Source organism: Pseudonocardia kunmingensis (assembly GCF_006716445.1).
In the GTDB taxonomy this organism is placed as follows: domain Bacteria; phylum Actinomycetota; class Actinomycetes; order Mycobacteriales; family Pseudonocardiaceae; genus Pseudonocardia; species Pseudonocardia kunmingensis.
In genome coordinates this window covers 344207-457038 of record NZ_VFPA01000001.1, presented here as the reverse complement: position 1 = coordinate 457038, position 112832 = coordinate 344207, and the positions used below count along the sequence as shown (strand labels likewise).

Here is a 112832-nt window from a genome sequence, read left to right as displayed (position 1 = left end):
GCGGGTCTGGATGAACCGGGGCCGGTCCCCGGCCTTCCCGAACGACGCGATGATGCCGTTGATGCCGTCGCCCGGGTAGCCGAACACCTGCTCGACGCCCCACTCCCGCAGCCTGCCCAGGAGGTGGTCGCCCACCGTCTGCGCCATCACGCACCCTCTCCTCGTGGATCGTCTCCGGGTCGGGCTACCCGGCATCGCGGCGATCACACGGTGGGAGGGGGCTAGGGCTTGCGCGCGACGCCGCCGAAGTGGTCGAGGGGCGTGGGCGCGACGCCGTTGCGGGACCTGAGGTCGTCGGGCCGCCAGAGCGGGACCGAGACGAAGCCGGGCTCCACCCACTCGAGCCCGTCGAAGAAGCTCGCGATCTCCTCGGGGTGGCGGTTCCAGTAGGGGATGGCGCCGGTGTCGGCGTAGTCCTCCTGGGCCTTCTGGAAGGCCGGGTCCTCTGCGGGGTGGGTGCTGTCGCAGATCGTGAGGTAGCTGCCCGGGGGCACCCGGTCCATGAGGCCCTTGACGAGCGTCCTGGCCTCCTCGAGGTCACCGATGTGTCCGAGGACGCCCATGAAGTAGACCGCCACCGGCTGGGTGAGGTCGAGGATCTCGGCGGCCCCGTCGATCAGCGCCTGCGAGTCGTGCATGTCGGCGTGCAGGTAGCGGGTGCTGCCCTGCGGGGTGCTGGTGAGCAGTGCGCGCGCGTGCGCCAGCACCAGCGGGTCGTTGTCGACGTAGACGACCCGCGACTCCGGGGCGATGCGCTGGGCGACCTGGTGGGTGTTCTCGGCCGTGGGCAGGCCGGTGCCGACGTCCAGGAACTGCCGGATCCCCACCTCACCGGCCAGGTGCTCCAGCGAGCGGCGCAGGAACGCCCTGGTCTCGCGCGCGATGACGGTGATCTCGGGGTGGATGGCCGTCCAGGCGTCACCGGCCTCCCGGTCGACGGCGTAGTTGTCCTTGCCGCCGAGCCAGTAGTTCCAGATCCGCGCCGAGTGCGGCACGGTGGTGTCGATTCCCGTCCCGGCGATCGGGTCGGCGGGCTCGTCGGTCACGTCGGGTGCTCGCTTCCTGCATCGGTGCGGCGATGATCGGATCTGCGCTCACTCTTCCGTGTTCTGCCCGTTCCCCCAAGCCCGGGCCGCGGCGAGTCGGCCGCTCGGCGCACCCCGAACGGCTGACCGGGGCAACCGGATCGGCGTGCGCCACGTCCTACTGGTGCGGGACGAGGATCGGGGGATCCGATGAACAGGACGTGCACGCCCCGGGCGGCGGTCGCCGCGCTGGCCGTGGTCGCGGTGCTGTCGGCCGGCTGCGGCGCCGGGACCGGGGGAGGGCCTGCGGTGGAGGCCGCGGCCCCCGTCCCGTCGGCCCCCGCGCCGGCCACCCCGTCTGCCACGTCCACGGCCACGGCAGCGCCGGACGTCGACGGCGCGAGCGTGCCCGAGTCGCTGCTCCTGCCCGACGAGGGCGGCCGCAGCGACACCGCCGAGTTCACCGACTGGATCACCGACGAGAACCCGGACCGGGCGTGGCTGCTCGACCCGTGCCGGCCGACGGCCTACCCGACGGACGCCCAGCGTGCGCGGTTCCGGACCGTCTTCCGGGAGGGCCCGGAGGCCTACGACGCGCGCCAGCTCGGCGTGTACCCGTCCGCCGAGGCCGCGACCGAGGTGGTGGCGGGGTTCCGCCGGGCGCTCGAGGCGTGCCGCACCGGGACGACGCCGGGTGGCAGCGACTGGACGTGGGCCACCCGCGACGAGCCCGACCTGGGCGAGGACGGGTTCCTCGCCGCCGTGTGGTTCGGCGGGCAGCAGTTCGCCCCCTACGGCCACCGGATCGCGGTGACCCGGGTCGGCGACGCGGTCTTCCTCGCCTACACCTACGGCGAGTACTCCTCGGCCGAGTTCGACGGCGGCGCGGAGATGGTGCAGCAGGTGGCGCAGCGGTTCCTCGACTCGCTCTGATCGGCGTTCACGCCGCCGCTCTCACGGTGCCGCCGCCCCGGTGGACTCCCGCACGACGAGCCGGCACGGCAGCTTCCGGACGCCGGGTTCGGCGCGGCCCTCCATCGCGGCGAGCAACAGCTCCGCCGCACGCCGGCCGATCGCGGGCAGGCCCAGGTCCACCGAGGTCAGGGGCACGCGGCTGCCCGTGACGAGCGGCTCCCAGTTGTCGAAGCCCGCGACGGCGACGTCGTCGGGCACGCGCCGGCCGTGGTCGCGCAGGGTGTCCATGACGCCGCGGGCGATCTCGTCGGTGCCGCACACGATCGCGTCGACGTGCGGGTCGCGGCGCAGCAGGATCTCGGTGGCCTGCCGGCCCCACGCCTCGCTCCAGTCGCCGCCGACGGGCTCGCCGCCCGCGAGCTCCAGCCCCGCCTCGGCCAGCACCGCGCGGACGCCCGCGGCCCGCTCGTGGATCGCGTGCCACCAGTCCCCGGTGACGTGGCCGATCCGGCGCCGGCCCGACTCGACGAGGTGCCGGGTGAGCAGCGTGGCCCCCTGGCGGTCGTCGGGGACCACCGAGACGTCCTGCGCACGCTCGGACTGCGCGTAGGCGTAGACGACCGGCACCGGCCGCTGCACCGCGATCGGCGGGCGGGGGTCGGTGCGCTCGGCGGTGACGATGATGCCGTCGGTGCGGCGGGTGAGCAGGGTGCGCACGTAGTGCTGCTCGCGCAGCGGGTCGCCGCGGGCGTCGCAGAGGTGGACGAGGATCGTGCCGACCCCGAGCGCGTCCTCGACGCCGGCGAGCACGGGCACGCTGAACCGGCCGACGCGGTCGCTGGTGAGCAGGCCGACCGAGTAGCTGCGGTCCGACAGCAGGCTGCGCGCGAAGGTGTTGGCCTGGAAGCCGAGCTCGTCGGCGGCGGTGAGCACGCGGTGGCGGGTCTCGGCGCGCAGCTGCCCCCGGCCGTTGAGCGCCTTGGACGCGGTGCTCACGGCGACACCGGCGCGCGCGGCCACGTCGACGATCGTGGCCCGCTCGGAGCGCGGGATGCCCACGGCCCACCTCCTCGAGGACGCCTTGACACCGGTGTGACGCACGTCCTAGCGTCGCGCCACTGAAGTAAAAGGGTTTCCGCAAGTTTCCGCCATCCCCCGGTTCACCGCATCAGCGCCCCCAACGACGAGAGGCCAGCATGTCCGCGGAGAAGTCACGGCTGCCGCACGTCCCGGCACACACCCGCCGCACGTTCCTGTCCCTCGCCGGTGCGCTCGGTCTCGGCGGCGCGCTCGCGGCCTGCGGGGGAGACAGCGGCGGCCTCGACACCGGCGGCGGCGGTTCCGCGGGCGGCACCCCGACGATCCGGCAGTGGTACCACCTCTACGGCGAGGAGGGCACCGAGCAGGCGGTCAAGCGCTACGCCGCGGCCTACGAACGCGCCACCGTCGACGTGCAGTGGACGCCCGGTGACTACGACTCCAAGCTGTCCTCGGGCCTGCTCTCGGGCAACGGGCCGGACGTGTTCGAGGCCCAGCCGAAGGTGGACATGATCCGCAGCGGCCAGGTCGTCCCCCTCGACGACATCGTCGGCCCGGTCCGCGACGACTACACCGAGACCGACATCGCGTCCTCGTCGCTGGACGGTCAGATCTGGGGCGTGAAGATCGTCGACGACTGCGGCTTCCTCTACTACCGCAAGAGCCTCCTCGCCGCGGCGGGCGTGCAGCCGCCCACCACCATGGACGCGCTCATCGACGCCTCCCGCGCCCTGGACCGCGACGGGGTCAAGGGCCTGTTCATCGGCAACGACGCCGGCGTCACCCCGGCGTTCGGCGGCGGCGCACTGCTCAACCCCGTGCTCTGGATGGCCGGTACCGCGAACCTCACCGCGGAGAACACCGTCGGGTTCACCACGCCGGAGGCGAAGGACGCGTTCGCGAAGCTGCGCGCGCTCGCCGAGAGCGGATCGCTGCTGCTCGGTGCGCCGACCGACTGGTGGGACCCGTCGGCCTTCACCCAGGGCCTCGCCGCCATGCAGTGGTGCGGCCTGTGGGCGATGCCCAAGATCCAGGAGACCCTCGGCGACGACTTCGGCATCGTGCCGTGGCCCGCGCTGAGCGACACCGTCGGCGCGCCGTCCACGTTCCTCGGCGGCTGGACGTCCATGGTCAGCGCGAAGGCGCAGGACGTGGAGCTGGCCACGGACTACACGAAGTGGCTGTGGATCGACAACACCGAGGCGCAGGAGGACTTCAACCTCTCCTACGGCTTCCACATCCCGCCCCGCAAGAGCCTCGCGGCCCGTGCGCAGAAGCTGCAGGAAGGTGTCGCGGCCGAGGCGCTGCGAATCTTCAACGAGTCGGCCGTGGCCGAGAGCCCGATGTGGACCCCGAAGATGAAGTCGGCCTTCGCGGACGCGGCCACCGCGATCGTGCGCGAGGGCGGTGACATCGACGCCGAGCTCGCCACCGCGCAGCAGGCGGTCGAGGCCGAGCTGGCGCGCCTCTCGGCGTGAGCGCGGTACAGGAGCGGCCGCCCGCTGTCCGGCGCGGGGCCGGCACCCGGCGGGTGCCGCGGCGCCGCACGACCCCGGGCGCCACCGCGGCGTTCTGGCTCTTCATGGGGCCCTTCCTCGCCGGCCTGGTGGTGTTCGTCTACCTGCCGATCGCGTGGAGCTTCGTCCTGAGCTTCAACCGCGCCCAGAACACCGTGCAGCCCGGCGACTTCGTCGGCATCCAGAACTACGTCGACCTGCTCACCCCCGGGCCGTTCCTCGAGAGCCTGTGGACCTTCACGATCTTCGCGGCGATCATCGTGCCGCTGACGTTCGTGCTGGCGCTGGCGCTGGCGGTGCTGCTCAACCAGGTCCGGGTGGCGCGGGCGTTCTTCCGGTCGGCGTTCTTCCTGCCCACGGCGTGCTCCTACGTGGTCGCCTCGCTCGTGTGGAAGCTCTCGATCTTCAACGGGGTGCGGTTCGGCCTGGCCAACCAGGTGCTGTCGCTGTTCGGCGTCGAGAACGTCGCATGGCTGTCGTCGGTGAGCCCGCCCTGGTACTGGCTGGTGATCGCGACCGTGCGGCTGTGGCTGCAGCTGGGCTTCTACATGATCCTCTTCCTCGCGGGGCTGCAGCGCATCTCCCCGGAGCTCTACGAGGCGGCCTACGTCGACGGGGCGAAGGCCGGCTGGCAGACGTTCCGCCACATCACGCTGCCGCAGCTGCGCACCACGTCGGTGGCGGTGCTGCTGCTCAACCTGATCGCCGCCTACCAGGCGTTCGACGAGTTCTACAACCTGCTGGGCAACAGCTCGCTGGCCCGGCCGCCGCTGGTCTACCTCTACTACACCGCGCAGGGCAACCAGGACTACGGCCACGGCAGCGCGGGCGCCATGATCCTCGCCGCCCTGATCGTCATCGTGACGCTGGTGCAGGGGCGCATCTACGGATTCGGGCGGCCCGAGAAATGAGGTCCCGCAGATGATGACACCGGCGAGGACGCCCGCCTCCGTGGCCGCGGCGGTGGCCCGCTACGCCGCACTGGTCGTGGCGACCCTGCTGTTCCTGCTGCCCTTCTACCTGATGCTGCGCAACGCGTTCGCGACCGACGCGGAGATCACGGGCGTCGACTGGACGCTCTTCCCGAGCTCGCTGCAGTGGGGCAACGTCGCGGAGGCCTTCTCCGACTCCACCGCGAACCTCGGGCGGTCACTGGCCAACTCGGCGTTCATCGCGCTCGCGCAGACGGCCGGAACCGTGGTGCTGTCGTCGATGGCGGGCTACGCGCTGGCCCGCATCCCGTTCCGGTTCGCCACGCCGATCTTCTACGCGGTGCTGATGACCCTGATGGTGCCGCCCGCCGTGACGTTCGTGCCGAGCTTCATCATCGTCGCGCGCCTGGGCTGGGTGAACTCCTACCAGGGCATCATCGTCCCGGTGCTGTTCAGCGGGTTCACCGCGTTCCTGTTCCGGCAGTACTTCCTGAACTTCCCGCGCGAGCTGGAAGAGGCGGGGCGCATCGACGGCCTCGGCTACGTCGGCGTCTTCTGCCGGATCGTGGTGCCGAACTCGCTGGCCTTCTTCGCGGCCATCTCCGTGATCACCGTGATCAACGCGTGGAACCAGTTCCTGTGGCCGCTCGTCGTCGGGCAGGACCAGTCGATGTGGACGGTGCAGGTGTCGCTGTCGACGCTGATGACGGCCCAGACGATCAACCTGCACCAGGTGTTCATGGCCGCGCTGATCTCGATCGTGCCGCTGGTGCTGGTCTTCGTGTTCCTGCAGCGCTACCTGGTGCAGGGCGTGGCGGAGACGGGGATCAAGGGGTAGTCGCGGCGGCGTGCGTGGCGGCGAGTGCCACGTAGGACTCCGCGTTGCGCAGGATGTTCGCCCGCTCCTGCTCGCCCAGCTCGCGGCGGACCTTGCCCGGCACGCCCGCGACCAGCGAGCCGGGCGGGACCTCGGTGCCCTCCAGGACCACGGCGCCCGCGGCGATGAGGGACCCGGCGCCGATGCGCGCGCCGTTCAGCACGACGGCGCCCATCCCGACCAGCACGTCGTCCTCGATCGTGCAGCCGTGCAGCACGGCGCGGTGTCCCACGCTGACGCCCGCGCCGACCGTGACCGGGAAGCCGGGGTCGGCGTGCACCACGCAGCCGTCCTGGATGTTGCTGCGCGCGCCCACCGTGACGGTGTCCAGGTCGGCCCGCAGCACGGAGGCGTACCAGACGCCGGCCTGCGCGGCGATGCTCACCCGGCCGGCGAGGACGACCGTCGGGGCCACCCAGGCGTCGGCGTGGACCTGGGGGCGGGCGTCGGCGATCTCCACGGCGGTGTAGGGCATCGGGCGGCTCCTCCTCGGGCGGCAGTGGGTCGGAGCCATCCTCTCCTGTGCGACGGGCGGACGCGTGAGTAGCCCGGGGGCCGCGCTCGGCCACCGTCGGGGTGCGCGCCCCCATTGGGATGACATCGTGCCCACGGAACGCGATCACCTCGCGGGCTGCACCCGGCGGAGCAGCGGGAACGCGCGCGTGGTCCGTGCAGGGGATCCGGGCCGTCCGGTCGGGGCAGTCGACAAGCTCGCCCGACTCTGCTTGCATAGCCCGCGATCCCGGCAGAGTGAGTGATTCGGAACTGACCGTCACCGAACGTCAGAGGGGACCGCATGGCGACGCGGGCGCGCGCTCGTGAGATCTTCGATCGGTCACGTGTACTGCTCGACCGCTCGCGCGTGGTGGCGGCGCACCTGCTGGACCCGCCACGGCATCCCGCGCCGAAGGTGCTCGAGGCCGCCCCGAGCGGGTGGGGTGCGGCCGCGCGGAACGAGTCGCTCGGCGAGGTCTGCGCGAGCATCGCGCTGCGCGACCTCAACCTGATCGACACGCTGCTGGCCGAGCTCGAGGAGCTGGAGCGCAAGGAGGACGACAGCACCCGGCTGGGCCAGCTGTACCGACTCGACCACCTCGCCGCGCGGCTGCGCCGCAACGCCGAGAACCTGCGCGTGCTCGCCGGCCGCGATGCCGGGGAGAGCGGGGGTGACACCACCTCGATCCTCGACACCGTCCGCGGGGCGATGTCCTCGATCGACCAGTACGCCCGCATCGGCATCGGCCGGATGGTGCCGCTGGGCGTGGTCGGCTTCGCCGCCGACGACCTCTCCCGGGTGCTCGCGGAGCTGCTCGACAACGCCGCCAACCACTCGCCGCCGAACGAGCAGGTGCGGGTCAGCGCCCACCTCACCGAGCAGGGGAGCGTGCTGATCCGGATCGAGGACGGCGGCATCGGGCTCCCACCGGACCGCCTCGCCGACCTCAACCGCCGGCTCGCCCATGCGTTCCGGCTCGACGACGACGCCGTACGGCACATGGGCCTCGCGGTGGTCGGGCGGCTCGCCGAGCGGCACGACCTGCAGGTGTCGCTGCACCGCAAGGTCCCGAACGGCACCACCGCCACCGTGCTCGTCCCGCCGTCGCTGGTCACGGAGCTGCCGGAGGAGCGGTGGACGGGTGCCCAGACCGTCCCGATCAACGGCAGGCACCAGCCGCGCCCGGAGCCGGCATCCCGCGAGGCCGTCCCCGTGCCGGCGAGCGACGGGCCTCCCGGTGCCTCCGCGGCGCCGGCGGCCGAGCCGAGCGTCACGGCGTCCGGCCTGCCACGCCGTGGTGCGCCGCCGCCGTCCCCGCTCCCACCGGCCCCGCCTTCCCCGCCCTCACCCACTCCCCGCCCGGCGGCGCCGACGGTCAGCGGCACCACGGCGAGCGGGCTGCCGCGCCGCGTGTCCCGCAGCACCAAGGACACCGCCGTCGAGGTCGACGACCCGGGGGGCACCGGCGAGCCGCAGGCCGACGACGGCCACGACAGGTTCCTCGCCGACCTCGGCGACTTCGCCGACGGGGAGCAGGCCGCGCGCGCCGAGGACACCGCGACCCGACCGGACGCCGACGATCGCGGCAGCGCCCACGGGGAGCCGAAGTGACCGCCGAGGGCGGCGGACCGCCCCAGGACTTCGGCTGGCTGGTGAACGACTTCGTCGGCCGCGTGCACGGAGTCACGCACGCGCTGATCATGTCGTCGGACGGGTTCCCGCTGACCGCGTCGCACACCGTGGAGAGGGACGACGCCGAGCAGCTCGCCGCGATCGCGAGCGGGCTGCTGAGCCTGGCCCGCAGCGGCGCCACGCTGTTCGACAAGGGCACGTGCGAGCAGCTCATGATCCGCATGACGCGGGGCTGGTTCCTGTTCATGGGCATCGGTTCCGGCGCCGGCCTCGCCGTGCTGACCGGACCGGACTGCGACATGAAGGTCGTCGCCTACGAGATGACCCAGTTCGTGCGCAACACGGGCCACGCGCTGACCCCCGAGGTCCGCGCCGACCTGCGGCGGGTGCTGTCCGCGCGGCGGGCACCCGCTTGAGGAGCCCTCGGGAGGTGACCACCATGTCCGCCGGCACCGCCACACCGGGGGAGACGTCGGGAGATCCCGGGGGGAACCGGAAGATGCGCAGCAAGAGGATCCGGCCCTACGCCCTCACCGGGGGCCGGACGCGGCCCCGCCACGAGCTGCTGGTCGAGGCACTGGTCTCGGTGCCGCGGTACGACCCGAGCCTGCCCGACTCGCTGATGCCCGAGTCGCGCGCGCTCTACGAGCGGGCCCGCACCCGCGTGTCGATCGCCGAGCTCTCGGCTGCGCTCTCGGTGCCGCTCGGCGTGGTGCGCGTCCTGCTCAGCGACCTCGCGGCCCAGGGGGCGATCTACATCCACCCCACCGCGCACGCCTACCACCACGACCGCGAGATGCTCGGGAGGATCCTCGATGGACTCGAGCGGCTACGGACCTGAGCCGCAGGCCGTGACGTCCAGAGCCGGTGCGGACGAGGAGGGGAGCGATCCCGACGGGCTGCTCACCGTCTCGGCGAAGATCGTCGTCGCCGGCGGCTTCGGCGTCGGCAAGACGACGTTCGTCGGCTCGGTGTCGGAGGTCCCGCCGCTGAACACCGAGGCGTGGATGACCGAGGCGGGCACCGGTGTCGACGAACCGGTGGAGGCCGGCAAGTCGACCACCACGGTGGCGATGGACTTCGGCCGCATCACGCTGCAACCCGACCTGCTGCTCTACCTGTTCGGCACGCCGGGGCAGCCGCGGTTCTGGTTCCTCTGGGACGACCTGACGCGGGGTGCGCTCGGGGCCGTCGTGCTCGTCGACACCCGCAGGCTGGACCAGTCGTTCGCCGCGATCAACTACTTCGAGAACGACTCGGACCTGCCCTTCGTCGTGGCGGTGAACAGGTTCCACGGGGACCTGCACCACGACCTCGACGACGTCCGGGACGCCCTGGCCCTGCCCGCCGACGTCCCGTTGATCACCTGCGACGCCCGGGAGCGCGGATCGACGGTCGAGGCGCTGCGGCGGGTCGTCACGCACGTGATGTCCCTCGGCGAGATCACCCCGCCGGGGCGGGTGCGCGCACATGCCTGAGGTCGTCGTCGTCACGGGGGGAAGATGCGCAAGATCCTGATCGTCGGCTCCGGTCAGTCGGGGCTGCAGCTCGCGCTGACGCTGCAGCAGCACGGCTACGACGTCACGATGATGTCGGCGCGCACCGCGGAGGAGATCCGCGGCGGCCGGGTGATGTCGACGCAGTGCATGTTCGACAAGGCCTTGGCGATCGAGCGATCGCACGGCCTGAACCTGTGGGACGACGTCGCGCCTGCGCCCACGCACCAGGGGCTCTCCCTCAGCGTCGAGCGGGGGGAGCGGGCGCTGAACTGGGCGGGCGAGTGGCCCGGTCCCGCCCAGTCGATCGACCAGCGGGTCAAGATGGCCACGTGGCTCGAGCTGTTCGAGCAGCGCGGCGGCAAGGTGGTCATCCACGGCGTCACGACGGCCGACCTGAACGCGCTGGCGGGGATGTACGACCTGACGGTGGTCGCCGCGGGCAAGGGCGAGCTGGTGCAGCTGTTCGACCGCGACGACGAACGGTCCGTGCACGTCCGACCGGCACGCGCGCTCTCGGTGTCCTACGTGGACCGGGTCCCGAAGCGGCCGGAGCGGCCCGAGGGGTCGGTCGACGTGTGGGTCAACATCGTCCCGGGGATCGGGGAGAACATCAACATCCCCGGCTACACGGTGAGCGGCCCGTGCGAGATCCTCTACCTCTCCGGCATGCCCGGCGGGCCGTTCGACGCGTTCGCCGACCGCCCGGGCCCCGAGGAGCAGTGGCGGCGGCACCTGAGCCTGCTCGAGACGTACCTCCCGTGGGAGTACGAGCGGTACCGCGACGCGCAGCTGACCGACGCGCGCGGCACGCTCGTCGGCGGCTACACGCCGATGGTGCGCAAGCCGGTCGGCGAGCTGCCGTCGGGGAACATCGTCCTGGGCATGGCCGACGTGGTGGTGGCCAATGACCCGGTCACCGGGCAGGGCGCCAACAACGCGTGCCGGTGCGCGCAGTACTACCTCGAGGGCATCCTGGCGCGCGGGGACGCCCCGTTCGACCGGGAGTGGATGCAGCAGACGTTCGAGGCGTACTGGACGCACGCCCAGTGGGTCACGAAGTTCACCAACACCATGCTCGCCCCGCCCGAACACGTGCAGGCGGTGCTCGGTGTGGCGCAGACGAACCAGGCGGTCGCCGACCGGTTCGCGAACGGCTTCAACGACCCCTCCGACCTCGCGGACTGGTTCTTCGAGCCGGAGAAGTGCCAGGAGTACCTGACCAGCGTGTCGTGACGCTCCGCAGACCGGAAGGAGAGCGCAGTGACCACCCGGGAACCCGTGCCGGCGTGACGGTCACCGCTGCCGTTCCACCGGGGCCTGGCCGTTGCGGCCTCGCCACCGGGGCCGAGGAGGACCGATGACGGCCGTGCGGGTGCTGGGCGTGGTGGCGGGACCGGAACCGGGCGGGCGCACCGCCACGGCGGTGGCCGGCGTGCTGGCCGGCGCGCAGGAGGTGGGCGCCACGACCTCGCTGCGGGAGCTGTCGCAGTTCGGCGCCGAGGCCGTGATCGTCGCGTTCGGCGAGGCCGACGCCGTGGTCTTCGGCAGCCCGGTCTACCGGGCCACCTACAGCGCCCTGCTCAAGGACCTGCTGGAACGCACCGAGCGCGGGAAGTGGGGCGAGGCCACGGCGCCACTGCAGGGCCGGGTCGCGGCCACGGTCCTCACCGGCGCGAGCGGGCACCACTACCTCGCGCTGGGTCACCTGCGCGACGTGCTCGCGGGCTTCTTCGCCGTGCAGGTGCTCTCGCCCGGCCTCTACCTCGACCACGGCGGCTACGCCGACCGCACCACCCTCACCGACCAGAGCGCCGAGCTCGCGGCGGCGCACGGGGCAGCCCTGACGGACCTGGCGGCGGCCGTCCGGTCCTCCGCTGCGCTGCAGGCGATCACACCGCAGATCTGAAGAACTGCGCACGAGCGAGACGTCAGAGGGTTCGAGGCCGCTCGAAACCCCGCTCACGTCTCGCTCGTGCGGATTCTTCGAAACGGCCCCGGCCCGGACGTCGGTGCGCGATGCTCCACGGGTGGGGGTTGCGGGCTGGCCGGTCGCGTTCCGGGGGTCCGCGGCCGTCGCCGCCGGCATGGTCACACCGGACAGGCTCCGGGGCCCGCGGTTCCTGCGCCTGTACCCGGACACCTACGTCCGGACGCCGGAGGACGGGCCGCCCGACCTGCTGCTGCGATCCCTCGCCGCATACCGGTACCTCGACGGCCGCGGTGTCCTCTCCGGCTACTCGGCCGCCGAGGTCCTCGGTGCCTCGTGTGGTCGGCGCGACGCCCCGGCCGAGGTCACAGTTCCCGATCTCGGGCAGCGCGCGCTCCCTGGCCTGGTCGTGCACCGCAGCAGGCTCTTCCCCGGCGAGATCAAGGAGGTGAGGGGCATGCGCGTGACCAGTCCGGTGCGCACCGCCTACGACCTGGCCCGCCGCGGCGACCTGGTCGAACGCGTGGTCGCGGTCGACCGCCTGGCCAACGTGCACCGGTTCTCACCGGACCTGCTGCTGCACTTCGCCGCCCGCAATCGCCGGTTCCGCGGAAACGACCAAGTCCCCGAGGTGCTCGCGCACACCGACCGCCGTGCCTGTTCGCCGATGGAGACCCGGCTCCGCATGCTGATCGTGCAGGCCGGGCTCCCGAGACCCGAGGCCCAGTGGGTGGTGCAGGACGCGTACACCCGCACCGCGGTCTGGCTCGACCTCGCCTGGCCGGACCGGATGATCGGCATCGAGTACGAAGGAGAAGGCCACACCGAGCCGGGCCAAGTGCTGCGCGACATCGGCCGCTACACCGGGCTGGTCGACAAGGGCTGGCGCATCTACCGCTACACCAAGCTCGAGATCCTGCGGAAACCCGGCTTGATCATCGATCAGCTCACCCGCGCCCGGCAACGCACGAGCGAGACGTGAGCGGGGTTTCGACGCACCCGAACCCCGCTGACGTCGCGCTCGTGCGGCGCGGATCAGGCGAGGTCGTAGCGGTCCAGGTTCATGACCTTGTCCCAGGCCGCCACGAAGTCGTGCACGAACTTCTCCCGCGCGTCGTCGCACGCGTACACCTCGGCGACGGCACGGAGCTCGGAGTGCGAGCCGAAGACGAGGTCGACGCGGCCCGCGGTCCACCGGAGCTCACCCGTGGCGCGGTCGCGGCCCTCGAACGTCTCCGCGTCCTTCGAGGTCGGCGCCCACCGGACCCCCATGTCGAGCAGGTTCACGAAGAAGTCGGTGGTCAGGGTCCCGGGCGCTGAGGTGAGGACGCCCAGCGGGGACCCCTGGTGGTTCGCGCCCAGCACGCGCAGGCCGCCCACGAGGACGGTCATCTCGGGCGCGGTGAGGTCGAGCAGGTTCGCCCGGTCGACCAGCAGGTGCTCGGACGGCAGCCGGGCGCGCTTGCCGCGGTAGTTGCGGAAGCCGTCCGCCGCGGGCTCGAGCGCGGAGAAGGACTCGACGTCGGTCTGTTCCTGCGAGGCGTCCGTGCGTCCCGGGGTGAAGGGGACCTCGACGGGGCACCCGGCGTCCCTCGCCGCCTGCTCGACCGCGGCGCAGCCGCCCAGCACGATCAGGTCGGCGAGCGAGACCTCCGTGCCGGCGGTCGCGGCGGACTCCCGGATCTCCTGCAGGGTGTCCAGCACCGGTGCCAGCGTGTCGGGGTCGTTGACCTCCCACCCCCGCTGCGGTTCGAGGCGGATCCGGGCCCCGTTCGCACCGCCGCGCCGGTCGCTGATGCGGAAGGTGGAGGCCGAGGCCCACGCGGTGGAGACGAGCTGGGGGACCGAGAGCCCGGAGGCGAGGATGCGGCGCTTCAGCGCGGCGACCTGCTCGGCGTCGACGAGGGGGTGGTCGACCGGCGGGACCGGGTCCTGCCAGATCAGCGTCTCCTCGGGCACCAGCGGCCCGAGGTAGCGCTGCTTCGGGCCCATGTCGATGTGCGTGAGCTTGAACCAGGCGCGGGCGAACGCGTCCGCGAGCTGGTCCGGGTGCTCCAGGAACCGCCGCGCGATCGGCTCGTAGCGGGGGTCGAACCGCAGCGCGAGGTCCGTGGTCAGGATCGTCGGGACGTGCGTCCGCGCCGGGTCGTGGGCGTCGGGCACCGTGCCGGCCCCGCCGCCGTCGCGCGGGACCCACTGCCACAGACCGGCGGGGCTGAGCACCACGTCCCACTCGTAGCCGAACAGGTTCGAAAGGAAGCTCGAGTCCCATCGGGTGGGCGTGGGCGTCCACGTGCCCTCGAGCCCGCTGGTGATGGTGTCCGGGCCCGCCCCGGCGCCGTGGCTGCTGGTCCAGCCCAGGCCCTGCTCCTCGAGGGCAGCACCCTCGGGCTCCGGGCCGAGGTGCTGGTCGGGGTCCGCCGCGCCGTGGGTCTTGCCGAAGGTGTGGCCGCCGGTGATCAGCGCGACGGTCTCCTCGTCGTCGAACCCCATCCGGCGGAACGTGTCGCGGATGTCGCGGGCGGACATGTGCGGGTCCGGGACCGTGTTCGGGCCCTCGGGGTTGACGTAGATGAGGCCCATCTGGTCGGCGGCCAGCGGGCCCTCGAGGTCGCGGACACCGGTGTGCCGCTCGTCGCCGAGCCAGCTGCGCTCGGGACCCCAGTAGACGTCCTCGTCGGCCTGCCAGACGTCCGCCCGGCCGCCGGCGAACCCGAAGGTCGTGAAGCCCATCGTCTCCAGGGCGCGGTTGCCCGCGAAGACCATCAGGTCCGCCCAGGAGATCTTGCGGCCGTACTTCTGCTTCACCGGCCACAGCAGCCGCCGCGCCTTGTCGAGGTTGCGGTTGTCGGGCCAGCTGTTCAGCGGGGCGAACCGCTGCATGCCGGTGGCCGGGCCGCCCCGGCCGTCGCGGATGCGGTAGGTGCCCGCGCAGTGCCAGGTCATGCGCACCATGAGCGGTCCGTAGTGGCCGAAGTCGGCGGGCCACCACTGCTGCGAGGTGGTCAGCACCTCGTCGACGTCGTGCGCCAGGGCGTCGAGGTCGAGGGTGGCGAACTCCGCGGCGTAGTCGAAGTCCGGCCCCATGGGATCGGCCGCGGCGTCGTGCCTCCGCAGGACCCCCAGGTCGAGCCGGTCCGGCCACCAGTCGCGGTTGCCGGCGGGCCGGGACTGCGGGGTGCGGGGCGCGGCCGGGGCGGGGAGCCCGAGGCCACCGCCGCTCTCCTCGGTCCGTGCGGAGCTGTCAGGCACGGGAATCCCTCCCGGTAACGACGTTCTCACCCTGGGTACCCGAACGGCGCGCTGTGCGCTAGTCCATCTCGATGGGTGGGCCGCCGAAGACGCCGAAGCTGACTGCCCAGTAGGCGAGGTAGAGGGCGAGCAGTGCGACCCCGTGCCAGCGCCGCAACCGGCCCGTGAAGACGAAGTAGGCGCCGAGGCCGGTCATGATGATCAAGGCGGGTAGGTGCCAGGTGAGCACCTCCGGTTCGATCACGATCCCGCCGGCGAGCAGGATGACGCCCAGCTTGCCGGTGACGGAGAAGACGACGCTGCCGATGACGTTGCCCACGCCGATCTCCGGGACGCCGCGGCGGATCGGCTCCACGGTGAGGAAGATGTCCTCGATCGTGAGGACCGCGGTCGCGATCGTCGCTCCGAAGAGCGTGCCCTCGAGCCCGTAGGTCTCCAGGATTCCCTCGGTGCCCATGCCCGTGGCCGTCGCGCCGATGATGAGGCCGGCGAGGGCGAGGACCGCCAGGCCGAGCCGGGTCCACCCCGACCGGCTGTCGGTGGTGACGAAGGGCATCGCGTCGGAGAAGGTGCGCTCGACGAACCCGCCCCGGGGCTTCCGGTCCGGCGGGTCCGCGACGGCCGTGCCACCGCCCCCGGACGCGCGCGCGGCGGCGTACGCCTCGTACACCTCCGCGTCGCGGAAGACCGGGGTGTCGCCGCGCGACTCCCGGGCGGCGACCCAGGCGATGAACACGACGAAGAGCGCGAGCAGGAACACGCCGTGCACCGCGGTGAGCGGCGCCATCACCGTGAACGCGACCATCACCAGCGGCGCGGCGGCGAGGACGACGATGTACGGGCGCGGGATGTTCACCCGGGTCGGGGTCAGGAGCGCGGCGAGCGCCAGCACGACGCCGGTCATCGAGAGCGCGGTGCCGAACACGACGCCGAGCGCGACGCCCTCGAGGTCCTCCAGGTTCAGCGCGACACCGAGGAAGATGTCGTCGAACTCGATCCCGGTGAAGATGATCGCCAGCAGGAACACCGACACCCGCAGCCCGCTGGCGATGCCGACGAGGTGACCGATGAGCTTCTCGGCGCTGTAGACCAGGAGCACCGCTCCCGCGAGGAAGATGAGGATCGACGTCACTGTCTGACCTCCTTGAGGGGAACCGACCTGGGAGCCGTCGAACGGGGGTGCGGGCGGGGGAGGAGCGTGGGCTCGCCGCGGGGCGCCGGGTCGTTCGCCCGATCGCCTGCGTTGCGCACGGCCTCGGCGACGAGTCCGTGGTCCGGCGACAGGTGGCACACCGGATCGGTCCGGGCGGGGTCGCCGGTGAGCTGGAACGCCTGGCAGCGGCACCCCCCGAAGTCGAGCTCGCGGCGTTCGCAGCTGCGGCACGGGTCCGCCATCCAGTCCGTACCCCGGAACTGCTGGAACAGCGGCGACTCGGCCCAGATCCAGGCGAGGGAGTGCTCGCGCACGCTCGCGCGGGGGAGCGGGAGGTCGTGCGCGGCCAGGCACGGCAGGGCGGCGCCGTCGGGTGCGAGGACGATCTGGCGGGCGGCCCACCCACCCATGCACGGCTTGGGGTAGCGCTCGTAGTAGTCGGGCAGGATGTAGAGGATCTGCATCCGGTCCTGCAGGCGTTCGCGTGCCGCCCGCACCGACTGCTCGGCCCGTTCGAGCTGCGCCCGGCTCGGCAGCAGGCCGTCGCGGTTGCGCCACGCCCAGCCGTAGTACTGGGTGTTGGCCAGCTCCACGCGGTCGGCGCCCATCTCCTCGACCAGCTCGAGGATGCCGTCGATCCGGTCGAGGTTCTGCCGGTGCAGGACCACGTTCACGGTCAGCGGCCAGCCCAGCTGCCGGACCAGGCGCGCCGCGTCGAGCTTGCGGGCGTACGAGGGTGTGCCGGCCAGCCGGTCGGACAGGCTGGGCTCGTCGGCCTGCACGCTGATCTGCACGTGGTCGAGCCCGGCGGCACGCAGCTGCTCGGCGCGGGCGGGGGAGAATCCGAGCCCGCTCGTCACGAGGTTCGAGTACATCCCCAGCTCGCGCCCGGTCCGCACGAGCTCGACGAGGTCCCGGCGCCGCAGCGGCTCGCCGCCGGACAGGTGCAGCTGCAGCGCACCGAGCTCCCGGGCCTCGGCGATCACCCGCTGCCACTCCGCCGTGGTCAGCTCGTCGGTGTAGGACGCGAGGTCGAGCGGGTTCGAGCAGTACGCGCAGTGCAGCGGGCAGTCGTAGGTGAGCTCGGCCAGCAGCGCGAACGGCCTATCCATCCGCGACCTCCAGCATGCGACGGGCGGCCAGCCGGACGAGGAAGCTCCGCACCTCCTCGTCGACCACCCGCTGGTACCGCGCGCTCAGCTCGGCCGCGAGCTCGGCCACCGTGCGCTCCCCGTCGCACAGTTCGAGGATCGCCGCGCCCGTCGCGTTCAGGACGACGACGGTCTCGGGCGAGAGCAGGACGTGCCGCTCCCGCGCCTGGTCGAACGTCAGCCGGACGTGCCGGGAGATGCGGGGGCGGGTCCCGCTACCGATCCGGGTAGGCGACATCGATGGCATCCAGCATGCTCCAGAGGACGTCGTTCTTGAACGACAGGGCCGCCACGGCGCCTGCCTGCTCATCGGGTGTGCGGCAGTACCGCGTCACGACCTCCAGCGCGTGCTCGGAGTCGCGCGGGGCCTGGGTGAGCCGGGCCCGGAAGTAGGCGAGCCCGGCGGGGTCGATCCAGGTGTAGTGGCGTTCGAACGCGGCGAGCCGCTGCGCCATCAGGTCCGGCGCGAACAGCTCGGTCAGCGACGAGGCCACCGCCTCGAGCCACGGGCGGGTGCGGGCGAAGGTCACGTAGGCGTCGACGGCGAACCGCACGCCCGGGACGACGTGGCGCTCGTCCTCCATCTCGTCCCGGGTCAGCCCCACCGCCTCGCCCAGGCGCAGCCAGGCCTCGATGCCGCCCTCCCCCTCGGCCGTGCCGTCGTGGTCGGTGATGCGGCGGATCCAGCGCCTGCGGATGTCGCGGTGCGGGCAGTGCGACAGGATCGCGGCGTCCTTGCGCGGGATGGCGGTCTGGTAGTAGAAGCGGTTGGCCGCCCAGCCCTGGATCTGGCGCCGGTCGAGGCTCCCCTCGTTCATCCTCCGGTGGAACGGGTGCAGCGAGTGGTAGCGCCGGGACTGCGCCCGCAACGCGGCCACGAACGAGTCGGTGTCCTGATCGGGGTCGGCCACGATCGCGGTCATACCTGCACCTCCAGGCCGTCCATGGCCACCTCCATGCCGTGCTCCTCGACGACGCGTCGCTGCGGCGAGTCCTCGAGCAGGATCGGGTTCGTGTTGTTGACGTGGACGTAGATCTTGCGTTCGACCGGCAGCGGTGCCAGCTGCGCGAGGCTCCCGCCGTCGCCCGCGATGGGCACGTGCCCCATCTCGCGCGCCGTCCTCCCGGCCAGGCCGAGCCGGACCAGCTCGTCGTCGTCGAGGCAGGTGCCGTCGACGAGCAGGCACGCGCAGCCCTCCAGCTGGTCCCGCACCGGGGTGAGGTCCTGGACACCCGGCAGGTAGACCGCGGAGCGGCCGGTCCGCTCGTCGGTCAGCCGGTAGCCGACCACCCGCCCCTTCTCGGTGGTGGGGCCGAAGCGGGCCCGTTTCGTCGTCGGCACGTCGAAGGCCCGGTAGCTCAGACCGTCGCCGAGCGGCGTGTCGGCGTCCGGGACGACCGGGTGCCAGCGCACCGGGCAGTAGGCCTCGAGCGTGCGCAGCAACGGGTTGCCGTCGGTGAGTGTGGCCCGCACCGACTCGGTCGCGTGCAGGTCGATCCCGCGTCCCTCGCGCAGGAGGAGCAGGCCGAGGGTGTGGTCGAGCTCGGCGTCGGTGAGCAGCACCGCGGCCACCGGCGTCGCCCGGCCCGCGCGCGGGTGCAGGGCGGGGGAGGACTCGATCTGGGTCAGGACGTCCGGTGAGGCGTTGAGCAGGAACCACCGGTCCCGGTCGGCGCTCACCGCGAGCGAGGACTGCGTGCGCGGCCGGCAGGGCCGCGATCCCTCCCGGACGGCCCGGCAGCCCGGGCAGTCGCAGTTCCACTGCGGGAACCCGCCTCCCGCCGCCGAGCCCAGCACGCGGATCCACACGTCGGCGTCCCCCTTCCCGGGGGACGCCGATCAGGCGTCCCCCGGATGAGTTCCTCACGGGTTCGGGTCAGTCCTCGGTCCGGGCGACGTACATCGTCACCTCGGGCGCGCACGCGACTTCCTCGAAATCGGGGGTCTCCCATTCAGCGAGCTCCACTCCGGTGTCACCTCCTCTCCCTCCCTCGATCACCATTCACCGGGCCACGATCCGGATTACGACTCGGGAAGGGCGAAGGCCATCAGCGCGCTCCCATGACCGGCACCGAGCATCCCGGGCAGGAACCCCTCGGCCCACCCGCCCCAGCCGACCGGCACGGCGATGAACTGTCGTCCGTCCACGCTGTAGGTGGTCGGGCTGCTGTGGTGGCCGCTACCGCACTGGAACTGCCACAGCTGCTCCCCGGTGCGGGCGTCGAGCGCGACGAACTCCCCGGACGGCTTGCCTGCGAACACCAGATCGCCGCCCGTGGCGAGCACGGAGGCGCACATCGGCAGGTCGTTGCGGTAGCGCCACTTCTCCTCACCGGCGGCGTCGAACGCGCTGATGGACCCCGCCATGTCGTCGATGTCCACCTGAACGCCCGCGCCCCAGTAGGGGATGCTCTCCTTGAACTCCCGGCGGCGCCGGGTGGCCGTTGCCCCGGTGTCCTGCACCGGGACGTAGAACAGCTCGGTCTTCGGGCTGTAGGCCGCGTGCGTCCATTCCTTGGCGCCGGCCGGGCCGGGGTAGAAGTGGACCGGGTCCCCTTCCTTGTCGGGGTACACCTTGGCCGTCACCTGGCCGTCCCTCGTGATCGCTCCCCAGGTGATCCGGTCGACGAACGGGGTGATGCTGATGCGTTCGCCGTTCGTGCGGTCGAGGACGAAGAAGTAACCGTTCTTGTCGAAGTGCCCGAGCAGTTTGCGCCCGTCGGACTCGAACAGGATGCACTCGCTGATGCTGTCGTAGTCCCACACGTCGTGCGGCGTGCACTGGTAGTGCCACTGGATCCGGCCGCTGTCGGCGTCGACGGCGATGATGCTGTCGGTGTAGAGGTTGTCACCGGGCCGCACGTCGCCGTCGAAGTCGGGTGCCGGGTTGCCGGTGCCCACGTACAGCAGGTTCGTCTCCGCGTCGAAGGTGCCGGTGAGCCAGCAGTTCGCGCCGCCGCGCGCCCACGCCTCGCCGTCCTCCGGCCAGGTCTCGGAGCCCGGCTCGCCCGGCTTCGGGACCGTGTAGCAGCGCCACACGTGCTCGCCGCTGTCGACGTCGAACGCGTCGAGGTGGCCGCGCACCCCGAACTCACCGCCCGAGCTCCCCACGATGACCATGTTCTTCACGACGAGCGGTGCGACGGTGGCGCTCTCACCGGCCCGCACGTCCCCGTAGGTCTTGTCCCAGACGCGCTTGCCGTTGGTGGCGTCGAGCGCCAGTACGTGGGCGTTCGCGGTGACGAAGAAGACCTTCCCCTTGGCCACGGCGACGCCGCGGTTGACGTTCCCGCAGCACAGCGACACGTCGAAGGGGACGGCGTGCTTGTACCGCCAGATCTCCACACCCGTCCTGGCGTCGAGCGCCCAGCACCAGCCGTCCCAGCCGGCGACGAACATGACCCCGTCGACGACGACCGGGGCGGCCTCGAACGAGTAGGTCGACGCGCCCGCGATCAGGCCGGTCGTCCCGGCCTGGAAGACCCATGCCGGGAGGAGGCGCTTGACGTTCTCGGTGTTGATCTGGTCCAGCGGGCTGTACCGCTGACCGTCGTAGGCCCCGTAGTAGGTGAGCCAGTTGTGCGGCTCCTCCTCGCGGGCCTTGAGGATTCGTTCGTAGGTGACGCCCTGCACCACCGGCGGTGCGACGTCCGCCCCCGGGGTCTTGTAGTTCAGAGTTCCCTGGTCGACGGCCTCGCCCGCGTCGACGTAATCAGCAGTCGTCATTACCCCTCCTCCTTCCTATGGCCGCGGCTGTTCGGGTCGGTCGAGTCGAGCCTCCGGCGGAACCTCGCCCAGGACGACGATCGCGCCGGTGAGTCCCCGGCCTTCGTCGTTCCCGGTGGGCGAGCTGAACCAGTAGTAGCCCGGCCCGTCGAGGTTGAGCGTCGCCCGCCCCTTCGAGTGGTTGACCAGCCAGATGAACTTCCGGTCACCATTGCTCGGCAGGAGCGCGCAATGCGTGTTCAGGTCGTCGTTGATGAGCGTGAGCTCGACGTCGCCCCCGTGCGGCAGGACCAGGACCGAGGGGTCCCAGCAGAGCTCGTCGGGGTTGATGCGGATCGTGGCCTCCATGCGGCCGTCGTCGCGTTCGGTGGCCTGCCCGATGTTCCCGGTCGCCAGCAGGCGACCTATCGTCGCTCGGTTCTGGCCCTTCAAGCCGATCTCGTCCAGCAGTTCCGATCGATCCTGCGCGGTGCTCGTCACCGGCTCCACCTCCTTGTGGGGTTCTCCTTCTCGACGCCTTCGCCCGGCGATCACGTGGGCCTGAGGATCACCTTCGTGTAGCCGTCGATGCGTTGGTCGAACTTCTGGTACGCGGTGGGGGCCTCCTCCAGTGGGAGCTCGTGGGACACGACGAAGCCGGGCCGCGCCCGGCCGGCGGTGATGAGGTCGCGCAGCTGGCGGTTGTAGCGCTTGACGTTCGCCTGCCCGGTGCTCACGCGCAGGCCCTTCTCGCACAGCGCGCCGAGGGCGACCCGCAGCACGCCCCGCTTGGCGTGCTCGTCGATCCCGCCCGGATCCGAGGGGACGTACCGGCCGGGCACGCCGATCGCCCCGGTGGGCCGCACGGTCCGCACGAGCTGGTTCAGCACCGCCGCCGGGTCCTCGCGGTCCCCCGATGCGTTGACGGCCTGGTAACCGACTGCGTCGATGCCCGCGTCGGTGCCCTCGCCGCGGGTCTGGTCCATGATCTGCTGGACCGGGTCGTCCCGGGAGAAGTCGATCGGCACCGCGCCGATCTCGGCGGCCTTGGCGAGCCGCTCGGCGACGCGGTCGACCACGAAGACCTGGGAGGCGCCGCGGAGCAGGGCGGAGTAGGCCGCCATCAGCCCGACCGGCCCGGCGCCGAACACGGCAACGGTGTTCCCCGGTGCGACGCCGGCGAGCTCGCAGCCGTGGTACCCGGCGGGGAAGATCCCGGCGAGCAGCGCGTAGTCGGACTCGTGATCGGTTCCTGCGGGCAGCGGCATGCAGTTGAAGTCCGCATAGGGCACGCGCAGGTACTCGGCCTGCCCTCCCGGATAGGGTCCCATCGCGGCATATCCGTACGCGCCGCCCGCGAAGCCCGACGGGTTCACGGTGAGGCAGAAGCCGGTGAGCCCGGCGAGGCAGTTCTTGCAGAAGCCGCAGGCCACGTTGAACGGCATCACCACGCGGTCGCCCTGCTCCAACGCGGTGACGCCACTCCCGACGTCCTCGACGATGCCCAGGTTCTCGTGGCCGAACACGATGCCGGGCTCCGCCGTCGTCCGGCCCTCGTACATGTGCAGGTCGGAACCGCAGATGCAGCTCGAGGTGATGCGCACGATCACGTCGTTCGGGTGCTCGATGTGCGGATCGGGGACCTCCTCCACGGCGACGTCGAAGGGCTTCCGGTAGACCACCGCCCGCATCGGTGCATCACCCCCAGTCGTGACTGCCGTGTCCCGCGTTCAGCCCTTGGAGCGCCGTCACCGGAGTGGTTAGCCTGGTGGCAGCTCGGTCCTGGCGGCACAGCGTCGTGTTCGTCCGATGCGCGCCCGGTGATCGTTGATCCTGATCGCTCATTGCCGTCGTCCAAAGGGGGATGGGATGAACGGAGCGCAAGCGGGAACGAACGGGGCCTGCACCGCAACGAGCGGTGTGGCGCTCGGGGGCGAGGGGCTCCGGACGATCACCGACGCGTGGGAGCGGTTCTCGGCGGGCACCGAGTCGGTCGAGGGGGTGCGGCCGGAGATCCTGATGTCCTGGTACCGGTGCCGGGAGGAGTACGAGGTCGACCCGCACCTGGACCGGGCACCGGCCGCGGCGGAGGTCGGAGCCCACTCGATCGACCACGACGTGGTGTACGCCGAGCTGGGGGGCATGGCCAGCACGGCGGCCCGGGAGGTCGACGGCCTCGACGGCCTCGTCACCGTCGCCGACCCCGCGGGCCGGGTGCTCGGCACCTGGGGGAGCCGCCGGATCGTGCACCTGGCCGCGGACAGCAACCTGGCGCCCTGGTCCACCTGGTCGGAGTGGGCGAGCGGCACCAACGGCATGGGCACCGCGCTGGAGAGCCACCGCCCCGTCATGGTCCGGGGTCCCGAGCACTGGTGCCGCGGCTTCCAGGGCTGGTCGTGCGCCGGTGTCGCGGTGCGCGACGTCGTCACCCACGACCCGCTCGCCGTCCTCAACATCTCGTGCTGGCAGAACCCGCTGTCCGACGCGGTGCTGCCGTGGCTGGCCAAGGTCGCCGCGGCCACCGAGGCGAAGCTGCGGCAGCGTGCGCACCACAGCGGCACCCTGCTGGCCGCCGCGTTCGCGGACGCGCGGGTGCCGCCCGCCACGCCGTTGGCCGCCGTGGACCTCGTCGGCAACGTCGTGCTGGCCAACAACGAGGCGGCGGTGCTGATGGGCACGCCCGCCGACACCCCCGCCTACGCGCCGGCCCACCGGTGGACACCCCAGTTCGCCACGTTGCCGCGCCTGGCCCGGCACGCGGTCGAGCGCGCCCGCAAGGACCCCGACTGGAAGGGCGCCACGCAGGTCTTCGTGCCGTTCCTCGGGGCCTCGGTGTCGGTCGCGGTCCACCCGGTCTTCACCGGGCCCCAGGTGATCGGCGTGCTGCTCGCCTTCGGGGCCGCCGACGGGTCCGCCCCGCCCGAGGCGCCGCCCGAGCCCGCACCCGGCCCGGGGCACGGGCGCCCGCTGCCCCGGGTCGTCGCGCTCCGCGAGGACCGCTGGGTCCTGCTCGACCCCCGCGAGATCCGCTTCGCCGAGTCCGACCACAACTCCGTCTGGCTCACCACCGACCACGGTCGTCTCGTGTCCGCCACCCGCGGCCTCGACCGGCTGGAGCAGCAGCTCGGGGACAAGGGCTTCCTGCGCGTCCACCGCCGCTTCCTGGTCAACCTCGGCCGGGTGCGGGAGGTCGAGCAGGGCTTCAAGGGCGCGCTGTTCCTCGCCACCGACGCGCGCACCCGCGAGACCGTGCCGGTCTCCCGCCGGCACGCGCCGCAGCTGCGTCAGGCGCTGGGGCTCTGACGGCCGCCGGTGTCGGCGAGGACGGTGGTCACGATCCTGCGGACCGCGTCGGCATCCGGTGCGGGCGCCGTCCGGTCGGCGAACAGCAGGTGGCCGGCCCCGATCAGGGTGGGGGCGAGCGTGGTCACGTCCGCGTCCCCGGGGATCCGGCCGAGGTCCCGCTCGGCGGCCAGGTAGCCGGCGATCATCGCCGTGGCCTCCGCGAGGAGCGGCACGCCCCCGGCGGGCCGGCCGTCGCGCAGGCGGGCGCGCAGCTCGTCCCGGGAGGTGATGAGGGCGACGATCGCCACGGCGACCGACCCGAAGAGCGTCGTCAGCGCCTCGGCGAGGGTGTCGGCCACCGTCCCGGTGCCCGCGGACGCGCGCAGCGCCGCGGCCTGGTCGTCGAGGCGGCCGATGCGGTCGCGCACGAGCTCGGCGAGGAAGCCGTCGAAGTCGGGGAAGTGCCGGTGCAGGACGCCCTTGGCGCACCCGGCCTCGGTGGTGACGGCACGGCTGGTGAGCCCGTGCGGCCCGGCCCGCAGCAGGACGCGCTCGGCGGCGTCGAACAGCTGCGTGCGGACGTCGCGGATGTGCACGCCGGTCGGCACCGGGTCCCCGTCCTCTGCTAGTGGGCGAACGCCCACTAGAGTGGGCGCATGCCCACCCTACCTCCGGAGCAGCACCGGGACATGGCGGAGTCGTTCGGCACGGACCCCGAGCGCTACGACCGGGCCCGGCCCCGCTACCCGGACGCACTGGTCGAGGCGGTGGTCGCCGCCGCCCCCGGACCGGACGTCCTCGACGTCGGCTGCGGCACCGGTATCGCGTCCCGGCAGTTCCGGGCGGCCGGGTGCCGCGTGCTCGGGGTGGACGTCGACGCCCGGATGGCCGCGTTCGCGCGCCGCAGCGACCTCGAGGTCGAGGTGGCGGCGTTCGAGCGCTGGGACCCGGCGGGCCGGGCGTTCGACGCGGTGGTGGCCGGGCAGACGTGGCACTGGGTGGATCCGGTGGCCGGCGCGGCCGCCGCGGCACGGGTGCTGCGGCCGCACGGGCTGCTGGCCGTGTTCTGGAACGAACCGCGCCCCGCGCCCGAGGTGGCCGACGCCTTCGCGGCCGTCTACCGCCGGGTCGTGCCCGACTCCCTCACCGCCCAGGGGCTCGGAGCCGGCTCCCACGGGCACAGCCCGCTGGTCAGCAGGGCGCTCGAGGGCATCCGGGAGGCCGGCGGGTTCGGCGAGCCGGAGCAGTGGCGGTTCGACTGGCAGCGTTCCTACAGCCGTGACGAATGGCTCGACCAGCTCGTGACCGGCGGCGAGGCCGCCCGGTTCGCACCGGCCACCCTGGACGAGCTGGTGGCCGGAATCGGCGCGGCCGTCGACGCACTGGGCGGCAGCGTCGCGATGCCCTACGCGACCGTGGCCGTGGTGGCTCGCACCCGGACGAACGGCACTTTCGTCGGTCCCTAGCCGACGAACGTGCCGTTCGTCATGCAAATCCCGTTCCGGATCGCGCTACGCGGCCGGGCGGGAGACCGCGCCGCGGCGCCGCAGGCTCCGGCGCTCGGCCTCGGTGGTCCCGCCGAAGATGCCGTGGTCCAGGCCGTTGTCGAGCGCGTGGTCCAGGCAGCGGGCGCGTACGGGGCAGATCGCGCAGACGGCCTTCGCGTGGTCGGCCTGACGGGCGCCCGGGCCGATCTCGGACACGGGGAAGAACAGCTCGGGGTCCTCGTCCCGGCATGCGGCCAGCTGCCGCCAGTCGTCGTGGATGAGCATGTGGTGCCGCCTCCAGCACGGCGCGCCGGCCCGCGCGCAGGTGAGCGCGGCGGGCGCTGTGGTTCGTGGGTGGGCGCCGCCTGCCGGCGGCGCGGGAAGTCCCGCGGAAACGCGAGGACCACGTCTACAACGCGCGGCGCCCACCTGGTGTTCCGGGCGGACACGGCGAGGCCCGCCCGGCGACGGTCATCAGTCGCGGGGCGGGCCCCGGGTCGTCGTCGGCGCCGGGTCAGCCCCGGGCGGACCCGACCTGACGGTGCGGCAGCACCCAACCCGGGCGCACGAAGTGGCAGGTGTAGCCGTAGGGGATCTTCTGCAGGTAGTCCTGGTGCTCCTCCTCGGCCTCCCAGAACGCGCCCGCCGCCGCGACCTCGGTGACCACCGGGCCCGGCCACAGGCCGGACGCGTCGACGTCGGCGATCGTGTCGAGCGCGACCTGCCGCTGCTCCTCGGAGGTGTAGAAGATCGCCGACCGGTAGCTGCGGCCGACGTCGTTGCCCTGGCGGTCCACGGTCGTCGGGTCGTGGATCTGGAAGAAGAACTCCAGCAGCTCGCGGTAGGTGATGACCTCGGGGTCGAAGACGATCTCCACCGCCTCGGCGTGGTCACCGTGGTTGCGGTACGTGGCGTCGGGCGTGTCCCCGCCCGAGTAGCCGACGCGGGTGGAGTGCACCCCGGGGCGCTTGCGCAGCAGTTCCTGCGCCCCCCAGAAGCAGCCACCCGCAAGGATCGCGCGATCGGTCGCCATCTGCTCGCCTCCGGTGTGCTCTCACGGCCGTCGACCGGTGTCGTCGTGCCTCCGCGGTCAACCGTCGCAGACCGCGGGATGTTCCGCGAACCCGGGAGCCGTCAGCGTCGCAGCGCCACCAGCTCGCCCTTGCCGACCGCGATGGTGGTGACGAGCAGGGAGGGGTCCTGGAGGAGGAGGTCGTGGAAGGGGGCGATCTCGTCGGGGTGGGAGAGCGCGTTGTCCGCGACGAGGACCCCACCGGGGCGCAGGACCCGCACGGGGTGCGGCCACCACGCGGTGTACTCGGTGCGTTCGGCGTCGAGGAAGAGGAGGTCGACCTCGCCGTCGGCCAGGGCGGCCAGCGCCTCGCCGCCGTCCTGGACCCGGAACTCCACGCGGTCGTCCAGGCCTGCTTCCGCGGCGCTGCGGCGGGCGTCGTCCTGGGCGGCGGGGTCGGTGTCGAGGCTGAGGACCGTCCCGCCGAGCGTGCGCGCGGCCTCCGCCAGCCACAGCGTCGACACGCCCCGCGAGGTGCCGATCTCGACGATGCGGCGGGCGCCCGTCGTGTGGGCCAGCAGCCGGACGAAGCGCCCTGCGTCGGGTTCGAGCACCCGCCAGCGGCGCAGCCGGTCGGGCTGGTCGGCGTCGTGGCGTTCCCCGGCGCGGGTCAGCTCGTCGATGATCTTCTGCACGGTGGGGTCCACCGAGTGATCGTCCTGCGGCTCGTGCGCCGGGGCAAGGGCGGACGGTCGCGGTTGACCGGCCCGGAAAGCGGTCATCCCGCGAGGAGGACGGTCGGCAGACGGGAGCAGCACGATGAGCAGGGGCGCGACATCGGAGGGCACCGGGGACACGGGCGGCAGCGCGCGCCCGGACAGTACGAGATCGGGTGACGGTCCGGCGGGTGCCTCTGCACCGGTCGCGGCCGACCGCCCGGCCGTGGACGGCGCGGCGATGTCCGTCCCGGAGATCGAGGCGGAGATCGAGGCCGAGATCGAGGAGCTGGGCGACGAGCGCCGCCAGGAGGCGGACCAGCTGCGCGAGGAGGTCGGCGCCACGGCCGCGGAGCTCACCGCCCGGTTCGACGTGAGGGCCAGGGCGCGGGCCGTGAAGGAGGAGACCGTCGCCCGGGTGGGGTGGCGTGGCCCCGCCGTCGTGGCCGCCGTCGCGGTGGTCGCCGTGCTGCTCGCGCGCCGGCGGCGCAGGGCGCGCTGACCTGCGGCGCCGACTGCGAGCTGTTACGTTCCGCCGACAGGGTCCCCTGCCTGGGAGCTGCCATGGCACCCGTCCGTGTCGGCGCGGCCACCGCGCCCGTGTCCACCTACGCCAACCTGCCCGTGTTGTGGATCTGCGCGCTCGCGGTCTTCGGCGTGATCATCCTGCAGACGCTCGTCTACCTCAGGGCGGCCCGGACCGACGGCCCCGACATCGGGTTCAGCCGGCAGGACCTGCGGACGTCCTTCCGGTCCGGCGCGGTGGCGGCCGTCGGGCCATCGCTCGCCATCGCGATCGTGGCGGTGGCCCTGCTGGCGCTCTTCGGCACTCCCGCCGTGCTCATCCGGATCGGGCTGGTCGGCTCCGCGGCCACGGAGGTGTCGTCGGCGAGCCTGGCGTCGGCGACGATGGGCGCCGACCTCGGTGGCGCCGACTACACCGCGGACGTGTTCGCGGTGGCGTTCTTCGCGATGGCGTTGTCCGGGGGCATGTGGATGGTCGCCACCCTCGTGCTCACCCCGCTGCTCAAGCGGGGGGACGTGCGGCTGCGGTCGATGAACCCCGCGCTGATGGCCATCGTCCCCTCGGCCGCCCTGCTGGGTGCGTTCGCCTCACTGGGCATCGCCGAGCTGGGCAAGACGGCCGTGCACATCATCACGGTCATCGTGTCCGCCCTGACCATGATGGCGTGCCTGGCGCTGGCGAGGACGCTGCGCCAGGCCTGGCTCCGGGAGTGGGGGCTGGGCATCTCCATCATCGTCGGGCTCGTCGTGGCGTACTTCGCCCACGGGGCCGGTCTCGCACCCCCGTCCTGACACCCGCCCGGACCTCGCGGAGGACATGCCGTGTCGACCTCGACCGACAGCCAGCAGGTGGCCTACGAGCGCTACGACCGGACCACCTCGCGGTGGGGCCGGATCACCATGCTGCTCGGCCTGCTCCTGTCCTGGGCCGCGCCCGCCTACCTCGTGTTCTTCACCGACCTGCAGCCCTCGCAGGCCGAGCTGTGGACCGGTTTCCTCGCGGTGGCGGCCGTGTTCGCCGCGGTCTGGGTCATCGAGCCGATCACCTACTTCCCGGTGCTCGGGCCGGCCGCGATGTACCAGGCCTTCATGATCGGGAACATCGCCAACAAGCTGCTGCCCTCGGCGATCGTCGCCCAGGTCGCGATCGACGCCAAGCCGGGCACCAGGCGCGCCGAGCTCGCCGCCGTGACGGCGATCTGCGGCGCCGTGGTCGTGCACGTCGTCTCGCTGCTGGTGCTGGTCGGGGCGCTGGGGACCTGGCTGGTCGGCGTGCTGCCGGAGAGCGTCGTCGAGGTGGCGCGGCTCTACATCTTCCCGGCGATCATCGGCGCGGTCGTCGTGCAGCTGGCGGCCTTCGTCCAGCAGCCCCGCGTCACCGTCATCGCCGTCGTGGTCGCCGCCCTGACCCAGCTGGTGCTCGTGCCCACCGTGCCCGCGGTGGCCAACTTCGCGACGGCGCTGGTGGTGCTGGTGACCATGGTCCTGGCCTGGTTCCTCCGCAACCGATCGACGCAGCACCCGGCGCCCGGCCGCCCCGAGACGAAGGACAGCCCATGACCGTGCTCCCCGCGCCCCCGCAGATCCCCACGGCCCTGCAGGACGACCTGCACGCGCTGTACCGGGGGCTGCACGCCGCTCCCGAGCTGTCGATGCAGGAGCACCGCACCGCGGCCCTGATCCGCCAGCGCATGGACGACCTGGGATGGGAGACCCACGCCGTCGGGGGCACCGGGGTGGCCGCCGTCCTGCGCAACGGTGACGGGCCGGTGGTCGCCTTCCGAGCGGACACCGACGCGCTGCCGGTGCAGGAGCGGACGGGCCTGGAGTACGCCAGCACCGCACGGGGCAGGCTCACCGACGGCACCGACGTGCCGGTGATGCACGCCTGCGGGCACGACGTCCACGTCACGTGCGCGATCGGTGCCGCCACGCTGCTGACCAGCAGCCGCGGGTCCTGGTCCGGGACGGTCGTCCTGCTCTTCCAGCCGGGCGAGGAGACCAGCGAGGGCGCCGAGGCGATGGTCGCCGACGGCTTGTGGGACCGGGTGCCGCGGCCGGAGGTCGTGTTCGGCCAGCACGTGTGGCCGGGCCGGGCGGGCACCGTCGAGGTCACCAGCGGTGCCGCGATGGCCATGGCGGACAGCTGGCGGGTCACGGTGCACGGGCGCGGCGGGCACGGCTCGCAGCCGGAGGCGACGATCGACCCCGTGGTGCTGGCGGCGCACATGGTGGTGCGGATCCAGAGCATCGTCTCGCGGGAGGTGCACCCGCAGCGCGCGGCCGTGGTGACGATCGCGAGCTTCCACGCGGGGCTGAAGGAGAACATCATCCCCTCCGTCGCCGAGTTCACGGTCAACGTGCGCAACCTGGACCTGCAGGTGCGGGACCGGGTGCTGGCGGCGTTGCGCCGGGTGATCGACGCGGAGGCGCAGGCCTCCGGGGCGCCGCAGCCCGACGTCGAGGAGCTCTACACCTTCCCGCTGCTGTACAACGACCCGGCCGCAACCGAGCAGCTCGCCGACGTCCTCGCCGGCGTGCTGGGGGCGGGCGCCGTCACCCGCACCGATCCCCGCATGGGGAGCGAGGACTTCGGCCACCTGCCGGACGCGATCGGCGTGCCCGGCGTCTACTGGTTCTTCGGGGGCATGCCGGACGAGGTCGTCGACGGCGGCGACCCGGTGCCCTCGAACCACTCGCCGCACTTCGCGCCGGTGCTGGAACCGACGCTCACCACCGGGGTGACGGCGGCGTACACGGCGATCCGGTCGCGCCTGCGGTGAGCGGGGGTGCGCTCGGCGGCCCCGGACGAGCGCAACGCCTGTTGGCATATCGTGGCGCGATGGCGTTCACCGACCGTTCGCTACCGGCGCGCGAGGCGATACTCCGCGCCGCCCGCAGCCGCTTCGCCGCCGACGGCTACGACCGCGCGACGATCCGGGCGATCGCCTCCGACGCCGGCATCGACCCGTCCATGGTGATGCGCTACTTCGGCAGCAAGCGGGAGCTGTTCGCCGTCGCCGCGGATTTCGACCTGCAGCTGCCCGACCTGTCCGGTGTCCCGCGCGACCGCGTCGGTCGCGTGCTGGGCGAGCACCTGCTGGCGCGGTGGGAGCACGACGACGGGCTCCAGATCCTCCTGCGCACGGCCGTGACCGACGACGACGCGGCGGATCTGATGCGCGGCATCTTCGCCGCGCAGCTGGCGCCGATGATCGCCGGCATCGCCGACGAGGGGGACGTGCCCACCCGTGCGGGGCTCGTCGCCACCCAGGCCCTCGGCGTGGCCCTGTGCCGCTACGTCCTGCGCCTCCCGCCGGTCGTGGCGATGACGCCGGCGGAGCTCGTCGAGTGGATCGCCCCGAACCTGCAGCGCTACCTCGTCGGATCGCCCTGAGGGACGGTGATCCGTAGGACCGGGAGCCACCGGCCGGGGGCGACCTCCCGCTCGCCGACCAGCTCGGCTCCCATGCGGAGGTAGAAGCCTTCGGCGTGGGGGTCGGACTCCAGGGTCACGGTGTCGAACCCGGCGCGGCGGGCCGCGTCGAGGGCGTGTTCCCAGAGCGTCCTGCCCAGGCCGGTGCCGATCGCCTCGGGTTCGAGGAACAGGTCCGCCAGGTCGCCGTGCGGGGGCCGGCCGGTGAGCTGGTAGTAGCCCAGCAGCGCACCGTCGCGTTCCGCGACGACGACCCGCCCGTCGCGGATGGCGGCCGGGCTGATCGACAGCACGTCGGCCCACCGGTCCAGCATCTCCCGCGGGTAGCCCCAGTGCGCCTTCGACCGTCGCGTCAGCCCCGTGAGCGCCTCCGCCTCGTCGGGTTCCGCGTGCCGCACGAGGATCTCGGCCATCGGCGCAGCATCACCCTTCGACGTGGTCGGTGGGCGCCGACAGCGCCTCGGTCAGCAACGCGACGAGCGCCTCGTGCTGCACGTCGGCCGACGACCCGACCTCCTCGTCCGACCCGTCGAGCGCCTGGGCGGCGAGGCCGGCCTTGCTGTCGATCAGCTCGGCGATCCGGGCGTCGATCGTCTGCGCGGCGATGATGCGCCACGCGGTGACCGGCTGGGACTGGCCGATGCGGTGGCTGCGGTCGATGGCCTGGGTCTGCTCCGCGGCGGTCCAGGAGAGCTCGGCGAGCACGAGGTCGGAGGCGACCTGGAGGTTGATGCCCACGCCTGCCGCGGTCAGCGAGCAGACCGCGACGGCCACTCCCGCGTCGTTCACGAACGCGTCGATGTTCCGCTGCCGCACCGCCGACGTCTGGTCGCCCCGGATCGAGGAGAAGCGGATCCCCTGCTGGGCGAACATCTCCTCGGCGGCGTCCATCACGTCGATGTGCTTGGCGAAGAAGACCACCTTGCCCGCGCTGCGCGCGAGCTGCGCCGCGTAGTCGGCGGCGAGGCCCGCCTTGGCCCGGCCGATGCGCCGCATCATGGTGAACACGTTGTCGCCGGCCTTCGCCTCGGCCGCGTCCTTCTGCTCCCACCGCACCACCTGGCGCACGAGGTCGTGGTCGATGCCGTCGGCGGTGGAGCCGGACGCGCGGCTCGCCAGTGCCTGCTCGTACCGCGCCACCATGCGGCGCGCCAGCTCGCGCTCGGCCGCCCGGATCGACCGGCCGACCGGCCCGTCCAGCTCGACGGGGAGGTCGGCGATGCGGCGCGCGGGGATGTCGGCGGCCACGTCGACCTTGCGCCTGCGGACGATGCCGAGGTCCACGACCGACTGGCGGGCTGTGGCGTAGAAGCCGGGGTCGGCGGGGGTCAGGCCGGTCTCGTCGAGCGCGTTCATCAGCTCGGCGCGCGGCTTCTTCTCGTCGATCCACCCGAGGAACTGCCAGATCGCCCGGAAGTCCTCGATGTCGTTGATCAGCGGGGTGCCGGTGAGGGCCATCAGCAGCGGGCGCGCGGTGAAGGACCGGACGCGCTCGGAGAGCGACAGGACGTGCCGCGAACGCTGCGAGGTCTTGTTCTTGATGAAGTGCGCCTCGTCGACGACCATGCCGCGCAGACCGATGTCGCCGAGCCATCCCACGTGGCGATCGAGCACCTCGTAGTTGACCACGATGATGTCGGCGAACCCGTCGATCGAGTCGCCGTCGCCGTGGATCACGGTCGCCGTGCGGTGGGGTGCCCACATCTCGGCCTCGCGCGCCCAGTTCGTCTTGACGACGTTCGGCACGACGACGAGCAGCGGGTAGGCGTTCGCGGCCTCCGCGGCGAGCAGCGCCTGGGCCGTCTTGCCCAGCCCCGGTTCGTCGGCGAGCAGGAAGGTCCGGTGGCCGGCCGCGGCCGCGGCGACCAGCCGGGCCTGGTGCGGCATCAGCTCCATGCCGGGTGGCGCGTACCGCGAGGTCGGGTCGGGGAGCGGCATGCACGTCGAGGCACCGCTCCCGGCACGCTCGAACGAGCTGAGCAGCGGGCCGATCAGCTCCCACGTGGCCAGCCGCGTCGGACGGGGTGCGCTGGGCCGGGCGGCGGAGGCGTCGGGGGCGAGGAAGGGGTTGGCCAGCTGCCGCGAGACGACCGACCGCGGCACCACCCGGTGCTCGGTGGCGGCGGGCGGGGGCTGCTCCGGCGGGCGCTCGTCGGCCGCCGGCTCGATGCCCGCGGTCCTCTGCATCTCGCGCTTGAGCGACCGGGCCTCGTCGGCGACGACGGCGTCCTCGGCGAGGAGCGCCATGAGCCCGGCATCCCGGACGGCGGTCTTCGCGAGGATCGTCGCGACGCCGTCGAGGCGCTTGAGCTGCTCGGCCCGGTGCGCGTCGCTGCCGGCCCCGTCCGCGCGGACCCGGGCGCGCTCCTCGCGCAGCAGGAGCGCGACCGCCTGGAACCTCGTGCGCGTCGCGGGCGTCACCCGGCCGCTGCGCAGGGCGGCCTCGACCTCCCGGACGGCGCGGGCGAGCACCGACATGACGTCCTCGCCGGCGTTGCCGCCGCGTCGACGGTCCCGCGGGGCGCCACGGCGAGCCCTGGTCTGGGGCTGGCCTCGTCGAGCCACGAACTCCTCCTCCGGGGTGCCCGGGACGGCCGCCGGGGCGGCCGTCCCGCGCACGGTGCTGCGGTCGGGCGGTGGGCGTCGCGGCGGAGGTCCGAGTGGACTCCTCGTCCGACGCGATGCGGACCCGCGCCTCATGTGGGAGACCGACGCCGTGGGGCGGAACGGGCCGCACACTGCGACGGCATGGCCCCGATCGATCGACCACCGGTCGCGGCGGCGGTATCGGCGCACCGGCCGGCCGTCGCCAGGTTTCCCGGTGATCGTACCGCCTCGCACGCCGTGCGGGGGGCTGCGCGGGCCACAGCCGTGCCGCGTGTCCCGAGCGGGGGCGTGCAGGCGTTCGACGGGCCGGTCCTGCGCGACCGGCGAGGGCGGTCGTCGCGCCGAACGGCGTCTGCCCAGCTCACGGGGCCTCCTCCGGGATCCGCGCGCGGCGCGCTCCCGGTGCGCGGGCGTCGTGCCGGTCGGTGTGCGGCGTCGCGGGCGACCGCGGCGGGCGGATCAGGCCTCGAGTGACTTTGGCCATGTTCCCCGCACCGCAGCCCTGCTCCGAGCCCTGGATGATCTTTCCCTCACCGGAACCACAGGAAGTGATCGCGACACTCGTCGGTGTGAGCGCGCTCCCCGAGACCGGTCTCCGCCACCCGGCGGCTCCACCGCGGCCCCGACCCCCGCTGCGGCATCGGACCCGCTTCCGGCTGGTGGCGTCCGGGGGCGTCGTCGGGGTCGCCCTGCTGACGCTGCCGGATCTCCTCCGCATCGACCGGATCACCCCGTTCGCGCAGGCGGTGTCGTTCCGGCCGTACGCGCTCGTGGGGGTGGCGGCGCTGGTGCTGGTCCTGGCCGGGCTCTCGTGGCGCTTCCGGCAGCTGATCCTGCCCGCCGCCGCGCTGTTGGTCGTGCTGGCGGTCGGGGCGGCCATGACCTTCCCCCGCACCCAGGCCGAGCCCGTGCCCTCGGGTGGGCGGCCCCTCACCGTGCTGGCGTTCAACGTGCTGGACGGCGCGGCGGACGTCACCGCGCTCGCGGAGCTCATCCGGGTCGAGCGGCCCGACCTGGCCGCGCTCATCGAGGTCGGCCCCTGGTACCGGGACCGGCTCGCCCCGCTGGTCGAGCCGCTGGGCTACCGCATGGTCACCGCGACCGGGACGGACTCCGACGGCGTCACCGACGTCTTCGGGGTCACGGCACTCGTCGCCGAGCACCTCGGCGAGGTGACGAGCCACGTCGACGCCTCGACCCCCTTCCCGATCGTGGAGATCGAGGCCGCCGGGCTCGCGGCGACGCGGTTCGTCGCGTTCCACGCGGTCGCGCCGCGACGCGGGGACGTCCGGCAGTGGAGCGCTGACCTGCGCACGCTGGAGCGGTACTGCGCGGGCGGTGCCCCGGCGATCGTCGCCGGCGACTTCAACGCGACGTTGGACCACTCGGTGCTGCGCGATGCCACCAGCGGGTGTTCCGATGCCGCGGCGCAGCGCGGACGGGCGCTGTGGCCCACCTGGCCGGCCTGGATGCCGGGCTGGTTCGGTCCGCAGATCGACCACGTGTTCGCCACCACGCCGATCGCGGCCGAGGACTTCACCGTCCACGAGATCGCCGGGAGCGACCACCGCGCCGTGCTGACCCGGCTCCGCCTCCCGGAGCAGTAGGCCCTGAGCAGGCCCGGAGCGGCGGACGAGCGTGCCTCTAGAATAGAGGCATGACGGCCCCTTCGGTGCTCGACGTCTGGCGATCGGGGAGGACGGATCGACTCGCCGGCCTCGTGGCCGACGACGTCGTCTTCTCCAGTCCCGCCGCCGACTACCGCGGCCGCGACGCCGCGTGCCACGTCCTCGGCCTCGTCGCGCGCGTGCTCGAGCAGGTCGAGAGGACCGCCGAGTGGGGGAGCGGGGACGAAACGGTCGCCGCGTTCACCGCGCGGGTCGCGGACGGGCAGCTGCACGGCATGCTGCGCGAGCGGCGCGACCACGCGGGCGCGTTGCTCCACGTCACCCTGTTCCTGCGGCCCTACCGGACGTTGCGCGTCGCGATCGGGCGCATGCGTGAGCTGCTCGAGGACGAGCCGCTCCCGACGGGGCGGTCGTGACGGCGCGCCGCTCGCAACCCGCGCGTTCCGCACCCCGCCCCGGGCGGCCCGTCCGCGGCTCGGCCACGGGCCGTCCGGTCATGGCGGTGTTCGACCTGCTCGGCCGCCGCTGGGTACTGCGGATCGTCTGGGAGCTCCACGTCGCCGCGACGCCGCTGACCTTCCGCGAGCTGCGCAGCGCCTGTGATGGGATCTCCTCCAGCGTCCTCACCCGTCGGCTCCACGAGCTGGCGGACGCCTGCCTCCTCACCCATGTCGGTGACGGGTACGCGCTCACGGCGACCGGCGAGGGGCTGGTGGTCGGTATGCAGCCCATCCTCGAATGGTCACGGGCCTGGAGCCGGGAGCTCGCCGGGAGGGGGCGGTCGTCCATCACGGGTGATGTCACCGCCGTCCGTCCCCCGCGACGCTGAGGGCGGCCGAGGGCGTGCCAACCCGCGGAGAGGACTCGGTACCCGGCAGCGATGGCGACCACGTCGACGTGCGGGGCGACCGCCGATCCGCTCGAGGCCGACACGGGATGAGGCCTGACGACGATGACGCACTACGAGTTCCGGGTACAGGGTCGGCTCACGGAGGAGGCCAGGAGCGCCATCGGCGACCTGCGCATCACCGAGGTCCCGCCCGAGACCGTGATCGACGGTGAGGTGCTCGACGAGTCGCACCTGCACGGCATCATCGTCCAGCTCCAGGCGCTCGGTATCACCGTGGTGTCGGCGCACCCGATCCCGGAGTAGCGGGGCCGGGTGCCGACGAACGGTCGGGACGCCGGTGTCCTCGCGCGGGTGTCCGCTCATCCGTGCGGGGCGATGCCGGGCGGGGTCGGGTGGGCGACGCTGGCGCCCCTGCCCGTCCGGTCAGGGTGGGAGGAGGCGAGGTCGACGATGGATCCTGCGAGGTACGAGGTCCGGCTGAACGGTCGTCTCTCCGAGCGCGCCCGCAGCGCGTTCTGCAGGATGGACGTCCGTTCGGTCCCGGCACAGACGATCATGTTCGGGGAGCTGTCCGAGCCGGCCGAGCTGCACGACCTGCTCGCGCTGTGCAACGCCATGGGACTGCAGGTCGTCTCCCTGCAACGGCTGCCCGACTGCTGAACCGACCGGGCCGGTCCGCGGTCACTCCGCGAACCAGACCTCCGCGAGGTCTGTGGCCCCGAGGCCCTGGTGGTGGGCGATCCGCTCGAGCGCCTCCGCGAGGCCGAGCGAGAGCGCTGCGGTGAAGTCGCGGAGCGCGGCGTCGCCCTCGTCCCGTGCGATCCGGTCGACGAGGGACTGCAGGGAGGCGAGCCCCCGTTCGTAGTTGTGGTCGTCGGACAGCACCGCGCGCATGGCCTCGAGGAGGTTGCGCGCCGATCCTGCCTCGGCGGATGGGTGACTCACGCTGGTACTCCTCGAGCCGATGGCGAGCGGCGTTGCTCCTCGACCGGGTGGAGTTGACGACTGTAACCCGCATGGACGCGTTGCGCTCCGTCCCCCGCGCGGGTGGAGGGCTCCGTTCGCCGGTACTCTCCGTCACGGCGCCGGAGCCGGGCCCCCCGCTCGGAGCTGTACCTACGGTCAGGTCCGAAGGAGCATCGCGTGGGCGAGGACAGGACGGGTCGCGACGATTCCCTCGACCTCTCCGCACGTGCCCGGGCCTACGAGCTGGTACGGGCCGCGCTGTCCGACCGCGACCAGGGCCGGGAAGGGGCGGCCGCGCGGAGCGCCGCTGGTGACGTGCTCGCCGAGGACGGGGTCGAGGGCCTGGCCGACGTCGCCGTCGACCTGGCGTTGCGGCTCGCGTCCGCCCTCGAACGGATCGCCGCCGACCAGGGCCTCGCCGCGGTCGACCTCGCCGAGGTGTGGTTCGCCGACTGAGCCGCCCGGCCGCTCCTCCGCGGCGGGTGGTGTGCGGGTCGACCGGCCGGTGGAGCGTCGTTCTGGTGGTGGTCCTGCTCGTGCTCCTGGTCCCGATCGGGATCCTCGTGTTCCTGCCGGCGATGGAGTGGCTCGAGGCCACGCTGCTCGGCCCCGCCCGTGCGGGAGGGGGAGACCCGGACGGCCCCGGCTACCCGCGGGCGCCGGGCGTTCGCCGGTTGACGCGCAGCTCGGCCAGGCGCCGGCCCGCGTACCGGTCGCCCGCACCGGCGAGCGTCCGCAGCTCGGCGACGGCCCGGTGATCGCCTCGTGCCGCGAGCAGGCGCACCAGCAGGATCGCGGCGTGGCCGTTGCCGGCCGCTGCGCGAGTGCGCAGCTCGCCGGCCGCCTCCTCGTCACCCCGGTCGACGAGCAGCCGGAGCAGCGCCTCCTCCGCGTAGCCGTTGCCCGCCTCGGCGTACGCCCGCAGCTCGGACACCGCCTCCGGGTCGCCGGGCTCCACCAGCCACTCGACCGCCAGGTCCGCCGCGTACCGCTCACCCGCACGAGCGCGTGACCGCACGGCCTCGGCGGTCTCCGGATCACCCATCGCGACCAGCAGCTCGGTGGCGTACCCGTCGCCACGGCCTGCGCGCGCCCGCAGCTCCGCGACGGCCGCATCGTCTCCCCGGTCGACCAGCAGCTCGACCAGCCGCTCCGATGCCGACCACACGCCGCGGTCCGCGAGCGCCCGCAGCTCGACCAGTGCCGCCTCGTCGTCGCGCATGCCGGCCTCCTCGCGCTCCTCGGGACGAGCGCCCGCCGCGACCACGCCCGTGAGGCCGCCTGCCCCTCAGCATTCGCCGGTGCGGGACGTCGCCCGTCACCCGCTCGAGGTGGCTCCACCGCTCGCCCGGTCGGGTCGGCGGCGCTGGTGCGGTGCCGCGGCCGGACGCCGGGACCGGGGGTGCGGTACCGGCTCACCCGTACCAGGTGACGAAACCGCCGCGGCTCCTCGCGACCATCGGAAGGCTGGATCTTCGGAGGGACTCCGACGTCACCGAAGACATCGCTTTCGATCCACGAGAGACGAGAAGGCCCATGTCCACATCGCACGAGACCGCCTCCGGCGGCAGCGCCGGCTACCACGAGCCGGTCGGGCGCGGCGAGACCTCGCCCTGGGTGACGGGGCTCGCGGTGTTCGCGGGTTCCCTCATGATCGTCATAGGGATCTTCCACGCCACCGTGGGGCTGGTCGCGCTCTTCCGGAACGAGGTCTACGTCGTCGGCGTGGAGTACATGTTCGCCTTCGACGTGACGACGTGGGGGTGGATCCACCTGGTCGCAGGCGTCCTGGTCCTCGCCGCCGGGTGCGCGGTGCTGGCCGGGCAGCTGTGGGGACGCATCGTCGGCATCGCCCTCGCCGTGCTGAGCATGGTCGCGAACTTCCTGTTCGTGCCCTACTACCCGGTCTGGGCCCTGTTGATCATCGCGCTCGACGTCTTCGTGATCTGGGCGTTGTGCTCGTTCGACCGTGACGCGGCCGCGCGCTGATTCGCGAGTGGGCACGAGGCGACTCGACCGTCCGGTAATTGTGCATGCACGTTTACCCGCGGCGGTCACGCTGCGCGATAATCGGCGTCCCTCTTTCGGGCGGGATCGTTCCGGTGGACACCCATCACCAGCGCCGATATCGTGACCAACCCGTGACGGCCCGAGGATCGGGCGCGCGGTTCGACACCAGCGGAAAAGATCCAGTCGCACGGGGGACGAGGTGCCGCGCGGCGCGGGGGCGCCTACCGGGAGGTGATCGTCGTGACGTTCGTTCCGGACGTCAAGATCGCAATTCCGTCGATTCCGCCCGAATTCGTCGTGCGGTCCGAACTGCGCGCGAGCCTCGAGGCGGCCCGCGCCGCCGAGGTCGTCCTCGTCTGCGCCCCTGCCGGGCACGGCAAGACCCTGCTGCTGGCGGACTGGGCGCGGACGAGCACGTCGGCGGACACCGCGTGGGTCGCCCTCGACCGCGACGACAACGACCCGAGAAGGCTCTGGGCGTCGGTCGTCGCCTCGGTCCTGGCGTGTGCCCCCGTTCCCAGCACCAGCCGGCTGCACCAGCCCCCGGTCTGGCGGGCCGACGCCCAGCCGGAGTTCCTCGCGGAGCTCGTCGACGCCCTCGGCGCACTGCCCCGACCGATCCGGCTCGTGCTCGACGACGTCCACGAGCTGGTCGACGCCGACGCGCTGCACGGCCTGCAGATCCTCAGCCGCAACCGCTGTCCCGGCGTCCAGCTCGTCCTCTCCAGCCGCTTCGACCCCCCGCTGTCGCTTCCCCGGCTGCGCCTCGCCGGTCGGCTCCACGAGGTGCGGGCGGCGCAGCTGCGGTTCTCGCGGTCGGAGGCGGAGGCGCTGCTGGAAGGGGCGGGACTGCACCTCGAACCTGCCGAGGTCGACCTCCTGCACCGCCGGACCGGGGGATGGGCGGCCGGTCTGCGACTGGCCGCGTCCGGCGCGGCGGCGGCCAGCGATCCCGACGCCTTCCTCGACCGCTTCTCCGGCGACGAACGCAGCGTCGCCGACTACCTCGTGGGAGAGGTCCTCTCCGGCTTCCCCGACGACGTGCAGGAGTTCCTGCGGCTGATCAGCATCAGCGAGCCGGTCCCGACCGGGCTGGCCGCCGAGCTGTCGGGCCGCCAGGACGCCGGCTGCCTGCTCGACCGGCTCGAGCACGACACCGCCCTGGTGTCGTCCGGCGGGCGGCACCGCGACTCCTACCGCATCCAACAGCTCCTGCGGGCCTACCTGCGTGCCGACCTCAACAGGCACGGCGTGGAACGGGCGGCCGAGCTGCACCGCGTCGCCGCCAGGTGGTGGGCCGACAGGCTCGAACCGGTCCCGGCTCTCGAGCACGCGGCGCAGGGACAGGACCTCGACCTGTTGACCGACCTGTTGCACCGGTTCGCCGTGCCGCTGATCGCCGCCGGGAACCACGGGCCGCTGCGGCGCGCCCTCGCCACCGCGGGCGCACAGGCCGTCGGCTCCGATCCCTGGCTGGCGCTGACCTCGGCGCTGGCCCACCTCGAGGCAGGCGAGCTCATCACGGCTCGCGGCGACCTGGCCCGCGCGCGACGGTCCTGGCCCGCCCACGACCCGGCGGGCCTCGCGGTGCTGCGCGCCGTGGCCGAGCAGTTCAGCGCGGCCGTGGACACCCCCATCGCGTCGGTTCCGGTCGACCCGGTGGTCGCTGCGGTCGTCACCGAGAACCGCGAGCTGCCCGTCGAGCCCGAGCTGGAGGCCCTCGCGCACCTGAGCCGCGGCACGGCGGGCCTCGGCCGCGAGGACCTCGCCACCGCGCGCGCGGAGTTCGAAGCCGCGCTGCACCTGAGCCGCGATGAGGGCTTCGACTACCTGATGATGCAGAGCCTCGTCCTCCTGGCGGTCGTCGCCGGCAGCGCGGGGGACGTGCGGACGATGCGGACGATGAGCGGCGAGGCCCGGGCCGCGGCGGCCGAGCACGGGTGGACCGACTCCTCCTGGTCCAGCGCGGCCACGGCGATGCTGGCCTACGCCGCGCTCATGCGCACGGAGACCTCCGCCGCCGAGCGCCTCGCCGTCGAGGCCCTGGGGCTCAGCAGCACGGCGTCGTCGCCGCAACTGTGGAGCGTGCTGCGCGGGGTCCACGGCGCCGCCGTCTTCGACGCCGGGGGGCGGGCGGCCGGTCTGGCCGAGCTGCAGCAGACGCGCGCGGAGTTCGGCGACCGCCCGGCCGACGCGCAGCCGGTTGCCGCGCTCGCGATGCTGGAGTTCCGGGCAGCGCTGCTGCTCGGCCATTCGACGGCGGCGCGGACCGTGCGGGGGTGGCTCGCCGACCGCAGCGGCGAGACCGCGGAGCTCATGGTGATGCAGGCGTGGACCGACGCGGCAGGCGGTCGCCCCGAGCACGCGCGGTCTGTCCTCCGACCGGTTCTGCACGACGGGGTCGGGGCCGTTCTCGCGCACACCCTCGTCGACGCGTGGTTGCTGGAGGCCTCGCTCGCCGTCGCCCACGGGGACCGGCCCGCCGCGCGCAGCGCCCTGCAGGGCGCGCTGGGCGTCGCCGAGCCGCTCGACGCGCTCCGGCCGTTCCTGCACGCCGGGTCGGGCGTCCGCGAGCTGCTCGTCCACCAGCTCGGCACCTTCGGAGCCTTCGACGGCTTCGCCGAGCACGCGCTCACCGCGGGTCGTCGGGGCGCCCAGCAGCGGCACGCGATGCTCAGCGAACGGGAGCTCACCGTGCTCGGGCTGCTCCCGTCGATGCTGTCGCTGGACGAGATCGCCGACGACCTGACGGTCTCGGTGAACACCGTGAAGAGCCACGTGAGGTCGATCTACACCAAGCTCGGCGTCAGCAGCAGGCGGCTGGCGGTGCTGACCGCCCACGAGCACGGCCTGCTCACGACCAGCCTGCGGCAGGTCTGAGGCGCTCATCGCCCCGGGCGCTCACCTCACCCTCGCCGGGCGAGGTGCTCGGGAGTGCCGCCTCCTAGCGTCGGCCAGCGTGCACGCATCGACATCAGGGCCGTCGCGATGAGCCCGTCGCAGAGGTGGACCGAGCCGCGGCTCGTCGTCGACGCCGCCCGACTCTGGTCCGGCGGGGCGGCGACCGCGGTCGTGGCCGCGCTCGTCGCGGTCGTCGGCGTCCTGATCGGCGAGGGCGCACTGGGCCTGGACATGGCCGTGCCACCGCTGCTGCCGGTGGGCGGGTCGTTCGCGGTGAGCTACGCGATCACCGCGGCCGTACTGGCGCTGGCGGCGACCGGGCTCGCACACCTGCTCGTGCTGACGGCGCCGCGCCCGAGCTCGTTCTTCGCCTGGATCGTCGGGCTCGCGACCGTGGTGGGAGTCGTCCTGCCGTTGACGATCGGCGATTCGATCGGCGGCAGCGTGGCGACGGCCGTCGTCGACCTCGTCATCGGGCTGTGCATCCTCAGCCTCGTCTCGTCCGTCCTGTCGAGGACCACCCGGGTCGCGATGCCCTGACCGTCGTACTGCCCTAACCCGGACGCTCCTCGTCGCGGTAGGCCTGGATCGCCTCCTCGACGCGGTCGAAGACGCGCCCGTCGTCGAACCGCCCCAGTACCTCGGCCTGGCGCAGCGCCTGCCGCAGCGCCGTGGTGACCCGCGCCAGCGCGAGGGTGACGCCGCGGTCGTCGGCGACGTCGGCGAGCCGGGTCACCGCGAGCGCGCCGTTGCTGTCGATGAGGGTGACCGCCTCGCAGTCCAGCACCACCCAGCGCAGGACCTCGCCGCGGCGGTCGGCCTCGGCCTCGATGCGGGTGGCGACGAACTCGGCGTTCGTGAACAGCAGTGGCCCGCCGACGCGGACCACCAGCAAGCCGGGGTCCGGCGCCGCCTCGTCGCCCGGGTCGACCGCGCGCCAGCGGCCGGAGTCCCCGCGAGGCCCGAGCACGTCGACGGCCGGCCGGGACAGCCGGTAGACGATCTCCACGAGGTTCACGCCGACGGCGAGCAGGATCCCCGGCAGGATGCCCAGCACCGTGACGCCGACCAACGTCACGAGCGCGAGCAGGAGCTCGACGCGCCGGACCCGCCAGAGGGCCGCGAAGTCGCCCGGACGCAACAGGCTCGCCGCCGCGACGATCACGACACCGGCCAGCGCGGGCGAGGGCAGGTCGCGCACCAGCGGGGTCAGTGCGATGAGGAAGAGGGCCGTCATGACGGCGGCGGCGAGGCCGACGACCTGCGTGCGGCCGCCGGTGTCGGCGTTGACCGCGGTCCGGGAGTCGGAGGCGCCCACCGGGAAGCCGCTGCACAGCCCGGCCCCGGCGTTCGCGGCGGCGAGGGCGCGCAGCTCGGCGTTCGCGTCGATGCGCTCGCCGCCGCCGCGGAGCGCGTAGGCGCGGGCGGTGAGGACGGTGTCGGCGAAGACCACCAGCGTCAACCCGAGGGCGCCCGGGAGCAGCGCCATGACGTCGCCGAGCCCGACGTCCGGGATGCTCGGGAGGGGGATGCCGGAGGGGACCTCGCCGACGACCGCCACACCCGCCTCGCTCAGGTCCAGCAGCGCGGAGACGACCGTCAGCGCCACCACCGCCAGCAGCGAGGCGGGGAGCTTCGGTGAGACCCACCTGGCGGCGAGGATGACGGCGAGCGCCGCGAGGCCGACCAGCGTGCTCGGCCAGTCGCTCTCGGCCCGGTGCTGCCAGAAGCTCGCGATCATGTCGACGAGCGTCTCGCCCTCGGTGCTCGCCCCGACCAGCTTGCCGGCCTGGCTCACGATGATGATCAGAGCGACCCCGGCCAGGTATCCGACGAGAACGGGCTGCGAGAGGTAGTCGGCGAGGAAGCCGAGCCGGAACACCGCGGCGAGCACGCAGATGACCGCGCACAGCAGGGCCAACGCGGCCGCCAGCGTGACGTACTCGGCCGAACCCGACGTCGCGAGCGGGGCCAGCGCCGCCGCCACCAGGATCGCCATCTGCGACTCCGGCCCGACGACCACGGTCCGGGACGTGGTGAACAGCGCGAACCCGATCATCCCCAGCACGCCCGTGTAGAGGCCTGCCACCGGGGACAGCCCGGCCAGCGCGCCGTAGGCCAGCCCGGACGGGATGAGCAGCGCGGTGATCGTGGCGGCGGAGAGGAGATCCGGACCGAGGTCGCTGCGCCGGTAGCGACTCACCATGGCGATCCCCGGGACGAGCCGCATGCCCCGAGGCTAGGTACGCCGAACGTGCGACCGCGTCACCCGGCGTGGGGGAGGCGGGCCGGGTCGCGGGTGCGGATGCTCGGTGCCAGGACGGCCGCTGTCGACGGCCGACGACGGCGAGGAGGGGCGATGAACCGACACGAGCAGGGCGGGGCGTCGGCGACGGGCCTCACGCGGATCGCGGACTCCCCGGGGCTGGTGGTCGGCGCCGGCGTGCTGAGCATCCTCATCGGGGTGCTCGTCCTCGCGTGGCCGGGCGCCACGATCGTGGTCATCGCGTGGCTGTTCGCGGTGCAGCTGATCGTTGCGGGTGTGCTGCAGCTGGTGTCGGCGTTCGGGGCCGGCCGGGAGACCGGTGGGCGCGTGCTGTCCGTGATCCTCGGGGCGTTGTCGATCCTGGTCGGGTTGCTGTGCCTGCGGGCGACGGTGCAGACCGCGCTGATCCTCGGGCTCGTGATCGGTGCGTTGTGGGTGGTGCAGGGCATCACCGGTGTCGTGGACGCGGTGAGCTCGGAACAGGGGGCGGCGCGCGGCTGGGCGATCGCCGCAGGCGTCCTGTCGGTGATCGGCGGCGCCGTCGTGCTGATCTACCCGGGTACGAGCCTCGTCGCCCTGACGTGGTTGTTCGGGATCGTGCTCGTGGTCGTCGGCGTCGTGCTCGTCATCCAGGGCATCGCGGCTCGACGCGCCCACGCCACTCCCGCCCCCGTGCAGGCGGCCCCGAACCCGACCTGAGTCGGGAACCGGTCGTGACGACCCCGGGCGAGCGTGCCGAGCGCGGTCGCGCGCAGCGCGCGGTCGCGCCGCGCTCGGCCCACGCCGAACTCGACCTCTCGGCACCGCGCCGCGAGCCGCTGACGGTGCTCGCCGCCCAGGACCGCACGCGGCTGCCGGAGCTGCTGCCGATCCGCTACGGGCGCATGGCGGTCTCGCCGTTCGCGTTCTTCCGCGGTGCGGCCGCGGTGATGGCCGCCGACCTGGCGCGCAGCCCCGTGTCGGGCGTGGAGGTGCAGCTCTGCGGGGACGCGCACCTGTCGAACTTCGGCTTCTTCGCCTCGCCGGAGCGGCGGCTGGTCTTCGACGTCAACGACTTCGACGAGACCGTGCGCGGGCCGTGGGAGTGGGACGTCAAGCGCCTCGCCGCGAGCATCGAGGTCGCCGCCCGGGATCGCGGGTTCCGCCGTCCCGACAGGCGCACCGCGGTCGCCGAGGGCGTGCGGAGCTACCGGGAGGCCATGCGGCGGTTCGCCCGGCAGCGCGGCCTCGAGGTCTGGTACGCCCGCGCCGACGTCGACGAGATCCGCGCGCGGTACGAGGACGCGCTCGCCGCGTCCCGGCGCAAGCGGGTGGCGCGCGACCTGGCGAAGGCGCGGACGCGCGACAACCTCGGTTCGCTCGCCCGCTACACCGTCCTGGCGGACGGGCAGCGGCGGTTCGTCGCGGAGCCGCCCCTCGTGGTTCCCCTGCGCGACCTGCTCCCCGTGGCGGAGGAACGAGCGCGTCTCGAGGACGGCCTGTACGACCTCGTCCGCGGTTACCGCGACAGCCTGGCGCCCGAGCGGCGGGTGCTGCTGGACCAGTACCGGCCCGTGGACATCGCGCGCAAGGTCGTCGGTGTCGGGAGCGTCGGCACGCGCTCGTGGATGATCCTCCTGCTCGGCCGCGACGTCGACGACCCGCTGTTCCTGCAGGCGAAGGAGGCCGGGGCGTCGGTGCTGGAGGAGCACCTCGGGCCGGATCCGCACGGGAACCACGGCGAGCGCGTCGTCGTCGGCCAGCGGCTGATGCAGGCGGTCGGCGACGTCCTGCTCGGCTGGCACCGCACGACCGGCATCGACGGCCGGGAGCGGGACTTCTACGTGCGGCAGCTGCGCGACTGGAAGGGGTCGGTCGAGGTCGAGGCGATGGTGCCGAGCGGGATGCGGACCTACGCCCACCTCTGCGGCTGGACGCTCGCCAGGGCGCACGCCCGCTCGGGCGACCGCATCGCGATCGCGGCGTACCTGGGCTCGTCCGCGCGCTTCGACCAGGCGCTGGTGCGGTTCGCGCAGCGCTACGCCGACCAGAACGAACGCGACCACGCCGCGCTCGTCGACGCCGTCGCGGCGGGCCGGATCACCGCCGAGCCGGCCTGACCCGGCCCGCTTCACCGCTGCACCGGCTACCGCGGATCCGGCTCGCCCCCCTGCGCCGAGCGGCGGCGCAGGCCCTCGTCGACGGCCCCGAAGATCGCGTTGACTGCCAGCCCGAAGGCGACCAGGTCGAGCAGCATCTGGACCATCGTCACGATCCGGGCCGCGGGCGTCACCGGCGTGATGTCGCCGAAACCCACGGTCGCCAGCACCGTCACGGAGAAGTACAAGGCACCGGTGCGGTCCAACGGCTGGGAGAAGCTCGCGGGGTTGTTCCGGTCGAGCAGCAGGTACGTCGCGGCGAACACGACGAGCAGCAACGGCAGGCCCACCGCGAGGGCGCCGATCGCCCGCAGGCGCGGGTAGCGCGCCGCGGCGATCGCGCGCACCTGCCACATCAGCACGGCGGCGACCGCGGCCAGCCCCGCGACGAGCCAGACGAGCGCCACGGCGGGGCCGGCGTCGAGCGGCAGGACGTAGTAGGCCAGCACGAGGAGCGCCGACGCCGCCGCCGAGAGCAGCAGCGACCGGACGACGTGGCGCCGAGGCACCGGATCACGCACCTCGTCGTTCACCCGTCGTCCGGTCGACCTGCTGCGGTGCGGATCTCACTCGGCGAACGTGGTTCGCAGAGCGTCCTCCTGCTGCTGGGACAGGTTGGTCGAGATCAGCTGCGGGTTCTGGCCGGCGAACGCGTCCTGGACCTTGTCCATCACCGCGTCGGAGGTCATCACGAACAGCGCGGACGTCCCGGGGGTGACCTTGTCGCGGGTCTGCTTGATGAAGTCGTCGTCGATGCCGACGTCGGTCAGCGCGCCGCCGATCGCCCCGGTGGCGGCACCGATCGCGGCGCCGAGCAGCGGGATGAAGAAGATCAGGCCGAACAGCATGCCCCAGAACATGCCGCCGAGCGCCCCGGCGCCTGCGAGGTTGTTCAGCTGCCGCGTCTTCGGCCGCTTGGCATCGGCCTTCCAGGACACCGTCGCCGCGTCGTGGACCCTGATCAACTCCTGCTTGGCGAGGTCCTCCAGCGTGCGGACGGCCTCGTCGGCACCGGTCTCGCTGTCGAACTTCCAGACGCTGAGGGTGGCCATGTCGTCTCCTTCGGTGTGTCGTGTTCGGTGCGTGTGAGCGTGCGCGACGGCAGCCCGTCGCGCGTCACCCGTCCTGGATGACACCGGTCGTCCGTCACCCCGGCTCCGTGGCGGGGAGCTCGCGAGTCCCCCCGACGACCAGCGACAGGTGCGCGGGGACGTCAGCGAGCCCGGCCTCGTCCAGCGCCCGGCGCAGGGACTCGCCGTCGGCGTTCGGGGGCGGTCCGGCGGCCGCCACCTGCAGCACGCCCTCCTGGACCGTCACGCCGACGACGTCCCAGGAGTGGCTCGCGGCCCAGCGCTCCGCCACGGGCTGCGCCGTCACGACGATGGCGTGGTCGCGGAAGACCTGGTAGCTGCCGATCGCGAGCGGCACCGCCACGACCAGGACGAGCAACCCGACGACGACCACGGTCCGGGCGCGCAGTCGGCCGACCGGCCGGCCCGCGGCGACGGCCACGGCGCGCACCCGGTAGCCGATGAGCACGGCCGTACCGGTGGCGATGATCGCGGTGACGTTCGTGGCGAACAGCAGCAACGCGCCCGCCGCCTGCCCGGGTGCGCCGGACTCCAGCGTCAGCCCGACCACGGACAGGGGCGGGACCAGCGAGATGGCGATCGCCACACCGGGCAGGGTGTCGGACACGTCGGAGCGCACCAGGGCGAACGCGCCGACCACACCGGTCGCGAGCGCGGAGACCAGGTCGATCAGCTTCGGGGCGACCCGGCCGGCGACCTGCGAGTTCGTGTCCGCGACGATCTGCGCCGGAACCAGCATACCCAGTGCGTAACCGATGGCGACCACCACCACCGCGCCGCCGATGACGAGCAGTGCGCTCTCGACGACGCGGCGGCGGTCGGCGAGCACGACGGCGAGCGCGGTGCCGAGGATCGGGGTCATCAGCGGCGCGACGATCATCGCCCCGATGACGGTGGCGACGGAGTCGGCGACCACGCCCGCGCCCGCGATGACCGCCGCCAGCACGAGCAGCACCCAGAACGCGGAGCGCTGCACGCGGGAGCCGAGGAAGAGCCGCTCGGTCATCCGGTCGACGTCGGCGCCGTTCACGCCCGCCCGCGGCGCGTTCATCACGGCCGCCGCGCCCGGGCGACGACGGGTCGAGCACGGTGACCTGCCATGGTCGGGAGCATCCACGGCACCGGCCGGTTCCCTCCTCACCCGCCGCGGATGACGTGCACGTGCCGGGGGTCCGCCGACCATGGCGCGGTACCCGCGGCGCACGGGAGGGTGTGGATGGGACGGCGCAACGACCGGGACCCGACGTCGACCGCCCCGCCGTGATGACCGCACGGACCCGCCGCGTCCTCGCGCCGCTCTCCGAGCTGCGCCGGTCGTTCCGGCGGGCGACGCTCGGTGCGGACGCGCGGGCCGGCGTGGTCCTCGGCGTCGAGAGCGTGCCCGACGGCCTGGCGAGCGGGCTCCTCGCCGGGGTCAACCCGGTCGCAGGCCTGTACTCCTACCTGTTCGGGATGGTGGGCGGCGCCCTGTTCACCGGGACGGCCTTCATGGCCGTGCAGTCGACCGGCGCCATGGCGATCGTCGTCGCCGACGTGGACCTCGCCTCCCGTTCCGATCCCGAGCGGTCGCTGTACACGCTCGCCCTCCTCACCGGCGTCGTCATGATCGTGGCCGGGGCGGCCCGGCTCGGACGGCTGCTGCGATTCGTCTCCACCCCGGTCATGACGGGCTTCATCACCGCCGTCGGGGTCAACATCGTGCTCGGGCAGCTCGGCAACTTCACCGGCTACGAGGCGCCGGGTGACGGCCGGGTCTCCCGGACCGTGCAGTTGCTGCTCACGATCGACCGGATCGACTTCGCCTCGACCCTGGTCGGCGCCGTCACCGTCGCGCTCATCCTGGCACTGCAGCGCACCCGGCTGCGGTCGCTCGGCCTGGTCGTCGCCGTCGCGGCGGGGTCGGGGCTCGGGGTGCTGTTCGGCGGCCTCGGCCTGCCGGTGCAGCGGCTCGCCGACATCGTCGACGTGCCCCGCTCCCTCCCGCTGCCGGTGCTGCCGGCGTTCGCGGAGATCCCCGGCCTGCTGGTGCCGGCGCTCTCGCTCGCGTTCGTCGGCCTGGTCCAGGGCGCGGGCGTGTCGGCGGGCGTGCCGAACCCGGACGGCCGGCGCCCCGACGCGTCGCAGGACTTCCTGGGCCAGGGCGCCGGGAACCTCGCATCGGGGCTCTTCCAGGGCATGCCGGTGGGCGGGTCCATGTCGGCGAGCTCGCTGATCGCCGCGGCAGGCGCCCGCACCCGGCTCGCCCTCCTCGTCGCCGGCGTCGTGATGGCGGTGGTGATCCTGCTGCTCGGGGGCGTCATCGGCTACGTCGCGATGCCCGCGCTCGCCGGGCTGCTGATCGTCGTCGGGGCCGGCTCGGTGCGGCCGCGGCAGGTGATCTCGGTGGCCCGCACCGGCGCGGTCCAGGCGACGGTCATGGGCACCACGTTCGTGCTGACGCTGATCGTCCCCCTGCAGTACGCCGTGCTCGTCGGGGTCGGGCTCTCGGTCGTCCTGCACGTCGTGCGGCAGTCCAGCGGGCTGCGGATGCGGCAGCTGCACCTCGCCGACGGGAACCGGATGCGGGAGACCCCGCCCCCCGCGGTCGTGCCGGGAGGCCAGGTCGTCGTGCTCCAGCCCTACGGCAGCATCTTCTTCGCCTCGGCGCCCGCCCTGGAGGACCAGCTGCCGGACGTGACCGAGGCCTCGGTGGGAAGCGCCGTGATCCTGCGGATGCGCGGCGCCGACGACGCCGGCGCCACCTTCATCGACGTCCTCACCCGCTACTCGGCCGCCCTGCGGCATGCGGGCAGCAGACTCATCCTCGTCACGGACAGCCCGCGGATCCGCCGGCAGCTGCGGGTGACCGGCGCCCTGCGGGTGCTCGGGGAGGAGAACCTCTACCAGGGCGGCGAATGGGTGGGCCGCACCCTGCAGCGCGCGCACCGGGACGCCCTGGCCTGGGTGCAAGAGCGGCACGGGACGGACGCGCCGGACGCGTGACGACGCCAAGGTCTGCAGTATCGGTTGCTCATCGCTGTCCGCAGAACCATGGACGACCGAAACCTCGGCTCTCGGCGTCGAGAGCGACCACGGATCGCCCGCGGTAGGTGAGGCCGGTGGTCGCGCGGCGCGCCTACTGTCCCGGCCGGACGCCGTCACACCCGAGGAGCCGGCCGATGACAGGACCCGTCGAGATTCTCGTCCTGACCTTTCCCGAACCGCAGGTCCCCGCCGCCGTGGTCGAGGGGGTGGCGGAGCTCGTGGACCAGGGCACGATCACGGTCCTCGACCTGCTCTTCGTGGCGGCGCAGGACGACGGTGACGTCCGCGTCGTCGAGTTCGACGAGGACCTCGACCGGTTCGGGCTCGCCCGGCTGACCGTGCGCGGGGACGCGCTCCTGTCGGCCGACGACCTCGAGACGATCCGCGACGGGATGCCACCCGGCTCCTCGGCGCTGGTCGCCGTCTACGAGCACACGTGGGCCCGCCGCGTCAGCGACGCGGTGCGTGCGGCAGGCGGCGAGCTCGCGCTGCACGTGCGCATCCCCGCCGCGGACGTCGACGCCGCGTACGCCGCCGCCACGGTCGCCTGAACTCCGGAGGAGAACCCCGATGTTTCCACTCCGCCGCCTCGGGCGGCCCGGCCTGCTCGGCACGGTCGCGCGCACGGCGGTCGTCGCCGGAACCGCGCAGATGACGTCGAACGCGGTCAACCGGCACGCGCAGAGGCGCGCGATGGAGGAGGCCGCGGCCGCTCAGGTGAACGCCCCGCCGCCCCCGCCCCCGCCGCCCGCCCAGGCCGCGCCCCCGGCCGGGGACGACCTCGTCGCCCGCCTCGAGTCGCTGGCCCGCCTGCGCGACTCCGGCGCGCTCAGCGAGGAGGAGTTCCAGGCGGCGAAGGGTCGGCTTCTCCAGGGCTGACGGGCTGCCCGCCCGGCTCCCGGCCGTCGCCCGCCATCGCGGCGACGGCCTCGTCGAGCGTGCGGTAGGCCACGTTCGGTCCGCCGGTGCGCGCGAGCACGTCGCGTACCTGGCCGACGTCGCGGGCGAGCGCGAGCCGGACGCCGGCACCCTCGAGGTCGGCATCGAGCTGCCGCAGCATGGCCGCGGCCGTGACGTCGACGAACGGCATCGTCTGCGCGTCGAGGACGACCGCGTGGGCGTCGTGCTCGACGCGCAGGGCCTGGATCCGGTCGCGGACGTGGTCGGCGTTGGCGAAGAACAGCCCGCCCTCCACCCGCGCGACGACGACGCCGGGCGTCTGCACGGCCTCCGGGTGGCGGGCGAGGTCGACCCAGGTCCTGGTCGCCGACGGTGCCTGGCCCAGGACCGCCACGTGCGGCCGGGACGCCCGGTAGAGCAGCAGCAGGAGCGACATCGCGATGCCGATGAACAGACCGGGCAGGGTCTCGAAGACGAGCACTCCCAGCAGCGTCGCGACGGCGGCTGCGAAGTCCGCACGGGCCGCCGCGCCGTAGATGCTGCCCAACCGGGCGGTCCAGACCGCGTACAGCGCCCGCAGGGCCGCGATGTCGACGAGCTCGACGACCGCGACGATGACCACGGCCGCGAGCACGGCCTCGGGCAACTGCTCGAACAGGCCGGTGAGGAACAGCAGCGTGACCACGGTCAGGACCGCCACCGTCAGGCCGGAGATCTGCGAGCGTGCACCGGCACTGCCGTTGACCGCGGTCTTCGACAGGCTGCCGTTGACGACCATCCCGGACGACAGGCCGGCTCCGAGGTTGGCGGTCCCGAGCCCCAGCAGCTCGCGATCGGGATCGATGGCGTACCCGGCCTTCGCGGCGTAGGTCTTCGCGGCGCCCAGGCCCTCGGCGAAGCCGACCAGCAGGACGCCCAGCGACGCACCGACGAGCGCGAGGTAGTCGTTCGGACCGAGCCCGCCGGGCAGGCCGAGCGCGGGCAGCCCCGGCTCGATCGAGCCGACGACCTCGACCCCGCGGGCGTCGAGGCCGAACAGGGCGACGGCCAGCACCCCCAGCAGGACGGCGACCAGGGCCCCCGGCACCAGCGGCAGCACCCTGCGCAGGACGACGAGCAGGGCGAGCGCGACGAGCCCGACGCCGAGCGTCGGAACGTTCGTGTCCCCCAGGTGACCGACGAGCCCCGTGGCCTGCTCGAAGACGTTCCCGGGTTCCTTCTCCACACCGAACAGCGCGGGGAGCTGGCCGACGATGATCGTCAGCGCGAGCCCGACGATGAAGCCCTTGAGCACGGGCTCGGAGATGAACGCCGCGATGAACCCCAGCCGCAGGAGCCCGGCCAGGACGCCGACGACACCGGTCACGAGGGCGAGCGCCGCCGTCAACGCGATGTACTCGGCGCTGCCGCCGCCCGCGATGCCGCCGACGATCCCCGCGGACAGCGCCGCCGTGGCCGACATGGGGCCGACGACCAGGTGCCGCGAGCTCCCGACGACGGCGTAGAGGACCAGCGACGCGACCGCCGCGTAGAGCCCCACCACCGGGGGCACCCCGGCGATCGTCGCGTACGCGAGGGCCTCGGGCACCAGCACGGCCCACACCGTCAGCCCGGCCACCAGGTCGGCGCGCAGCCACGAGCGGCGGTAGCCCTGCAACGAGACCAGGAGACGCGGGGCTCGTAGGTGTGCTGGCACGCCGACCTCCGTCCGCCGCTCCGGCTGTTCCGGTGTCCGGCTGTTCGGGCCCGAGGCTGGCGAAATCGGAGCGGTCGTGGCATCCCCCGCGGCAGGTGAGGTCGGCCCTGGCCGGCTGTCGCACGACGACCGTGGCCGGGCTCCCCGGCGCCGCCCCGGTACGTCACCTCGTGTCACCTCATCCTGCGGGGATGACGTGCGGGGCGTCGCGGGCCCGCACCATCTGGTCGTGACCAGTTCGACCGGCCCGACAGCCGCCCCGACCGCCGCACCCGGATCGCCGCGATGGCCCCTGCCGCGTGGCCTGATCGTGCTGCTCGCCCTCGCCGCGATGGTCGTCGTCATCGGGGGGTTGCGCGCGTTCGCCGAGATCCTCGGACCGGTGTTCCTCGCGCTGATGCTCACCGTCGCGGTGCACCCGCTGATGGCCCGGCTGCGCCGCGCGGGCGCCCCGACGTGGTTGGCGGTCGCGGTGACGCTGCTGGCCACCTTCCTGATCGTGCTGGGGCTCGCCGCGGCGCTGGCCCTCTCGGTCGCGCAGCTGGCGACGCTGCTGCCCACCTACCAGGACCGGTTCGCGGGCCTGGTCCAGGGCCTCGTGGCGTGGCTGAACGGGCTGGGGGTCGGGGCGGAGCAGGTGCGCACCGCGCTCGACGGGGTCGACTTCGCGGCGCTGGCCGGGCTGCTGGCGGGCATGCTCCTCGGCCTGGCCGGCGCGTTCTCGAACCTCGTGTTCATCCTCGCCGTCCTGCTGTTCATGGGGCTGGACGCCGCGAGCTTCCCCGCGCGCATGCGCGCGGTCGGCGGGTCCCGCCCGGACGTCGCGGTGGCCTTCGCGTCCTTCGCCCGCGGCACCCGCAGCTACCTGCTGGTCTCCACGGTCTTCGGACTGATCGTCGCGGTGCTCGACGGGGTGGCGCTCTGGTGGATGGGTGTGCCGCTGGCGGTGCTCTGGGGCCTGCTGGCGTTCATCACCAACTACATCCCGAACATCGGCTTCATCATCGGCCTGGTGCCACCGGCCCTGCTCGCGCTGCTCGAGGGCGGACCGCAGCTCATGCTGCTGGTGATCGTGGTCTACGTCATCATCAACTTCATCATCCAGTCGGTGATCCAGCCGAAGTACGTCGGGGACGCCGTGGACATGTCGCTGACCCTGACCTTCCTGTCCCTGGTGATCTGGGCCTGGATCATCGGGCCGCTCGGCGCGCTGCTGGCCATCCCGCTGACCCTGCTCACCAAGGCGCTGCTGCTCGACATCGACCCGCACACCCGGTGGATGACGTCGCTGGTGACGATGGGGGCGCCCGCCGATCCGAGGCCCGAGCAGGCTCCGCCCGGCCCCGGAACCGACGTGGAGGCGGAGCGCTCGCCGGGGACACCGCCGGTCACCGGCTCCCCGTCCCCGGGGTGAGGCATGCCGGTCGGCTGAGCGCCTGCCTGCGCCGGGGTGCGCGGTTCGTCGGCCGCGTCGTCGCGCGCACCACGGAGATCAGCGGATACGACCGCGCGCTCGCACTGGCCGCACAGGCGTTCGTCGCGCTCGTCCCGCTGCTGCTCGTCGTCGCTGCGGCGGCTCCGGACGCGGCCCGGCAGGCGGTGGCCACGTGGCTGTTCGAGAACCCCGATCCCGGCGGGGACGCCGCGGCGGTGCTCGACCCGCTCCTGCAGCCCCCACCCGTCGACACCGAGCAGGTGACCGTGCTCGGGTCGGCACTGCTGATCATGTCGGTGACCGGGTTCACCCGCACGCTGCAACGGACCTTCGTGGCCGCGTGGGACATGCCCCGCCCCGGGCTGTTCGGGTTCGGGTGGGGTGTGCTCGGCGCCGCGGTGCTCGTGGCGGGTGTCGTGATGCTCGTCCTCGTGGCGCCTCTGATGCAGGCGCTGCCGAACCCCCCGCTGCTCACCGCGGGGGTCCGCCTCGCCCCGTCGGTGGGGTTGTGGTGGGTCGTGCAGTGGCTGCTCCTCGGAGGCGCCGTCGGATGGCGCCCGCTGCTGCCCGGCGCCGCCGTGACCGGGCTCGGTCAGGTCGTCGTCATGGCCGTGTCCGGGTTGTACCTGCCGCAGGTGATCGGCCGCCAGGCAGAGCGCTTCGGCGCCATCGGTGCGGCGTTCGTGGTGGTGTCGTGGCTGGTCGTCCTCGGCATGCTGCTGGTCGTCGCGGCCGTGGCCGGGGCGGAGCTCATGCGGGGTCGTACACCGCCAGCGCCCAGATGACGGCGACGCAGAGCGGGATCATGACCAGCGACCAGATCGGGTAGTACGGGATGAACACGAAGTTGGCGATCATGCTCAGGGCCGCCACGACGATGCCGACGACCCGGCCCCACAGCCGGCCGGACAGGACCGCGCCGCCGGCGAGGGCGACGAGCACGCCGAGCACCAGGTGGATCCAGCCCCAGCTGGTGAGGTCGAACGTGTACACGTCCTCGGGGGCGGTCACGTAGATCTCGTCCCCGACGATCGCCGCGATCCCGGCCAGCGCGTGGTACACCCCCAGCGCCAGCATGATCACGCCGGCGAACAGCGCGAAACCGGCCATCCACCGGCTCCCGTGTGTCACCGGGGTGTAGCCGGCGCTCGGGGACTGGCTGGTGCTCATGATGTCTCCTTGCCCACCCGCGTCGGCGGGTGACGAGGTCAGGGGGTGACGATGTCGAACCAGAACTCGAAGGTGTCGAGGAGGCCGAGGAACCGCGTGAACGCGGCCCCGTCGCCGTCGATCGTGATCTCGCCCTTCTCGACCTGCTCGTCGAACGTGGCGACGCCGAGGGTGACGTCGTCGAGCGCGGCGCGCGTGAGCGTGAGCGTGGCGTCGGCTGCGGGGTCGCCGGCTCCCGCGGTGTGGCCGCCCTCGGTGTAGTTGAGTACGCCGTTCGCCACGACCAGCGCGTAGGTCGTGTCGAGGTCGGTGAACGTGGCGTCGAACCGCAGCATCTCGTTCGCCGCAGCCGGCCCGTTGAGCCGGATCGCGAGGTAGTCGAGGTACATCTCCAACGACATCCCGCGGATCGTGTCCGCCGACGCCGTGACCGGGGTGGGCAGCTGCCGCACGCCGTGGCGCAGCTCTTGAGCGGCCGAGAGGTAGAAGTTGCGCCACGGCCCGGACTCGGCCTGGTAGCCGAGCTGCTCGAGGGTGTCGGCCTGCAGCTCCCGGGCCGCGGCGTTGTCGGGGTCGGCGAAGACGACGTCGTTGACGACCTGGGCGACCCAGCGGTACTCGCCGCGTTCGAAGTCGGCCCGCGCCCGTTCGAACACGGCGTCGGCGCCCCCCATGTACGCGACGCGGCGCGTCGCGGTCTCCACGGGAGGGAGGGGCTCGAGGTTGGCCGGGTTCCCGTCGAACCAGCCGAGGTAGAGCTGGTACTGGGCCTTCACGTTGTGGCTGAGCGTGCCGTAGTAGCCCCGGTTGGCGAACTGCTTCGCGAGCGAGTCGGGCAGCCGCACCAGCTCGGCGATCTCCTCCGAGGTGTAGCCGTGGTTGGCCAGGCGGAGGGTCTCGTCGTGGATGTAGCGGTACAGGTCCCGCTGCGTGATGAGGTACTCCCGCACCTCGGCGTTGCCCCACGTCGGCCAGTGGTGGCTGGCGAAGACGACCTCGGCCTCGTCGCAGAACAGCTCGACCGCCTGCCCGAGGTACTTCGACCAGAGCAGGGCGTTGCGGACCTCGGCGCCGCGGAGCGTGTAGCAGTTGTGCAGGGTGTGCGTGGCGATCTCGGCCATGCACAGGGCCTTGTACCGGGGCAGGTAGAAGCAGAACTCCGCCGGCGCCTCGGCGCCGGGGGTGTCCTGGAAGACGATCTCGACGCCGTCGATGGTCAACGTCTCGCCGGTCTCCCGGATGACGTCGGTGGGCGTGAGCAGCCCGATGCTGCCCGCCGAGGTCCCCTTGCCCAGCCCGCCGCCGACCGCGCCCGTCGGGTCCTTCGGCAGCAGGTTGCCGTACATGTAGCTGGAGCGCCGCGACATCGCGGTGCCCGCCATCACGTTCTCGCTGATCGCGTGTTCGAAGAACCCGTGCGGCGCGACGATCCGCACGCGGCCCGCGTCGACGTCGGCCTTGTCGACCACGCCCCGCACGCCGCCGTAGTGGTCGACGTGGCTGTGGGTGTGGATCACCGCGACGACCGGCCGGTCGCCCAGGTGCTTGCGCACCAGTGCCATCGCCGCGGCCGCGGTCTCGGCCGAGATCAGCGGGTCCACGACGAGGTAGCCGGTGTCGCCCTCGATGACCGACATCACCGACAGGTCGTAGCCCCGGACCTGGTACACGCCCTCGGTCACGCGGAAGAGACCGTGGATCGCGTTGAGCCGGGCCTGGCGCCACAGGCTCGGGTTCACCGTGTCCGGCGCGTCCCCGGTGAGGAAGGCCCACTGGTCGAGGTCCCACACCGGGCCGCCGCCACCGTCGGTCACGGTCAGGTGGTCCTCGGTACCGATCAGCCCGCGCTCGGCCTGCGCGAAGTCGGCGTCGTCGTCGAAGGGGAGGTACTCCCGGACGGCCCGGTTGGCCGCCGCCGTGGGGGGCGTGGAGTTCTTGGACACGGTTGCCACATCTCCTCGGGGCGGTGCTTCCAGCGGTCGAGCCGTCGACGCTATGGGTCCGCCGCCCGCCCTGCCTCGCCCGTCGCGAGTGAGCCGGGCCCGCTCGCCGGGTCATCCCCGCAGGATGAGGTCCACCGCCCGACGCTCGGGCAGGTTGGGCGCCGTGGAGGTCCTCACCGCCCTGCTGAACACCGTGCTCGTGGCGTTCGTGGTGGCCACGATGCTCTCCGCGGGGCTGCGCACGTCCATCGCGGCGCTCCTCGGGGTGTTGCGCAACGGCCTGCTCGTCCTGCTGGTCCTCGTCGCGAACCTCGTCGTCGTACCGCTGCTCGGGCTCGCGGTGGGGCTGCTGTTCGCGCTGTCGACCGCGGGCCTCGTCGCGCTCGTCCTCGTCGCGTCGTCCCCGGGCGCGCCCTTCGGCGCCAAGATGGCGATGATCCAGAAGGGCGACGTGGTCACCGGCTCGGTGCTGCAGGTGCTCCTCGCCGCCGTCGGCAGCCTGACGTTCCCTGTCACGGCGAACCTGCTGCTGAGCTGGGCGAACCTCGGCGACGACGTCAGCATCCCGGTCGGGCGGCTGATCGCGAGCGTGGCCGTGCTCCAGCTGGTGCCGTTCGGCGTGGGGCTCGCCGTGCGGGCCTGGGCCCCCGCGACCGCGGCGAGCTGGATGGCGCCGGTCGCCCGCACCTCCAACCTCGCGTTCGTCGGCGTGCTCGCCTTCGGCGTGCTCGGGAGCTGGGCGCAGATCGTCGACCTGATCGGCTCCCGCGTGCTGCTGGCCGCGGTGGTCTTCACCGTCGTCGGTGTCCTGGTGGGATGGGCCCTGGCCAGCGGCCCGCCCACGACCCGCACCACCGCCGCGCTCATCGCGCCGACCCGCAACGCCGGGCCCGCCTTCGCCGCCGTCGCCATCGCGTTCGAGAACGACCCGGCGATCCTCGCCGGCCTCACCGGGATCCTGCTCGTCGGGCTCGCCGTCGAGCTGCCACTGGCGTCCTGGCTGGCGCGGCGGCGCACCCCCGACGAGGACCGGGCCCGGGAACGGGCCGCTGCCGACGACGTCGAGCTCGCCGAGCTCGGACCCTCACACGCAGCGGGTGAGGCCGGGGCGGTTCCCGGCGCCCATGCTTCGGTCACCGATCGAACGGGCTCGGGACCGGAGGGCTGAGAGATGGACGGTAGTGGACTGGGAGTCCTGGCGGTCGGCCTCGTGCTGTGCTTCTTCGGGGTGCGCTCGCTGCACCTGGCGGTCGCCACGTCCGGGTTCGCCCTCGGGTGGCTGGTGGCCGAGCCCTTGGGCGCGTCCGTCCTGACCGCCTTCCTCATCGCGGTGGGCGCGGCGGTCGCGGCGTGGGTGCTGGCCGTCCTCGTGTTCCGGACCGCGCTCTTCTTCGTCGGCGCGATGTGCGGCGGCGTGATCGGCGCGAAGCTGTTCGGGTTGCTCCAGCAGGAGGGCGGGAGCGTCGTCCTCGCCGTGCTGTTCGTGCTGGCATCGGCGTTCATCGTCGGGATCGCCGTGCAGCGGTTCCGGCACGGGGTGCTGGCCCTCGCCTGCGCCCTGGGTGGCGCGGGGCTCGCGCTGAGCGGCCTGGCCAGGACGTTCCCCGAGGTACTGGGATTCCTCCGGTACCCGCAGGTGCCCTGGGAGACGCTCGTGGCCACTGCCGGCTGGCTCGCCCTCGCCGGGGTCGGGTGGGCCGTTCAGCAGCGGGTGGTGCGCGACCGGCAGATGTCCCCGGACTGAGCCGGGGGCAGCGCCCTCCGCACGAGGTCGGCGTACCTGCCGGCAGCGTGCGTGACAGGGTGGGAACCCGTGGCCAGGGTTGCCGTCTCGCGCGACCGGATCGTGCGCGCCGCGACCGCGATCGTCGACGCGCACGGCGTCGAGGCGTTGTCGATGCGGGGCCTGGCCACCGAGCTGGGCGTGACCGCGATGGCGCTGTACCGCCACGTCGGTAGCCGCGACGCGCTGCTCGTCGCGGTGCTGGACGAGATCTCCGAGCGGATCGTCCATCCCGAGCTGCCCGCCGACCCCGTCGAGCGGGCGGTGACGGTGCTGGTGGCGCTGCGCGCGTTCCTCGTGGCGCACCCGTGGGTGCTGCGCCTGGTCGTGGGCGGGCACTGGTCGAGCCGGCGCGGCCTGTGGTTCCAGGACGCGGTCCTCGCCGCGGGCCGGGACGCCGGCCTCGACGACGCCGGCGCGGTGGCCTCCTACACGAGCCTGTGGCAGATGACCGTGGGCGAGGTCGAGTTCGAGACCGCGCGGCGGAGCGGGCCGCCCGGTCCGGGCTGGGCGGCGGCGCTCGACGGCGCGCGCGAGGACGAGCTGGCCACGGTGCGCGAGCTCGCCCCGCGCTGGCCGGACCTGGCCGCGCCGTTCGAGCAGCGCCTGCGCCGGGTGGTCGCCGCCCTCTACCGCTGACGCGGCATCAGACGGGGGCCCGCCGCCCGGCGGATCGGGGCGCGGAGATATACGCGTAGAGCAATGGTTAGGCAACCCTTAGCCGATGCGGTAGGTTGCGGCCCATGACCGTAGGAGTCGCAGAGCCGGACGTAGCCGCTCCGGCGGCGCCGGCACCCGAACCGGACGCCCGCGCGGTGGCGCGTCGGGAGAACGAGGCGCTGCGGGAGATCCGGGCGCCCGTGGCCGCGAGCATCCGGTTCGCCTGCGTGCTCGGAGCCGTCGGGGCGCTGTGCGGGCTGGTGCCGTTCGTGGGCCTGGCCGAGCTGGCCGCGGCCCTGCTCGCCCCCGGACCGGTCGACACGGGCCGGATCACGCTGGTCGGGTGGCTCGTCGTCGCCGGGGCGGGTGCCCGGGGCCTGCTGACGGGCGTCGCGCTGTCGATCACGCACTTCGCGGACCAGCGGCTGCAGGGCATCCTGCGCGAGCGGCTGGTCCGCCACCTGGGGCGCGTGCCGCTCGGGTGGTTCTCGCAGCACTCGTCGGGGCTGGTCCGCAAGGCCGCGCAGGACGACGTGCACGACCTGCACCAGCTGATCGCCCACCACTCCGTTGAGCTCACCGCGGCGATCGCGCTGCCCGTCGGCGGGCTGGCCTACCTCGTCTGGCTGGACTGGCGCCTGGCCGTGCTCGCCCTTGTCACGCTGCCGTTCTACGCCGCCGCGTACGCGTGGATGATGCGCGGCTACACCGGGAAGATGCAGGAGATGAACGCGGCGTTCGCGCGGATCAGCGCGGCCGTCGTCGAGTTCGTCGGCGGGATCGCCGTGGTGAAGGCGTTCGGGCAGGGCCGGCGGGCGCACGAGAGCTTCCGGCGCGCCGCGAGCGACTTCGGTGGGTTCTACGCCGGGTGGGTGCGGCCGATGCTGCGGCTCGAGGCGATCAGCACCATGGCGGTCGGCGCGCCGGTCGTCGGGCTGGTCGCGAGCGCGGGCGCCGTGTGGCTCGCCGCCGAGGGCCAGGTGACACCGGCCGAGGCGCTCACCGGGATCCTGGTCGCCCTCGTCGTGCCGACGACGATCAGCGCACTCGGGTACGGCGCGCAGAACCGCCGGACGGCCGCCGCGGCGGCGCTGCGCCTGCACGAGCTGCTCCGCACGCCGGTCCTGCCGGTCGCCGACGACCCGCAGGTGCCCCACGGGCACCGGGTCGAGTTCGACGACGTCCGGTTCGGGTACGAGGCCGGCGCCGACGTCCTGCACGGCATCACGCTGACCTGCGAGCCGGGCACCGTGACCGCGCTCGTCGGGCCGTCGGGCTCCGGCAAGTCCACGCTGGCCACCCTGCTGCCGCGGTTCCACGACGTCACCGGCGGCGCGGTGCGCATCGGCGGGGTGGACGTCCGCGACGTCGACCCCGCCGTGCTCTACCGGCACGTCGGGTTCGTGCTGCAGGACGTGCAGCTCGTGCACGGCTCCCTCGCCGACAACGTGCGGCTGGGCCGGCCCACCGCGTCCCACGACGAGGTCCGCCGCGCGTGCGAGGCCGGAGGCGTCCACGACCGGATCACCGAGCTGCCCCGCGGCTACGACTCGGTCGTCGGCGAGGACGCCCTGCTCTCCGGCGGTGAGGCCCAACGGGTGTCCATCGCCCGCGCGCTGCTCGCCGACACCCCGGTGCTGGTGCTCGACGAGGCCACCGCCTTCGCCGACCCCGAGTCCGAGGCGGCCATCCAGGACGCCCTGTCCACGCTCGCGGCCGGCCGCACCGTGCTGGTCGTCGCGCACCGCCTGTCCACGATCACCGGTGTCGACCGCATCGCCGTCCTCGACCGGGGGCGGGTCGTCGAGTCCGGCACGCACCGCGAGCTGCTCGCGCGCCACGGCGCCTACGCCCGCCAGTGGCGGGCCCACCTGGGGGAGGACCGCCCGTGATCCGCGACCTGCTCCGGCTGCTCGGCCCCGAGCACAGGAGCCGGCTGTACGCCTACTTCGCCTGGGTCGCCGCCTACGGCGTGCTGCAGGGCATCGCGACGGTCCTGCTGGTGCCGGTCTTCGAGGCGCTCCTCGCGGGTGACACCGCGGCGGCCGTGCGCGGCATCGGCGCGGTGGCGGTCGCGGTGCTGCTGACCTGCGTGGCCCACTACGTGCAGGCGATGCGCGGGTTCGCGGTCGCGATCATCGTGCTGACCACCATGCACGAGCGGATGGGCGACCACGTGGCCACGCTCCCGCTGGGCTGGTTCACCGGCGAGAAGATCGGCCGGCTGTCCCGCACGGCCACCAGCGGCACGATGATGGTCGCCGGCCTGTTCGCGCACCTGCTCACGCCGACCGTCGTCGGCGCGGTCACCCCCGCCACGATCGCGGTCGCGATGCTCGCGTACGACTGGCGGCTGGGCCTGGCCGTGCTGGTCTGCACACCGCTGCTGTTCCTGGCCTTCCGCGCCGGCGCCCGGCTCGTCGGCCGCGGTGACGAGCTCGACGACGCCGCCGCCGTCGCGGCCGGCAACCGGGTCGTCGAGTTCGCCCGCACCCAGCGCGTGCTGCGGGCGTTCGGCCGCGGCGTCGACGGCTACGCCCCGCTCGACGCGGCGCTGGAGCACCAGCGCCGAGCCGGCCGCCGCAGCCTCTGGTACGCGGTGCTCGGCATGGTGCTCGGCGGGGTCTCGGTCCAGGTCGTCTTCACCGCGCTGCTGGTCGTCGGCGTGCTGCTCGCCGTGTCCGGGCAGCTCGCCGTCGGCACGGCGATCGCGCTGATCGCGCTGGCCGCCCGCTTCACGGGGCCGCTCGCCGAGGTCGGGGACTACGCGGGCACCCTCAGGATGGCCCGCAACGACCTGCGCCGGCTCACCTCGATCCTCGACGAGCGCGCGCTCCCCGAGGCCGCCGACCCGGCGCCGCTGCCCGAACCCGGCGCCGTCGAGCTCGACGGCGTGAGCTTCGGCTACGAGACCGGCCGACCGGTCCTGCGTGACGTCGACCTGCGGATCCCGCCGCGCACGATGACGGCACTGGTGGGCTCGTCGGGATCCGGCAAGACCACCGTGACGCGGCTCATCGCCCGCTTCTGGGACACCGACGCCGGTGTCGTGCGCGTCGGCGGCGCGGACGTGCGGGACCAGCCGACCGAGCAGCTGATGGACCAGCTCGCGCTCGTGTTCCAGGACGTCTACCTGTTCGACGACACCCTCGAGGCCAACATCCGCGTCGGTCGGCCCGGCGCCTCCGAGGCCGAGGTCCGGGCCGCGGCACGGCTCGCGGGCGTCGAGGAGATCGTCGACCGGCTCCCGCGTGGCTGGGACACCCGGGTCGGGGAGGGCGGCACGTCGCTGTCCGGCGGGGAGCGGCAGCGGGTCTCGGTGGCCAGGGCGCTGGTCAAGAACGCGCCGATCGTGCTGCTCGACGAAGCCACCGCCGCGCTCGACCCGGAGAACGAGCGCTACCTCACCGACGCGCTGCGCGCCCTCGCCGAGCGCAGCACGCTGCTCGTGATCGCGCACCGGCTGCCCACGGTCGTGGCCGCCGACCGGATCGTCGTCCTGGACGGCGGGGGTGTCGCCGAGCAGGGCACGCACGCCGAGCTGCTCGCGGCGGGCGGCCGCTACGCGCGGTTCTGGGACTCCCGAACGCGCGCCCGGGGCTGGCGGCTCACCGGGGCGGACGCGGTGCGACGTTGACCGCGCCGATCTCGTCGAACGAGGGCGGCCGGCCCGCCCTCGCTCGGGCGTGGGTCGGGGGCCGCCCGCCCGGGAACAGGCCGTTGCCTGTGGTTCTCGTGGTTCACGAGGCCGCGGCGTGGTCCTGGTAGGCGGTGCTGTCGGTGAGGGCGGCCACGAGGCCGCGGCGGGCGGCGATGCCGGCCTCCTCGGCCTGCTGCAACGCTCCGGGGACCTGCAACTGGTGGAGACGCGCCTTCGCCTCACCCACCGCGAACAACGGCAGCAGGGACGTGGCCGGCGACTCCGGGATGCCCAACGCGTCGGCGGTCTCGTCGCCGTGGTAGCGACGGGCGAGTGCGTGGAGCAGGTCACGCCAGCCCGACTCGCCCATCGGCGAGCGCGGGACGGCGGCGAGGTTGCTGATCGCCGCGTCGAACAGGGCCCCGACGAGGGCCCTGCTGTTCTCGTCGGGCGCGGCGGAGGTCGAGTCGAGCAGATCCAGCAGCTCAGCGGCCTGCTCGTGGTCCCCGACGCCGAGGAAGAACTGCTCGTCGAGGCCCAGCAGGTGGCCCACGTACCACCAGTAGCGGTAGAGCCGGGACTGCTCCTGGCCGGTGAGCCGGTAGCCGATGCCCTCCAGCAGCGTGAACGGCACCACGGTGAAGTCGAGCCAGGTGCGCGCGACGTCGGCCTGGTTGATCGGCACCCCCCACCGGTCGGCGTCCCACCCGTGCGCGGTGGCCGTCGCCCGCACGCGGGCGTGCAGCAGCCGGACCTGGACGGTCTGCACGTAGCCGGGGGCACCGTGGCGCAGACCGCCGGGCAGGACGGCCGCGGCGTTCCACAGCCCGGTCTCGGCGAGCCGGCGCGGCGCCGTCGAGGTCAGCCGACCCGTACCCACCAGCAGCCGCGCGATGGCGGGCGAACTGTAGGTGTGGGTCAGCGAGCCGCCGGCGTTCGCCAGCCGGCTCCAGTGCGGTGGCACGGCGAGCGAGACCCGGTCGCCCTCGTCCAGCACCTCCTCCGAGACCCAGCCGGGCACGGCCTCCACGTGGGCGAGCAGCGCGTCGACGGCCGGCGGCGCATCCGGCACGCTCGTCCGCCCGTCGGTGAGACCCCGTTGCAGCGCAGCGCGAGCGGGGCGACCGAATTCGTCGAACTCGACGACGACGGCGTCCGCGAGCGGGTCACCCACCTGCAGCATCCGCAGCAGGAGATCGACGCGGTCACCGTGGCGGATCCGGGCGGCAGCGGGAGCCACGACCCGCTCGGGCACGGGCGATGCCTCGTACGAGACGGTCATGAAGCCATTCCTCTCTTCCCCACCCGCCGATCCCGGCGGGGACGGCTCGGCGAACCGGGCCTTGCCGTACCGGGGACTCGTTCTCGCCGGGCTTCGTCTGCGGAGTTCGGGCCTTGCGATGGTTGAGGGAGAGCCTTCGCGGGACGCCCCGGGCCGGGACGGGACCGCGGCTACGCGACGATGTCCTCGACGGGGTGCGGCCGACCCGGCCCGGTCGCCGGGAAGGACACCTTCGTCAGCTGTTCGGTGATGTGCCAGATGCGCTCGGCGTCCCCGGTGCTGCGCAGCGGGCGGTAGAGGCTCTGTTCGGCGGGGGCGCCGCCGAGGTTCCCGGGTCCGCTCGGCCCGTAGAACCGGCCGCCGCGGGCGTCGGGGGAGGTGGCGGCGTGGAGGGCGGGCAGACCAGCGCTCTCGGCGGTTCCGAGGAGGATGCCCCGCTCGGACAGTCCCCGGATCAGACGCATCTGGGGGGTGGCCCGGTCGCGTCCCATCTCGGGATGGGCGGCGAGCAGGTTCGTGGGTGCGACTCCGGGGTGGGAGATGTTGCTGGTGATGCCCCAGCCGCCTGCCCGGCTGCGCCGGTCGAGTTCGAGACCGAACAGCCCGAACGCGACCTTCGACTGGCCGTAGGCGCGTCGTCCGCGGTAGGAGCGTTCCCAGTGCAGGTCGTCCCAGTTGATGGCGCCCGCCCTCGCCGCGACGCTGATCTGCGAGGTCACCCGGGCGTGTCCGGCGCGCAGCAGGGGCAGCAGGTGGGCGACGAGGGCGACGTGGCCCAGGTGGTTGGTGCCGAACTGCAGCTCGAACCCGTCGGGGGTCGTCTGCCGGTTCGGGGGGTCCATGACGCCGGCGTTGTTGATCAGGATGTGGATCGGGCGTCCCTCGTCGCGCAGGGTCTGGCCGAGGGCTGCGACGGAGCGGAGCGAGGACAGGTCGAGCTCGCGCAGCGACACGTGCGCGCCGGGGACCTGGTCGGCGATCCTGCCGATCGCCGCGTGTCCCTTGCGCGGGTTGCGGACGGGCAGGACCAGCTCGGCGCCCGCGGCGGCGAGCCGGGTGGCGAGACCGAGGCCGACGCCGTCGCTGGCTCCGGTGACGATCACGCGCTTGCCGGACAGGTCGGGGACGGGGACGGTGATGTCGGGTCGGGTGCGTGGCATGGCGGTGCTCCTGGTGTGTCGTCGGTGGTGTGTCGGTGGTGTCGGGTGGTGCGCGGCCGCCCTGCGGGGCGGCTGCGCGCTCGTCACCGGAGTTGGTGGCGTGGCCGCTCACCCGTGGCCGGGGTGGTGGCGGCGGACCGGCCGATGGTGCGGCGGGCCGCGGCGACGGTGAAGGCGGCCAGTACGAAGGGCACCGGCACGACGGCGACGTCCATGGCGGCCATGGCCGCCAACTGGTCGGTGAGGTAGAGCACCCCGCCGAGGACGAAGTTGGTGAAGCAGATGCCGGCCGCGACCAACGTGGTGGTGGTGTAGACGCGCCGCAGCGGGGGGTGCTGACGCCAGTGGCGGGGCCCGCGGGCCAGGCGGTTGAGCGCGACTCCGGTCAGCGGCCGGCCGATGAGCACCGAGCCGAGGAAGACCAGCGTCCACCCGGCGGGGAGCAGGGTGGGGACGAGGAAGAAGCCCCGGGCCTCCCCGGTGAGGGCGGCGACCAGCGCGCACCCGGCGGCGATGAGGAGGCCGACCAGGGCCGCCCGCAGCGATTCCCGCCGCGCGAGGCGCACCCCGAACGCCACCGGAGCGGACACCGCGAGGGCGATGAACGCCCACATCAGCCCGCCGAAGGCGTTGGCGACGACGAACGCCACGGTGGGAGCGGCGGCCACGGCGATCCCGACCCAGCCGCCGGAGCGCTCCAGGGCCTGGCGGACGGCCGTGGCGACGGTGGCCTGCTCCTCCTCGACGGGGGCCTCCCGGGAGGTGGTCGTGGTCGCTTCGTCCGTCATGTAGTTCTCCTTCGCTGACGTGGGCCTGCGCCACCAAGACTCGCGGGATGCCGAACCGGCATCCACGACCTCTCGATCCGTGGATCGCGGAGCCGCCGAAGCGCAGCCCAGGACGCACCGCTCACCGGCGAGCGCCGTGCGACGCGAAAAGAGGCCCTCCGAGCCGCGTTTTCCCAGCTCAGAGGGCCTCTTTCAGGTCCTTGTCAGTCCAGGTGGTCGCGCACTCTCGTTGAGGGAACGTTGTGCTGAGCAGGGGGAAACCCGGGTCCGCGGCGAGCGCTGTGCGCGGAAGTGTCCTGGACTGTGAAGCGGTGGATCACCCGAGGTCTCGACCGCCCTCCGGTGTGCAGCCCCGTTGCTGCCTCGGTGATCATGGCCTATAGGCATTGCTCGAGGCCCCGCGCCGGAGCCCGCCGGGTGCCGCTCCCAGCGGGCGCGCCCCTCGTATTCGCCGGCGCGCGGGAGCGGGACGCGTGCCGCCGCTTCCGGCTTGGCGGTGATGAAGCGACGCCTGATAGCGGAGTCCGCGCCCGTCACGCTCGCGTCGGCGGTGACCAGCAGGCCAGGTGCTGTCGGCCCCTGCGCAGATGGGGGGATCATCGGTTCCCTCTCGTGGTGGGGACGGTCAGACGGTCTCGAGGAGCAGGGCGGCAAACCTGGCCGACGTGCGCGTCGCAGTGGACCCGCGATGGCCGCCGTCGCGGCGCAGGCGGTGGGCCGGCGTGAAGCGTGATCCGAGCCCTGGAGCAGCCCAGCAGATGGCACAGGGTGATGGCGCCGTCGTCCGCGTTCACGGTCTCCGCGTCGAGGCCGAGGGGGCGCACGCAGGCCAGCGCCTGGTCTGTGAACGCCCTCGTTCAGCTGCGCCGCGTCCAGGTCGCTCGTCGACCATCCCGCTCGGGCCAGGTTGGCGCACCGCACCCGACGAGGGGTGCCCGCCGTTCGACGCGGTGACCGGCGAGGAGATCGCCCGGCGCCCGCGCGGGGCTTCCCGACATCCTTGCGCGTCACAGGTTGTGCCCGGGCGGCCGAGAGCACGTGAGATCCCGAGTGCGGCGATGCGCACGGCGTGGGTGAGCCGCTGGGTGCTCAGGCGGTGGGACCGGCCTGCCCCCGCACCGTGATCGCTCCTGGCCTCCTGCGCTCCGAGCGCGAGACGGTCCGTCGACGCGCCATCGCCGAGGAGCACGAGAGAGCGGCAGCCGGAATCGCCTGCGTCGCCGCACCTCTGCTCGGCACCGATGGTCACGCCGTCGCCGCCCTGTCCATCACCGGCTGGTCCGGCGGCGGCGTCGGGGGGCCGCCCGGCGGGCTGAAGGCGAGCAGAGCCTTGCCGAGACCGGTGCAGTGGGCGGGCATTCGGCTGCCGAGACGTGACGGGATGTCGGGGCTGCCGCTGACGGTGAGCTTCTGAACGTAGACGACGCCAATCTATTTGGCGTCTCCGAGGATGATCTGGATCGCTACCCGTGGCCAGTCACGCTCTGAACGGCATGTGCAGCGCTACAGACCGCGGATGTCGGTGTAGGCCGTGAGGCGGATGGCAGGGTCGGAGAGCGCGGCCTCTGCGGGCTCGGGGACGGGCATGCGGTCGGCCGCTGCCAGTGGGCCGAGGTCGAGACCGGTGAGTTCGGCGATCCGGGCGAGGGGGACCTGGAAGGTTCGGAACTCCCCGAGCGGCGGTGGCTCGCCCTCCTGCTGCAGGTCACCGAGCTGGGGGGTTTGATCGAGCAGATAGCCGGTGGTGCCGAGTGCGCCGTCGGTGCTGAAGCCGCCGATCTTCCAGAACTGTAGGGGGATCTGGAGGCCGCGGTACTGCGGGTCGTCGTCGGTGAGGACCGGGCCGGTGAACACGACGAGCTTGCGGTCGTGGTCTGCGGCGTTGTCGAGTAGGTAGTCCTCGAGGCCGAGCCAGAGCTGGCGGTCCTGGTTGAACGATGACGCCTGGGGCGCGGCATTGGTGTAGAAGAATGTCTCTGACTCGGCCCGCTCGGCCTCGGCCTGTTCGCCCCACACGGGGTCCCGGCGCCGGACCAGGTGGCCGCGGTCGAGGTCGTTGTCGACGTAGATGTCCTCGCCGGCCTGCTGCTCGTGTGGGAGTCGGTCGTCGGTTCGCCAGTCGTCGGAACGTTCAACATCACGTAGGGTCGCGCCGTCGATCGCGACGGCGGTGGCGGCGGCGAGTCGGCGGTCCGGGCGGTGCAGCGTGGAGAAGTGGGTGTAGGCGAGGGGCACGGTCGTCACACCGGGCGCGGTGGGCATCGGTGCGGGGATGCCGAGGAAGTCCGGGTTGTAGCCGGTTGGGTGGGGAGTCGTCACGACGGCGACGGTAGGGGCGTGGGGTGAACGCGGGATGTCACCTCGTGTCCCAGCTCGGCCTGCGTTCGGATCGATGCCAAGTTCGACGGGACACCGCCCGAGCCCCACAAGATCTGGACCCACCCGTCACCACGCGGTCGGCGCGGCGTCACGTCGCGCCTGCCGCGGCGCGAGCGCGACCAGCCGGTCGACGACGCGGCCGCGGAAGGTGGCCGCGAGCGCCAGGTACCAGCCGAGTACTGCGGGTACGGCGATCGCGAACACCTCGGGCACGACCGCGAGACCGAAGAGGGACGCGAGCGCGGGCACCGACGCCACGACCAGGAACGTCACCGTGAGCAGGGCGGCGAGCCAGGCGGGACGGCGGTCGGGGACCGGCGCGGTCCACGCCGCGAAGAACCGGTGCGGCGGCTTCAGGAAGAGCAGTACGACGAACGACGAGAGCGTGACGAAGGCCGACAGGCCGGTCTGCGCACCGACGGTCACCGCGGCCTCGACGAACCCGGGTTCGCCGTAGGCCGTGCCCGTGACGGCCTCGAGCCCGGCGAGCTCCTGCGCCGACAGGGCGCCCGCGCGGATCCGGGCCGGGAGCCAGACGTGGAGCAGCGCGTAGACCAGCGTGCCGATCGTCGCGGTGACGACCGCGGCCGGGGCGACGAAGCGACCGAGGTTGCGCAGGAGGTGCGGGTCGGGAGCGCTCGGGCGTGCCCAGAACGTCAGGAACAACGACGGGAGCCCCACCGTCAGCACGGTCAGGCCGACCTGGGTCGGGGTGTAGGGGAACGCGAACCCCAGCGCCGCCGTGATCAGGATGACCAGCGCCTGCACGGCGACCCGGTTCAGGAACACGTACATCGAGGTCGACAGCCCGTCGATGATCCGACGGCCCTCGGTGCGCGCGGGCAGCAGCGCGGCGAACGAGTCGTCGAGCAGCACGATGTCGGCGACGTCGCGGGTGACAGGGCTGCCCGAGCGCATCGCGACGCCGACGTGCGCGCGCTTCAGCGCGCGGGCGTCGTTGACGCCGTCGCCCAGCATCGCGACGTGGTGCCCGCGACGGCGCAGCGCGTCGACGACCCGCTCCTTCTGCTCCGGGGTGACCCGCCCGTACACGGTGGTGCGTTCCACCAGCTCGTCGAGCGCGTCGTCGTCGAGGGTGTCGAGGACCGGTCCCGCGATCGGGGTCCCGGTCCCGATCCCGGCCCGGGCCGCCAGCGCCGCGACCGTGCGCGGGTCGTCACCGGAGAGCACCGTGACCGCGACGCCCTTCTCGCGGAAGCGGCGGACGCTGTCCACGACCTCGCCGCGTAGCTCGTCGGCGAGCACGACCAGTGCCACCGGGTCCAACGCGGGGAGTGCGGGCCGGCCGTCGCTGCCGCGCAGCGGTGCACCGTGGCGGGTGGCGCGGGCCAGCAGCAGGACCCGCAGCCCGCGGTGCGCGCGGTCGGCGACGATCCCGTCGTCGAGCACCGGTACCAGGTGCGGAGCGAGCACCTCCGGCGCGCCGAGGACCCAGCCCACTCCGTCCCGGGTGACCTGCCCGGACCAGCGCAGCGCGGAGGTGAAGGCGATCTCGTCGCGCAGCGGCCACGCCTCGCCGGGGAGCGCGACGGCCAGCGCGGTGCTGGTCAGGTTCGCCTGCGTCACCGAGGCCGCGTACCGGCCGAGTGCGTTCCGGACCTCGTCGGAGCTGTCATGATCCGACCCGGTGCCGCCGAGCGGCCGGATCTCCGCCACCGTCAGCCTGCCGGTCGTCAGCGTGCCGGTCTTGTCGGTGCAGACGACGTCGACGTGGCTGACCGACTCGACCGCGTTCACCTGCTGCACCAGGGCGCCGCGCGGTGCGATGCGGGCCGCGCCGCGGACGTAGGAGACGGCCACCAGGAAGAACAGGCCGTAGGGCACCAGGCCGACGAGCACCGCGGTGATCTGCACGATGCCCAGGAACGACTCGCCCCCGAGGACGGCCTGGGCCAGCACCACCGCGCTGAGGGCGAGCGCGAGGACCATGGTCAGGCGGACGACGCCGTCGATCCGGCGCTGCAGCGGTGTGCGGTCGGTGGTGAGCGTGCGGGCCTCGACGGTGAGGCGGCCGGCGTGGCTGCGGGCCCCGACGAGCTCGGCGCGCTGCCACCCGTTCCCCGCGACGCAGTGGCTGCCCGACAGCAGGGTCTCGCCGACGCCGCGGGCGACCGGGTCCGACTCGCCGGTCAGCAGCGACTCGTCGGCCTCGACGTGCCCCGCGACGACCGGCCCGTCGACGACGATCTGCCCGCCTGCGCGCACGCGCACCAGGTCACCGCGGACCACCGCGGCCGCGGGGACGGCGACCTCGGTCCCGTCGCGGACGACCCGGACGGCCGCACCGTCCAGCAGCGCGAGCCGGTCCAGCTTGCGCTTGGCGCGGCACTCCTGCGCCAGCCCGATCAGGGCGTTGACCAGGCCGATCCCGACGCTGGTGAACGCGTCGTCCGCGCGGCCCAGCACGAGCAGCAGGACGCCGATCGAGAACAGGATCGTCGTGTAGGAGGACAGCACGTGCGTCCGCACGATCGCCGCGTAGCTGCGCGACGTGCCCGTCACCGGGGCGTTGGTGGCCCCTGCGCGACGCAGCCGCGCCACCTGGGCGGCGGTCAACCCGGCCGAGGGGGCGTTCGTCGTGGTCGGCCGGGTGGGGGAGTCCTCGAGAGGAGGAGCGGGGGCGGGCACGGGCACTCCTGGACGGTGCGGGGATCAGCTCCCCACCACTGTCTCGGGCACGAGTGAATCGGGATCATGAGGCGAGTCGGAATCCGGTAAGAGACGGCCCGCGCCGATCGTGATCCCGATCGTGGCGCCACCCCCCGGACGGTTGCGGGCGAACGCCGTGCCGTCGTGCGCCTCGGCGGTGTCGGCGACGATGGCCAGGCCGAGTCCCGAGCCGGGCAGCGATCGCGCGGCGTCCGCCCGGTAGAACCGGTCGAAGATCCGGTCGACGTCGCCTGCGGCGAGCCCGGGGCCGCGGTCGGAGACCGTGATCGTGCCCCGGCACTCCCGGATGTCGATCGGCCCGGTACCGCCGGTGTCGAACTTGGCCGCGTTCTCCAGCAGGTTCCCGACCGCCCGTTCGAGCGCCTGGCGCCGCCCGCGTACCCGAGTGCCCTCGGCCGCGATGCCGATCACCCGTCCGCTCCGCCGCCGGGTCCGGTCGGCGGCGGCTCGGACGACCGCGGCCAGATCGACCTCGTCCTCCTCCTCGTCGGTGCGACGGGCCAACGCCAGGGTGATCAGCTCTTCGACCAGGTGGGACAGCTCCCTGGTCTCGCCTTCGACGTCGGCGAGCAGCCGCCCGCGCGACCTCGGATCGAGCCGGTCGAGGTGGCGCAGGAGGCTGGCGTTGGTGCGCAGGCTCGTCAGTGGGGTGCGGAGCTCGTGGGCGGCGTCCTGGATCAGCCGCTCCTGCGCCTCCCGGGACTCCGCGAGCCGTCGCAGCATCGTGTTGAACGACGACGACAGGCGAGCCACCTCGTCGTGTCCGTCCACCGGGACCTCGCCCGCCCCCGGTCCGGCGGCGCTGACGTCCTCGGCGATCGCGGCCAGCCGGACCAGCCGCCGGGCGATCCGGCGCGCCAGGAGCCAGCCGAGCGCCGCCGCGACGACCGTCACCAGCAGGGCGAGGAGGGTGATCTCCTTCGCGAGCCCGCTCAGCACCAGGCGGGACAGGTCGATGTCGATCCCGACCTGCACCGCTCCGCGCCCCTCGCCGAGCGCGGTGGTCAGCACGCGGTAGGCGACGCCGCGGGTGTCGTCGCCGATGGCCACCTCGGTGGTGCTGGTCGCGCCCCGCTCGGTGGCGGAGGCCAGAGCGCGGTCCGCGTCCCGGACGGGGAGGGTCACCGGCCGGCCACCGAGAGGCGTGACGGTGCCATCGGGTGCGATGCGCTGCGCGATCAGCCGCCGGGGTCGGTCACCGCCCGCGTGCGACGGGCCACCGGCGTGGTCGGCGATCGGGGTCTGCAGGACTTCTTCGTACCCGTGGACGACCGCGCCCGCGGCGGTCTGCAGGGTGCGGTCCACCTCGCGGTTGACGCGCTCGACCGCGGAGTAGAACGCGAGTACCCCGACCGCGGCGGCGACCACGGCGGCGACTGCGGCGAAGGCCAGCGCGAGACGGGTCCCGAGGTTCACGGCTCGCGCACCGTGTAGCCGACCCCGCGAATCGTGTGGATCACGGGCGGGGCGCCCGCAGCGGTCAGCTTGCGTCGCACGTACCCGATGTAGACGGCCAGGTTCTTCGAGTCCGCGCCGAAGTCGTAGCCCCAGATCCGCTCGTAGACCAGGGTGTGGTCGAGCACGACCCCCGCGTTGCGCATGAGCAGTTCGAGCAGGTCGAACTCGGTCTTGGTCAGGATCAGCTCGGTGGCTGCCCACCACACGCGCCGCGCCGCCGGATCGAGCCGCAGGTCCCCGACCGACAGCGTCGGCTCGCGGTCCGACTCTGCCGGGGCGGCCCGGCGCAGGAGGGCCCGCAGCCGGGCCAGGAGCTCGTCCAGCTCGAAGGGCTTGGGCAGGTAGTCGTCGGCGCCTGCGTCGAGACCGGCCACCCGGTCCGGCGTCTCGACCCGCGCCGTGAGCATCAGCACCGGTACCCGGCTGCCGTCCGCGCGCAGGACGCGGCAGACCCCGAGCCCGTCGAGGCCGGGCATCATCACGTCCAGGACGAGCACGTCGAAGTCGTCACGACGGGCACGGGTCAGCGCCTGCACGCCGTCGTCGACCCCGACCACGCGGTATCCCTCGAGCTCCAGCGCACGACCCAGTGATTCGCGGATCGCGCGGTCGTCGTCCGCGACGAGCACGGTGTAGGTCACCGGAGCTGTTCCTCTCTCCGTGCCGACCCGTCAGCGGCCCAGCCGGGCGGCGAGCCCGTCCAGAACGATGCCGAGATGCCGATCGAACGTCCGGCACCGCCGTAGCGCAGGCGCCCGGCGGCCGGCACCGGCTCGGCGTCCCCGCCCCTCCAGGCGCCGCGTCCGGTGGCGAGAGTGCTGCGCCGACGTGCTGTCTTCGTCACACTTGACACCTTAACAAAGTTCAGGAACGGTGGGCGCCAGACCGAGATGAACTTAGTTAAGGAGCCTGTGATGCGAGCTGCAGTCATCAGCAACCCGGCAGCGACTCCCATCTGCGCGGACTTCCCGGACCCGGAGCAGCGGTCGGGCAGCGAGCCGCTGCGCCTGGTGGGTGCGGGTCTGCATCACGTCGTCCGCGCGCTGGCCGCCGGCGGCCACTACGACAGCAACGGTGCGTATCCGCTGGTGCCAGGGGTCGACGCCGTGGCCCGGACCAACGACGGGCGCCTCGTCTACACGGGCCTCACGCGGTCGCCGTGGGGCACGATGGCCGAACTGCTGGTCACCCCGTTCGAGGTGGAACTGCCCGCCGGGGTCGATCCGCTCGTGGTCGCCGCCGGCATGAACCCCGCGATGTCGGGTTGGATGGCGCTGACCGACCGGCGCAAGCAGGTGGGCGAGCTCGGCACGGTGCTGGTGCTCGGCGCGACCGGCATGTCGGGCAGCCTCGCCGTGCGATCGGCGCTGGCACTTGGAGCGAACCGGGTCATCGCGGCCGGGCGCGACCCCGAGGCGCTGGAGCGGCTGCGTGGCCCCGGTGTCGTGACGGTCCCGCTCGCCCGAGCCGACCCCGCCGCCTGGTCGGCCGCCCTCGGCGCTGCCGTCTCCGAGGCGTCGCCCGCACTCGTGCTCGACTTCGTCTGGGGGCCTGTTGCCGAGGCCGCCTTCGCCGCGCTGGGAGGGGTCCGCGCGGACGACGAAGCCGGGGACGTCAACTACGTGCAGATCGGTTCGCTCGCCGGAGCCGAGGCGACGCTGCCCGCGGCGCTGCTGCGCAGCCGGCGGATCCAGATCACGGGGAGCGGCGTCGGGTCGGTGTCGAAGGCGCAGATCATCACCGAGCTTCCCGAGATCATCAGCCGTTTCGGCGACGGGACCTTCGACGCGTCCTACACCGCCTACCCGCTCGCCCGCGTCGGCGAGGCATGGGTGCACCAGGGGCGGTCCCGCGCGGTCATCGTCCCGGACTGACCGGGCCCGATCCGAGGAGCAGGGGAGAGTGTCGTGCAGAAGCGCGCGTTGATGGTCGGGCTGGGGATCGCGGGCATGTCCGCGGCGATCGGGCTGCGGCAGAGCGGATGGACGCCGGTGATCGTCGAGCGGGCTCCGGGGCGTCGCTTGGGGGGTTACGGCGTCGGCCTCATGCCGGAGGGCAGGCAGGCGGCCGTCGATCTCGGCATCGCCGACCACTTGCACACCCGCAATCCGCCCGATGGCGGCAAGACGTGGTCGCTGACCCGGAGCGGGGACCGCGAGCCGGGCATGGGGTTCCTGCACCAGCCGGGCGATCCCGCAGCAGTGCTCCGCGGTGATGTCGAAGCCGCGCTCTGGGAGGGCACCTGCGGGGACGGGGCAGGTGGCGATCCGGTCGAGGTGCGGTTCGCGACCACGCCCGTCGAGATCGACGACACCGGCGGCGACGTGCAGGTGCTGCTCACCGACGCCGGCACCGGTTCGCAGTACCGCGAGGGCTTCGACCTGGTCGTCGGCGCGGACGGGATGCGCTCGAGCGTGCGTCGGATGGTGTTCGGTCCGGACGAGGACTACCTGACGAACTGGGACGCGATGATCTGCGCCTTCCAGCTGAAGGAGCAGGTGCCCTCCTACGCTGAGACCGACAGCATCGTCGTCGCGCGTGCCAAGCGTGCGGTGTGGGTGTTCGGGTTCGACGACTGCGCGCCCACGACGTTGTTGACCTACCGCACGCAGGACATCCAGGGGCAGTTCACCGGGTCGCGGGTCGAGCAGCTGCGCTCGGTCTTCTCCGGGATGGACGACCCGGTGGTGCGCCACGTCCTGGACTCCCTCGAGCAGGCTCCCGAGTTCCTGTTCGACTCGGTGCACCAGGTGCGGATGCCGCGGTGGAGCAACGGGCGAGTCGTCGTTCTGGGCGATGCAGCGTGGTGTCCGAACCTCTTCTCGGGAATGGGAGCCACATTCGGCCTTCTTGGTGGCGCGGAGCTCGGCAGGGCGCTGCGCGAGAACCCGGACGACCTCGACGTCGCACTGACCGCCTGGGAGTCGGGGCTGCGCCCGTCCATCCGGAAGCACCAGCGAATCGCACGGGTCAAACAGCAGATGTTCGTACCGTCCAGCCGTCCCGTCGAGGCACTTCGCGCGACGATCCTGCGTCGCCTCCTTGCAGCGCGGGAGCGCAGGCTGGCGACGGCCCGTGCCGGTGCCGCCGCCTGAATGTCTTTCAGCCACGTTCGACGCCGAAATTGACACCTCAACGGCGTTCAGTCAGGGCTGAACAACTAAAGAATTTACTTAAGGAGTCACCATGCCGATCCTCGCCGAGCGCGGTTCCGACACCTCGGGCCAGCTGGATTCCCGCAACCGCCTCGTGATCCGGGTGCTCCTGGTCTCCGCGTTCGTCGTCGTCCTCAACGAGACGGTCATGAGTGTGGCGTTGCCGGTGCTCATGACCGAACTGCAGGTCGAGGCGAGCGTCGGGCAGTGGCTCACCGCGGGCTTCCTGCTCACGATGTCGGTGGTCATTCCGGTCACCGGGTTCCTGATCCGGAGGGTGCCCACGCGCACCCTGTTCGCCACGGCCATGGTGTTGTTCGGCGCGGGCACGCTGCTCGCGGCGGTTGCGCCGGGCTTCGGTGTGCTGCTCGCCGGCCGCGTCGTGCAGGCCACCGGCACTGCGATCATGATGCCGCTGCTGATGACCACGGTGATGACGCTCGTACCGGTGGCTCGCCGGGGTGCTCTGATGGGCAATGTCGCGATCGTCATGTCGATGGCGCCGGCTATCGGACCGACGGTCTCGGGCATGGTGCTGGACCTGTTCGGGTGGCGTTACATCTTCTGGCTGATGCTGTCGATCGCGCTCGCCGTGCTGGTGTTGGGGCTGCGGCTGATCACGAACGTCGGAGAGACCACCGCGGCGCCGATCGATGTGGTGTCGGTGGTGTTGTCCGCGCTGGGCTTCGGTGGCCTTGTCTACGGGTTGAGCAGCCTCGGCCATTCCGGTGGCACGTCGCCGGTCATGGTGTGGGCCGCATTCGCCGTCGGTGTGGTGGGCGTGGTGGCGTTCGTCGCCCGGCAGTTGGTGTTGCAGCGGGCCGACCGCGCGCTGTTGGATCTGCGTGCGTTCTGCTCGCGGACGTTCACGGTCGCCGGTGTGATGATGATGCTGACGATGGCCGCTCTGCTGGGCACGGCCATCCTGCTGCCGATCTACCTGCAGAGCGTGCTGATGCTGGAGCCGCTCACCACGGGTCTGCTGTTGCTGCCGGGCGGTCTGCTGATGGGTGTGCTGGGGCCGGTGGTCGGGCGGTTGTACGACCGGTTCGGTGCGCGGAGGCTGCTCGTACCCGGCACGGTTGCCGCCAGTGCGGCGTTGTGGTCGGGCACGCTGTTCACGGCCGGGAGTTCGCTGCTGCAGGTAGTGGGGTTCCACCTGCTGCTGTCGGTCGGACTGGCGTTGGTGTTCACGCCTCTGTTCGCGGCGGGCCTGGGGGCGGTGCCGCCGAAGTTGTACCCCTACGGCAGCGCGATCTTCAGTACCGTTCAGCAGTTAGCCGGGGCTGCCGGTGTGGCGTTGCTGGTCAGCGTGTTGTCGGTGCGTTCGGCGGCGCTCGCCGCCGAGGGTGTGCCGGTCGTGGAGCAGACGGCGGGCGGCGTGCACGCGGCGTTCCTGGTGGCGGCCACGCTGTCGCTGTTCTCGATCGTCGGGGCGTTCCTCATCCGTGGCTCGGCGCCCGCCGGAACACCCGCGGCACTCAGCTCCGGCGCAAGTCGGCCGCTGCCGGCGCACCACCGTTGATCCACACGGTGCGCGGGGTCGGTTGCACGGTGCGCCGGTCGTGAACCCCTGTCGCGATCACCGAGGGGTCCGCCGAGGTGCAGGTCCTGCTCGAGAACACCGACACCGGAGCCCAGTACCGCGAAAACTTCGGCCTGGTCGTCGGCGCCGACGGGATGCGCTCGACCGTGCGCCGGATCGTGTTCGGTCCGCACGAGGACCACCTGACGAACTGGAACGCGATGATCTGCGCGCAAGCGAAAGGCCTCTGAGCCGTGTTACCGCAGCTCAGAGGCCCTTCGAATGATCCTGCTCAGTCCAGGTAGTCGCGCAGCACCTGCGACCGCGACGGGTGGCGCAGCTTCGACATCGTCTTCGACTCGATCTGCCGGATCCGCTCGCGCGTGACCCCGTAGACCTGGCCGATCTCGTCGAGGGTGCGCGGCTGGCCGTCGGTGAGGCCGAACCGCAGCCGCACGACGCCCGCCTCGCGCTCGGACAGCGTGGCGAGCACCGACTGCAGCTGGTCCTGCAGCAGCGTGAAGCTCACCGCATCGACCGCGACGACGGCCTCGGAGTCCTCGATGAAGTCGCCGAGCTGGCTGTCGCCCTCGTCACCGATGGTCTGGTCGAGCGAGATGGGCTCCCGGGCGTACTGCTGGATCTCCAGCACCTTCTCCGGGGTGATGTCCATCTCCTTGGCCAGCTCCTCCGGCGTGGGCTCGCGGCCCAGGTCCTGGAGCAGCTCGCGCTGGATGCGGCCGAGCTTGTTGATGACCTCGACCATGTGCACCGGGATACGGATGGTGCGGGCCTGGTCGGCCATGGCGCGGGTGATGGCCTGGCGGATCCACCACGTGGCGTAGGTGGAGAACTTGTAGCCCTTGGTGTAGTCGAACTTCTCGACCGCACGGATGAGGCCCAGGTTGCCCTCCTGGATCAGGTCCAGGAACGCCATGCCGCGGCCGGTGTAGCGCTTGGCCAGCGAGACCACCAGGCGGAGGTTGGCCTCCAGCAGGTGGTTCTTGGCGCGCTCGCCGTCGCGGACGATCCAGCGCAGGTCGCGCCGCATCTGCGGCGACACCTTCTCGCCCGCGTCGATCGAGCGGCGCATGCGCTCGGCGGCGTAGAGGCCGGCCTCGATCCGTTTGGCGAGCTCGACCTCCTCCTCCGCGTTGAGCAGCGCGACCTTGCCGATCTGCTTCAGGTAGGCGCGGACGGAGTCGGCCGAGGCCGTGAGCTCGGCGTCCTTGCGGGCCTGCCGCAGGGCCTCCGACTCCTCCTCGTCCCACACGAAGTCGCCGGACTGCTTCTGCTGCGAGCTGCGCGTGGTGGGGGCGCGACGGTTGGCGCCGGTGTTGGCCGGCTCCTCGTCGTCGTCGTCCTCGTCGTCGGCCGCGTCCTCGGTGGTGTCCTCGGCGCCGAGGTCGGTGTCGAGCTCGACGTCGACCTCCTCGAGCTCGACGGCCTCGCCGTCCAGCTCGACGTCGCCGTCGAGGTCGGTGGGCTCGCCGTCGGCGTCGCCCTTCTTCCCCTTGGTCGCCGGCTTGGCCGCCGTCTTGGTCTTCGCCGAGCCGCCCGCCCTGGGCCGCGCGGAGCCGGTCTTGGCGGGCGCACCCGACCGCTTACCGGATCGGCGTGCGGGTGCGGGACCAGTCGTCGGGTCGTCGATCGACGGGTCGATGCGGGTTGCGGAGTCTGCGGCTGCCACTAGGCCCTCTCGCTACGGTGCGCTCTACGGTGCGCCGGGACCGTCTCAAGATCCGGCTGCAGGTGGAGATGTTGTCGGATACCTCGCCGCAACGCCGTCCGTGGTGCTCGGTGGTGCTGATGGTGCTGATGGTGCTCTCGGAGGCGATCGCGCATCGGGGTACTGCGTCATTGTAACTGCGTGTGCTCCCGCCGTCCGCGCTCCGCCCGTTCACCTCGCGGGTCGCGCTCTCCGGGGCCCGCACCAGCCACGCCGGGCCGCGCCCGGCGCGCCGCGATGTGGTCGGATGGTGACCGTGAACGACGCCAGCCCGACCGCTCCGACCGCCGCCGATCCGCCGACGAGCAGCGTCGCGGGCGGTGACGGGACCGAGCCCGCAGACCTGCGCCGCATCGCCGAGTCCCTCGTCCGCGAGGCGGCGGAGCACCTGAGCGGCCTGCCACGTCCGTGGGACGAGCGTGGCGGCGCGGCCCCCGACGGCGTGGCGACGAAGAGCACGCCCACCGACGTCGTCACCGCGTCCGACCACGCCCTGGAGGCGCTGATCCGGGAGCGGCTCGCCGAACTGCGTCCCGACGACGCCGTGGTGGGGGAGGAGCACGGGAGCACCGCGGGCGAGTCGCGCACCGTGTGGGTCGTCGACCCGATCGACGGCACGGTCAACTTCCTCTACGGCATGCCCTGGTACGCGATCTCGGTGGCCGCCGTGCGCGACGGCGCCTCCGTGGCGGGCGCGGTGTACGAGCCCGCCGCCGGGCGGCTCTGGAGCGCCGCGGTCGGCGCCGGGGCCACCTGCGACGGGCGCCCGCTGCGCGTGTCCGGTGCCACCGACCTGTCGCTGTCGCTGCTCGGCACCGGCTTCTCCTACCGCGCCGAGCGGCGGGTGCGGCAGGTGCGGATGGTCAGCGGCATGCTGCCGCACGTCCGGGACGTGCGCCGGGCCGGCGCGGCGTCGCTGGACCTGTGCGCGGTGGCCGCCGGGTGGGTGGACGCCTACCTCGAGCACGGCACCAACTGGTGGGACTGGGCCGCGGCCGCTCTGATCGCCCAGGAGGCCGGAGCACTGGTGCGCACACCCGGGCCGACCGGCAGCGTCCCGCCCGACGACGGGCTGGGCGGCGACGCCTTGCTGGCGGCCACCCCCGCGATCGCGGAGGAGCTGGCGGCCCTGGCCCGCGCCCACGGCGCCGCCGAGGTCTGAGGCGGAACACCACTGCGTTGGGCGGGTGCGTCAGCAGGCGGCCTCGCGGGCCTCTTCCACCAGTGCCGGGTCCACCGTCGGGGCAGCGGGGGCGGCGCCCGCCGCGTTCGGGTCGGCGTTGGCCGAGCCGTCGGACCCGCCGCCGGGCTCGGCGAGCTGCTCGAGCGCGTCACGCGCGGCGGTGCTCGGGTTGAAGTCACCGAACGCCGTGCCGACCGCCACGTCGACGATGGCGTCCGGGCGGCCGTCCCGCACCAGCTCGGCGCACGGCAGCAGCAGCGACAGCGTGCTCGCCGCCGCCTCCCCGGCCGGCCCGAAGCGCAGCTGGCCGTAGCACTCCAGGTCGCCCTCGGGGAACAGCGGATCGTTGCCCGGCTCCGTGGTGGGGAAGTCGAGGTCACCCAGCTGGGCGGCCACCAGGCTGGCCTGGCCGCGCTGCCCGCCAGCGTTCAGCACGCGCGCCGAGACGGCGGCGGGCGGCGCGGGCGCCACCCCGTCGAGGGCGCCGTCCTCCAGCACCTCGCCGACCGGGGTGGCGGAGATCGGGCAGGACGACGCGCCCGACGGTCCGGACGCGCTGATGAGCACGGTGGTCCAGGTCGCGATCGCGACGACGGCCAGCACGGCCACGACGACGAGCAGCGGGCCCCGTCTGCGGCGCTGGTAGGGCCGGGTGCGGGAAGCGGCCATCAGTCGAGTCCCTCCGCGAGCACGTGGTGGCCGAGCGTGACGAGCGGGGCGACGCCGCCGTCCAGCCCGTCGGCCATGGATGCGGGCACCACACCTGCCTGCACGCGCGCGAGGATGCCCGCGAGCACGACCGCGAGCTTGAACGCGCCGAATGCGACGTACCACGGCAGCGGGGCGAGGTCGAGTCCCGATCCGGCGGCGTAGGCGCGCGCCACCTCGTCGCGGCGCAGGAACCCGGGCGCACGCGTGGGGCTGGGCAGGTGCTGGGCGGCACGCCACACGGGGGCCTCGTCGGCCTCGTGCCAGTAGACGAGCAGCAGGCCCAGGTCGGCCAGCGGGTCGCCGAGCGTGGAGAGCTCCCAGTCGAGCACCGCGCGCACGCGGCCGGGGTCCGCGGCGTCGAAGAGGCAGTTGTCGATGCGGAAGTCCCCGTGCACGATCGCGTGGCGCTGCGTGGCCGGAACGCCCGCGGCCAGCCGCTCGGCGAGGCGGGAGAGCTCCTCGGCCGTCGCCTCGTCCGCGGGCACCCGGGTGCGGGCCTGCTCCCACTGCGTGACCCAGCGCCGCACCTGCCGGTCGAGGAATCCCACGGGCCGGCCGAAGTCGCCCAGGCCGACCGCGTCGACGTCCACGGCGTGCAGCGCGACGAGCACGTCGACGAGCGCGCCGCTCAACCGGCGCCGCTCCTCCGGCGTGGCCGCCCAGCCGGGCGGCAGCTCGCGCACCGGGACGACGCCCTCGACCAGCTCCATCACGAAGCAGGGCGCGTCCACCGGTGGCCCGCCGGTCGAGGCCGCCAGCACGCGTGGCACGGGCACGGCCGTGCCGGCAAGGGCCGCGATCACGCGCCGCTCGCGCCCCATGTCGTGCGCCGTGGCGGCCACCTCGCCGACCGGCGGCCGGCGCAGCACCACGGCACCCGCGGGGCTCTCGACCCGGTAGGTGAGGTTCGAGCGACCCTCGCCGATCGGTCGCAGCGTGCATCCGGACCAGCGCGCGTCGCCCAGCTGTGCGGCCAGCCACGCGCCGACGTCGGCGGGGTCGGCCCCCGGCACGGGACCGGTGCCGCCAGGTGCGGGGTCGCGGATCGCGCGCTCGGGAGGGACTGCCACGCCCGGAACCCTAACCGCGCCGGCGATCGCCACCTCCGGGCGACACGGGGCGCCGGACGAGATGTCCGGAGCTGGGTTACCCTCTCGGCCCCGGGGGAGCTGCCGCCCCTGCGGGGCCCGATATCCCATCGCGGCCGCGCTCGGGGCCGGGTTGAGACGTGCGTCACAGAAATGCCGGGCACAAACCCCGGTTCTGCGGCGTTGTCCAGCCGCACGACGACTACATGTGTGTAAGAGGGTGGGAACGATGGCGACCGACTACGACGCGCCGCGGCGCAACGAGACCGACGACATGGCCGAGGACTCGCTCGACGAGCTGAAGGCTCGCCGCAACGAGGCCCAGTCGTCCGTCGTCGACGTCGACGAGTCGGACACGGCGGAGAGCTTCGAGCTGCCGGGCGCCGACCTGTCCGGCGAAGAGCTCACGGTGAAGGTGCTGCCCAAGCAGGCGGACGAGTTCACCTGCGCGAGCTGCTTCCTGGTGCACCACCGCAGCAGGCTGGCCGAGACCAGCGGCTCGCAGTTCATCTGCCGCGACTGCGCGGCCTGATCCCCCTCGCGGGGGGAGGCACCGTTCAGCCCCGGACCATGTGGTCCGGGGCTGAAGCGTGCCTGCGTGCGGCCCGCGCGGAGCGGCTCAGCGGCCCAGCGCCGACACGAAGGCCTCCGCGTCGCGCACGCTGACGATCCAGTACGGCGTCGGGTCGTCGGGGTCGGTGACCTCGATCCGCACGAGCGGCCCGACCCAGGCCCGGTGCAGCACGTGCGCGGTGGGGTCCAGTTCCGGGCCCATCGCCTGCTGCTTGTTCTCGCGCGGCACGACCTCGACCTGCCCGACGTGGTGCAGCGGCAGGACCGCGTCGCCGGCCCGCAGCTCCCCGTCGGCCACCCGCACCCGGGTGCGGCCCAGCCAGACCAGGGCGCCGAGGAACAGCGGGACGGTGATCGCGTAGCCGATCCAGGACCGGAGCCCGGGGTAGCCCATGTGCACCTCGGCGCCGAGGAGGACGGCCACGCCGAGCACCGGCAAGTACCACCAGAGCGGCACCGACAACCGCTCGTCGAACCGAGGGGTGCCGGACGTCGCAGGCGGGGTGGCAGCCGGGTACTCGCTCACACCGTCCGAGGGTAGCCTCGCCCGTCGTGTCCGGCCCCGTCGACGCTCCCCAGCACGCGCCGTTCGCAGCACCGCTCGCCGCAGCGACTCCCGATGCGGCGACTCCCGATGCCGCGGTCGCGGCGTCGCTCGAGGTGCTCCTCACCCGACTCGACGCAGGCCTGCCCGCGCCGTCCTACGCGCGGCCCGGTGACGCGGGCGCCGATCTGCACTGCACCACCGACGTCGTCCTCGCCCCCGGCGAGCGGGCCGTCGTCGGCACCGGCGTGGCCATCGCGCTCCCGGCGGGCTACGCCGGCTTCGTGCACCCACGGTCCGGTCTCGCCGCCCGCACCGGCCTGTCGATCGTCAACGCGCCCGGCACCGTCGACGCCGGGTACCGCGGGGAGATCCTCGTCTGCCTGATCAACCTCGACCCGCGCGAGGAGCTGCGGCTGCGCCGCGGCGACCGCATCGCACAGCTGGTCGTGCAGAAGGTCGAGCACGTGCGCTTCGTGGAGGTGGACCGGCTGCCGGGATCGGAGCGCGGGGCCGGCGGGCACGGCTCCACCGGCGGGCACGCGCGGCTGGGCAGCGCGCACCCTGACGAGGACGGCGCCTAGTGGCGCGTCGCGACCGGGGCGCCTCCGGGGTGGCGCTCGACGACGTCGGCGGCGGCGGCCTCGCGCTGGACACGCCCGCCGACCCCGGCCCGCTCACCGGCCCGCACGACAGTGACGACCTCGACCCGGAGGTCACCGAGGCGCACGGCTGCGTCGACTTCGGGGCGATCCGGGTGCCGGTACCGGCGCGGGGGAAGGTCACCGTCGAGCCCACGGCGAACGGTCGCATGCAGGCCGTGCACATCGCGCTGTCCGAGGGGCGGCTGTCGGTGAGCGCCCTCGCGGCGCCGAAGTCGTCGAAGCTGTGGCCCGAGCTCTCCCGCGAGATCGAGGCCTCGCTGCGGGACGGCGGGGCGACGGTGCGGTCGTACTCCGGGGACTGGGGGCGCGAGCTCCACGCGACCTCGGGCGCCGCCACCTCCGTGTTCGTCGGGGTGGACGGGCCGCGGTGGATGCTCTACGGCGTCGCGACCGGCCCCTCGGCGCGCGCCGTGGACCTGGACGCCGAGCTGCGCCGCATGCTGCGGGGCACCGTGGTGGTGCGGGGCAAGTCGCCCTACCCCGTGCGGACGATCCTGCCGTTGGTCGTGCCGGAGCACCTGGCCGAGGCCGCCGCGAGCGCGCAGGGGGCGGAGGAGGCCGGGGGGAAGGCGGCCCGGAAGTCGGCGCCCCGGAAGTCGGCGGCCCGGAAGCCGGCGGTCGCCACGGCGGGCGCCCGGAAGCCGGAGCAGGGCGAGGAGGAGGCGGCCCGGGAAGCCGCCCGCGAGGCCGCGCAGAAGAAGGCGGTCCTCGAGGCGGCGCGGAAGAAGGCGGCGCAGCGGAAGGCGGCCCAGAAGAAGGCGGCCCAGCAGAAGGCGGCCCAGCAGAAGGCCGCGCAGCTCGCGGCGGCGCAGGAGCGGGCTGTGCAGGCGGAGGCCGAGCGCTCCGCCGGGACCGGCGCGTACCCCGCCGCCCCCGCGGCGTCGACGATCCCGACGGGGCCGGGACCGGACGCCCCTCTGCGCGAGCAGGCGCCGTCGGCCCGGCGTGCGGCCGCGGCGTCGTGGCGGTCCCGGCCGGAGGCGCCCGAGGCGGACGGCCCGGCTCCGGCCGGGCTCGACGGGCTGCCGCCTGCCGAGCTCCCGCCCGCCGGTGCGGTGCGCCCGCACGATCCCGCCCCAGGTGGGCGGCGCCGCGTACGCGAGCCGGGCACGGGGGCCGAGCCCGTGGTCGGCGGCCGCCGCCGGATGCGTGAGCCGCTCGACGAGGGGTACGGCGCCGCCGCGGCACCCGAGCCCGCCCCCGCTGGACGTCGCCGCCTGCGGGACGAGCCGGTGCCCGCGGCCGACCTCGGCGCCGGTCCGGCCGGCGGACGCCCGCCTGACGAACAGGACCCGTTCGGGGCCGCCGCAGGCGCCCCCGCGGGCAGGCGCCTGCTCGGGGATCCGCCGGCGGCCGACCCGGGACGGCGCCACCCGTGGGAGCCGGAGGCCGCGGACGGCCCGTCGGGGACCGGGCGGCGAGCGTTGCGGGAGCCCGAGGCGCCCGCGACGGAGGAGCCGGCGACGGGCCGGCGGGCGCTGCGGGAGCCGGACGCGGGCGTGTCCGGCACGGCCCGGCGGGCGCTGCGGGAGCCCGCTGCCGATGGCCGTGGTGTGTCCGGGACGGGCCGGCGGCGGTTGCACGAGCCGGACGCCACCGGCGCCCCTGGGACCGGGTGGCGAGCCCTGCCCGAGTCGGATGCGGGCGTGGCCGATGTGTCGGCGACGGGTCGGCGCCGGTTGCGCGAGCCCGACGCCGCCGGGCCGGAACCGTCGTGGACAGGCCGCCGCGCGTTGCCGGAGCCGGTTGCGGATGCCGGGGCTGTGTCGGAGACGGGCCGGCGGGCGTTGCGGGAGCCCGGCGTGTCGGGGACCGGGCGTCGCGCCTTGCGGGAGCCGGTTGGGGATGTCGGGGCTGTGTCGGAGACGGGCCGGCGGGCGCTACGGGAGCCCGCGGTGGATGGCGGTGTGTCGGGGACCGGCCGCCGCGCGTTGCGGGAGCCGTCTCCGGGTGCGGCCGGTGTCTCGGGGACCGGTCGTCGCGCCTTGCGGGAGCCGTCTCCGGATGGGGCCGGTGTGTCGGCGACGGGTCGTCGCGCGTTGCGGGAGCCGTCTCCGGTTGCGGACGGTGTGTCGGGGACCGGTCGTCGCGCCTTGCGGGAGCCGTCTCCGGATGGGGCCGGTGTGTCGGCGACGGGTCGTCGCGCGTTGCGGGAGCCGTCTCCGGTTGCGGACGGTGTGTCGGCGACCGGGCGTCGCGCGTTGCCGGAGCCCGCTGCAGGTGGCGAGGGCCTGCCGGGGACCGGCCGCCGGGCGTCCTGGGAGCCGGGTGCGGGCGCAGCCGAGGTGTCGGGGGCGGGTCGTCGCGCGTTGCGGGAGCCCGCTGCGGATCACGGGGGCGTGTCGGGGACCGGCCGACGGGCGCTGCGAGAACCGGCCACGGACGCCGACGCGGTGTCCGGGACCGGACGGCGGCACCTGCGCGAACCGGACGCCGGGCCGGCCGGCGTGCTCGGAACGGGGCGCCGGTACCTGCAGGAGCCCGCGGTCCCGGGTGTTCCGGACGCAACCGGGGAACCGGCGTTCCCGCCCGCGTCGCCGGGCGGTCGCCGCCGGCGCCGTGACACCGACCCGCTCGCGGTCGACGTCCCCACCACCGCGATCTCCGGCGACGCCTGGAGCCAGGGGACCAGGCTCCCGGACGGGCCCGAGGCACGCGACCGCCGCCGGGCCGACCCGACGCTCGCCTCGGACGACGCGTGGACAACGGCCGGCGCGTACGAGGGACCGCAGGGACGGGGCGCCCGTCCGGACGCGAACGAGCCGGCGCGGTGGGACCGTCCCGCGAACCCGGACCCGATCCCCAGCCCGTCGTGGTCGGCCGGACGGGGCGGGCCGGTGGAGGCGACGACGGAATCCGCGGCATGGCCCGGCGACGAGCGGCCCTGGGACACCGGCACGCCTGCCGGCGGTTCCCGCCCGGGCGGGCGGCGGCGCCGGCGCGAGCCGGACCCCGACGACGGGTGGGCGACCGGGCTCGGCGGGCCGGACGGCGTCGACCCGGCGCGGTCCCGCCCCGACGAGCCGTGGAACGCGGACCCCCTCGGCGCGCCGAGCGGGGTGGGCGGCAGGCGCGGTGGGTCCGGTTCCGCCGAGCGGCCGGAGCCGCAGGACCCGTTCGGTCTGCAGCCGGGGCCGGACGTCCCGCCGAGCGGCGGGCGGCGGCGCCGGCGCGCCGCACCGGAGCCGGGTGGCGCGCCGACCGAGCCGTGGCTGCTCGAGCCGGAGCGCCCCGCGCCCGACGAGGGGTGGGGCCGCGACACCGACCGCGGCGGCCGCCGCACCCTCGGGTCGGAGTACCTCATCGAGACCGGCGAGCAGGACCCGTCGTGGGCGGCGTTCCTCGACCGGTTCGACTCCGAGGCCGCGGAGCGGCCGGGCGGGCGGCACTCCGGCGGGAGCGAGGCTGCGCCCCCGACCGAGCGCCTGCGCACCCTGCTCGACGACATCGACCCCGGCCGCCCCCGTGGCCGCCACCACAGGGAGTCCTGACCTGCGATGACGACCATCACCACCCGGCCGGCCACGGTCGGTGCACGCGTCGCCCGCACCACGGCGCGGCCGGGCGACCGTTCGGCGCAGGGACCGCGATGGGTGGCACGAGCAGCCGTGTGGCCAGCGGAGGACGTTTCCCGGGGGTTACGCTTGGTGTCGCTAACGGGTCTCGAGCTGGGGGAGACATGACCAGCACCGATGGCGGTGCTTTCCGCCGCATGCTGCGCAGGCTGACCAGTGACGTCGACGAGCTCGATGCCGACGACCTCTCTGCGGGTGCGCAGAAGTCGGGGGCGCAGCGCGCGTCCGACTGCGCCTGCGGGCAGGAGGTCACGATGCTGGGCCGGTTGCGGAGCGTAGAGTTCCGGCCACAGAACGCCGATGCCTCCCTGGAGGCGGAGCTGTTCGACGGCACCGACGGCGTCACGCTGATCTGGCTCGGCAGGCGCCGGATTCCCGGCATCGAGCCGGGCCGCACCATGCGGGTGCGCGGGCGGCTCGCCCTGCGGGACGGCCGGAAGGTGCTCTACAACCCCTACTACGAGATCTGCCAGGCGAGTACGACCTGAGCAGCCGACACCGAGGAGCGCCGTGACTCCAGGCCCCACCCCGGACCCCGAGATCGACGGCGAGCCCCGCGAGCGCGAGTTCCCACCGCTGCTGGAGCAGATGGGCGGTGTGCAGGGCGTCGTCGCCTCCACCATCCCGGTCGCGGTCTTCGTCGTCGCGAACATCGTGGCCGGGCTGCAGCCCGCGCTGATCGCCGCGATCGTGGCAGGCGTCGCGATCGCGGTCTGGCGGCTCGTGCGCAAGCAGGCGCTGCAACCGGCCGTGTCGGGGTTGTTCGCGGTCGGGATCGCCGCGTTCATCGCCTACCGCACCGGCGAGGCCCGCGGCTTCTACCTGCCCGGGCTGCTGTTCAGCGCCGTGTGCGGGCTGGCGTTCCTGGTGTCGGTGCTGGTCCGTTGGCCGCTGGCCGGCGTGGTGTGGCACGGCATCAACGGCCACGACCAGTCCTGGCGCGCCGACCGGCGGCTGCTGCGGGCCTACACGTTCGCCAGCATCCTCTGGACGCTCGTGTTCGCCGCCCGCGTGGTCGTGCAGGGCTGGCTCTACAACGCCGACGAGGAGACCTGGCTCGGCATCGCCCGGCTCGCGATGGGCTACCCGCTGGTCGGGCTCGCGCTGCTGGGCACGGTCTGGGCGGTCCGCAGGGCGGGCCGGGAGCCCTCAGCGACCTAGCTCCCACCCGGACGAACGGCACTCTCGTCGGTACCTAGCCGACGAAAGTGCCGTTCGTCATGCGAATCCCGATTCCCGGGCCAGGGCGGCGCGGATCTCCTCCTCCACGGCGGCGGTGGCCACGAACAGCAGCTCGTCGCCCGGCTCCAGCGCGTCGTCCGACTGCGGGACGATCACGCGACCGCCGCGCAGGATCACCACCAGCGCCGAGTCGGGGGGCAGTTGCAGGGCCTTGACCGGCCGCCCGGCGAGCGGGGTGTCCTCGGGGAGGGTGACCTCCACGAGGTTGGCCTGACCCTGCCGGAACGTCATCAGCCGCACGAGGTCGCCGACGGCCACGGCCTCCTCCACGAGCGCGGCCAGCAGCCGTGGCGTGGAGACGGCGACGTCGACGCCCCAGTTCTCGCTGAACAGCCACTCGTTGCGGGGGTCGTTCACCCGCGCGACGACGCGCCGCACCGCGAACTCGGTCTTCGCCAGCAGCGAGACCACGAGGTTGACCTTGTCGTCCCCGGTGGCGGCGATGACGACGTCGCAGCTCTCCATCCCGGCCTCCTCGAGGGAGGCCAGCTCGCAGGCGTCGGCGTGCACCCACTCGGCGCGCTCCACCGCCTCCGGCTCGATGTTCGCCAGCTCGCGCTCGATCAGCATCACCCGGTGGGAGTTCTCCACGAGCTCCAGCGCGATGGAACGGCCGACGGCGCCGGCACCCGCGATCGCGATGCGCATCCGATCAGCCTTCCTGCGGCGGCGCGGCGGCGGCCGTCGTGACGTCGCTGACCGTGCCCGACACCGCGGCCACGTAGACGGTGTCCTCGGCCTGCACGGCGGTGTCGGGGCCGGGCAGCACGCCGGTGCCGAAGCGCACGATGAACGCCACCCGGCAGCCGGTGGTGGTCTCGAGCTCCCGCACCGAGCGGCCCACCCACTCCTCGTGCACGGGCAGCGGCAGGATCGCGACGGTGCCGGTCGGCTCCCGCCAGGCCGAGGCGACGCCGTCGGGCAGCAGCATCCGCATCAGCCGGTCGGTGCTCCAGGGCACGGTCGCGACCGTCGGGATGCCGAGCCGCTCGTAGACGGCGGCGCGCTTCGCGTCGTAGATGCGGGCGACGACGCGTTCGACGCCGAACGTCTCACGCGCGACGCGTGCGGAGATGATGTTGGAGTTGTCGCCGCTGGAGACGGCCGCGAACGCCTGGGCGCGCTCGACCCCGGCCTCGACGAGCACCTCGCGGTGGTAGCCCTCGCCGACGACCTGGGTGCCGCGGAAGTCGGGGCTGAGCCTGCGGAAGGCCTGTCGGCTGCGGTCGATCACGGCGACCTCGTGCCCGAGCCGCTCGAGCCCGGCCGAGAGGGCCGAGCCGACGCGGCCGCACCCCATGATGACGACGTACACGCACTTCCTCCCCGGGTCGTGGGAACGCTATCGCGTCGTCGCGCCCCGCACCGCATAGGCTTTCGCCGTGCCCAAGCTCGGCGTCGCGGTCAAGCGCGTCCTCGTCGGGCGGCCGCAGCGCAGCGACCGTCTCGCCCACACCCTGCTCCCGAAGCGGGTCGCGCTGCCCGTCTTCGCCTCCGACGCCATGTCCTCGGTCGCCTACGCGCCCGAGGAGATCTTCCTGACGCTGTCGATCGCCGGGCTGTCCGCGTACGTGTTCTCGCCCTGGGTCGGCCTCGCCGTCGTCGTCGTGCTGCTCACGGTGGTCACGAGCTACCGGCAGAACGTGCACGCCTACCCCTCGGGCGGCGGCGACTACGAGGTGGCGACGGTGAACCTCGGGCGTCGCGCCGGGCTCACGGTGGCGAGCGCGCTGCTCGTCGACTACACGCTCACGGTCGCGGTCTCGATCTCCGCAGCGTCGGCGAACATCGGGGCGCTGATCCCGGTCGTCGCCGAGAACAGGACGGCGTTCGCGGTGGCGGCGATCCTGCTGCTCACCGCCATCAACCTGCGCGGCGTGCGCGAGTCGGGCGTCGCGTTCGCGATCCCGACCTACGCGTTCATGCTGGGCGTCGGATCGATGATCATCTGGGGCCTGACCCGCATCCTGGTGTTCGGCGAGGACGTGCGCGCACCCAGCGCCGACCTCGAGCTGATCGCGGAGGGCGACGCCCTCACCGGCCTCGCGCTGGCGCTGCTCGTGCTGCGCTCGTTCACCCAGGGCTGCGCGGCGCTCACCGGCGTCGAGGCGATCAGCAACGGCGTGCCCGCGTTCCGCAAGCCGAAGTCCCGCAACGCTGCCACCACGCTGCTGCTGCTCGGCGGGATCTCGGTGGCGCTGTTCTCCGGTCTCATCGTGCTCGCGCAGCTCACCGGGGCAAAGATCGCCGAGAACCCGGCCGAGCAGATCGTCGGCGGCCCTCCCGGCTACGTGCAGCAGACGCTGGTGGCGCAGCTCGCCGACGCGGTGTTCGACGACTTCCGCCCCGGCTTCTACTTCGTCGTGGTGGTCACCGCGCTGATCCTGGTGCTCGCGGCCAACACCGCCTACAACGGCTTCCCGGTGCTCGGGTCGATCCTGTCGCAGGACCGCTACCTGCCTCGACAGCTGCACACCCGCGGCGACCGGCTCGCCTACTCCAACGGCATCATCGTGCTCGCCGCCGTCGCGATCGTGCTGGTCGTCGGGTTCCAGGCCGAGGTCACGCGCCTCATCGCGCTCTACACGGTCGGCGTGTTCACCTCGTTCACGCTCAGCCAGGCCGGGATGCTGCGGCACTGGAACCGGCTGCTCGCCCGGGAGACCGACCCCGCCGCCCGGCGCCGGATGCAGCGCTCGCGGGCGATCAACGGGTTCGGGGCCGTGATGACCGGCGTCGTGCTGGTCGTCGTGCTGCTCACCAAGTTCACCCGCGGCGCCTGGATCGCCATCGCCGCGATGGCCGTGTTCTTCGTGATGATGCAGGCGATCCGGCGGCACTACGACCGCGTGTCGGCCGAGCTGGTGGCCGGCGAGCCGGACACCGTGCTGCCCTCGCGCAACCACGCGATCGTGCTGGTCTCCACGCTGCACAAGCCCACGTTGCGCGCGCTCGCCTACGCCCGCGCCACCCGGCCGGACGTGCTGGAGGCCGTCACGGTCAACGTCGACGACGCCGACACCAAGCGGCTGATGCGCGACTGGGACAAGCGCAGGCTGCCGGTGCCGCTCAAGGTCGTGGAGTCGCCGTACCGGGAGATCACCAAGCCGGTGCTGGACTACGTCAAGCGGATCCGCAGCGACAACCCCCGCGACGTCGTCACCGTGTTCATCCCCGAGTACGTCGTCGGCCACTGGTGGGAGCAGATCCTGCACAACCAGAGCGCGCTGCGGCTCAAGGGCAGGCTGCTGTTCCAGCCCGGCGTGATGGTCACGAGCGTGCCGTGGCAGCTGCGCTCGTCGGAGCGCGTGGTGGCCCGCCGTCCGGAGACCCCGCCCGGGTCCTCGCGGCGCGGCTACGAACCCGTCACCCGCGACGACACCGCGGCGGCGCCGTCCCCGGCGAAGGCGGCCCCACCCAAGTCGGCAGCGGGCCAGCGGCGACCGTGAGCACCACCGAACGGCTCGACTGGACCGACCGCGTGCTCGAGCTCGAGGTCGGGCCCGTCGCCCACGGCGGGCACTGCGTGGCCCGGCACGAGGGCCGGGTGGTGTTCGTCCGGCACGCGCTGCCGGGGGAGCGGGTGATCGCCGTCGTCGTCGAGGACGGCGGCGGAGGTTTCTGCCGCGCCGACGCCGTGTCCGTGCGGGAGGCGGCGCCGCAGCGCGTGCCCGCCCCGTGCGCGTGGGCGCGGGCGGGCGGCTGCGGCGGCTGCGACTTCCAGCACGCCGACCCGGCCCTGCAGCGCGCGCTCAAGGGCGAGGTGCTCGCCGAGCAGCTGCGCAGGCTCGCCGGCATCGAGCGGGCGGTGGAGGTCGAGGAGCTGCCGGGCGGCGCGCTCGGCTGGCGCCACCGGGTGCGGCTGGCCGTCGACGCCCAGGGTCGTCCCGGGCTGCGCGCGCACCGCAGTCACGACGTCCTGCCGATCGCGGACTGCCCGATCGCGCCCGCGGGAGCGCTGCCGCCGGTCCTGGAACACCGGTTCGACCCGGGCGGCGAGGTCGAGGTGGCCGTCGACGCCGCGGGAGCCGTGCACGTCGGCGCCGAGATCGGCGCCGGCGGGCCGGTGGTCCAGCGCGCCGCGGGGCGGGAGTGGCGGCTCACCCCTGGCGTCTTCTGGCAGGTCCACCCGGCGCTGCCCGACGCGCTCGCCGCCGTGGTGGCCGAGTGGGCGGACGCGCCGGCCGGCGGCACGGCGTGGGACCTCTACGGCGGCGTCGGGCTCTTCGCCGCGGTGCTCGCCGCGCAGGTCGGACGCGACGGCGCGGTCACCGTTGTCGAGTCCTCGCGCCAGGCCGTGGCCGACGGGCGCGCCGCGCTGGCCGACCTGCCCCAGGTGGACTGGCGGCCGGGCCGGGTCGAGCAGGTGCTGGGCGGCCTCACGGCCCGTCCCGACGTCGTCGTGGCCGATCCCCCGCGGCGGGGGCTGGGCCGGGCGCTCGTCGAGGCCCTCTGCGCCCGCGAGCCGGACCGCGTGGTGCACGTGGCGTGCGACCCGGCGGCGCTCGCCCGCGACGTCGCGCTGTTCGCCGACCGCGGGTACCGGCTCGACGGGCTGCGGGCGTTCGACGCGTTCCCGATGACGCACCACTTCGAGTCGGTCGCGCTGCTGGGCCGCGCGTGAGCGTGCTGGTCGTGCTGGCCGGGCTGCCGGGCAGCGGCAAGTCGGCGCTCGCCCGCCCGCTGGCGCGACGGCTGCGGGCCGCGCTCGTGGTCGTGGACCTGCTGGAGGATGCGGCGAGTGGCGGCTGCCGGGCCGTCGCACACCGATTGAGGTGCTGACGCATCGACTGCAGTCGGTGTGCCAGCACCGAAGTCGGTGTGCGACGCCGCGTCCGCCGGGCGCCGCTGCGCCGTTCGGCTCTTCAGCCGCGCCCTCGTGCGGGAAGCACCGACCCCTCGGTGCGGCGCCGCGGGGCGACCGGGACGATGGGCGGGTGACCAGCACGCCGCTCCCGACCCAGCAGGATCCGCGCCCGCTCCGCCCGCAACCCGTCCAGCAGCGCATCGCCGACGAGCTCGGCGTCCGGCCGCACCAGGTGGCCGCCGCCGTCGACCTGCTCGACAACGGGTCGACCGTCCCGTTCATCGCCCGGTACCGCAAGGAGGCCACCGGGGCCCTCGACGACGCGCAGCTGCGCACGCTCGAGGAGCGGCTCCGCTACCTGCGGGAGCTCGAGGAGCGCCGCACGGTCGTGCTGGACGAGATCCGCAAGCAGGGCAAGCTGGACGAGGCGCTCGAGGCGCGGATCATGGCCGCGGAGTCGAAGGCGCGGCTGGAGGACATCTACCTCCCGTACAAGCCCAAGCGCCGCACCAAGGCGATGATCGCCCGCGAGAACGGCCTGGAGCCACTCGCCGACATGCTGCTCGCCGACCCCACCCACGATCCGGCGACGGTCGCTGCGGGTTACCTGAACGAGCAGGTCGCCGACGTCGCCGCGGCACTGGAGGGCGCCCGCTCGATCCTTGTGGAGCGCTTCGCCGAGGACGCCGACCTCATCGGCGGGCTGCGCGAGCGGATGTGGTCGCGCGGGGTGCTGGTGACCAAGGTGCGGGAGGGCAAGGAGGCCGACGGCGCGAAGTTCGCCGACTACTTCGACTTCTCCGAGCCGTTCACCAAGCTCCCCTCGCACCGGATCCTCGCGGCGTTCCGCGGGGAGAAGGAGGAGGTCCTCGACGTCACGCTGGAGCCGGAGGCGGAGCCCGCCGAGCCGGGCGTCGTCACCGACTACGAGCGCACCATCGCGGCCGCCTTCCGGATCGCCGACCAGGGCCGCCCGGCCGACAAGTGGCTGAACGACGCCGTGCGCTGGGCGTGGCGCACCCGCATCCTCATGCACCTGTCGATCGACATCCGGGTCCGGCTGCGCACGGTGGCCGAGGAGGGCGCCATCGGCGTCTTCGCCGCCAACCTGCGCGACCTGCTGCTCGCCGCGCCCGCCGGCAGCCGGGCCACGATGGGTCTGGACCCGGGCCTGCGCACCGGGGTGAAGGTCGCGATCGTCGACGCCACCGGCAAGGTCGTGGCCACCGACACGATCTACCCGCACGCGCCGCGCAACGACTGGAACGGCGCATTGGCGAAGCTCACCAGGCTCGCGACGGCGCACGACGTCGACCTGATCGCCATCGGCAACGGCACCGCGTCGCGGGAGACCGACAAGCTGGCGGGTGAGCTGGTGGCCAACAACCCGGCGCTCAAGCTCACCAAGGTGATGGTCAGCGAGGCCGGCGCCTCGGTGTACTCCGCGTCGGCGTTCGCGTCCGCCGAGCTGCCCGACCTCGACGTGTCGCTGCGCGGCGCGGTCTCGATCGCCCGGCGGCTGCAGGACCCGCTCGCCGAGCTGGTCAAGATCGACCCGAAGTCGATCGGGGTGGGGCAGTACCAGCACGACCTGGCCGAGTCGGCGCTGTCGCGCTCGCTCGACGCCGTGGTCGAGGACTGCGTGAACGCCGTGGGGGTGGACGTCAACACCGCCTCGGTGCCGCTGCTGCGCCGGGTCTCGGGCATCACCGAGGGCCTCGCCGCGCAGATCGTCCAGCACCGCGACACGAACGGTCCGTTCCGCACCCGCACCGCGCTGGCCGACGTCCCGCGGCTCGGCCCGAAGGCGTTCGAGCAGTGCGCGGGCTTCCTGCGCATCCGCGGCGGTGACGACCCGCTCGACGTCTCGGGCGTGCACCCCGAGGCCTACCCGGTGGTGCACCGCATCCTGGCCCGCGCCAAGACCGACATCGATGCGCTGATCGGCAACGCCCAGAAGATCAAGTCGCTGAAGCCGCACGAGTTCGTCGACGCGACGTTCGGGCTCCCGACGGTCACCGACATCCTGGCCGAGCTGGAGAAGCCCGGGCGCGACCCGCGCCCGGCGTTCCGCACGGCCACCTTCGCCGAGGGCGTCCACAAGATCGCCGATCTGAAGCCGGGGATGCTGCTGGAGGGCGTCGTCACCAACGTGGCGGCGTTCGGCGCGTTCGTCGACGTGGGCGTGCACCAGGACGGGCTGGTGCACGTCTCGGCGATGTCGACCCAGTTCGTGTCCGACCCGCGCGAGGTCGTGAAATCCGGCGACGTCGTGCGCGTCAAGGTGCTGGAGGTCGACGAGGCGCGCAAGCGGATCTCGCTGACCCTGCGCCTCGAGGACGAGGCCGGCGGGGGAGCGCGCCAGAACCGCGGCCCGCGTGAGCAGAACCGGGGGCCGCGCGAGCAGAACCGGGGACCGCGCGACCAGAAGGGCGGACCGCGGGACCGGAAGGGCGACGGGCAGGGCCGCCGGGACCAGCAGGGCGACCAGCGCGGACGGGGCGGGGACCGCAAGGGTGGCGACCGCCGTGGCGGCCAGCGCCAGGGCGCCCCTGCCCCGATGAACAGCGCGATGGCGGACGCCCTGCGTCGCGCGGGCCTCTCGGGCGGCGACGGAAAGCGCTGAGGCCCGCCCCGCTCGCACACCGATCGTGGGTCTCGCACACCGACTGCAGTCGGTGTGCGAGACCTGATTTCGGTGTGCGAGCAGCGGGAGCCGCCTGAAGGCGCGCTCGGCCGTGCCGTCAGCGGCGGAACAGCCTCGGCAGGAACCGCAGCATCAGGGTGGACCAGGTCACGTGGGTCAGCAGCGGGGCCTGGACGCCGCCGGTCGCGCGCCGCTGCAGGGCGAACAGCGTGCCCATGACGGCCGACGCCAGCACGAGCGCCGGGTTGCGGGTGGCGACCGTCGAGGCGACGTAGACCGCGGTGGACACGGTCACCGGACGGTGCGGGGCGGCCCCGTACACCGCGCCCCGGAAGAAGATCTCCTCGGCGGCGCCGTTGGCGAGCGTGGTGGCCAGCACGAGCGGGCCGGGACCGGCGTCGGCGTGCCGCAGCACCGACGTGAGCGCGCGGTCGAGGACGGGGATGCGCCGTGCGACCAACGCCGCCCCGTAGAAGGCGGCGAAGACGCCCGCGCCGGTCGCCACGGGTGCGGCCACACCACGGCCGCGGGGGACCGGTCCGGCCGCGAGGCCGCCGGCCGTCCAGGTGGCGGCGGTGGCGAGCGTCAGCGCGGTGAACGCGCGGGAACCGGGCCGGGCGGCGAGCGACGCGCCGAGGAGCGCCGTGCCCACCGCGGTGGTGGCGGCGACGACGGGGCGGCGGCGCGGGGGTTCGGGCACGACCCGACTGTGCCGGACGCCCGGGGCGCGCCCGCGGTGGGGTCGAGCGGCCCGATCGCGGGTAGGGGAGAGGCATGGCGAGCATCGGCTACTTCCTGTCCTGCGAGCAGTTCGGCCCGAAGGAGCTCATCGACCAGGCCAAGCGCGCGGAGGCCGCGGGCTTCGAGCGGTTGTGGATCTCCGACCACTTCCACCCCTGGAACGACGAGCAGGGGCAGAGCCCGTTCGTCTGGGGGGTGATCGGCGCGCTGTCGCAGGCGACGTCGCTGCCGGTCACGACGGCGGTGACGTGCCCGACGTTCCGGATCCACCCGGCGGTCATCGCCCAGGCCGCCGCGACCGCCGCGACCCAGCTGGACGGGAGGTTCGTGCTGGGCGTCGGCAGCGGCGAGGCGCTGAACGAACACGTGCTCGGCGACCAGTGGCCCTCGGTCGGGGTTCGGCTGGAGATGCTGGAGGAGGCGATCGAGGTGATCCGCCTGCTGCACGGGGGCGAGGAGGTCAGCCACCACGGCACCTACTACGAGGTGCAGGAGGCGCGGATCTACACGCTGCCCGAGCAGCCGGTGCCGATCTACGTGTCCGGGTTCGGCCCGCAGGCCACGGAGCTCGCGGGCCGGATCGGCGACGGCTACATCACGACGATGCCCGACGCAGACCTGATCCGGGTGTTCCAGGAGGCGGGCGGGCAGGGCAAGCCGGTGCAGGCCGGCACGAAGGTGAGCTGGGACCGCGACGCGGAGCGCGCGCTCGACATCGCGCACCGCACCTGGGGAAACCAGGGCCTGCCCGGCCAGCTCGCCCAGACGCTCCCGCGGCCGCGCGACTTCATGGACGCCCAGACGCTCGTGACCCCCGACATGATCGCGGAGTCGGTGGCGTGCGGCGACGACGTCGACAAGCAGGTGGCGCAGGTCCGTCCGTACCTCGACGCCGGCGTCGACGAGCTCTACGTCTCGCAGATGGGCAGCGACATGGAGGGCTTCTTCACGGCCTGGGAGAAGGACGTCCTGCCGGCCCTGCGGTGACGCCGGCCGGGCCCCGGTGCGGCCGTGACCGCGATCACCTGGGATTATGTGTGATCGGTGGTGCGTTGGAGCCACCAGAGACCGCACCGGCCAGGTAGTACGCGTGCCGCAGGCCCCGCGGGCTCGCCCGCGGGAGCGCCGTCCGTGCTCCCGTCCCTGCGTCGGAAGATTTTTCTTGAGCGAGAACGAGCACGAGCTCGACCTGCCCCGTTTCTCCGACCTGCCGCTGCGCGCCGAGCTGCAGCGCGAGGTCGAGGAGCTGGGCTACGAGAACCCCAGCCCCATCCAGGCCCAGTCGATCGGACCGCTGGTCGAGGGCCGTGACCTGCTCGGGCAGGCAGCCACCGGCACCGGCAAGACCGCGGCGTTCGCGCTGCCGATCCTCGAGCGCCTCGCCGCGCAGCGCCCCGAGCGCAGCCGTGGCGACTCGCCGTTCGGTCTGGTCCTGACCCCCACCCGCGAGCTCGCCCTGCAGGTGTCCGAGGCCGTCACCCGCTACGGGCGCGGCGTGGGCGCCCGTGTCGTCACCGTGTACGGCGGCGCTCCCGTCGGCCCGCAGTGGAAGGCGCTGCAGCAGGGGGTCGACGTCGTCGTGGCCACCCCCGGCCGGGCCATCGACCTCATGAACCGCGGCTCGCTGCGCCTCGACGCCCTCGAGACCGTCGTGCTCGACGAGGCCGACGAGATGCTCGACATGGGCTTCGTCGAGGACATCGAGACCCTGCTCGACGCCACCCCCGACACCCGCCAGGCCGTGCTGTTCTCGGCCACCATGCCGCGGCGCATCGAGACGCTGGCCCAGAAGTACCTGCGGGAGCCGGTCACGGTCCGGATCCGCCGCGAGGCGGTGCCCGAGGGCGAGGCCCCGAAGGTGCGCCAGACCGCCTACCTCGTGCCCCGCAGCCACACCACCGCCGCGCTCGGTCGCGTGCTGGAGGCGGAGCGGCCCACGGCGGCGATCGTGTTCTGCCGCACCCGCCTGGACGTCGACGCCGTCACCGAGACGCTCACGGCCCGCGGCCTGCGCGCCGAGGCCCTCCACGGCGGCATGGACCAGGAGCACCGCACCCGCGTGGTCGAGCGGGTGCGCAGCGGGCGCACCGAGCTGCTCGTCGCCACCGACGTCGCCGCCCGCGGCCTCGACATCGACCTGCTCACCCACGTCGTCAACCACGACGTGCCGCAGTCGTCCGAGGCCTACGTGCACCGCATCGGCCGCGTCGGCCGGGCCGGCCGCGAGGGCGTGGCGATCACGCTGGTCCCGCCGTCGAAGGTGCACGCGATGCGCGGCGTCGAGCGGCTCACCGGGCAGCCCATCGAGTTCGCGCCCGTGCCCACGGCCGCCGACCTGCGGGCCGCCCGGCTGGCGCGCACCGCCGCCGTGCTCCGGGAGCGGCTCGTCGCCGACCTGCGCGACGAGGAGCCCGGCTCCCCGGCCGACGCCGACGGTGTCCGCGCGATGCTGGACGTCCTCGCCGCCGAGTTCGACGGCGTGGACGTGGCGGCGGCCGCGGTCCGGTTGCTGCAGGAGGCCACCGGCGCCCCGAACGACGACGAGGACATCCCGGTCGTCGCGCTCCCGCGCGCCGGCGAGCGTCGCGAGCCCCGCAGCCGCGGCGGCGCCGCGGGCACCCGCCCGCCCAAGGCGGGCACCACGCGGCTGTTCGTCAACGCGGGCCGCGCGAGCGGCGTGCGCCCGCAGGACATCGTGGGTGCGCTGGCCAACGAGTCGAGCCTGTCCGGGCGCGACATCGGCGCCATCCAGATCCACGAGCGGCACGCGCTGGTCGAGATCCCCGAGCACGCCGCCGACGACGTGCTGCGCAGCCTGCGCGGCGCCACGACCCTGAAGGGCCGCCGCGCGAACGTGCGCCGCGACCGCGGCTTCGCCGGGGCCGGCGCCGGCCGCGGCCGCCGCGACTGAGACCCCAACCTCGCACCTTGGAGCCTTACTGCTGATTCTCACGCCCGAGAACAGCAGTAAGGCTCCAAGGTGCGCGTGGAGCGAGTGATCAGATGGCGCAGGAGCCGTCGGCGCAGGTGTCCGCGTCGCCGCCGGCCGGGGTGAGCACCTGCAGGGGGTGGGCCTCGGTCCATGCCGTCTCCAGCACCTGCAGCAGGGCCTCCGGCGGCTGCGCGCCCGCCAACCCGTACTTCCGGTCGACCACGAAGAACGGCACGGCGCTGATCCCGTACGCCTGGGCCTGCCGCTGGTCGGCGCGCACCGCGTCGGCGTAGCGGTCGGAGGCGAGCACCGCGCGGGCCTCGTCGGCGTCGAGTCCCGCCTCGGCGGCCAGCCGCACCAGGGTGTCGGGATCGCCGATCGGGGCGCCGTCCTCCAGGTAGCCGCGGAGGAAGCGCTCCTTGACCGCGTCCTGCACCTTCCGCTCGGCGGCGAGGTGCAGCAGGCGGTGGGCGTCGAAGGTGTTGCCGGCGCGCGCACGCTCGAAGTGGAAGTCCCAGCCGTCGGCCGCGGCCGTCGCGGTCATCTGCCGGTGCTTGTCCGCGGCCTCATCGCGGGAGATCCCGTACTTGCCGGCCAGGTGCTCGGCGAGGTCGCCCTCCCGCTCGCGCGGCGCGGACGGGTCGAGCTCGAAGCTGTGGAAGCTCACCTCGACCTCGTCGCGGTGGGCGAACCCCGCGAGCGCCTTCTCGAACCGGCGCTTGCCGATCGCGCACCACGGGCAGACGACGTCGGACCAGATCTCCACCTTCACGTCCACGCTCAACCACCGGTGCGGGACGGCTGTTCCCGGCGATCTCGTGCGTTGACCACACGCGTTCGCCGGCCATCACGCGGCAGCGCGCGTGGGGAGTCGCACGTCAGGGCCCCTCGCGGCCCCGCTCACGTACTCCTCGCCGGGTGATCGCCAGGAGTGGTGGCACGGCGACAGATCTGTCGCCCTCGCACCACTCCTGCTGATCATGGCCGTTGGCGTTCCGCTGAACGCGCCCCTTTCATGGTCAGGTCGACACCAGCGCTGTGGGAGTTCGCCCCCGACAGCGCTGGTGTCGATCTGACCATGGATACCTCACGTACCCCGTGGTTGGCGGGATCGGGGCATGGACTACGCGGGAACGTGTTCGCCGGATCGGCTCGGATGCCGCCCGGAGTGGCCATGATCGGCAAGTCGGCGCGAAAACGGGCGAAATCCACCCGGGAACGCGCCGACTCCCCGATCATGACGCCCCGGGGAGCCGATATTCGCCCCCTTCCGGGTGCGGCTCAGGGTCCTGCTTCGTTGGGCACGGCCTCGCTGCGGGGGGTGGAACGGCACCACCGCCAGCCGCGTGGCACCCGGCAGGGACGGTCTCGTCGAGAACGGGCGTGCCTGGAAGTCGGGGACGGCCGCCCGGGCGACCACGTCACCCGGTAGTTGCGCCAACCGGGCCACCCGGCCACGAAAGCCGGGCGGGGCACCGGACCGAACTCGGGGGGAGGCCCTGATCCCGGGGGTGGGGCAGGTCGTGTCGAGCCGGGTACGGCGCGCCCACGCAACCCGCCCTACGAGTCGGCAACCTCGGGCGTGCTCGCGCACCCCGTGTCCGCTCGCCCGTCCCGCGCGACCCGCCGACGGGGTGCGTCGCGGCAGAAGGGTTGCGTGGGCGACTGCTGTACGACCCGGTGAACGTCGTGCCCACCGCACCGGCAAGATCGTTGCGAGATCCATCGGATCGCCCCGCTGAGGGCGAACAGCCCGACCTCGCAACGATCGATCCATCCGAGATCGAGATGATCGCCCTCGGCGGGGCGGATCCGTGGATCTCGGAAGGATCATCGGCCGTCGCGGGCCCCAGTGCGCCGTCCCCACCGCCGTGGCAGTGCATCTAACCTGACGCCCGTGTCCGATCTCCCCGACGACTGGCAGGCCTGGCGCGCGCAGACCGCCCCCGCGCGCTACGACGAGTGGTTCCGGAAGCTGGCCGAGACCGGGCGGAACGTGCACGGCGAGGCCGACCTGGTGGCCTCCTACGGCCCCGCCACGGTGCTCGACGCCGGGTGCGGCACCGGGCGCGTCGGCATCGAGCTGCACCGGCGCGGGATCGCCGTGCTCGGCGTGGACGCGGACCCCGAGATGATCGCGGCGGCCAGGGAGAAGGCGCCGGAGCTGGAGTGGGTCACGGCCGACCTCGCCGACCTGGACCGCCCGGAGCGCTTCGACGTCGTGGTGCTCGCCGGCAACGTCGTGCCCTACGTGGCCCCCGAGCGGCGGGCCGCCGCGGTGGCCGCCTGCGTGGCGCACCTCGCGCCCGGTGGCCGCCTCCTCGCGGGCTTCCCGCTCCGGCCGGACTGGCCCTCGCTCGAGGACTACGACCGCTGGTGCGAAGCCGCGGGCGCGGTGCCGGAGGACCGGTTCGCGACCTGGGAGCGGGAGCCGTACACGGGCGGCGACTACGTGGTCGCGGTCCACACGCGCGCTTCCTCTTGACAGATTTTGTCCATCGTTTTTACTGAACCCCGCACACACCTCACCGACGAGGTTCGGGGGACTTCGATGACCGCACCACGCAGCACGCGGCCACTGGCTCGGCGCACCCTTCTCCAGGCGCTCGGCGGCGCCGTCGTCGCGACACCGCTGCTGGGCGCCACGGCGTGCGGCAGCGCCGAGGCCGAGGCGAACACCCTGCGGATCAGCTACCAGCAGTGGGGCTCGGGCCGGATCATCCAGGACTACCTGACCCGGGTGGCCGGGGCGTTCGCCGTCCGCAACCCGCACGTCACGGTCGAGCTCGTACCGCTCGTCGCGTCGGAGAACGACTTCTTCACGAAGAACGAGCTGATGATGTCCTCGGAGCGCACCACGTCCGACATCGTCTACGAGGACACCTTCATCCTGAAGTCCGACATCGCGGCCGGGTACCTGCGTCCGATCGACGACTACGTGGAGCCGTGGCCGGTCTGGAACGAGTTCTACGACGTCGCGCAGCAGGCCGTGCGTGGTGAGGATGGCCGCGTCTACGCGGTTCCGGCGCCGACCGACACCCGGGCGATCTGGTACCACCGGGAGCTCTTCGCGCAGGCCGGGCTGCCGGTGCCGTGGGAGCCGCGCAACTGGGACGACCTGCTGACGGCGTTCCGCACGATCAAGGAACGGCTGCCGGACGTCATCCCGGTGAACATCTTCGCGGGCAAGCCGCAGGGCGAGAAGACCAGCATGCAGGGCGTGCAGATGCTGCTCTACGGCACCGGCTCGGTGCTGTACGACGAGGCGACGCGGAAGTGGGTGACCGGGAGCGCCGGGCTGGTGGACTCGCTGCGGTTCATCCAGACCGTGTACGCCGAGGGGCTCGGGCCGGGCCTCGCCGACGCGCTCGATCCGAACATCGCCGAGACGATCAACACCTCCTGGCTTCCTGAGGGCCGGATCGCCGCGGCGATCGACGGCAACTGGATCAACCAGAACTGGGGTCCCGGCAAGCCGGGCGAGTGGCCGGAATGGGCGGAGACCATGGCGGTCGCGGCGATGCCCACGCAGTTCGGACAGGACCCCGGCGTGGTCACGCTGGCGGGCGGCTGGTCCTGGGCGCTGCCCAGCCGGGCGCCGAACCCCGACCTCGCGTGGCAGTTCCTCACCGAGATGTGCTCGACCGAGCACGTGCTGGCCTGGACGATCGACGACAACAAGGTCAGCAACCGCCGGGACGTCGTGAGCCACCCCGACTACCGCGGGTACTCGCCCACGATCGAGTTCTTCACCGACCTGGTGCCGCTGGCCACCTACCGGCCCGCGCTCGCGCCGTACCCGCAGGTCTCCAACGCACTGCAGACCGCGACCGACGCGGCGATGCGCGGGGTGCCGCCCGAGGCCGCGGCCGCGGCCTACGACGCGGCGGTCGCCGAGATCGTCGGCTCCGACAGCACGGCGCAGGAGGCGTGATGGCGGCGGTGACGACCATGACGACGCCGGGGGCGGCCGAAGCGGCGCCCCCCGGGCGCAACGGCCCCGACCGGCGGCGCTCGCTGCTGCGGGCCTCGCCGCTGGCCCCCGCGGTGCTGCTGCTCCTGCTGTTCCTCGCCGGTCCCGTCCTCTACAGCGTCTACCTGTCGCTGACCAACCGGGCGCTGCGCGGCGAGGGTTCGTCGGACACGCAGTTCGTCGGCCTGGCCAACTTCGCCGAGGCGTTCACGACGGGTGCCTTCTGGAACTCCGTCGGCCTGACGCTGGTCTTCACGATCGTCTCGGCGGTGATCGGGCAGAACGTGCTCGGCCTCGTGCTCGCTTTGCTGATGCGGCGCGCGAGCACGGTGGTGACCGCGGTGACCGGCTCCATCGTGATCGGGGCCTGGATCCTGCCCGAGGTCGTCACCGGCTACCTCTGGTACACCTTCCTCGGCGACGAGGGGTCGTTGAACGCGCTGCTGGGCGTGGTCGGGATCCCGCCGCAGGACCTGCTGTTCTCGCTGCCCATCCTCGCGGTGTCGTTCGCGAACATCTGGCGCGGCACGGCGTTCTCGATGCTGATCTACACCGCGGCCCTGTCGCAGATCTCGCCGGAGATCGAGGAGTCCGCGCGGATGGACGGCGCGGGCCCCGCGCGGCGGTTCTTCTCCATCACGCTGCCGCTGCTCCGCCCGTCGATCATGACGAACCTGATGGTCATCACCCTGCAGACGCTGTCGGTCTTCGGTCTGATCTACATCATGACGACCGGCGGGCCCGGCACGTCCAGCCAGACGCTGCCGCTCTACATGTACGAGCGGGCGTTCAGCTACGGGCAGCTCGGGTACGGCACCGCGGTGGCCCTGATCCTGCTGCTCATCGGCGGTGTCGCCTCCATCGCCTACCTGCGGGTGCTCCCGAAGGAGGACAAGGTATGAGCGCCGTCGACGCCCGTCCCGCCGCTCCGTCGCGCGGGGCCACCGTCCGCGGGGTCCGGCGCGCGGCCATCGCCTCAAACGCCGGCCTGCTGCTCATCGCGGCGTTCTACTGCATCCCGCTGCTCTGGGTGGTGCTCGCCTCGTTCGACCCGAACGCGAGCCTGACCGTGGCCTGGCCCGCCGAACCGAGCCTCGCGAACTACCGCGAGATCATGAACGTGGAGACCACGTTCCGGCCGCTGTGGAACTCGGTCGTGCTCTGCGGCGGGGCCACCCTGCTGACGGTGGTGTGCGCGGCGCTCGGGGCCTACCCGCTCTCGCGCTACCGCTCGCGGGCCAGCCGCCCGTTCCTGCTCACGATCATCTTCGCCACCGGGCTGCCCATCACCGCGATCATGATCCCGGTGTACGCGATGTTCGTGCAGATCAACCTGATCGACTCGATGCCCGGGGCGATCCTGTTCCTGGCGACCTCCTCGCTGCCGTTCGCGCTCTTCCTCACGAAGAACTTCTTCGACGGGGTGCCCATGGACATGGAGGAGAGCGCCTGGACAGAGGGCGCGTCGATGGTGCGGACGCTCTGGTCGGTGGTGCTGCCGCTGGTGCGCCCGGGCATGGCGGTCGTCACGATCTTCACGTTCGTGGGCATGTGGGGCAACTTCTTCGTGCCGTTCATGCTGCTGCTCTCGCCGGAGAAGCTGCCGGCCGCGGTCAGCCTGTTCACGTTCTCCTCGCAGTACGGGCAGGTCGCCTACGGGCAGCTCGCCGCGTTCTCGATCTTCTACTCGGCCCCGGTCGTGCTGCTCTACCTGCTGCTGGGCCGCCGGATCGGTGCCGGGTTCACGGCGGCGGGCGGTGTCAAGGGGTAGCCGGCCCGTCGTCGATGGTGCCGAGGTCGTCGGGGGGCGCGCGGTGGCCGGCGGCGAACTCCTCGTCCCACGCCCGGGCGCCCAGCGCGGCCCGCGCGGCCTCCTCGATCCGGTCGACGTCGCCGCGCTCGGCCGGTGGGAGCGGGGCACCCACCGACTCCCGCAGCGCTGCCGCCCGCCCGAGCAGCCCTGCCGCTTCCGCGTGGCGCCCGGCGGCCGCATGTGCACCGGCCAACCCCTCGACCGCCAGGGCCACGGCGCGCGGGTCGCCGGACGCGCGGGCGGCCGTGAGCGACTCCCGGTGCAGCCGCTGGGCGCTCGGGGCGTCGCCGCGCAGCTCGGCGACGAAGCCCAGCTCGGCGAGGATCAGGGCGACGGCGCCGGTGGCCCCCATCCGGCGGTCCCAGTCCAGCCACGCGAGGAGGTGCGACTCCGCGCGGTCGAGATCGCCGCGCCGCCGCGCGCCGAGACCCAGGCCCAGCTCGGCGAACTCCTCGCCGACCGTGTACCCGAGCTCGGCGGAGAGGCGCCGGGCGCGTTCGTGGAGCTCGTCCGCCTGGTCGTGGTCGCCGGACAGCAGTGCGATGCGGCCCAGCCCGGACAGCTTGTCGGCCACCTCGGTCCAGAGCCCGAGCTCCTCGGCGATGCGCATCCCCTCCCGGTGGTGGCGCGCGGCCCGGGCGTGGTCGCCGGTGATCTCGGCGTGGGAGGCGAGGGTGAACGTGTCCTGCAGCTGCCCCCAGCGGTCACCGAGCCCGCGGAACAGGGCCGTGCTCCGTTCGGCGTCGGCGGTGATGTCCGTGATGGCCCCGCGCGTCAGCGCCTGCCGCGCCCGGATGCCGAGCGCGGCCGCCACACCCCACTCGTCCCCGCCGGCGCGGAACGTCCGGAGGGCCCTGTCGACGAGCGCCTCGCTGGCGGCGACGTCGCCGAAGCCGATGAGGGCGGCGCCGAGGAACAGCTCCGCCCTGGCGCGCCCGGGGTCGGCGGTGGGTGGGCTGCTGCGGATCGCCGCTGCCCGTGCGGCCGCGGCGGTGCTGTCGCCCAGCCGCACCGTCACGCCCGCCAGCCAGGTGGCGGCGGCGCTGGTGTCGTCGGGTTCGCCGGCGCCGACCCGCAGCGCTGCCGCGAGCGATCGCTCCGCCTCGCGCAGCCTGCCGCGCAGGACCCAGTACCAGGCCAGCGCGACGACCAGACGCAGGGCGGCGCCGCCGGGTCCGGCCTCCCGCGTCGCGTCGGCGAGGGCGGCGCGCAGGTTCGGGGTCTCGGCGTCGAGGCGGCGCAGCCACTGCCGCTGGAGCGGGCCGCGCAACAGGCTCTCGGCGTCCGCGGCGAGCCCGGTGTAGTAGCGCCGGTGGGCGGCCCGCACCCGGTCCTGCTCGCGCGCGTCGCGCAGCCGGTCGACGCAGTAGGCGGCCACGGAGTCCAACAGCCGGTACCGCGCGCCGTCCGGCCCCTCGGTGCGGACGACCAGTGAGCGGTCCACCAGCCGGGCCAGCAGGGCGACCACCTCGTCGCGGCGGACGCCGTCGCCGGAGCACACCGCTTCGGCCGCGTCGAGCGTGCACCCGTCCACGTGCACCGCCAGCCTGCGCAGCACGGTGCGCTCGGCCGCGGTGAGCAGCTCCCAGCTCCAGTCGATCATCGCGCGGAGGGTCTGCTGCCGGGCGGGGCCGCCGCGGTTGCCCGTGGTCAGCAGCCGGAACCGGTCGTCCATCCGGGCGGCGAGCTCGCGCGGGTCCAGCACGCGGACGCGGGCGGCGGCCAGCTCGAGGGCGAGCGGGAGGCCGTCGAGGCGACGGCAGATCGCGACGACGGCGTCGGCGTTGTCCGCGTCGACGACGAACCCGGGAACGGCGGCCGCAGCGCGCGCTGCGAACAGGCGCACCGCGGGAGACGCCCGCACCGCCACGGGATCGGCACCGGCCGCCGCGGCGGGCAGCTCCAGCGGCTCGACCGGCAGCAGCAGCTCACCGGCGAGCCCGATCGGCTCGCGGCTCGTCGCGAGGATCCGCACGCCCGGCGCGGCGGGCAGCAGCCGGCCGGCGAGCTCGGCGACCGGCTCGACCAGGTGCTCGCAGTTGTCCAGGACGATCACGGGTGCGGCGGCGCGCAGGGCGGCGGCGAGCCGGTCGGCGGGGCCGCCGTCGGCCGGGCGGGCGTCGTCGCGCACGCCGAGCACGGCGAGCACGAGCTCCGCCACGTCATCGGCGGTGCACCCGACCGCGGCCTCGGTAGGAGTGCGGCCGCGTCCCGCGAGATCGACGAACCACACCCCGTCGGCCACCCCGTCGGGCAGGGCCGCGGCGGCCACGGCGAGCCGGGTCTTGCCCACGCCACCCGGGCCGACCAGGGTCACCAGCCGGCCCCGTTCGAGCAGGGACCGCGCGTGGGCCACTTCCTCGTCCCTGCCGATCAGCTCGGTGAGCGGCGCGGGCAGGTTGCCCCGCTGCCGCGGGACCGGCGTGGTCCGGGCCGGGGCGGCGAGCCGCGGGTCCTGCTCCAGCACGGCCTGGTGCAGGGCGGTGATCGCGGGGCCGGGGTCGATGCCCAGCTCGTCGGCGAGCCGGTCGCGCAGCTCGCGGTAGCCGGCGAGCGCCTCGGCCTGGCGGCCTGCGCGGTAGAGGGCGCGCATGTGCGCGGCCCGCAGGCGCTCCCGGAGCGGGTGGCGGGCCACCAGGTCGGTGAGCTCGCCGACCAGCAGGTGGTGCTCGCCGAGCTCCAGCCGCACCTCGGCCTGCGCCTCCAGAGCGGTGAGGCGCAGCTCCTCCCAGCGGTTCGCGGCCGGGCGCGCGAACGTCTCGTCGGCCAGATCGGCCAGTGCCGGGCCGCGCCACAGCGCGAGCGCGTCGGCCAGCAGGACGGCCCTGTCCTTCGCGTCGGGAGCCGTGTCCGCCTGCGCGGTGAGCGCGCGGAACCGGTGGGCGTCCACGCTGTCCGGCCCGGTCCGCAACAGGTAGCCGGGGCGCCGGGAGACCACCAGCTCCCGGCCGCCGGGCTCGGCATCCTCGAGCGCGCGGCGCAGCTGCGCGACCCGGGTCTGCACGGCACCCGCGGGGTTGCTCGGCACGCGTGCGGGCCAGAGGTCCTCGACGAGCCGGTCGGTCGGCACGACCTGCCCCTCGTGCAGGAGCAGGTCGGCCAGCAGGGCCCGGACCTTCGACTCGGGGATCCGGACCGGCGTCCCGTCCGCGGCCCACACCGCGAGCGGGCCGAGCAGGCCGAATCGCATGGTCACCACCGTACTGGCCGACCTGGAGCGGATCTGGACCGAACCTGCAGCGCCGGTGTGCAGGGTCGGTGTCGACATCGCGAACGGATGGGAGCTGGAGATCATGAGCAGGTACGCGGGCACGAAGGCGGTCGTCACGGGCGGCACGCACGGCATGGGCCGGGCGATCGTCGACGCGCTCCTCGACGGGGGCGCCGAGGTGGTCCTCACCGGCCGCAGCGAGACCACCGTCGAGAAGGCCAGGACGGACCTCGCGGCGCGTCGCGCGCACGTCGTGCGCTCCGATGCCGCCAGCATGGCCGACATCGCGGCGCTCGGCGCGCTCGTGGAGGACACGCTCGGCGCGGTGGACGCCGTGTTCGTCAACCACGGCATCGCCGAGGTCGACCACGTGCTCGAGGCGGTGACCGAGGAGTCCTACGACCGGCAGTTCGCCGTGAACGCCAAGGGCGCGTTCTTCACCGTGCAGCGGCTCGCCCCGCTGGTCCGCGACGGCGGCGCGTTCGTGCTCACCACGGTCGCGAACGACCTGATCTTCCCGGGCATGAGCGTCTACTCGGGGTCGAAGGAGGCGCTGCGGTCGTTCGGGCAGGTGTTCGCCGCGGAGTTCCTGCCCCGCCGGATCCGGGTGAACGCCGTGGCCCCCGGATTCATCAAGACCCCGACGATGGGCGTGGCCGGGATGTCGGACGCCGAGCGGGCAGCGTTCGAGGAGCAGGGCAGCGCGATGACGCCGCTGCAGCGGATGGGCACGGTCGAGGAGGTCGCCGCGGCGGCGCTGTTCCTGGCCTTCGACGCCACGTTCACCACCGGCGTGGAGCTGGCGGTCGACGGCGGCTGGGCGCAGGGGATCCCGGCAGCGACCTCGTGATCTCTCGGAAGGGAAGGACCTCGGTCATGAACGACTCGTCCCGGCCCGTCGTCGACTCCCCGGAGCCGAGCGTGGCCGAGCACGTCCAGCGCTATCTCGCGACCGACGGCGCGAGCGGCTACCGGGAAGGCGGGATGCCGAACCTGCTGCTCACGACGGTCGGCCGCCGGACGGGCACGCCGCGGCGCACCGCGCTGTTCTTCGACGAGGACGACGGGCGGTACGTCCTCGTCGCGTCCCACTTCGCCGGTGGCCCGCGGCACCCGTCGTGGTACCTCAACCTGGTGGCGAACCCGGACGTACAGGTGCAGGTGCGGAGGGAGAGGTTCGCGGCGCGGGCCCGCACCGCCACCGGTGCGGAGCGGGAGCGGTTGTGGCGGCAGATGGTGGCGAAGTTCCCGCCGTACCGGACCTACCAGGCCCACTCCACCCGCGTGATCCCGGTCGTCGTCCTCGAGCGCGTCGGGCAGCGTGGCGCCGGATGATCAGGGAGTGGCCGCCACCGCGTCCTCGCGCGCCCCCAGCAGCAGGGTGGCCGGCCGGGTGGAGAATGCGTGCTCCAGCACGAGGCAGCCGGCGCCGATCGCCCCGACGTCGGCGCCGAGCGAGCTGCCCAGCGCGGTGACCGGGTGCACCCGGCGCGCCTCGGTGGTGGTGAGCAGGGTCTCGCGCAGGATCGGCAGGTACACGTCGCTGATCCGATCCCAGATCGGACCGCCGAAGACCACGGCGCGCACGTCGAGCAGGTTGCTCACCGTGGCGGCGCCGCGGGCCAGCCGGAACGCGCTGGCCTCCAGGATCCGGCGCGCCGGGGCGCTGCCGTCCGCGGCGAGCGCGCACAGGTCGGTGAACAGCTCGTCGATCTCGCGGTCGTCGGTGCCCGGCCTGCGGAGCAGGCCGACGCCCGCGGCCTCGGCCACCAGGTTGCGGGGCATGCAGGCGGCCCCGACGCAGCCGCGCTGGCCGCAGTTGCAGCGCGGCCCGTCCGTGTCCACCATCAGGTGCCCGATCTCGCCTGCGTTGTTCGTGGTGCCGCTCAGGAGCTCGCCGCCGACGACGAGGCCCGCGCCGAGGCCGGTGCCCAGGTAGAGGAACACGAAGTCCTCCAGCGCGGCCGCCGACCCCCGCGGGCCCCGCCACAGCTCGGCCAGCGCCGCCGCCGCCGCGTCCTTGTGCAGCACCACGGGGTAGCCGGTGGCCTCGTGCAGCAGCCCGCGCAGTCCCACGTGCGCCCACCCGGGCAGCAGCGGGGGCTCCAGCACCACACCGGTGCCGGGGTCGAGCGGGCCGGGCGCGGCGATGCCCAGCCCCAGCACCCGCCGCGCGTCGACACCGGTGGCGGCGACCAGCCCGTCGGCGGCCGCGGTGATCGCCTCGACCAGCCGCGGCGGGGACGCCGCGGAGGCGGGCAACGTGCGGACCGACGCCACGACGTCGCCCACGAGGTCGAGCAGGGCCACCGTGGTGACGGTGGGGTCGACGTGCACCCCGATCGCGAAGTGCCCGCCCGCGTGCAGCCGCAGCAACGTGCGCGGCTTGCCCCGCCCGGCCGGCACGAGCGTGCCCGCCTCCGTGATGAGCTCGCGGTCCAGCAGCCGGCGGGTGATGTTGGAGACCGACTGCGCCGACAGGCCGGTGAGCTCGGCGAGCTCCACCCGGGAGAGGCCCTCGGGTGCGTGCCGCACGGCGTTGAGGATCACCGCCTGGTTGAAGTCGGCGATGCGCGGCAGGTTGGTGCCCGGCCGTGCCGGCGCGCTCCTGCTGCCCTCCATGGGCGGATGATAGGTGGCGGGTCAGACCCGCGCGGCGACCGCCGCGTCG

109 protein-coding genes and 2 pseudogenes (2 of these 111 running past the window's edge) are annotated in these 112832 nt (G+C 73.4%); 62 read left to right on the top strand and 49 right to left on the bottom strand.

Translation table 11 applies throughout. From position 1 onward, the window contains the following. On the bottom strand, positions 1–147 hold the 5' end (the start) of the coding sequence (locus tag FB558_RS02135) for a thiamine pyrophosphate-requiring protein (RefSeq protein WP_142053566.1). 1647 nt of this gene lie to the left of the window's left edge; only the first 147 of its 1794 coding nucleotides appear in the window; the start codon lies at positions 145–147; the stop codon falls past the left edge of the window. 74 nt (positions 148–221) lie between these two features. Next, positions 222–1046, bottom strand: a complete 825-nt coding sequence (locus FB558_RS02130; protein WP_142047590.1) for an SAM-dependent methyltransferase — start codon at positions 1044–1046, stop codon at positions 222–224. Positions 1047–1235: 189 nt separating this feature from the next. On the opposite strand from FB558_RS02130, the gene FB558_RS02125 reads away from it, so the two are divergent. Then, positions 1236–1958 (top strand): hypothetical protein, encoded by a 723-nt coding sequence (locus tag FB558_RS02125; protein WP_142047588.1) that lies wholly within the window; start codon positions 1236–1238, stop codon positions 1956–1958. A gap of 21 nt (positions 1959–1979) precedes the next feature. On the opposite strand, the gene FB558_RS02120 is transcribed toward FB558_RS02125, so the two are convergent. Next, positions 1980–2999, bottom strand: a complete 1020-nt coding sequence (locus FB558_RS02120) for a LacI family DNA-binding transcriptional regulator (RefSeq protein WP_142047586.1) — start codon at positions 2997–2999, stop codon at positions 1980–1982. Positions 3000–3136: 137 nt separating this feature from the next. On the opposite strand from FB558_RS02120, the gene FB558_RS02115 reads away from it, so the two are divergent. The 3 genes from FB558_RS02115 (at position 3137) to FB558_RS02105 (ending at position 6265) form a co-directional block, all read left to right on the top strand. Further along, the gene (locus tag FB558_RS02115; protein WP_142047584.1) at positions 3137–4456 is read left to right on the top strand and encodes an ABC transporter substrate-binding protein; all 1320 of its coding nucleotides are present in this window, start codon (positions 3137–3139) and stop codon (positions 4454–4456) included. Between the two features lie 104 nt (positions 4457–4560). Further along, positions 4561–5406 (top strand): carbohydrate ABC transporter permease, encoded by an 846-nt coding sequence (locus tag FB558_RS02110; protein ID WP_142053564.1) that lies wholly within the window; start codon positions 4561–4563, stop codon positions 5404–5406. Between the two features lie 10 nt (positions 5407–5416). Further along, on the top strand, positions 5417–6265 hold the full coding sequence (locus FB558_RS02105; protein ID WP_142047582.1) for a carbohydrate ABC transporter permease: 849 nt from the start codon (positions 5417–5419) through the stop codon (positions 6263–6265). On the opposite strand, the gene FB558_RS02100 is transcribed toward FB558_RS02105, so the two are convergent. After that, complete coding sequence (locus FB558_RS02100) at positions 6255–6779, bottom strand: gamma carbonic anhydrase family protein (protein WP_142047580.1); 525 nt, start codon at positions 6777–6779, stop codon at positions 6255–6257. The two genes, FB558_RS02105 and FB558_RS02100, sit on opposite strands and share 11 nt — an antisense overlap. Before the next feature lie 321 nt (positions 6780–7100). Between FB558_RS02100 and FB558_RS02095 the strand changes: the two genes are divergently transcribed. The 7 genes from FB558_RS02095 to FB558_RS02065 all read left to right on the top strand — a co-directional run bounded on the left by FB558_RS02095 (position 7101) and on the right by FB558_RS02065 (position 12840). Next, on the top strand, positions 7101–8411 hold the full coding sequence (locus FB558_RS02095) for a sensor histidine kinase (RefSeq protein WP_142047578.1): 1311 nt from the start codon (positions 7101–7103) through the stop codon (positions 8409–8411). Then, positions 8408–8848 carry a roadblock/LC7 domain-containing protein gene (locus tag FB558_RS02090; protein ID WP_142047576.1) on the top strand — a complete coding sequence of 147 codons (441 nt, stop codon included), beginning with the start codon at positions 8408–8410 and terminating at the stop codon, positions 8846–8848. The genes FB558_RS02095 and FB558_RS02090 overlap by 4 nt, the downstream gene beginning before the upstream one ends. 83 nt (positions 8849–8931) lie before the next feature. After that, complete coding sequence (locus tag FB558_RS02085; RefSeq protein WP_142053562.1) at positions 8932–9273, top strand: DUF742 domain-containing protein; 342 nt, start codon at positions 8932–8934, stop codon at positions 9271–9273. Next, complete coding sequence (locus tag FB558_RS02080) at positions 9248–9910, top strand: GTP-binding protein (RefSeq protein ID WP_142047574.1); 663 nt, start codon at positions 9248–9250, stop codon at positions 9908–9910. Before FB558_RS02085 ends, FB558_RS02080 begins: the two co-directional genes overlap by 26 nt. A 24-nt stretch (positions 9911–9934) precedes the next feature. After that, a complete protein-coding gene (locus FB558_RS02075) occupies positions 9935–11164 on the top strand; it encodes a styrene monooxygenase/indole monooxygenase family protein (protein WP_142047572.1) in 1230 nt (409 codons plus the stop codon). A gap of 124 nt (positions 11165–11288) precedes the next feature. Further along, on the top strand, positions 11289–11837 hold the full coding sequence (locus FB558_RS02070) for an NAD(P)H-dependent oxidoreductase (RefSeq protein ID WP_142047570.1): 549 nt from the start codon (positions 11289–11291) through the stop codon (positions 11835–11837). Between the two features lie 121 nt (positions 11838–11958). After that, positions 11959–12840: a hypothetical protein gene (locus FB558_RS02065; protein ID WP_142047568.1), complete on the top strand. Its 882-nt coding sequence runs from the start codon at positions 11959–11961 to the stop codon at positions 12838–12840. Between the two features lie 53 nt (positions 12841–12893). Here the strand turns inward: FB558_RS02065 and katG are convergent, their stop codons facing one another. From katG to FB558_RS02015, 10 genes are all read right to left on the bottom strand, one after another. Next, complete coding sequence (gene katG, locus FB558_RS02060; protein WP_246106211.1) at positions 12894–15110, bottom strand: catalase/peroxidase HPI; 2217 nt, start codon at positions 15108–15110, stop codon at positions 12894–12896. A gap of 58 nt (positions 15111–15168) precedes the next feature. Beyond that, the gene (locus FB558_RS02055) at positions 15169–16242 is read right to left on the bottom strand and encodes a sodium:calcium antiporter (RefSeq protein WP_142047566.1); all 1074 of its coding nucleotides are present in this window, start codon (positions 16240–16242) and stop codon (positions 15169–15171) included. After that, a complete protein-coding gene (pqqE, locus tag FB558_RS02050) occupies positions 16239–17375 on the bottom strand; it encodes a pyrroloquinoline quinone biosynthesis protein PqqE (RefSeq protein ID WP_142047564.1) in 1137 nt (378 codons plus the stop codon). The genes FB558_RS02055 and pqqE overlap by 4 nt, the downstream gene beginning before the upstream one ends. Next, positions 17368–17652, bottom strand: a complete 285-nt coding sequence (gene pqqD / locus FB558_RS02045) for a pyrroloquinoline quinone biosynthesis peptide chaperone PqqD (RefSeq protein WP_211365996.1) — start codon at positions 17650–17652, stop codon at positions 17368–17370. Before pqqD ends, pqqE begins: the two co-directional genes overlap by 8 nt. Next, complete coding sequence (pqqC, locus tag FB558_RS02040) at positions 17630–18337, bottom strand: pyrroloquinoline-quinone synthase PqqC (protein WP_142047560.1); 708 nt, start codon at positions 18335–18337, stop codon at positions 17630–17632. Before pqqC ends, pqqD begins: the two co-directional genes overlap by 23 nt. After that, positions 18334–19224, bottom strand: a complete 891-nt coding sequence (pqqB, locus tag FB558_RS02035; RefSeq protein ID WP_142047558.1) for a pyrroloquinoline quinone biosynthesis protein PqqB — start codon at positions 19222–19224, stop codon at positions 18334–18336. The genes pqqC and pqqB overlap by 4 nt, the downstream gene beginning before the upstream one ends. 67 nt (positions 19225–19291) lie before the next feature. After that, a complete protein-coding gene (gene pqqA, locus FB558_RS02030; RefSeq protein WP_246106210.1) occupies positions 19292–19381 on the bottom strand; it encodes a pyrroloquinoline quinone precursor peptide PqqA in 90 nt (29 codons plus the stop codon). A gap of 56 nt (positions 19382–19437) precedes the next feature. Next, positions 19438–21141 carry a PQQ-dependent dehydrogenase, methanol/ethanol family gene (locus FB558_RS02025; RefSeq protein WP_142047554.1) on the bottom strand — a complete coding sequence of 568 codons (1704 nt, stop codon included), beginning with the start codon at positions 21139–21141 and terminating at the stop codon, positions 19438–19440. 15 nt (positions 21142–21156) lie between these two features. Beyond that, positions 21157–21621, bottom strand: a complete 465-nt coding sequence (locus FB558_RS02020) for an MSMEG_3727 family PQQ-associated protein (RefSeq protein ID WP_142047552.1) — start codon at positions 21619–21621, stop codon at positions 21157–21159. A 50-nt stretch (positions 21622–21671) separates the two neighbouring features. Beyond that, positions 21672–22811 carry a glutathione-independent formaldehyde dehydrogenase gene (locus FB558_RS02015; protein WP_142047550.1) on the bottom strand — a complete coding sequence of 380 codons (1140 nt, stop codon included), beginning with the start codon at positions 22809–22811 and terminating at the stop codon, positions 21672–21674. 178 nt (positions 22812–22989) lie between these two features. Between FB558_RS02015 and FB558_RS02010 the strand changes: the two genes are divergently transcribed. Further along, a complete protein-coding gene (locus FB558_RS02010) occupies positions 22990–24423 on the top strand; it encodes a DNA-binding protein (protein WP_142047548.1) in 1434 nt (477 codons plus the stop codon). Here the strand turns inward: FB558_RS02010 and FB558_RS02005 are convergent. After that, the gene (locus tag FB558_RS02005) at positions 24405–25013 is read right to left on the bottom strand and encodes a TetR/AcrR family transcriptional regulator (protein WP_142047546.1); all 609 of its coding nucleotides are present in this window, start codon (positions 25011–25013) and stop codon (positions 24405–24407) included. The genes FB558_RS02010 and FB558_RS02005 overlap by 19 nt on opposite strands. A 48-nt stretch (positions 25014–25061) precedes the next feature. Between FB558_RS02005 and FB558_RS02000 the strand changes: the two genes are divergently transcribed. Further along, positions 25062–25871, top strand: coding sequence for a class I SAM-dependent methyltransferase (locus FB558_RS02000; RefSeq protein ID WP_142047543.1), 810 nt, complete (start codon positions 25062–25064; stop codon positions 25869–25871). A 45-nt stretch (positions 25872–25916) separates the two neighbouring features. Here FB558_RS02000 and FB558_RS01995 read toward each other — a convergent pair whose 3' ends face one another. The 3 genes from FB558_RS01995 to FB558_RS01985 form a co-directional block, all read right to left on the bottom strand. Next, positions 25917–26177 carry a WhiB family transcriptional regulator gene (locus tag FB558_RS01995; RefSeq protein ID WP_142047541.1) on the bottom strand — a complete coding sequence of 87 codons (261 nt, stop codon included), beginning with the start codon at positions 26175–26177 and terminating at the stop codon, positions 25917–25919. Between the two features lie 229 nt (positions 26178–26406). After that, complete coding sequence (gene msrA / locus FB558_RS01990) at positions 26407–26925, bottom strand: peptide-methionine (S)-S-oxide reductase MsrA (RefSeq protein ID WP_142047539.1); 519 nt, start codon at positions 26923–26925, stop codon at positions 26407–26409. A 101-nt stretch (positions 26926–27026) separates the two neighbouring features. Next, entirely contained in the window at positions 27027–27611 is a 585-nt protein-coding gene (locus FB558_RS01985; protein WP_211365993.1) for an O-methyltransferase, read from the bottom strand. Positions 27612–27861: 250 nt separating this feature from the next. Here FB558_RS01985 and FB558_RS01980 point away from each other — a divergent pair, with 250 nt between their 5' ends. The 5 genes from FB558_RS01980 to FB558_RS01960 all read left to right on the top strand — a co-directional run bounded on the left by FB558_RS01980 (position 27862) and on the right by FB558_RS01960 (position 31542). Beyond that, a complete protein-coding gene (locus tag FB558_RS01980) occupies positions 27862–28122 on the top strand; it encodes a DUF3618 domain-containing protein (RefSeq protein WP_142047535.1) in 261 nt (86 codons plus the stop codon). Between the two features lie 62 nt (positions 28123–28184). Then, a complete protein-coding gene (locus FB558_RS01975) occupies positions 28185–28937 on the top strand; it encodes a DUF5058 family protein (RefSeq protein ID WP_142047533.1) in 753 nt (250 codons plus the stop codon). 30 nt (positions 28938–28967) lie between these two features. Then, positions 28968–29705 carry a hypothetical protein gene (locus tag FB558_RS01970; protein WP_142047531.1) on the top strand — a complete coding sequence of 246 codons (738 nt, stop codon included), beginning with the start codon at positions 28968–28970 and terminating at the stop codon, positions 29703–29705. Next, entirely contained in the window at positions 29702–30928 is a 1227-nt protein-coding gene (locus tag FB558_RS01965) for an amidohydrolase (protein ID WP_142047529.1), read from the top strand. Before FB558_RS01970 ends, FB558_RS01965 begins: the two co-directional genes overlap by 4 nt. A 59-nt stretch (positions 30929–30987) precedes the next feature. Further along, complete coding sequence (locus tag FB558_RS01960; RefSeq protein ID WP_142047527.1) at positions 30988–31542, top strand: TetR/AcrR family transcriptional regulator; 555 nt, start codon at positions 30988–30990, stop codon at positions 31540–31542. Here FB558_RS01960 and FB558_RS01955 read toward each other — a convergent pair. Further along, on the bottom strand, positions 31521–31994 hold the full coding sequence (locus FB558_RS01955) for a GNAT family N-acetyltransferase (protein ID WP_142047525.1): 474 nt from the start codon (positions 31992–31994) through the stop codon (positions 31521–31523). The genes FB558_RS01960 and FB558_RS01955 overlap by 22 nt on opposite strands. 10 nt (positions 31995–32004) lie before the next feature. Further along, positions 32005–34146, bottom strand: a complete 2142-nt coding sequence (locus FB558_RS01950; RefSeq protein ID WP_142047523.1) for a DEAD/DEAH box helicase — start codon at positions 34144–34146, stop codon at positions 32005–32007. Positions 34147–34757: 611 nt separating this feature from the next. Here FB558_RS01950 and FB558_RS01945 point away from each other — a divergent pair. The 5 genes from FB558_RS01945 (at position 34758) to FB558_RS01925 (ending at position 37326) form a co-directional block, all read left to right on the top strand. Continuing rightward, complete coding sequence (locus FB558_RS01945) at positions 34758–35795, top strand: endonuclease/exonuclease/phosphatase family protein (RefSeq protein WP_142047521.1); 1038 nt, start codon at positions 34758–34760, stop codon at positions 35793–35795. Between the two features lie 50 nt (positions 35796–35845). After that, positions 35846–36232 carry a nuclear transport factor 2-like protein gene (locus FB558_RS01940; protein ID WP_142047519.1) on the top strand — a complete coding sequence of 129 codons (387 nt, stop codon included), beginning with the start codon at positions 35846–35848 and terminating at the stop codon, positions 36230–36232. Between the two features lie 80 nt (positions 36233–36312). After that, a complete protein-coding gene (locus tag FB558_RS01935; protein ID WP_142047517.1) occupies positions 36313–36645 on the top strand; it encodes a winged helix-turn-helix transcriptional regulator in 333 nt (110 codons plus the stop codon). A 123-nt stretch (positions 36646–36768) separates the two neighbouring features. After that, the gene (locus tag FB558_RS01930) at positions 36769–36969 is read left to right on the top strand and encodes a hypothetical protein (RefSeq protein ID WP_142047515.1); all 201 of its coding nucleotides are present in this window, start codon (positions 36769–36771) and stop codon (positions 36967–36969) included. Between the two features lie 147 nt (positions 36970–37116). Beyond that, complete coding sequence (locus FB558_RS01925) at positions 37117–37326, top strand: hypothetical protein (RefSeq protein WP_142047513.1); 210 nt, start codon at positions 37117–37119, stop codon at positions 37324–37326. Positions 37327–37347: 21 nt separating this feature from the next. On the opposite strand, the gene FB558_RS01920 is transcribed toward FB558_RS01925, so the two are convergent. Further along, on the bottom strand, positions 37348–37611 hold the full coding sequence (locus FB558_RS01920; protein WP_142047511.1) for a hypothetical protein: 264 nt from the start codon (positions 37609–37611) through the stop codon (positions 37348–37350). Between the two features lie 198 nt (positions 37612–37809). On the opposite strand from FB558_RS01920, the gene FB558_RS01915 reads away from it, so the two are divergent. After that, positions 37810–38088, top strand: coding sequence for a hypothetical protein (locus FB558_RS01915; RefSeq protein WP_142047508.1), 279 nt, complete (start codon positions 37810–37812; stop codon positions 38086–38088). Positions 38089–38278: 190 nt separating this feature from the next. Here FB558_RS01915 and FB558_RS01910 read toward each other — a convergent pair whose 3' ends face one another. Beyond that, entirely contained in the window at positions 38279–38854 is a 576-nt protein-coding gene (locus tag FB558_RS01910; RefSeq protein WP_142047506.1) for a hypothetical protein, read from the bottom strand. Positions 38855–39168: 314 nt separating this feature from the next. Here FB558_RS01910 and FB558_RS01905 point away from each other — a divergent pair, with 314 nt between their 5' ends. The 3 genes from FB558_RS01905 to FB558_RS01895 all read left to right on the top strand — a co-directional run bounded on the left by FB558_RS01905 (position 39169) and on the right by FB558_RS01895 (position 43083). Next, positions 39169–39621, top strand: coding sequence for a DUF7144 family membrane protein (locus FB558_RS01905; RefSeq protein ID WP_246106209.1), 453 nt, complete (start codon positions 39169–39171; stop codon positions 39619–39621). A 261-nt stretch (positions 39622–39882) separates the two neighbouring features. Then, the gene (locus FB558_RS01900) at positions 39883–42522 is read left to right on the top strand and encodes a winged helix-turn-helix domain-containing protein (RefSeq protein ID WP_142047504.1); all 2640 of its coding nucleotides are present in this window, start codon (positions 39883–39885) and stop codon (positions 42520–42522) included. 54 nt (positions 42523–42576) lie between these two features. After that, on the top strand, positions 42577–43083 hold the full coding sequence (locus FB558_RS01895) for a DUF6069 family protein (RefSeq protein WP_211365990.1): 507 nt from the start codon (positions 42577–42579) through the stop codon (positions 43081–43083). Between the two features lie 13 nt (positions 43084–43096). Here FB558_RS01895 and FB558_RS01890 read toward each other — a convergent pair whose 3' ends face one another. After that, on the bottom strand, positions 43097–44773 hold the full coding sequence (locus tag FB558_RS01890) for a SulP family inorganic anion transporter (RefSeq protein ID WP_142047502.1): 1677 nt from the start codon (positions 44771–44773) through the stop codon (positions 43097–43099). 129 nt (positions 44774–44902) lie between these two features. On the opposite strand from FB558_RS01890, the gene FB558_RS01885 reads away from it, so the two are divergent. Both FB558_RS01885 and FB558_RS01880 read left to right on the top strand, forming a co-directional pair. Beyond that, positions 44903–45508: an HdeD family acid-resistance protein gene (locus FB558_RS01885; RefSeq protein WP_170231155.1), complete on the top strand. Its 606-nt coding sequence runs from the start codon at positions 44903–44905 to the stop codon at positions 45506–45508. Between the two features lie 14 nt (positions 45509–45522). Then, positions 45523–46908: a DUF2252 domain-containing protein gene (locus FB558_RS01880; protein WP_246106208.1), complete on the top strand. Its 1386-nt coding sequence runs from the start codon at positions 45523–45525 to the stop codon at positions 46906–46908. 26 nt (positions 46909–46934) lie between these two features. Here FB558_RS01880 and FB558_RS01875 read toward each other — a convergent pair whose 3' ends face one another. The 3 genes from FB558_RS01875 to FB558_RS01865 form a co-directional block, all read right to left on the bottom strand. After that, a complete protein-coding gene (locus FB558_RS01875) occupies positions 46935–47456 on the bottom strand; it encodes a potassium channel family protein (protein ID WP_142047498.1) in 522 nt (173 codons plus the stop codon). A 57-nt stretch (positions 47457–47513) separates the two neighbouring features. Further along, on the bottom strand, positions 47514–47999 hold the full coding sequence (locus tag FB558_RS01870) for a DUF1269 domain-containing protein (RefSeq protein WP_142047496.1): 486 nt from the start codon (positions 47997–47999) through the stop codon (positions 47514–47516). 94 nt (positions 48000–48093) lie between these two features. Beyond that, positions 48094–49089, bottom strand: coding sequence for a DUF389 domain-containing protein (locus FB558_RS01865; RefSeq protein ID WP_142047494.1), 996 nt, complete (start codon positions 49087–49089; stop codon positions 48094–48096). Between the two features lie 212 nt (positions 49090–49301). Here FB558_RS01865 and FB558_RS01860 point away from each other — a divergent pair, with 212 nt between their 5' ends. The 3 genes from FB558_RS01860 (at position 49302) to FB558_RS01850 (ending at position 51941) form a co-directional block, all read left to right on the top strand. Then, a complete protein-coding gene (locus tag FB558_RS01860) occupies positions 49302–51020 on the top strand; it encodes a SulP family inorganic anion transporter (protein ID WP_142053555.1) in 1719 nt (572 codons plus the stop codon). Between the two features lie 176 nt (positions 51021–51196). After that, a complete protein-coding gene (locus tag FB558_RS01855) occupies positions 51197–51613 on the top strand; it encodes a DUF6325 family protein (RefSeq protein ID WP_142047492.1) in 417 nt (138 codons plus the stop codon). A gap of 19 nt (positions 51614–51632) precedes the next feature. Then, positions 51633–51941: an SHOCT domain-containing protein gene (locus FB558_RS01850; protein WP_142047490.1), complete on the top strand. Its 309-nt coding sequence runs from the start codon at positions 51633–51635 to the stop codon at positions 51939–51941. Here the strand turns inward: FB558_RS01850 and FB558_RS01845 are convergent. Beyond that, on the bottom strand, positions 51892–53658 hold the full coding sequence (locus tag FB558_RS01845) for a SulP family inorganic anion transporter (RefSeq protein WP_246106207.1): 1767 nt from the start codon (positions 53656–53658) through the stop codon (positions 51892–51894). The genes FB558_RS01850 and FB558_RS01845 overlap by 50 nt on opposite strands. 229 nt (positions 53659–53887) lie before the next feature. Between FB558_RS01845 and FB558_RS01840 the strand changes: the two genes are divergently transcribed. Together FB558_RS01840 and FB558_RS01835 are read left to right on the top strand one after the other, a co-directional pair. Then, entirely contained in the window at positions 53888–55072 is a 1185-nt protein-coding gene (locus FB558_RS01840) for an AI-2E family transporter (RefSeq protein ID WP_246106206.1), read from the top strand. Beyond that, the gene (locus tag FB558_RS01835) at positions 55069–55878 is read left to right on the top strand and encodes a YhjD/YihY/BrkB family envelope integrity protein (RefSeq protein ID WP_142047486.1); all 810 of its coding nucleotides are present in this window, start codon (positions 55069–55071) and stop codon (positions 55876–55878) included. The genes FB558_RS01840 and FB558_RS01835 overlap by 4 nt, the downstream gene beginning before the upstream one ends. On the opposite strand, the gene FB558_RS01830 is transcribed toward FB558_RS01835, so the two are convergent. Both FB558_RS01830 and FB558_RS01825 read right to left on the bottom strand, forming a co-directional pair. After that, the gene (locus FB558_RS01830) at positions 55844–56263 is read right to left on the bottom strand and encodes a DUF7144 family membrane protein (RefSeq protein WP_246106205.1); all 420 of its coding nucleotides are present in this window, start codon (positions 56261–56263) and stop codon (positions 55844–55846) included. The two genes, FB558_RS01835 and FB558_RS01830, sit on opposite strands and share 35 nt — an antisense overlap. A 38-nt stretch (positions 56264–56301) precedes the next feature. Further along, on the bottom strand, positions 56302–58206 hold the full coding sequence (locus FB558_RS01825) for an alkyl/aryl-sulfatase (protein ID WP_142047484.1): 1905 nt from the start codon (positions 58204–58206) through the stop codon (positions 56302–56304). A 163-nt stretch (positions 58207–58369) separates the two neighbouring features. Here FB558_RS01825 and FB558_RS01820 point away from each other — a divergent pair, with 163 nt between their 5' ends. The 5 genes from FB558_RS01820 (at position 58370) to FB558_RS01800 (ending at position 64286) form a co-directional block, all read left to right on the top strand. Beyond that, a complete protein-coding gene (locus tag FB558_RS01820) occupies positions 58370–59374 on the top strand; it encodes a bile acid:sodium symporter family protein (RefSeq protein WP_211365982.1) in 1005 nt (334 codons plus the stop codon). 3 nt (positions 59375–59377) lie between these two features. Continuing rightward, entirely contained in the window at positions 59378–59950 is a 573-nt protein-coding gene (locus FB558_RS01815; protein ID WP_142047480.1) for a DUF4203 domain-containing protein, read from the top strand. Positions 59951–60019: 69 nt separating this feature from the next. Then, positions 60020–60628 (top strand): TetR/AcrR family transcriptional regulator, encoded by a 609-nt coding sequence (locus FB558_RS01810; protein WP_142047478.1) that lies wholly within the window; start codon positions 60020–60022, stop codon positions 60626–60628. 104 nt (positions 60629–60732) lie between these two features. After that, a complete protein-coding gene (locus FB558_RS01805; RefSeq protein WP_142047476.1) occupies positions 60733–62541 on the top strand; it encodes an ABC transporter ATP-binding protein in 1809 nt (602 codons plus the stop codon). Further along, positions 62538–64286 carry an ABC transporter ATP-binding protein gene (locus tag FB558_RS01800; protein WP_142047474.1) on the top strand — a complete coding sequence of 583 codons (1749 nt, stop codon included), beginning with the start codon at positions 62538–62540 and terminating at the stop codon, positions 64284–64286. Before FB558_RS01805 ends, FB558_RS01800 begins: the two co-directional genes overlap by 4 nt. Before the next feature lie 103 nt (positions 64287–64389). Here the strand turns inward: FB558_RS01800 and FB558_RS01795 are convergent, their stop codons facing one another. The 4 genes and pseudogenes from FB558_RS01795 to FB558_RS45625 form a co-directional block, all read right to left on the bottom strand. Further along, positions 64390–65571, bottom strand: a complete 1182-nt coding sequence (locus FB558_RS01795) for an oxygenase MpaB family protein (RefSeq protein WP_142047472.1) — start codon at positions 65569–65571, stop codon at positions 64390–64392. Between the two features lie 170 nt (positions 65572–65741). Then, a complete protein-coding gene (locus FB558_RS01790) occupies positions 65742–66731 on the bottom strand; it encodes an SDR family oxidoreductase (protein WP_142047470.1) in 990 nt (329 codons plus the stop codon). Between the two features lie 83 nt (positions 66732–66814). Further along, positions 66815–67519 (bottom strand): DUF3159 domain-containing protein, encoded by a 705-nt coding sequence (locus FB558_RS01785; protein ID WP_142047468.1) that lies wholly within the window; start codon positions 67517–67519, stop codon positions 66815–66817. 596 nt (positions 67520–68115) lie between these two features. Further along, positions 68116–68358, bottom strand: a pseudogene (locus FB558_RS45625) (hypothetical protein); the annotation flags it as partial. A 230-nt stretch (positions 68359–68588) separates the two neighbouring features. On the opposite strand from FB558_RS45625, the pseudogene FB558_RS45120 reads away from it, so the two are divergent. After that, positions 68589–68783, top strand: a pseudogene (locus FB558_RS45120) (IclR family transcriptional regulator domain-containing protein); the annotation flags it as partial. Here the strand turns inward: FB558_RS45120 and FB558_RS44305 are convergent. The 5 genes from FB558_RS44305 to FB558_RS01755 form a co-directional block, all read right to left on the bottom strand. Next, on the bottom strand, positions 68765–68902 hold the full coding sequence (locus tag FB558_RS44305; protein ID WP_425468013.1) for an IclR family transcriptional regulator domain-containing protein: 138 nt from the start codon (positions 68900–68902) through the stop codon (positions 68765–68767). The pseudogene FB558_RS45120 and the gene FB558_RS44305 sit on opposite strands and share 19 nt — an antisense overlap. A 120-nt stretch (positions 68903–69022) precedes the next feature. Next, the gene (locus FB558_RS01770) at positions 69023–69838 is read right to left on the bottom strand and encodes a DNA/RNA non-specific endonuclease (protein ID WP_211365977.1); all 816 of its coding nucleotides are present in this window, start codon (positions 69836–69838) and stop codon (positions 69023–69025) included. 126 nt (positions 69839–69964) lie between these two features. Continuing rightward, the gene (locus FB558_RS01765) at positions 69965–72547 is read right to left on the bottom strand and encodes an HAD-IC family P-type ATPase (RefSeq protein WP_142047466.1); all 2583 of its coding nucleotides are present in this window, start codon (positions 72545–72547) and stop codon (positions 69965–69967) included. Positions 72548–72571: 24 nt separating this feature from the next. Further along, positions 72572–74005 carry a sensor histidine kinase gene (locus tag FB558_RS01760; RefSeq protein ID WP_142047465.1) on the bottom strand — a complete coding sequence of 478 codons (1434 nt, stop codon included), beginning with the start codon at positions 74003–74005 and terminating at the stop codon, positions 72572–72574. Then, on the bottom strand, positions 74002–74688 hold the full coding sequence (locus FB558_RS01755; protein ID WP_142047462.1) for a response regulator transcription factor: 687 nt from the start codon (positions 74686–74688) through the stop codon (positions 74002–74004). The genes FB558_RS01760 and FB558_RS01755 overlap by 4 nt, the downstream gene beginning before the upstream one ends. Positions 74689–74961: 273 nt before the next feature. Between FB558_RS01755 and FB558_RS01750 the strand changes: the two genes are divergently transcribed. The 4 genes from FB558_RS01750 (at position 74962) to FB558_RS43035 (ending at position 78978) form a co-directional block, all read left to right on the top strand. Then, the gene (locus FB558_RS01750) at positions 74962–75921 is read left to right on the top strand and encodes a zinc-binding alcohol dehydrogenase family protein (protein ID WP_211365974.1); all 960 of its coding nucleotides are present in this window, start codon (positions 74962–74964) and stop codon (positions 75919–75921) included. 33 nt (positions 75922–75954) lie between these two features. Then, the gene (locus FB558_RS01745) at positions 75955–77142 is read left to right on the top strand and encodes an FAD-dependent monooxygenase (protein ID WP_142047460.1); all 1188 of its coding nucleotides are present in this window, start codon (positions 75955–75957) and stop codon (positions 77140–77142) included. Positions 77143–77233: 91 nt separating this feature from the next. Next, on the top strand, positions 77234–78727 hold the full coding sequence (locus FB558_RS01740) for a DHA2 family efflux MFS transporter permease subunit (protein ID WP_142047458.1): 1494 nt from the start codon (positions 77234–77236) through the stop codon (positions 78725–78727). A gap of 77 nt (positions 78728–78804) precedes the next feature. Next, positions 78805–78978: a hypothetical protein gene (locus FB558_RS43035; RefSeq protein WP_170231154.1), complete on the top strand. Its 174-nt coding sequence runs from the start codon at positions 78805–78807 to the stop codon at positions 78976–78978. 41 nt (positions 78979–79019) lie between these two features. Here the strand turns inward: FB558_RS43035 and FB558_RS01735 are convergent, their stop codons facing one another. Beyond that, the gene (locus FB558_RS01735) at positions 79020–80417 is read right to left on the bottom strand and encodes an RNA polymerase sigma factor (RefSeq protein ID WP_246106204.1); all 1398 of its coding nucleotides are present in this window, start codon (positions 80415–80417) and stop codon (positions 79020–79022) included. A gap of 286 nt (positions 80418–80703) precedes the next feature. On the opposite strand from FB558_RS01735, the gene FB558_RS01730 reads away from it, so the two are divergent. Next, positions 80704–81618 carry an inositol monophosphatase family protein gene (locus FB558_RS01730; protein ID WP_142047456.1) on the top strand — a complete coding sequence of 305 codons (915 nt, stop codon included), beginning with the start codon at positions 80704–80706 and terminating at the stop codon, positions 81616–81618. Positions 81619–81648: 30 nt separating this feature from the next. On the opposite strand, the gene cei is transcribed toward FB558_RS01730, so the two are convergent. Beyond that, positions 81649–82308 (bottom strand): envelope integrity protein Cei, encoded by a 660-nt coding sequence (gene cei, locus FB558_RS01725; protein WP_142047454.1) that lies wholly within the window; start codon positions 82306–82308, stop codon positions 81649–81651. Then, positions 82308–83420: a phosphotransferase family protein gene (locus tag FB558_RS01720; RefSeq protein WP_246106203.1), complete on the bottom strand. Its 1113-nt coding sequence runs from the start codon at positions 83418–83420 to the stop codon at positions 82308–82310. The genes cei and FB558_RS01720 overlap by 1 nt, the downstream gene beginning before the upstream one ends. Positions 83421–83667: 247 nt before the next feature. Between FB558_RS01720 and FB558_RS01715 the strand changes: the two genes are divergently transcribed. After that, complete coding sequence (locus FB558_RS01715; RefSeq protein ID WP_142047450.1) at positions 83668–83970, top strand: DUF4193 domain-containing protein; 303 nt, start codon at positions 83668–83670, stop codon at positions 83968–83970. An 87-nt stretch (positions 83971–84057) separates the two neighbouring features. Here the strand turns inward: FB558_RS01715 and FB558_RS01710 are convergent, their stop codons facing one another. After that, complete coding sequence (locus FB558_RS01710; protein WP_142047448.1) at positions 84058–84537, bottom strand: DUF3093 domain-containing protein; 480 nt, start codon at positions 84535–84537, stop codon at positions 84058–84060. 134 nt (positions 84538–84671) lie between these two features. Here FB558_RS01710 and dut point away from each other — a divergent pair, with 134 nt between their 5' ends. The 4 genes from dut to FB558_RS01690 all read left to right on the top strand — a co-directional run bounded on the left by dut (position 84672) and on the right by FB558_RS01690 (position 89956). After that, positions 84672–85139 carry a dUTP diphosphatase gene (gene dut, locus FB558_RS01705; protein WP_142053541.1) on the top strand — a complete coding sequence of 156 codons (468 nt, stop codon included), beginning with the start codon at positions 84672–84674 and terminating at the stop codon, positions 85137–85139. Continuing rightward, positions 85139–88711: a DUF3710 domain-containing protein gene (locus tag FB558_RS01700; RefSeq protein ID WP_142047446.1), complete on the top strand. Its 3573-nt coding sequence runs from the start codon at positions 85139–85141 to the stop codon at positions 88709–88711. The genes dut and FB558_RS01700 overlap by 1 nt, the downstream gene beginning before the upstream one ends. 188 nt (positions 88712–88899) lie before the next feature. Then, complete coding sequence (locus FB558_RS01695; RefSeq protein WP_142047444.1) at positions 88900–89283, top strand: OB-fold nucleic acid binding domain-containing protein; 384 nt, start codon at positions 88900–88902, stop codon at positions 89281–89283. Between the two features lie 22 nt (positions 89284–89305). Then, complete coding sequence (locus FB558_RS01690) at positions 89306–89956, top strand: DUF3159 domain-containing protein (RefSeq protein ID WP_246106202.1); 651 nt, start codon at positions 89306–89308, stop codon at positions 89954–89956. Positions 89957–90013: 57 nt separating this feature from the next. On the opposite strand, the gene FB558_RS01685 is transcribed toward FB558_RS01690, so the two are convergent. Both FB558_RS01685 and FB558_RS01680 read right to left on the bottom strand, forming a co-directional pair. Beyond that, the gene (locus tag FB558_RS01685) at positions 90014–90685 is read right to left on the bottom strand and encodes a potassium channel family protein (protein ID WP_142047443.1); all 672 of its coding nucleotides are present in this window, start codon (positions 90683–90685) and stop codon (positions 90014–90016) included. 4 nt (positions 90686–90689) lie between these two features. After that, positions 90690–91352, bottom strand: coding sequence for a potassium channel family protein (locus FB558_RS01680; protein WP_142047441.1), 663 nt, complete (start codon positions 91350–91352; stop codon positions 90690–90692). Positions 91353–91419: 67 nt separating this feature from the next. Here FB558_RS01680 and FB558_RS01675 point away from each other — a divergent pair, with 67 nt between their 5' ends. From FB558_RS01675 to FB558_RS01665, 4 genes are all read left to right on the top strand, one after another. Continuing rightward, on the top strand, positions 91420–93486 hold the full coding sequence (locus tag FB558_RS01675; protein ID WP_142047439.1) for an APC family permease: 2067 nt from the start codon (positions 91420–91422) through the stop codon (positions 93484–93486). Then, positions 93483–94661: a class I SAM-dependent RNA methyltransferase gene (locus tag FB558_RS01670; RefSeq protein ID WP_142047437.1), complete on the top strand. Its 1179-nt coding sequence runs from the start codon at positions 93483–93485 to the stop codon at positions 94659–94661. The genes FB558_RS01675 and FB558_RS01670 overlap by 4 nt, the downstream gene beginning before the upstream one ends. Next, the gene (locus FB558_RS43030) at positions 94658–94819 is read left to right on the top strand and encodes a hypothetical protein (protein ID WP_170231153.1); all 162 of its coding nucleotides are present in this window, start codon (positions 94658–94660) and stop codon (positions 94817–94819) included. The genes FB558_RS01670 and FB558_RS43030 overlap by 4 nt, the downstream gene beginning before the upstream one ends. A 155-nt stretch (positions 94820–94974) precedes the next feature. Next, positions 94975–97470: a Tex family protein gene (locus FB558_RS01665; protein WP_142047435.1), complete on the top strand. Its 2496-nt coding sequence runs from the start codon at positions 94975–94977 to the stop codon at positions 97468–97470. Positions 97471–97588: 118 nt separating this feature from the next. Here the strand turns inward: FB558_RS01665 and FB558_RS01660 are convergent, their stop codons facing one another. Continuing rightward, positions 97589–98191 (bottom strand): CPBP family intramembrane glutamic endopeptidase, encoded by a 603-nt coding sequence (locus tag FB558_RS01660; RefSeq protein ID WP_142047433.1) that lies wholly within the window; start codon positions 98189–98191, stop codon positions 97589–97591. A gap of 74 nt (positions 98192–98265) precedes the next feature. On the opposite strand from FB558_RS01660, the gene FB558_RS01655 reads away from it, so the two are divergent. Further along, positions 98266–99219 carry an LLM class F420-dependent oxidoreductase gene (locus FB558_RS01655; RefSeq protein ID WP_142047431.1) on the top strand — a complete coding sequence of 318 codons (954 nt, stop codon included), beginning with the start codon at positions 98266–98268 and terminating at the stop codon, positions 99217–99219. Between the two features lie 175 nt (positions 99220–99394). Continuing rightward, the gene (locus tag FB558_RS01650; protein WP_246106201.1) at positions 99395–101143 is read left to right on the top strand and encodes a DEAD/DEAH box helicase; all 1749 of its coding nucleotides are present in this window, start codon (positions 99395–99397) and stop codon (positions 101141–101143) included. 88 nt (positions 101144–101231) lie between these two features. Here FB558_RS01650 and FB558_RS01645 read toward each other — a convergent pair whose 3' ends face one another. After that, positions 101232–101942, bottom strand: coding sequence for a DsbA family oxidoreductase (locus FB558_RS01645; protein WP_246106200.1), 711 nt, complete (start codon positions 101940–101942; stop codon positions 101232–101234). 1119 nt (positions 101943–103061) lie between these two features. Between FB558_RS01645 and FB558_RS01640 the strand changes: the two genes are divergently transcribed. The 4 genes from FB558_RS01640 (at position 103062) to FB558_RS01625 (ending at position 106908) form a co-directional block, all read left to right on the top strand. After that, a complete protein-coding gene (locus FB558_RS01640) occupies positions 103062–103649 on the top strand; it encodes a class I SAM-dependent methyltransferase (RefSeq protein ID WP_142047427.1) in 588 nt (195 codons plus the stop codon). Positions 103650–103715: 66 nt separating this feature from the next. Then, complete coding sequence (locus tag FB558_RS01635; RefSeq protein ID WP_142047425.1) at positions 103716–105098, top strand: extracellular solute-binding protein; 1383 nt, start codon at positions 103716–103718, stop codon at positions 105096–105098. Then, positions 105098–106039, top strand: a complete 942-nt coding sequence (locus FB558_RS01630) for a carbohydrate ABC transporter permease (protein ID WP_246106199.1) — start codon at positions 105098–105100, stop codon at positions 106037–106039. The genes FB558_RS01635 and FB558_RS01630 overlap by 1 nt, the downstream gene beginning before the upstream one ends. Continuing rightward, positions 106036–106908: a carbohydrate ABC transporter permease gene (locus tag FB558_RS01625; protein ID WP_142047423.1), complete on the top strand. Its 873-nt coding sequence runs from the start codon at positions 106036–106038 to the stop codon at positions 106906–106908. Before FB558_RS01630 ends, FB558_RS01625 begins: the two co-directional genes overlap by 4 nt. Here FB558_RS01625 and FB558_RS01620 read toward each other — a convergent pair. Beyond that, positions 106898–110140, bottom strand: coding sequence for an AfsR/SARP family transcriptional regulator (locus tag FB558_RS01620; protein WP_142047421.1), 3243 nt, complete (start codon positions 110138–110140; stop codon positions 106898–106900). The two genes, FB558_RS01625 and FB558_RS01620, sit on opposite strands and share 11 nt — an antisense overlap. On the opposite strand from FB558_RS01620, the gene FB558_RS01615 reads away from it, so the two are divergent. Further along, on the top strand, positions 110139–111011 hold the full coding sequence (locus tag FB558_RS01615) for an SDR family oxidoreductase (RefSeq protein WP_425467961.1): 873 nt from the start codon (positions 110139–110141) through the stop codon (positions 111009–111011). The genes FB558_RS01620 and FB558_RS01615 overlap by 2 nt on opposite strands. 26 nt (positions 111012–111037) lie before the next feature. Further along, the gene (locus FB558_RS01610; RefSeq protein ID WP_142047419.1) at positions 111038–111496 is read left to right on the top strand and encodes a nitroreductase family deazaflavin-dependent oxidoreductase; all 459 of its coding nucleotides are present in this window, start codon (positions 111038–111040) and stop codon (positions 111494–111496) included. Here FB558_RS01610 and FB558_RS01605 read toward each other — a convergent pair whose 3' ends face one another. Together FB558_RS01605 and FB558_RS01600 are read right to left on the bottom strand one after the other, a co-directional pair. Next, positions 111497–112783 (bottom strand): ROK family transcriptional regulator, encoded by a 1287-nt coding sequence (locus FB558_RS01605; protein WP_211365967.1) that lies wholly within the window; start codon positions 112781–112783, stop codon positions 111497–111499. A gap of 21 nt (positions 112784–112804) precedes the next feature. Further along, positions 112805–112832, bottom strand: the 3' portion of a protein-coding gene (locus FB558_RS01600) for a shikimate dehydrogenase (protein ID WP_142047417.1). Its footprint extends 794 nt past the window's final position; the window shows 28 of its 822 coding nt (coding positions 795–822); its start codon lies beyond the right edge, outside the window; its stop codon occupies positions 112805–112807.

Bases quoted from the DNA above. Each gene is read 5' to 3' on its own strand.
- FB558_RS02075 (WP_142047572.1), top strand. From the start codon at position 9,935: ATGCGCAAGATCCTGATCGTCGGCTCCGGTCAGTCGGGGCTGCAGCTC.
- FB558_RS01795 (WP_142047472.1), bottom strand. From the start codon at position 65,571: ATGACCGTCTCGTACGAGGCATCGCCCGTGCCCGAGCGGGTCGTGGCT.
- FB558_RS01605 (WP_211365967.1), bottom strand. From the start codon at position 112,783: ATGGAGGGCAGCAGGAGCGCGCCGGCACGGCCGGGCACCAACCTGCCG.
- FB558_RS01750 (WP_211365974.1), top strand. From the start codon at position 74,962: ATGCGAGCTGCAGTCATCAGCAACCCGGCAGCGACTCCCATCTGCGCG.
- FB558_RS01855 (WP_142047492.1), top strand. From the start codon at position 51,197: ATGACAGGACCCGTCGAGATTCTCGTCCTGACCTTTCCCGAACCGCAG.
- FB558_RS01740 (WP_142047458.1), top strand. From the start codon at position 77,234: ATGCCGATCCTCGCCGAGCGCGGTTCCGACACCTCGGGCCAGCTGGAT.
- FB558_RS01930 (WP_142047515.1), top strand. From the start codon at position 36,769: ATGACGCACTACGAGTTCCGGGTACAGGGTCGGCTCACGGAGGAGGCC.
- FB558_RS01610 (WP_142047419.1), top strand. From the start codon at position 111,038: ATGAACGACTCGTCCCGGCCCGTCGTCGACTCCCCGGAGCCGAGCGTG.
- FB558_RS02100 (WP_142047580.1), bottom strand. From the start codon at position 6,779: ATGCCCTACACCGCCGTGGAGATCGCCGACGCCCGCCCCCAGGTCCAC.
- FB558_RS01790 (WP_142047470.1), bottom strand. From the start codon at position 66,731: ATGCCACGCACCCGACCCGACATCACCGTCCCCGTCCCCGACCTGTCC.
- FB558_RS01715 (WP_142047450.1), top strand. From the start codon at position 83,668: ATGGCGACCGACTACGACGCGCCGCGGCGCAACGAGACCGACGACATG.
- cei (WP_142047454.1), bottom strand. From the start codon at position 82,308: ATGGCCGCTTCCCGCACCCGGCCCTACCAGCGCCGCAGACGGGGCCCG.
- FB558_RS01830 (WP_246106205.1), bottom strand. From the start codon at position 56,263: ATGAGCACCAGCCAGTCCCCGAGCGCCGGCTACACCCCGGTGACACAC.
- FB558_RS01955 (WP_142047525.1), bottom strand. From the start codon at position 31,994: ATGGCCGAGATCCTCGTGCGGCACGCGGAACCCGACGAGGCGGAGGCG.
- FB558_RS02110 (WP_142053564.1), top strand. From the start codon at position 4,561: ATGGGGCCCTTCCTCGCCGGCCTGGTGGTGTTCGTCTACCTGCCGATC.
- FB558_RS02015 (WP_142047550.1), bottom strand. From the start codon at position 22,811: ATGCGGGCGGTGGTCTACCGGAAGCCCTTCGACGTCGCCGTGGAGGAG.
- FB558_RS01620 (WP_142047421.1), bottom strand. From the start codon at position 110,140: ATGCGATTCGGCCTGCTCGGCCCGCTCGCGGTGTGGGCCGCGGACGGG.
- FB558_RS01860 (WP_142053555.1), top strand. From the start codon at position 49,302: ATGACCGCACGGACCCGCCGCGTCCTCGCGCCGCTCTCCGAGCTGCGC.
- pqqE (WP_142047564.1), bottom strand. From the start codon at position 17,375: ATGGATAGGCCGTTCGCGCTGCTGGCCGAGCTCACCTACGACTGCCCG.
- FB558_RS02105 (WP_142047582.1), top strand. From the start codon at position 5,417: ATGATGACACCGGCGAGGACGCCCGCCTCCGTGGCCGCGGCGGTGGCC.
- FB558_RS01995 (WP_142047541.1), bottom strand. From the start codon at position 26,177: ATGCTCATCCACGACGACTGGCGGCAGCTGGCCGCATGCCGGGACGAG.
- FB558_RS01805 (WP_142047476.1), top strand. From the start codon at position 60,733: ATGACCGTAGGAGTCGCAGAGCCGGACGTAGCCGCTCCGGCGGCGCCG.
- FB558_RS01905 (WP_246106209.1), top strand. From the start codon at position 39,169: ATGTCCACATCGCACGAGACCGCCTCCGGCGGCAGCGCCGGCTACCAC.
- FB558_RS01935 (WP_142047517.1), top strand. From the start codon at position 36,313: ATGGCGGTGTTCGACCTGCTCGGCCGCCGCTGGGTACTGCGGATCGTC.
- FB558_RS01910 (WP_142047506.1), bottom strand. From the start codon at position 38,854: ATGCGCGACGACGAGGCGGCACTGGTCGAGCTGCGGGCGCTCGCGGAC.
- FB558_RS01890 (WP_142047502.1), bottom strand. From the start codon at position 44,773: ATGCGGCTCGTCCCGGGGATCGCCATGGTGAGTCGCTACCGGCGCAGC.
- FB558_RS01885 (WP_170231155.1), top strand. From the start codon at position 44,903: ATGAACCGACACGAGCAGGGCGGGGCGTCGGCGACGGGCCTCACGCGG.
- FB558_RS01695 (WP_142047444.1), top strand. From the start codon at position 88,900: ATGACCAGCACCGATGGCGGTGCTTTCCGCCGCATGCTGCGCAGGCTG.
- FB558_RS01965 (WP_142047529.1), top strand. From the start codon at position 29,702: ATGACCGTGCTCCCCGCGCCCCCGCAGATCCCCACGGCCCTGCAGGAC.
- FB558_RS02010 (WP_142047548.1), top strand. From the start codon at position 22,990: ATGAACGGAGCGCAAGCGGGAACGAACGGGGCCTGCACCGCAACGAGC.
- FB558_RS02025 (WP_142047554.1), bottom strand. From the start codon at position 21,141: ATGACGACTGCTGATTACGTCGACGCGGGCGAGGCCGTCGACCAGGGA.
- FB558_RS01870 (WP_142047496.1), bottom strand. From the start codon at position 47,999: ATGGCCACCCTCAGCGTCTGGAAGTTCGACAGCGAGACCGGTGCCGAC.
- pqqD (WP_211365996.1), bottom strand. From the start codon at position 17,652: ATGTCGCCTACCCGGATCGGTAGCGGGACCCGCCCCCGCATCTCCCGG.
- FB558_RS02085 (WP_142053562.1), top strand. From the start codon at position 8,932: ATGCGCAGCAAGAGGATCCGGCCCTACGCCCTCACCGGGGGCCGGACG.
- FB558_RS01685 (WP_142047443.1), bottom strand. From the start codon at position 90,685: ATGCGCATCGCGATCGCGGGTGCCGGCGCCGTCGGCCGTTCCATCGCG.
- msrA (WP_142047539.1), bottom strand. From the start codon at position 26,925: ATGGCGACCGATCGCGCGATCCTTGCGGGTGGCTGCTTCTGGGGGGCG.
- FB558_RS01635 (WP_142047425.1), top strand. From the start codon at position 103,716: ATGACCGCACCACGCAGCACGCGGCCACTGGCTCGGCGCACCCTTCTC.
- FB558_RS02115 (WP_142047584.1), top strand. From the start codon at position 3,137: ATGTCCGCGGAGAAGTCACGGCTGCCGCACGTCCCGGCACACACCCGC.
- FB558_RS02080 (WP_142047574.1), top strand. From the start codon at position 9,248: ATGGACTCGAGCGGCTACGGACCTGAGCCGCAGGCCGTGACGTCCAGA.
- FB558_RS01655 (WP_142047431.1), top strand. From the start codon at position 98,266: ATGGCGAGCATCGGCTACTTCCTGTCCTGCGAGCAGTTCGGCCCGAAG.
- FB558_RS02125 (WP_142047588.1), top strand. From the start codon at position 1,236: ATGAACAGGACGTGCACGCCCCGGGCGGCGGTCGCCGCGCTGGCCGTG.
- FB558_RS01960 (WP_142047527.1), top strand. From the start codon at position 30,988: ATGGCGTTCACCGACCGTTCGCTACCGGCGCGCGAGGCGATACTCCGC.
- FB558_RS02000 (WP_142047543.1), top strand. From the start codon at position 25,062: ATGCCCACCCTACCTCCGGAGCAGCACCGGGACATGGCGGAGTCGTTC.
- FB558_RS01980 (WP_142047535.1), top strand. From the start codon at position 27,862: ATGTCCGTCCCGGAGATCGAGGCGGAGATCGAGGCCGAGATCGAGGAG.
- FB558_RS01625 (WP_142047423.1), top strand. From the start codon at position 106,036: ATGAGCGCCGTCGACGCCCGTCCCGCCGCTCCGTCGCGCGGGGCCACC.
- FB558_RS01730 (WP_142047456.1), top strand. From the start codon at position 80,704: ATGGTGACCGTGAACGACGCCAGCCCGACCGCTCCGACCGCCGCCGAT.
- FB558_RS01850 (WP_142047490.1), top strand. From the start codon at position 51,633: ATGTTTCCACTCCGCCGCCTCGGGCGGCCCGGCCTGCTCGGCACGGTC.
- FB558_RS02095 (WP_142047578.1), top strand. From the start codon at position 7,101: ATGGCGACGCGGGCGCGCGCTCGTGAGATCTTCGATCGGTCACGTGTA.
- FB558_RS01925 (WP_142047513.1), top strand. From the start codon at position 37,117: ATGGATCCTGCGAGGTACGAGGTCCGGCTGAACGGTCGTCTCTCCGAG.
- FB558_RS01815 (WP_142047480.1), top strand. From the start codon at position 59,378: ATGGACGGTAGTGGACTGGGAGTCCTGGCGGTCGGCCTCGTGCTGTGC.
- FB558_RS02070 (WP_142047570.1), top strand. From the start codon at position 11,289: ATGACGGCCGTGCGGGTGCTGGGCGTGGTGGCGGGACCGGAACCGGGC.
- FB558_RS01940 (WP_142047519.1), top strand. From the start codon at position 35,846: ATGACGGCCCCTTCGGTGCTCGACGTCTGGCGATCGGGGAGGACGGAT.
- FB558_RS01615 (WP_425467961.1), top strand. From the start codon at position 110,139: ATGGTCACCACCGTACTGGCCGACCTGGAGCGGATCTGGACCGAACCT.
- FB558_RS01975 (WP_142047533.1), top strand. From the start codon at position 28,185: ATGGCACCCGTCCGTGTCGGCGCGGCCACCGCGCCCGTGTCCACCTAC.
- FB558_RS01785 (WP_142047468.1), bottom strand. From the start codon at position 67,519: ATGACGGACGAAGCGACCACGACCACCTCCCGGGAGGCCCCCGTCGAG.
- pqqC (WP_142047560.1), bottom strand. From the start codon at position 18,337: ATGACCGCGATCGTGGCCGACCCCGATCAGGACACCGACTCGTTCGTG.
- FB558_RS01865 (WP_142047494.1), bottom strand. From the start codon at position 49,089: ATGAACGCGCCGCGGGCGGGCGTGAACGGCGCCGACGTCGACCGGATG.
- FB558_RS01630 (WP_246106199.1), top strand. From the start codon at position 105,098: ATGGCGGCGGTGACGACCATGACGACGCCGGGGGCGGCCGAAGCGGCG.